General features: G+C 74.4%; 94 protein-coding genes, 1 tRNA gene and 4 pseudogenes (1 of these 99 running past the window's edge). 39 read left to right on the forward strand and 60 right to left on the reverse strand.

Annotated elements, in window-relative coordinates; translation table 11 throughout:
• Positions 1–222 precede the first annotated feature (222 nt).
• Positions 223–1,278: a cellulase family glycosylhydrolase gene (locus tag Sdagh_RS32675; protein WP_189415867.1), complete on the reverse strand. Its 1,056-nt coding sequence runs from the start codon at positions 1,276–1,278 to the stop codon at positions 223–225.
• A gap of 165 nt (positions 1,279–1,443) precedes the next feature.
• On the opposite strand from Sdagh_RS32675, the gene Sdagh_RS32680 reads away from it, so the two are divergent.
• Positions 1,444–2,007 (forward strand): SPDY domain-containing protein, encoded by a 564-nt coding sequence (locus Sdagh_RS32680; RefSeq protein ID WP_226536083.1) that lies wholly within the window; start codon positions 1,444–1,446, stop codon positions 2,005–2,007.
• A 91-nt stretch (positions 2,008–2,098) separates the two neighbouring features.
• Here Sdagh_RS32680 and Sdagh_RS32685 read toward each other — a convergent pair whose 3' ends face one another.
• From Sdagh_RS32685 to Sdagh_RS32715, 6 genes and pseudogenes are all read right to left on the reverse strand, one after another.
• Positions 2,099–2,875: an ATP-dependent DNA ligase gene (locus Sdagh_RS32685; RefSeq protein WP_226536085.1), complete on the reverse strand. Its 777-nt coding sequence runs from the start codon at positions 2,873–2,875 to the stop codon at positions 2,099–2,101.
• A 448-nt stretch (positions 2,876–3,323) separates the two neighbouring features.
• Positions 3,324–4,055, reverse strand: coding sequence for a hypothetical protein (locus Sdagh_RS32690; RefSeq protein WP_226536087.1), 732 nt, complete (start codon positions 4,053–4,055; stop codon positions 3,324–3,326).
• Between the two features lie 77 nt (positions 4,056–4,132).
• Positions 4,133–4,500 (reverse strand): annotated as a pseudogene (locus Sdagh_RS32695) (hypothetical protein).
• Positions 4,501–4,669: 169 nt separating this feature from the next.
• Positions 4,670–5,272, reverse strand: a pseudogene (locus Sdagh_RS32700) (mobilization protein); the annotation flags it as partial.
• 684 nt (positions 5,273–5,956) lie between these two features.
• Positions 5,957–6,280 carry a hypothetical protein gene (locus Sdagh_RS32710; RefSeq protein ID WP_189415873.1) on the reverse strand — a complete coding sequence of 108 codons (324 nt, stop codon included), beginning with the start codon at positions 6,278–6,280 and terminating at the stop codon, positions 5,957–5,959.
• A 235-nt stretch (positions 6,281–6,515) separates the two neighbouring features.
• Entirely contained in the window at positions 6,516–7,460 is a 945-nt protein-coding gene (locus Sdagh_RS32715; protein ID WP_190077056.1) for an AraC family transcriptional regulator, read from the reverse strand.
• Between the two features lie 81 nt (positions 7,461–7,541).
• On the opposite strand from Sdagh_RS32715, the gene Sdagh_RS32720 reads away from it, so the two are divergent.
• The 3 genes from Sdagh_RS32720 to Sdagh_RS32730 all read left to right on the forward strand — a co-directional run bounded on the left by Sdagh_RS32720 (position 7,542) and on the right by Sdagh_RS32730 (position 10,239).
• Entirely contained in the window at positions 7,542–8,381 is an 840-nt protein-coding gene (locus Sdagh_RS32720; RefSeq protein ID WP_190009418.1) for an NmrA family NAD(P)-binding protein, read from the forward strand.
• 130 nt (positions 8,382–8,511) lie between these two features.
• Positions 8,512–9,135, forward strand: coding sequence for an NAD(P)H-dependent oxidoreductase (locus Sdagh_RS32725; protein ID WP_190009416.1), 624 nt, complete (start codon positions 8,512–8,514; stop codon positions 9,133–9,135).
• A gap of 420 nt (positions 9,136–9,555) precedes the next feature.
• Positions 9,556–10,239 carry a carbonic anhydrase gene (locus tag Sdagh_RS32730; protein WP_190077055.1) on the forward strand — a complete coding sequence of 228 codons (684 nt, stop codon included), beginning with the start codon at positions 9,556–9,558 and terminating at the stop codon, positions 10,237–10,239.
• Between the two features lie 269 nt (positions 10,240–10,508).
• Here the strand turns inward: Sdagh_RS32730 and Sdagh_RS32735 are convergent, their stop codons facing one another.
• From Sdagh_RS32735 to Sdagh_RS32760, 6 genes are all read right to left on the reverse strand, one after another.
• On the reverse strand, positions 10,509–11,390 hold the full coding sequence (locus tag Sdagh_RS32735; RefSeq protein ID WP_190077054.1) for an anchored repeat-type ABC transporter permease subunit: 882 nt from the start codon (positions 11,388–11,390) through the stop codon (positions 10,509–10,511).
• Positions 11,387–12,136, reverse strand: coding sequence for an anchored repeat-type ABC transporter ATP-binding subunit (locus Sdagh_RS32740; protein ID WP_190009411.1), 750 nt, complete (start codon positions 12,134–12,136; stop codon positions 11,387–11,389). The genes Sdagh_RS32735 and Sdagh_RS32740 overlap by 4 nt, the downstream gene beginning before the upstream one ends.
• Entirely contained in the window at positions 12,129–13,676 is a 1,548-nt protein-coding gene (locus Sdagh_RS32745) for a TIGR03773 family transporter-associated surface protein (RefSeq protein WP_190077053.1), read from the reverse strand. Before Sdagh_RS32745 ends, Sdagh_RS32740 begins: the two co-directional genes overlap by 8 nt.
• Positions 13,673–15,199, reverse strand: coding sequence for an anchored repeat ABC transporter, substrate-binding protein (locus tag Sdagh_RS32750; protein WP_190077052.1), 1,527 nt, complete (start codon positions 15,197–15,199; stop codon positions 13,673–13,675). Before Sdagh_RS32750 ends, Sdagh_RS32745 begins: the two co-directional genes overlap by 4 nt.
• An 87-nt stretch (positions 15,200–15,286) precedes the next feature.
• Positions 15,287–16,975 carry a choice-of-anchor M domain-containing protein gene (locus Sdagh_RS32755; RefSeq protein ID WP_190077051.1) on the reverse strand — a complete coding sequence of 563 codons (1,689 nt, stop codon included), beginning with the start codon at positions 16,973–16,975 and terminating at the stop codon, positions 15,287–15,289.
• Positions 16,972–17,616 carry a choice-of-anchor M domain-containing protein gene (locus Sdagh_RS32760; RefSeq protein ID WP_189415891.1) on the reverse strand — a complete coding sequence of 215 codons (645 nt, stop codon included), beginning with the start codon at positions 17,614–17,616 and terminating at the stop codon, positions 16,972–16,974. The genes Sdagh_RS32755 and Sdagh_RS32760 overlap by 4 nt, the downstream gene beginning before the upstream one ends.
• Before the next feature lie 315 nt (positions 17,617–17,931).
• Here Sdagh_RS32760 and Sdagh_RS32765 point away from each other — a divergent pair, with 315 nt between their 5' ends.
• Positions 17,932–18,768 carry an NAD(P)H-binding protein gene (locus tag Sdagh_RS32765; RefSeq protein WP_190077050.1) on the forward strand — a complete coding sequence of 279 codons (837 nt, stop codon included), beginning with the start codon at positions 17,932–17,934 and terminating at the stop codon, positions 18,766–18,768.
• Between the two features lie 233 nt (positions 18,769–19,001).
• Here the strand turns inward: Sdagh_RS32765 and Sdagh_RS32770 are convergent.
• Positions 19,002–19,556, reverse strand: a pseudogene (locus Sdagh_RS32770) (ABC transporter ATP-binding protein); the annotation flags it as partial.
• 276 nt (positions 19,557–19,832) lie between these two features.
• On the opposite strand from Sdagh_RS32770, the gene Sdagh_RS32775 reads away from it, so the two are divergent.
• The 3 genes from Sdagh_RS32775 (at position 19,833) to Sdagh_RS32785 (ending at position 22,566) form a co-directional block, all read left to right on the forward strand.
• On the forward strand, positions 19,833–21,131 hold the full coding sequence (locus Sdagh_RS32775; protein WP_189415894.1) for a sensor histidine kinase: 1,299 nt from the start codon (positions 19,833–19,835) through the stop codon (positions 21,129–21,131).
• Positions 21,103–21,771: a response regulator gene (locus Sdagh_RS32780; RefSeq protein ID WP_189415895.1), complete on the forward strand. Its 669-nt coding sequence runs from the start codon at positions 21,103–21,105 to the stop codon at positions 21,769–21,771. The genes Sdagh_RS32775 and Sdagh_RS32780 overlap by 29 nt, the downstream gene beginning before the upstream one ends.
• A 414-nt stretch (positions 21,772–22,185) precedes the next feature.
• Positions 22,186–22,566 (forward strand): hypothetical protein, encoded by a 381-nt coding sequence (locus Sdagh_RS32785; protein ID WP_190077049.1) that lies wholly within the window; start codon positions 22,186–22,188, stop codon positions 22,564–22,566.
• A 62-nt stretch (positions 22,567–22,628) separates the two neighbouring features.
• On the opposite strand, the gene Sdagh_RS32790 is transcribed toward Sdagh_RS32785, so the two are convergent.
• On the reverse strand, positions 22,629–23,543 hold the full coding sequence (locus Sdagh_RS32790) for a LysR family transcriptional regulator (RefSeq protein ID WP_226536089.1): 915 nt from the start codon (positions 23,541–23,543) through the stop codon (positions 22,629–22,631).
• A 313-nt stretch (positions 23,544–23,856) separates the two neighbouring features.
• Here Sdagh_RS32790 and Sdagh_RS32795 point away from each other — a divergent pair, with 313 nt between their 5' ends.
• A complete protein-coding gene (locus tag Sdagh_RS32795; protein ID WP_189415899.1) occupies positions 23,857–24,399 on the forward strand; it encodes a hypothetical protein in 543 nt (180 codons plus the stop codon).
• A 59-nt stretch (positions 24,400–24,458) separates the two neighbouring features.
• Positions 24,459–25,220, forward strand: a complete 762-nt coding sequence (locus tag Sdagh_RS32800) for a ZIP family metal transporter (RefSeq protein ID WP_189415901.1) — start codon at positions 24,459–24,461, stop codon at positions 25,218–25,220.
• A 4-nt stretch (positions 25,221–25,224) separates the two neighbouring features.
• Here Sdagh_RS32800 and Sdagh_RS32805 read toward each other — a convergent pair whose 3' ends face one another.
• From Sdagh_RS32805 to Sdagh_RS32845, 9 genes are read right to left on the reverse strand one after another with little or no spacing between them, the layout of a single operon-like run.
• The gene (locus tag Sdagh_RS32805; protein WP_189415903.1) at positions 25,225–25,857 is read right to left on the reverse strand and encodes a CoA transferase subunit B; all 633 of its coding nucleotides are present in this window, start codon (positions 25,855–25,857) and stop codon (positions 25,225–25,227) included.
• Complete coding sequence (locus Sdagh_RS32810; protein WP_226536091.1) at positions 25,854–26,612, reverse strand: CoA transferase subunit A; 759 nt, start codon at positions 26,610–26,612, stop codon at positions 25,854–25,856. Before Sdagh_RS32810 ends, Sdagh_RS32805 begins: the two co-directional genes overlap by 4 nt.
• Positions 26,609–27,352 (reverse strand): SDR family NAD(P)-dependent oxidoreductase, encoded by a 744-nt coding sequence (locus tag Sdagh_RS32815; RefSeq protein ID WP_189415908.1) that lies wholly within the window; start codon positions 27,350–27,352, stop codon positions 26,609–26,611. Before Sdagh_RS32815 ends, Sdagh_RS32810 begins: the two co-directional genes overlap by 4 nt.
• The gene (locus Sdagh_RS32820; protein ID WP_190077048.1) at positions 27,349–28,320 is read right to left on the reverse strand and encodes a fumarylacetoacetate hydrolase family protein; all 972 of its coding nucleotides are present in this window, start codon (positions 28,318–28,320) and stop codon (positions 27,349–27,351) included. The genes Sdagh_RS32815 and Sdagh_RS32820 overlap by 4 nt, the downstream gene beginning before the upstream one ends.
• A gap of 28 nt (positions 28,321–28,348) precedes the next feature.
• Positions 28,349–29,281, reverse strand: coding sequence for a VOC family protein (locus Sdagh_RS32825; RefSeq protein WP_189415912.1), 933 nt, complete (start codon positions 29,279–29,281; stop codon positions 28,349–28,351).
• Positions 29,282–29,284: 3 nt separating this feature from the next.
• Positions 29,285–30,283, reverse strand: a complete 999-nt coding sequence (locus Sdagh_RS32830) for an amidohydrolase family protein (protein ID WP_189415914.1) — start codon at positions 30,281–30,283, stop codon at positions 29,285–29,287.
• Positions 30,280–31,410 carry an FAD-dependent oxidoreductase gene (locus Sdagh_RS32835; protein ID WP_189415916.1) on the reverse strand — a complete coding sequence of 377 codons (1,131 nt, stop codon included), beginning with the start codon at positions 31,408–31,410 and terminating at the stop codon, positions 30,280–30,282. The genes Sdagh_RS32830 and Sdagh_RS32835 overlap by 4 nt, the downstream gene beginning before the upstream one ends.
• Before the next feature lie 34 nt (positions 31,411–31,444).
• Positions 31,445–32,407, reverse strand: a complete 963-nt coding sequence (locus tag Sdagh_RS32840) for a cyclase family protein (RefSeq protein ID WP_189415918.1) — start codon at positions 32,405–32,407, stop codon at positions 31,445–31,447.
• The gene (locus Sdagh_RS32845; RefSeq protein ID WP_190009392.1) at positions 32,404–33,405 is read right to left on the reverse strand and encodes a fumarylacetoacetate hydrolase family protein; all 1,002 of its coding nucleotides are present in this window, start codon (positions 33,403–33,405) and stop codon (positions 32,404–32,406) included. The genes Sdagh_RS32840 and Sdagh_RS32845 overlap by 4 nt, the downstream gene beginning before the upstream one ends.
• A gap of 127 nt (positions 33,406–33,532) precedes the next feature.
• On the opposite strand from Sdagh_RS32845, the gene Sdagh_RS32850 reads away from it, so the two are divergent.
• The 8 genes from Sdagh_RS32850 to mnhG all read left to right on the forward strand — a co-directional run bounded on the left by Sdagh_RS32850 (position 33,533) and on the right by mnhG (position 43,451).
• Complete coding sequence (locus tag Sdagh_RS32850) at positions 33,533–34,441, forward strand: LysR family transcriptional regulator (protein WP_189415922.1); 909 nt, start codon at positions 33,533–33,535, stop codon at positions 34,439–34,441.
• 102 nt (positions 34,442–34,543) lie between these two features.
• Entirely contained in the window at positions 34,544–36,562 is a 2,019-nt protein-coding gene (locus Sdagh_RS32855) for a beta-galactosidase (RefSeq protein WP_189415924.1), read from the forward strand.
• Positions 36,563–36,817: 255 nt separating this feature from the next.
• Positions 36,818–39,736, forward strand: a complete 2,919-nt coding sequence (locus tag Sdagh_RS32860; RefSeq protein WP_189415926.1) for a Na+/H+ antiporter subunit A — start codon at positions 36,818–36,820, stop codon at positions 39,734–39,736.
• Positions 39,733–40,497: a Na(+)/H(+) antiporter subunit C gene (locus tag Sdagh_RS32865; protein ID WP_189415928.1), complete on the forward strand. Its 765-nt coding sequence runs from the start codon at positions 39,733–39,735 to the stop codon at positions 40,495–40,497. The genes Sdagh_RS32860 and Sdagh_RS32865 overlap by 4 nt, the downstream gene beginning before the upstream one ends.
• A complete protein-coding gene (locus tag Sdagh_RS32870) occupies positions 40,494–42,161 on the forward strand; it encodes a Na+/H+ antiporter subunit D (protein WP_189415968.1) in 1,668 nt (555 codons plus the stop codon). The genes Sdagh_RS32865 and Sdagh_RS32870 overlap by 4 nt, the downstream gene beginning before the upstream one ends.
• Positions 42,158–42,763 (forward strand): Na+/H+ antiporter subunit E, encoded by a 606-nt coding sequence (locus Sdagh_RS32875; protein WP_189415974.1) that lies wholly within the window; start codon positions 42,158–42,160, stop codon positions 42,761–42,763. The genes Sdagh_RS32870 and Sdagh_RS32875 overlap by 4 nt, the downstream gene beginning before the upstream one ends.
• Positions 42,760–43,077, forward strand: a complete 318-nt coding sequence (locus tag Sdagh_RS32880) for an MrpF/PhaF family protein (RefSeq protein WP_189415978.1) — start codon at positions 42,760–42,762, stop codon at positions 43,075–43,077. The genes Sdagh_RS32875 and Sdagh_RS32880 overlap by 4 nt, the downstream gene beginning before the upstream one ends.
• Before the next feature lie 14 nt (positions 43,078–43,091).
• The gene (gene mnhG, locus Sdagh_RS32885) at positions 43,092–43,451 is read left to right on the forward strand and encodes a monovalent cation/H(+) antiporter subunit G (protein WP_189416280.1); all 360 of its coding nucleotides are present in this window, start codon (positions 43,092–43,094) and stop codon (positions 43,449–43,451) included.
• 98 nt (positions 43,452–43,549) lie between these two features.
• Here mnhG and Sdagh_RS32890 read toward each other — a convergent pair whose 3' ends face one another.
• The 5 genes from Sdagh_RS32890 to Sdagh_RS32910 form a co-directional block, all read right to left on the reverse strand.
• Positions 43,550–44,077 carry an NUDIX hydrolase family protein gene (locus Sdagh_RS32890; RefSeq protein WP_189416283.1) on the reverse strand — a complete coding sequence of 176 codons (528 nt, stop codon included), beginning with the start codon at positions 44,075–44,077 and terminating at the stop codon, positions 43,550–43,552.
• Positions 44,078–44,158: 81 nt separating this feature from the next.
• Positions 44,159–44,830 carry an HhH-GDP family DNA glycosylase gene (locus tag Sdagh_RS32895; RefSeq protein ID WP_189415981.1) on the reverse strand — a complete coding sequence of 224 codons (672 nt, stop codon included), beginning with the start codon at positions 44,828–44,830 and terminating at the stop codon, positions 44,159–44,161.
• A gap of 2 nt (positions 44,831–44,832) precedes the next feature.
• Positions 44,833–45,165 (reverse strand): DUF3140 domain-containing protein, encoded by a 333-nt coding sequence (locus Sdagh_RS32900; RefSeq protein ID WP_190077047.1) that lies wholly within the window; start codon positions 45,163–45,165, stop codon positions 44,833–44,835.
• Positions 45,166–45,215: 50 nt separating this feature from the next.
• Positions 45,216–45,698, reverse strand: a complete 483-nt coding sequence (locus tag Sdagh_RS32905) for a Dps family protein (protein ID WP_189415984.1) — start codon at positions 45,696–45,698, stop codon at positions 45,216–45,218.
• Between the two features lie 289 nt (positions 45,699–45,987).
• Complete coding sequence (locus tag Sdagh_RS32910; protein WP_190077046.1) at positions 45,988–46,797, reverse strand: alpha/beta hydrolase; 810 nt, start codon at positions 46,795–46,797, stop codon at positions 45,988–45,990.
• A gap of 163 nt (positions 46,798–46,960) precedes the next feature.
• Between Sdagh_RS32910 and Sdagh_RS32915 the strand changes: the two genes are divergently transcribed.
• From Sdagh_RS32915 to Sdagh_RS32925, 3 genes are all read left to right on the forward strand, one after another.
• Positions 46,961–48,148 (forward strand): thiolase family protein, encoded by a 1,188-nt coding sequence (locus Sdagh_RS32915; RefSeq protein WP_189415986.1) that lies wholly within the window; start codon positions 46,961–46,963, stop codon positions 48,146–48,148.
• 60 nt (positions 48,149–48,208) lie between these two features.
• Positions 48,209–49,723 (forward strand): long-chain-fatty-acid--CoA ligase, encoded by a 1,515-nt coding sequence (locus Sdagh_RS32920; RefSeq protein WP_190009380.1) that lies wholly within the window; start codon positions 48,209–48,211, stop codon positions 49,721–49,723.
• A 62-nt stretch (positions 49,724–49,785) separates the two neighbouring features.
• Positions 49,786–50,553 (forward strand): sulfite exporter TauE/SafE family protein, encoded by a 768-nt coding sequence (locus Sdagh_RS32925; RefSeq protein WP_190077045.1) that lies wholly within the window; start codon positions 49,786–49,788, stop codon positions 50,551–50,553.
• Positions 50,554–50,615: 62 nt separating this feature from the next.
• Here the strand turns inward: Sdagh_RS32925 and Sdagh_RS32930 are convergent, their stop codons facing one another.
• From Sdagh_RS32930 to Sdagh_RS32940, 3 genes are all read right to left on the reverse strand, one after another.
• Entirely contained in the window at positions 50,616–52,697 is a 2,082-nt protein-coding gene (locus Sdagh_RS32930; protein ID WP_190077044.1) for an MDR family MFS transporter, read from the reverse strand.
• A gap of 60 nt (positions 52,698–52,757) precedes the next feature.
• The gene (cobF, locus tag Sdagh_RS32935; protein WP_190077043.1) at positions 52,758–53,534 is read right to left on the reverse strand and encodes a precorrin-6A synthase (deacetylating); all 777 of its coding nucleotides are present in this window, start codon (positions 53,532–53,534) and stop codon (positions 52,758–52,760) included.
• Positions 53,535–53,649: 115 nt separating this feature from the next.
• Positions 53,650–54,141: a DUF309 domain-containing protein gene (locus tag Sdagh_RS32940; RefSeq protein WP_190077042.1), complete on the reverse strand. Its 492-nt coding sequence runs from the start codon at positions 54,139–54,141 to the stop codon at positions 53,650–53,652.
• A gap of 102 nt (positions 54,142–54,243) precedes the next feature.
• Between Sdagh_RS32940 and Sdagh_RS32945 the strand changes: the two genes are divergently transcribed.
• A tRNA-Pro gene (locus Sdagh_RS32945) sits at positions 54,244–54,317 on the forward strand.
• A gap of 705 nt (positions 54,318–55,022) precedes the next feature.
• Here Sdagh_RS32945 and Sdagh_RS32950 read toward each other — a convergent pair.
• The 6 genes from Sdagh_RS32950 to absR1 all read right to left on the reverse strand — a co-directional run bounded on the left by Sdagh_RS32950 (position 55,023) and on the right by absR1 (position 63,059).
• The gene (locus tag Sdagh_RS32950) at positions 55,023–55,364 is read right to left on the reverse strand and encodes a plasmid stabilization protein (RefSeq protein WP_189416012.1); all 342 of its coding nucleotides are present in this window, start codon (positions 55,362–55,364) and stop codon (positions 55,023–55,025) included.
• A gap of 146 nt (positions 55,365–55,510) precedes the next feature.
• Entirely contained in the window at positions 55,511–55,726 is a 216-nt protein-coding gene (locus Sdagh_RS32955) for a hypothetical protein (RefSeq protein ID WP_189416015.1), read from the reverse strand.
• Positions 55,727–55,978: 252 nt separating this feature from the next.
• Positions 55,979–58,189 carry a S9 family peptidase gene (locus Sdagh_RS32960; protein WP_190078068.1) on the reverse strand — a complete coding sequence of 737 codons (2,211 nt, stop codon included), beginning with the start codon at positions 58,187–58,189 and terminating at the stop codon, positions 55,979–55,981.
• Positions 58,186–59,967: an N-acetylglutaminylglutamine amidotransferase gene (locus Sdagh_RS32965; RefSeq protein WP_189416027.1), complete on the reverse strand. Its 1,782-nt coding sequence runs from the start codon at positions 59,965–59,967 to the stop codon at positions 58,186–58,188. Before Sdagh_RS32965 ends, Sdagh_RS32960 begins: the two co-directional genes overlap by 4 nt.
• Before the next feature lie 152 nt (positions 59,968–60,119).
• Positions 60,120–61,298 carry a carboxylate-amine ligase gene (locus tag Sdagh_RS32970; RefSeq protein ID WP_189416033.1) on the reverse strand — a complete coding sequence of 393 codons (1,179 nt, stop codon included), beginning with the start codon at positions 61,296–61,298 and terminating at the stop codon, positions 60,120–60,122.
• Positions 61,299–61,973: 675 nt separating this feature from the next.
• Positions 61,974–63,059 (reverse strand): beta-glucuronidase AbsR1, encoded by a 1,086-nt coding sequence (gene absR1 / locus Sdagh_RS32975; RefSeq protein WP_189416036.1) that lies wholly within the window; start codon positions 63,057–63,059, stop codon positions 61,974–61,976.
• A 103-nt stretch (positions 63,060–63,162) separates the two neighbouring features.
• On the opposite strand from absR1, the gene Sdagh_RS32980 reads away from it, so the two are divergent.
• Positions 63,163–64,977: a LuxR family transcriptional regulator AbsR2 gene (locus Sdagh_RS32980; protein WP_189416287.1), complete on the forward strand. Its 1,815-nt coding sequence runs from the start codon at positions 63,163–63,165 to the stop codon at positions 64,975–64,977.
• A gap of 28 nt (positions 64,978–65,005) precedes the next feature.
• On the opposite strand, the gene Sdagh_RS32985 is transcribed toward Sdagh_RS32980, so the two are convergent.
• On the reverse strand, positions 65,006–67,780 hold the full coding sequence (locus tag Sdagh_RS32985) for a CHAT domain-containing protein (RefSeq protein ID WP_370594984.1): 2,775 nt from the start codon (positions 67,778–67,780) through the stop codon (positions 65,006–65,008).
• A gap of 147 nt (positions 67,781–67,927) precedes the next feature.
• Between Sdagh_RS32985 and Sdagh_RS32990 the strand changes: the two genes are divergently transcribed.
• From Sdagh_RS32990 to Sdagh_RS33000, 3 genes are read left to right on the forward strand one after another with little or no spacing between them, the layout of a single operon-like run.
• Positions 67,928–69,358: a S8/S53 family peptidase gene (locus Sdagh_RS32990; RefSeq protein ID WP_189416039.1), complete on the forward strand. Its 1,431-nt coding sequence runs from the start codon at positions 67,928–67,930 to the stop codon at positions 69,356–69,358.
• A gap of 59 nt (positions 69,359–69,417) precedes the next feature.
• Positions 69,418–69,993, forward strand: coding sequence for an RNA polymerase sigma factor (locus tag Sdagh_RS32995; protein ID WP_189416043.1), 576 nt, complete (start codon positions 69,418–69,420; stop codon positions 69,991–69,993).
• Positions 69,990–70,472, forward strand: a complete 483-nt coding sequence (locus tag Sdagh_RS33000) for a hypothetical protein (RefSeq protein WP_189416047.1) — start codon at positions 69,990–69,992, stop codon at positions 70,470–70,472. The genes Sdagh_RS32995 and Sdagh_RS33000 overlap by 4 nt, the downstream gene beginning before the upstream one ends.
• Positions 70,473–70,493: 21 nt before the next feature.
• Here the strand turns inward: Sdagh_RS33000 and Sdagh_RS33005 are convergent, their stop codons facing one another.
• Positions 70,494–71,717 (reverse strand): cytochrome P450, encoded by a 1,224-nt coding sequence (locus Sdagh_RS33005; RefSeq protein ID WP_190009361.1) that lies wholly within the window; start codon positions 71,715–71,717, stop codon positions 70,494–70,496.
• 104 nt (positions 71,718–71,821) lie between these two features.
• Entirely contained in the window at positions 71,822–72,619 is a 798-nt protein-coding gene (locus Sdagh_RS33010; RefSeq protein ID WP_189416054.1) for an N-formylglutamate amidohydrolase, read from the reverse strand.
• A gap of 83 nt (positions 72,620–72,702) precedes the next feature.
• On the opposite strand from Sdagh_RS33010, the gene Sdagh_RS33015 reads away from it, so the two are divergent.
• Positions 72,703–73,044, forward strand: a complete 342-nt coding sequence (locus tag Sdagh_RS33015) for a DUF5713 family protein (protein ID WP_189416057.1) — start codon at positions 72,703–72,705, stop codon at positions 73,042–73,044.
• A 68-nt stretch (positions 73,045–73,112) separates the two neighbouring features.
• On the opposite strand, the gene Sdagh_RS33020 is transcribed toward Sdagh_RS33015, so the two are convergent.
• The 3 genes and pseudogenes from Sdagh_RS33020 to Sdagh_RS33030 form a co-directional block, all read right to left on the reverse strand.
• A complete protein-coding gene (locus tag Sdagh_RS33020) occupies positions 73,113–75,332 on the reverse strand; it encodes an NADP-dependent isocitrate dehydrogenase (protein ID WP_189416061.1) in 2,220 nt (739 codons plus the stop codon).
• Positions 75,333–75,368: 36 nt separating this feature from the next.
• Entirely contained in the window at positions 75,369–76,517 is a 1,149-nt protein-coding gene (locus tag Sdagh_RS33025) for a mechanosensitive ion channel family protein (RefSeq protein ID WP_189416064.1), read from the reverse strand.
• 304 nt (positions 76,518–76,821) lie between these two features.
• Positions 76,822–77,827 (reverse strand): annotated as a pseudogene (locus Sdagh_RS33030) (lysylphosphatidylglycerol synthase domain-containing protein); the annotation flags it as partial.
• Here Sdagh_RS33030 and Sdagh_RS33035 point away from each other — a divergent pair.
• Together Sdagh_RS33035 and Sdagh_RS33040 are read left to right on the forward strand one after the other, a co-directional pair.
• Entirely contained in the window at positions 77,826–79,724 is a 1,899-nt protein-coding gene (locus Sdagh_RS33035) for an ABC transporter ATP-binding protein (RefSeq protein WP_190078093.1), read from the forward strand. The pseudogene Sdagh_RS33030 and the gene Sdagh_RS33035 overlap by 2 nt on opposite strands.
• 128 nt (positions 79,725–79,852) lie before the next feature.
• Positions 79,853–81,151, forward strand: coding sequence for a glycerophosphodiester phosphodiesterase family protein (locus Sdagh_RS33040; protein WP_190078069.1), 1,299 nt, complete (start codon positions 79,853–79,855; stop codon positions 81,149–81,151).
• Positions 81,152–81,232: 81 nt separating this feature from the next.
• Here Sdagh_RS33040 and Sdagh_RS33045 read toward each other — a convergent pair whose 3' ends face one another.
• Complete coding sequence (locus tag Sdagh_RS33045) at positions 81,233–82,141, reverse strand: helix-turn-helix domain-containing protein (RefSeq protein WP_189416071.1); 909 nt, start codon at positions 82,139–82,141, stop codon at positions 81,233–81,235.
• Between the two features lie 82 nt (positions 82,142–82,223).
• Here Sdagh_RS33045 and Sdagh_RS33050 point away from each other — a divergent pair, with 82 nt between their 5' ends.
• Genes Sdagh_RS33050 through Sdagh_RS33065 form a run of 4 tightly spaced genes read left to right on the forward strand, consistent with a single transcriptional unit; the run spans position 82,224 to position 86,066 of the window.
• Complete coding sequence (locus Sdagh_RS33050; protein ID WP_189416076.1) at positions 82,224–82,784, forward strand: quercetin 2,3-dioxygenase; 561 nt, start codon at positions 82,224–82,226, stop codon at positions 82,782–82,784.
• Positions 82,785–82,798: 14 nt separating this feature from the next.
• A complete protein-coding gene (locus Sdagh_RS33055; RefSeq protein ID WP_190078070.1) occupies positions 82,799–83,764 on the forward strand; it encodes an amidohydrolase family protein in 966 nt (321 codons plus the stop codon).
• A 14-nt stretch (positions 83,765–83,778) separates the two neighbouring features.
• The gene (locus Sdagh_RS33060) at positions 83,779–84,693 is read left to right on the forward strand and encodes an alpha/beta hydrolase (protein WP_190078071.1); all 915 of its coding nucleotides are present in this window, start codon (positions 83,779–83,781) and stop codon (positions 84,691–84,693) included.
• The gene (locus tag Sdagh_RS33065) at positions 84,690–86,066 is read left to right on the forward strand and encodes an MFS transporter (protein WP_190078072.1); all 1,377 of its coding nucleotides are present in this window, start codon (positions 84,690–84,692) and stop codon (positions 86,064–86,066) included. Before Sdagh_RS33060 ends, Sdagh_RS33065 begins: the two co-directional genes overlap by 4 nt.
• Here the strand turns inward: Sdagh_RS33065 and Sdagh_RS33070 are convergent.
• Positions 86,013–87,296, reverse strand: coding sequence for a cytochrome P450 family protein (locus tag Sdagh_RS33070; protein WP_190009346.1), 1,284 nt, complete (start codon positions 87,294–87,296; stop codon positions 86,013–86,015). The genes Sdagh_RS33065 and Sdagh_RS33070 overlap by 54 nt on opposite strands.
• 310 nt (positions 87,297–87,606) lie before the next feature.
• On the opposite strand from Sdagh_RS33070, the gene ctaD reads away from it, so the two are divergent.
• From ctaD to Sdagh_RS33085, 3 genes are all read left to right on the forward strand, one after another.
• Positions 87,607–89,277, forward strand: a complete 1,671-nt coding sequence (ctaD, locus tag Sdagh_RS33075) for an aa3-type cytochrome oxidase subunit I (protein ID WP_190009344.1) — start codon at positions 87,607–87,609, stop codon at positions 89,275–89,277.
• A 2-nt stretch (positions 89,278–89,279) separates the two neighbouring features.
• Positions 89,280–89,795 (forward strand): hypothetical protein, encoded by a 516-nt coding sequence (locus Sdagh_RS33080; RefSeq protein WP_190078073.1) that lies wholly within the window; start codon positions 89,280–89,282, stop codon positions 89,793–89,795.
• A gap of 133 nt (positions 89,796–89,928) precedes the next feature.
• Positions 89,929–90,621 carry a response regulator gene (locus tag Sdagh_RS33085; protein WP_190078074.1) on the forward strand — a complete coding sequence of 231 codons (693 nt, stop codon included), beginning with the start codon at positions 89,929–89,931 and terminating at the stop codon, positions 90,619–90,621.
• Between the two features lie 1,196 nt (positions 90,622–91,817).
• Here Sdagh_RS33085 and Sdagh_RS33095 read toward each other — a convergent pair.
• From Sdagh_RS33095 to Sdagh_RS33155, 13 genes are all read right to left on the reverse strand, one after another.
• Positions 91,818–92,240 (reverse strand): pyridoxamine 5'-phosphate oxidase family protein, encoded by a 423-nt coding sequence (locus Sdagh_RS33095; RefSeq protein ID WP_189416107.1) that lies wholly within the window; start codon positions 92,238–92,240, stop codon positions 91,818–91,820.
• A gap of 100 nt (positions 92,241–92,340) precedes the next feature.
• Positions 92,341–94,086 carry a GAF domain-containing sensor histidine kinase gene (locus Sdagh_RS33100; protein ID WP_226536095.1) on the reverse strand — a complete coding sequence of 582 codons (1,746 nt, stop codon included), beginning with the start codon at positions 94,084–94,086 and terminating at the stop codon, positions 92,341–92,343.
• Positions 94,087–94,275: 189 nt separating this feature from the next.
• A complete protein-coding gene (locus tag Sdagh_RS33105; protein WP_189416111.1) occupies positions 94,276–94,833 on the reverse strand; it encodes a TetR/AcrR family transcriptional regulator in 558 nt (185 codons plus the stop codon).
• Between the two features lie 10 nt (positions 94,834–94,843).
• The gene (locus Sdagh_RS33110) at positions 94,844–95,422 is read right to left on the reverse strand and encodes a sugar O-acetyltransferase (RefSeq protein WP_372478502.1); all 579 of its coding nucleotides are present in this window, start codon (positions 95,420–95,422) and stop codon (positions 94,844–94,846) included.
• A 45-nt stretch (positions 95,423–95,467) separates the two neighbouring features.
• Positions 95,468–96,883, reverse strand: coding sequence for an MDR family MFS transporter (locus Sdagh_RS33115; protein WP_226536097.1), 1,416 nt, complete (start codon positions 96,881–96,883; stop codon positions 95,468–95,470).
• A complete protein-coding gene (locus Sdagh_RS33120) occupies positions 96,880–106,920 on the reverse strand; it encodes a non-ribosomal peptide synthetase (protein ID WP_190078075.1) in 10,041 nt (3,346 codons plus the stop codon). Before Sdagh_RS33120 ends, Sdagh_RS33115 begins: the two co-directional genes overlap by 4 nt.
• Before the next feature lies 1 nt (position 106,921).
• Positions 106,922–107,707 (reverse strand): ABC transporter ATP-binding protein, encoded by a 786-nt coding sequence (locus tag Sdagh_RS33125; RefSeq protein WP_189416122.1) that lies wholly within the window; start codon positions 107,705–107,707, stop codon positions 106,922–106,924.
• On the reverse strand, positions 107,704–108,633 hold the full coding sequence (locus Sdagh_RS33130) for a FecCD family ABC transporter permease (RefSeq protein WP_190078096.1): 930 nt from the start codon (positions 108,631–108,633) through the stop codon (positions 107,704–107,706). The genes Sdagh_RS33125 and Sdagh_RS33130 overlap by 4 nt, the downstream gene beginning before the upstream one ends.
• 92 nt (positions 108,634–108,725) lie before the next feature.
• Positions 108,726–109,748 carry a FecCD family ABC transporter permease gene (locus Sdagh_RS33135; protein WP_189416126.1) on the reverse strand — a complete coding sequence of 341 codons (1,023 nt, stop codon included), beginning with the start codon at positions 109,746–109,748 and terminating at the stop codon, positions 108,726–108,728.
• Complete coding sequence (locus Sdagh_RS33140) at positions 109,745–110,752, reverse strand: ABC transporter substrate-binding protein (RefSeq protein WP_190078076.1); 1,008 nt, start codon at positions 110,750–110,752, stop codon at positions 109,745–109,747. Before Sdagh_RS33140 ends, Sdagh_RS33135 begins: the two co-directional genes overlap by 4 nt.
• A 57-nt stretch (positions 110,753–110,809) precedes the next feature.
• Positions 110,810–111,703 carry a siderophore-interacting protein gene (locus Sdagh_RS33145; protein ID WP_190078097.1) on the reverse strand — a complete coding sequence of 298 codons (894 nt, stop codon included), beginning with the start codon at positions 111,701–111,703 and terminating at the stop codon, positions 110,810–110,812.
• Positions 111,703–111,942 (reverse strand): phosphopantetheine-binding protein, encoded by a 240-nt coding sequence (locus tag Sdagh_RS33150; RefSeq protein WP_189416134.1) that lies wholly within the window; start codon positions 111,940–111,942, stop codon positions 111,703–111,705. Before Sdagh_RS33150 ends, Sdagh_RS33145 begins: the two co-directional genes overlap by 1 nt.
• Before the next feature lie 89 nt (positions 111,943–112,031).
• Complete coding sequence (locus Sdagh_RS33155) at positions 112,032–113,228, reverse strand: isochorismate synthase (RefSeq protein ID WP_190009332.1); 1,197 nt, start codon at positions 113,226–113,228, stop codon at positions 112,032–112,034.
• Positions 113,229–113,363: 135 nt separating this feature from the next.
• Here Sdagh_RS33155 and Sdagh_RS36570 point away from each other — a divergent pair, with 135 nt between their 5' ends.
• Together Sdagh_RS36570 and Sdagh_RS36575 are read left to right on the forward strand one after the other, a co-directional pair.
• Positions 113,364–113,705: an SAM-dependent methyltransferase gene (locus tag Sdagh_RS36570; protein ID WP_264201204.1), complete on the forward strand. Its 342-nt coding sequence runs from the start codon at positions 113,364–113,366 to the stop codon at positions 113,703–113,705.
• 2 nt (positions 113,706–113,707) lie between these two features.
• On the forward strand, positions 113,708–113,965 hold the full coding sequence (locus Sdagh_RS36575) for an SAM-dependent methyltransferase (protein ID WP_264201205.1): 258 nt from the start codon (positions 113,708–113,710) through the stop codon (positions 113,963–113,965).
• A gap of 61 nt (positions 113,966–114,026) precedes the next feature.
• Here Sdagh_RS36575 and Sdagh_RS33165 read toward each other — a convergent pair whose 3' ends face one another.
• Positions 114,027–115,022 (reverse strand): YihY/virulence factor BrkB family protein, encoded by a 996-nt coding sequence (locus Sdagh_RS33165; RefSeq protein WP_190078077.1) that lies wholly within the window; start codon positions 115,020–115,022, stop codon positions 114,027–114,029.
• Between the two features lie 181 nt (positions 115,023–115,203).
• Between Sdagh_RS33165 and Sdagh_RS33170 the strand changes: the two genes are divergently transcribed.
• On the forward strand, positions 115,204–115,343 hold the beginning of the coding sequence (locus Sdagh_RS33170; RefSeq protein ID WP_226536100.1) for a histidine kinase. The gene runs 1,780 nt beyond the window's last position; 140 of the gene's 1,920 nt are visible here — the first part of the coding sequence; the start codon lies at positions 115,204–115,206; the stop codon falls past the right edge of the window.

Raw genomic sequence — 115,343 nt, forward strand, 5'->3', positions numbered from 1 at the left:
GGAGTTTGGCATGGAACCGGTTTCAGGCGTGTCGGCCCCTGAGTCTGATCCAGCATCGGGAGTTCGTGTTTCAGGCGCGCGCTGGTTAGGATCGCCGAAAACTCCGTGCCAAAGCTTAGCCTGATCGCCATCAGGGCACGGGTTCGAGGACCTCACGGTCTTCCTCGGGGAGCGGGCTCGGACAACCTTCCGATTACCTCAGGCGCGACACAGCGCTTACTGTCACACAGGCGGTGCCCCAGGCAGGGTGTCAAGTTTCTGCGGCCTGAAGTATCCCAGTCGAAGACCGTACGTACCTTGGTGCAGGATGTCGCGGCCGTAGGGCGTCAAGCCCGTGGGGCTGCCGTCGATAGCGCCGGTGTAATTGCCGTCCGGTGTCATTCTTCGATGTTCGCAATTATCTTTGTACCAGGCCCATGCAAGCCACCCGACTTCCTGCTGCGTAAGGTTGATGAGCAGATTCTGGTAGCGGAATCCGGTGCGCGGCGGGTTATCGAGATTTGTTCCGTCTAGCCCGTAGAAGCACTCGTTGTCGTTCGCAAATTGCTTGTTGGCGATCTCGCCGAGAACGATGGGAAGTTTCGCCCCAATCGTCAGATTCACATCGGCGGACCCGTCATAGTCATCGCCCCAGTAGGCATGTGCACTGAGCAGGATGCTGTGCAGCGGGTCGTGATCAATCAACTCCTGGCCGGCGCTCAAAAAAGCGTTGACCGATGAGCCGCAGTCCGGTGCGTCGATCATGATCGGCATTCGAAGCCCTTTGCTGCGAATGCTGGTGATCGCCTTCTTGTATGCAACCTTGAACTTATCCAGGGCTGCAGGTGACCAATTTTTCCATCGGTACCAGCCCAACTCGTTGGCGAGGTTGATGATGAGATATCGCTCATGTCTCTTCAACATCCCAAGCACGTCCGGCCGAGTCCACCAGCTCATCAGCTCACTGTTGACAAGCTCGGGGTCCTCTTTGCACGTGCAGTCGTGCAACTCCACGATGGGCACGAGGCGGCTGGTCCGGCACTTCTCAAGTACGCGGTCTAGGTCGGCCGTGGCGTACGGGGGACGCGACGCGGCAGGATATTGCGCATACCACTGAATCCTGACGCAATTTGCGCCCGTCTTCGCCAACTCCTCCAGTTTACCGTAAGGGCGACTAGCGGGAAAATCCCAGTCATCGACGAGCGGGATGTTGATACCCTTAAGTACTATCTTTTTATGGTCATTGCCGCGTAGCCAGTACCTACCACTGTCGTCGAGGCCGTAGCTCTTGTTGGACACATATAGCACCGGGCTGGGGTCGGTCGGTAGAGGTGTCGGCATTATTGTTCACCCTCCGTGGTGTCAACTTTAGAACGACGGGCTACCGGCCGCTGGACGCTGCGTCTCACGTTCATTGTCTCCCCGGACCGTGCAGTTGGCCACTCGGTAACACACGGGGGGTCGTTGACGCCTAATAGCGCGCATCGCATCCCGTTTACCGCTTCGTCGTGGCAGGTCACCTGTGACGCCACCACCCCCGTCGAACTGCTGCGCGACCTCCACGCCGAACTGCTCGATCTCTACCTCGAAGACCGGCACAGTGGCCGGAACTACTTATTCCGTCTCGGCGGCGCCCCGCACGAGGCATTTGCCCCCATGCTCACCTGTGGCTGGAGCCACGACGTGAAGACCGATGGCACACAAGTCTTCCTCGCCCCGAAGGGACTCGGCGGAGTACGGCGCCGATACAACGCCAGCAACTTAAGCGGTCCGCTATGGCGATACTGGGGAGGGCACCCGAATGAACCGCTCTGGCAGGCGTGCTTCTCGTCCAACACGCCCACCGCACTCGTCGCGGCCTTCACTGCCTCGCTGATCTCCACCGAGCCGCTGGAGCGCACCGTCCGAAACGTTCCCACCAGCACCCGCCGTGCCCTGTACGTTGCTTCGCCGGCAGGCAAGCAATCGCTCGTCGGTAAACCTGTCGCCCCACGGTCACCCGCTCCGGCCCCTGGTCACTCCCGCTGACCCGGAGCCCCAAGAAGCGCAGAGCCAGCCCCCGGACCCGCCATGGATCCGGGGGCTTCGGCGTGCCACGATCGAGCCAGGAGAAGCCGTATCACCTCGGAGGGGCATCCGCTGCCGGTACCTGGTCCGGGGCGACATCGTCCCGCAGCCGCTCGAACCGAACCGGGTGCCGGAAGACACCGGCGTCGACCGCGCTGTCCCCGGCGAACTCGACGACAAGCTCCGGCACGACGAGACGGTGGTCGAAGACCTCGTGCGTTCCCCACCCGGCCGAGAAGTGGCGGCCGTGCCATGGATGCTCCAGCCCATCTGGGGTGAGGCGGGCGCCGACTACCTGCCACGCGGTACGGGCGAGCGGCGCGGTGCGGGCAACGTGCCGCAGCCGTCCGTCCTGGTCGTACCGGCCCAGCAGCAGGGTCGACGGATGTGTGACGGGGCCGGTCACCGCCGCCAGCACCGCCTCCGTGGTGACGCGCGCGCGGATCTTGAGCCAGCCGCGGCGGCCCGGCTGGTATGTCTGCGCCAAGCCTTTGACGACCAGCCCCTCCATGCCGACCGCGCCCCATGCGGGATCCAGCCATGCCTCGGCGACGGACCGGTCGGTAGTGGCGGGACAGAGGGCGAACGGCGGTGCGAGCACGCCGTCGGTGAGAAGCCCTTCGAGAAGGGACCGGCGGAACCGATAGGACTGGTCGAGCAGAGGCTCGCCGGCCCTATCGATGATGTCGAAGACGATGAGGTGAGCGGGCCGGTCGGCGGCGGCCTGGCGGGCTCCGTGGCCGCGACGGCGCGCGCGTCGCTGCAGGTCGTCGAAAGTGAGGCGGCCGTCATGGACGACGACGAGTTCGCCGTCAAGGACGAGCGGCACTGGGAGGGAACGCCCCGCAACGGCGCTTTCGGGAAAGCCGGGGTGAGATCGGCGCCGTTACGGGACTGGAGATAAGCGCGATCGGGCTCGGCGAAGAGGAGGGCGCGGTACCCATCAGGCTTCTGTTCGTAGGCGAGCCCGCCGGGCAGGGCCCTGCTGCGGGGCAGCGTGCGGCGGGCCTCGGCCAGCATCGGCTCGATCGGAGGGGTCAGGGCCACGCCCTACATGTACGCCCTGGCGGTAGCGAGCGCATGCCGAGCGGGAACGTTGTCCGCTGGGAAGCAATATCGAACGGGTGAGCGATAGCCTGACTCGTCTTGACCTGTTGAAGTTCGCGCGCCGTGTGGTTGAACAGCAAGCGGCGGTGAGCCTGGGCCAGCTCGACCGGTGGATCGCTGACGAAGAACGTCGAGAAGCGGAGCGCCGGCAACGCGAAGAGCGACAGCCATCACCTCCGGAGTGGTTGCTTGAGCGGGGACTCAACAAAATCAATCTGGTGGCTGTGCACACAGGAGCCTGCTGGGATCCGGGAAGCGGCACATGCCGGTGAGCCGGAGAGGACCACGAGGACGTTGTCCACGCGGACCGCGGTTTGCTTGACCACGGTGTTCCGTCCGTCGGCGGTGAAGGTCATGAGCTGGCTCCACTGCTCGTCGCCGAGCGCGGGTGGGTCCAGTTCCTGGGTGCTGACGCCGATCGTGGTGCCTCCGACGAGGACGCGGTACGACGGGCAGCCAGTCATGGTGTCGAAGATCCGGTTGGTGCCGGCGGACAATGCGTCGGCGGTGTCGCTGTACAGCTCCTCGGACAACTCGGAGCGGCTGCTGCGGTTCGCGAAGCCGGTCTTCGCCCGCCGGGCGAAGCTGAGGGAGCCGCCGGTGGCTGCCTCACCGCCAAGGGCTCTCAGGGCCGGGCACCCCAGGACGGTGATGTCGTCGTGCACCGTGCTGGACTCGGGGGAGCGGGTGTACCCGTCGCCGAGGTCGTGCTGGGTGAGCAGTCGTGTCTCCAGCGTGGCTGAGGAGAGCGGAGCACCGTTGCCGTTGTTTCCGTCCCGGTACGGGGCGGTGGTGGCTAGCGGTGTGGCTGGGGTCCGGCCCGGGGCGGTGCTGGGCGAGCAGCCGGGCAGGGCGAGCAGAGCGGTGGTGACGCCGAGGGCGGCGAGAGTGAGAACGCGCATAGTGAGGTGACCCCTTGTGCTCGGTGCGAGGTGGGCAGTGCGGGCGCTGTGGCCCGGTGGGGTCGTAGGAGTGGTGGTCAGTGCCCGAGGTGGCGCAGGCAGTCCTCGAACGTGGCGTGCGTGGCGTCTGCCGGCCCGGAGTTCCGGTTGTACCAGGCGGTGGTCAGACGCCGTTCGCGCTGCTGGTGCCCGGCCCGGCCCGACACCGCAGCCAGACCTGGTCGTTGGTGGCGATGATGATCCAGTCCCGGTAGGCACCGCATCCTTCGCACGCGACGACGTCACCGTCGAGGACGATCGGCTGCGGGCAGGGCATCATCTGCCCGGCGATCTGGTCGTGGCCGGGGACCCGCAGCTCGGGCGGGAGGAAGTCGTCCACGTCGGCGGCCGGTTGCGCTGCGGCGTGCCACTCGGCCTGCATCCGCAGCACGTTCTCGGGCACCATGCCGTCCAGCTCCGGCCAGAACAGCCGGTGCACGTGCCGATCGTCGGCGTGAGTCCTGCGCCAGCGACGTACGCGGTCGAACACGCTGATGGTCCTCCTCTGTCTCGTCCTGCTCACGTCATGATCGTGCCCCCGGCCCGGCGACCTCTTCAACTCGTAAAGTCGACAGTCAGCCACGCCCGCGCCGCGCCCCCGGCTGGGGAGACGTCCGCTCGGGTGTCCGCTGGGCGGGCGCCTCGGCCGCGGCGGCGACGGGCATCGTGCCGCTGGTGTCGGCGGGCAGGTCTGCGTTCCGGTGCAACCGCCACACGAGGACGTCGCTGACGGGCTCCGCCGTCCCCAGCTCCCGTCGTCCTGCGGCGTCGGCGAGCAGAGCGGCCGGGTCATGGCCGGCTGCCTCGGCGTCGGCGAGGGTGACGGCGAGCGCGTACCAATCGGGCTCGGCCAGAACCCGCTCCGCGAGATCCGGCATCGCCTCGCGTATCACCAGCGTCTGCCGGTCCAGCAAGGGCCGGCGGAGGCGTCGGCCACGCTGGTGGAGGACGCCGAGCGGCTGGGCGGCGGCGGTCTGATAGGCAGCGCGCAGGTGTTCGGCGGCCCGGCGGGCGGCGGCGACCTGCTGGGCGTGGCCCTTCTTCGCATGCCAGTGACCGGCCACGGTGACAAGGAAGAACAGCATGTCGATCACCATCGCCGTCGTCGCACCGTCCTCCCCCCGGCCGAGGGCGGGTCCGCTGTGGTCAGCTCGGGGCGCAGGCTGCCGAGGAGCCGGACGAGTTCCGCCCGCAGTTCGTCCATGGACGGCAGGGTCAGGACCACCCGGGAACCGCTGTTCAGTTCGACGGCCGGCACCGGCCTCCTCGACCGGAGCGGGACGGCGCGGACAACGGCCACCAGAGGCCGGCCTTGCCCCGGGCGGGCCTCGGCCCGAACACCTCGCCCCAGCTCACATCGCGCGACGGAGCCGCAGCCGGCCCCACCCGCAGGAGCTGCCGCCGGGCCTTGGGTCGCAGCCGCCTTCCCCTGGGGGAGGCGACGGCATCGGCGGTATCTGCGGGACGGCCGGGACGGGGGCCGGGGCGGAAGCTGTGGTGCTGGCCCGGGAGGTCTTCCGGGAGGTGGTACCTGTGCCGCCGGTGTGTTCCATGATTCCCCGTGCTGTCGTCACACCACCCGCGCGGTGCGCGGCGCGTGAGCTTCATCAAGCCCGTGCGGGTCGTGGGACGGCAGGCGAGATACGGCCAATGTGTCTTGCTCCCGCACAGGGTGAGCCGGGGTTCGGGGGTGGGGGAGGTGCCGGACGCCGGCAGGGGGCGGCCACGCGTGCCGGCGACCCGTGCCGCCTCCCGGCGAAGCCGCCGCAGTTCCTCTTCGGGTGGGACGACGGGCCGACCTGCGCCCGGGGGAGGGGTGGCGTGCGGGTCCGAACGGTCCGCACACCACCCCTCCGAGGAGTTCAGCTTTCGAGGAACCGGTAGGACTTGAAGACGAACGTGACCGTGCTGCCGGGCGAGACGGGGTTGGCGAGAAGGGCACAGCTCGTGTCCGTGTAGAGCACCACCGTCGCGTCGGTCTGGTTGCTGACACTCGTACCGAGGGTGGAGACGAGCTTGCAACTGCCCAGTTCAGGGTCGATGACCTGCTGGTTCCCGCCGAGCAGGTCGGTGTAGTAGAAGGTGCCGTTCGCGTGTCCGGGGCCGGCCAGGGCCTGGCCGGCTGTCAGTACCGTGGCGGCCAGCGCGGCGGCTGCGGCCAGTGCGGTGCGCCGTAAGGCGGGCATGAGCGTCTCCTGAAGGTCGGGGTGAGGAATCCGTGCGGCGGGCCGGGCGGGCCCGTGGAGCCGAGCATGCGACCCCCGCTCGGCAGGGACCATGGCCCGTGCGGGGGGTGTGCGCACTGGTCAGCCGGTGCGCACCCCGCGGTTTCGCCGGGCACCCCGGCGGACCGGCTCGCACCCCGTGTGTCGCGGCTCGTGCGACCACGGGGTACGAGGCCGGCGGCGCGCCGCGACGGGGTCAGTGCGCCTCGGCCATGCGGCGGAACTCGCTCGGATTGGTGCCCCGGATCCGCTTGAACGCCACGCTGAACGCGAACGGATCGGTGTAGCCGACGGCACGGGCGACATGGGCGACGGTCGAGGACCCCTGTTCGACCAGGAGATCCGCCGCCAGCGTCATGCGCCAGCGGGTGAGATAGGACAGCGGCGGTTCACCGAGCAGATCAGCGAAGCGTTTCGCCAGTGTCGAGCGGGACACCCCCGTACGCCGGGCCAGCTCGCCCACCGTCCACGGCGCCGCCGGCTCGGCGTGCAGGAGGCGCAGCGCCTGGCCGACCACCGGGTCCTTCTGGGCGGTCCACCAGGCCGGGGGGTGGCCCCCCGGCCTGTCCAGCCAGGTGCGCAGCGTGCACACCAGCATCCAGTCGAGGAGCCGGTCGAGCACGACCTGCTGGCCTGGTTCGTCGCGGGCGACCTCGGCGGCCAGGTGGTCCAGTACCGGGTCACCCGTGTCTCCGGCGTCCACCCGCAGCACGACGGGCAGCATGTCCATCAGCCGCCGGCTGATCTCGCCGCGGACCGGATAGGCACCGACCACCAGGGTCGTCGCGCCGCTGTCGTCGCCACGCCCTTCGCCGGGGTCGTGCCAGCCCAGCCGGTACCGGGTGCCGCCCTGCTCGGGTGTCGCGCAGTCCACTCCGCAGACGATCGGCACGGCCGTGCTGCCGGGCTCGTCGACGAAGGTGAACGTCGTGGGACCGCGCACCACGATCGTGTCGTGGGCCCCGAGGCGCTCGGGTGGATGGCCCTCCGGCACGATCCAGCCCGCCCCGTGGAGGACGGTGCACAGGGTCAGCGGCGCACCGTCCTCGAACCGCAGTGACCAGGGCGGGGACAACGTCGTACTGCCGAACAGGGAGCCGCGGGCCCGCACCCCGCGGAAGAGGTCACTCATGACGTCCACACCGACAGGTTAGACGATCACAAAGGTATTCCGGCCTATCACCCATGTGAACGTGTGATCGTTCCGTGTTCTATGGGTGGCATGACGCGAAACACTCACCTCGTTATCGGTGCGACCGGCAGGACGGGACGCAGGATCGCCGCCCGGCTGCGGCTGCGCGGCACGCCGGTACGCGCCGCCTCCCGGTCGAGCCGCGTCCGGTTCGACTGGTCCGAGCCCGACGGCTGGCACACCGTCCTGCGGGACGTCGACGTGGCGTACGTGGTGCCCCCGCCCGTGCCGGGCCCGGCGCACGAGTTCGTGGCGCGGGCCGAAGCCGCCGGGGTGCGGCGGCTGGTCCTGCTCTCCGGGCGCGGTGCGGACGGCTGGGGCGACTCCGCCTTCGGACGGCACATGCGGTCGGCCGAGGAGGCCGTACGCGGTTCGGCGCTGGAGTGGACCGTTCTGCGGGCGTCGAACTTCGCACAGAACTTCGACGAGGACGTCTTCCACGCACCGCTGGTCGAGGGCACCCTGGCGCTTCCGGCCGGCGAGGTCGCCGAGCCCTTCGTCGATGTCGAGGACCTCGCCGACGCCGCCGTCGCGGTGATGACCGAGGGGGACCGGCACGCCGGGCGGGTGTACGAGCTGACCGGTCCCCGCTCCCTCACCTTCGCCGAAGCCGTCGAGCTGATCTCCCGGGCGTCCGGGCGGTCTCTCGCCTACCGGCGGATCACCCCGGACGAGTACGCCTCGTCCCTCGTCGGGCAGGGCCTGAGCCGGCGCGACGCCGACGACATCGCCGCGATGTTCGTGCTGATGGAGAGCGGATTGATCGCCGGTACGACCGACGATCTGGCCTCCGTGCTGGGGCGGGCACCCCGGCCTTTCGAGGAGTACGTCGTCCGGACGGCAGCGGCGGGCGCGTGGGACGGGCGGTAGACCCGCACGGCACTCCGCCCCGACCGCACCTGCCCGGCGCCGCCGTACGCGTCGGTACGCCCATGACGGACCACACGACGCCCCGCACCACGGCCGCGGGCCCGTACCCGCACCCACGGAAAGCACTGACATGAGCACCGATGACGACAACCCGCTGACCCTGCTGGTCACCGCACACCCGGACACCGGCTCCCTGACCCACCACGTGGCGGACCGGCTCGCCTCGGCCCTGCGTCCCCGGGCCGTCGAGGTGGCGGACCTGCACCGGGAGCAGTTCGACCCGAGGTTCACCCCGGCGGACCGCCGCGCCTACCACGAAGGCGGCGACTACCCTCCCGACATCGCCCGCGAACACCGCCGTCTCGACCGCGCCACCGACCTCGTCCTGGTCTTCCCGGTGTACTGGTGGTCCATGCCGGCCCTGCTGAAGGGGTGGATCGACCGCGTGTTCGTCAACGGCTGGGCCTTCGAGTACTCGGCCGCGTCGGGTCTGCGCCCGAAGCTCCAACGGCTCACGACACATCTGCTGCCCATCGCCGGCGCCGACTTGAGGACGTACCAGCGCCACGCGTACGAACAGGCGCTGCGGACACAGATCGAGCACGGCATCGTCGACTACGTCGGAAGCCGACGCGGTGTCACCGCGTTCGTCCACGAGTCCGAACAGCCCTCCGCCGGGGCCACGGCAGCGAGCGTCGCACGTGCCGTACGGGCCGTCAGCGAAGCAGTGCAGGCCGGACCGCCGCCCGCGTGACCGCGGTGTCTCCACACGGCCCCGGAGGAGATCCGCGCCTCCCCGCCCGCGTTCAGCGGCGGGCGGCGCGGGACGGCCGGGGAGGGTGAGCCGGGACCCAGGACCAGGTAGCCGGCCGCTTCCCCGGGACAGGTGAGCGGCGGTACCTCGTCGGCACGGAGGAGCGGCCTCGGTGACTTCCAGAGAGGTGCCGTCGTCGGCGGCCGTGCCGACGAGGACGACGGGTCCGGCCTCGGTGACCCGGGGCTCGAAGCGTGGCATCGCGGTCACGGCCGGGGCCGGGGCCACGGTGAGGCCGCCGGTGGGCCGGGCACGCGAACCGGCGGATCACCGGCCGACTGCCGCGTGCCGCGCTCGACCGGGTCAGTGCACCCCCCCCCGGAACCGTGACGAAACGGCTGCGGACGTAACCTGCCGTCCATGAGTGATGCCATCCGGGAGACCCCCGCCACCCCACGTGACGCCTTCGACCTGCTCACCGCCGGCAACCTGCGCTTCGCCGCCGGCGCGCCCCGCCACCCCAACCAGGACGCCGCGCGCCGTGCCGACACGGCGGCCGGGCAGCACCCGTACGCCGTGGTGGTCGGGTGTTCCGACTCCCGGCTGGCCGCAGAGATCATCTTCGATCAGGGGCTGGGGGACCTGTTCGTCGTGCGCACCGCCGGCCACGCCGTGGGGGCGGAGGTCCTCGGCAGCATCGAGTACGGCGTGAGCGTGCTGGGCTGCCCGCTCGTCGTGGTCCTCGGGCACGACGCCTGCGGTGCCGTCGCGGCGACCCGGGCCGCCGTGCAGGACGGTACGACCGCACGCGGGTACCTGAGGGACGTCATCGAGCGGGTCACCCCCAGCGTGCTGGCCGCCCAGGCCGCCGGCGTGAGCGAGGACGACGGCTTCATCGCCACCCACGTCCGCCACACCGTCGACCTCCTCATGGACCGCTCCCAGGAACTGGCCGACCGGGTCGCCTCCGGACGCGCGGCGGTCGTCGGCCTGACCTACCGCCTGGCCGAGGGCAGCGTGCGTACGGTCGCCTCCCGGGGCCTGGACCTGCCGCAGGACGGGACCGCGGCGCCGGCGGTCGCATCGGCTTCCGCCGTCCGATGACGCCGGTGCCCGTGCCCGCCGAACCCGGTCCGGCCGTCGACGGCACGGGCCCGCACCGCGTCAGCCCCCTGCTCCGCCTGCGCGGCGTCCACACAGCCGATGGGGACGCCGCCCGGGTCGAGCGGTTTCCGGCCGCTGGGCGTCGGCGAACTCCTCGGCCCTGAGGCCCTGGTGGGCGGGGTTCAGGGCGTCCTGGCCGGCGCCGCCCCCACGGGGCGGGTGCCCTCGGCCGTCACCGGGCGGCCCGTCCGGCGGTCCGGCGCCGGGACTCACGGTCCGGTGGTGACCGGCGGGGCGGCGTCCGGGCGGCGGACGATCTTCGCCAGCAGCCCGTGGCGGGGGGCCAGGAGCCAGGTCAGGACGAAGAACCCGGTGAGCACCACGACCACCGAGCCGCCGGCGGCGAGGTCGTACGCGTAGGAGACGTACAGGCCGGCGATGCTGCCCAGGCAGCCGATGGCCGAGGCGAGCAGGGTCATGGCCCACAGCCGCTCGGTGAGCATGCGGGCCGTGGCGGCGGGCGTGATGAGCAGGGCGAGGACGAGGATGTTGCCGACCGCCTCCAGGGACATCACGATCGTCGTGGTGACGAGGACGTACAGGGTGAGGTCGAGGCGGAACACCGGCAGGCCCGCGGCACGGGCCGTCTCGCGGTCGAGGCTGACGGCGACGAGTTCCTTGCCGATGGCCAGGACCACCAGCACCAGTACGGCACCGATGACGGCCACGGTCCACACGTCCGCGGCGCTGACCGCCAGTACCTGGCCGAACAGGAACGACGAGAGGTCCGTCGTCCAGCTGTCCCGCGTGGAGACCAGGACGATGCCGAGCCCGAAGGCGAAGGCGAAGAAGACACCGATGACGGTGTCCTCCTTCAGCCGCCGGTTCTGCGACACGAACGCGATCAGCACGGCCGTGGTGATGCCGGCCGCCGCTCCGCCGAGGAGCAGGTTGCCCTGGAAGGCGTAGGCGAGGGCCACCCCCGGGAACGCGGAGTGGGCCACGGCGTCACCGATGAACGCCATGCCGCGCAGCACGACGTACACCCCGACCACGCCGCACACCGCGCCGATGACCGCGGCCACGGCGAAAGCCCGCTGCATGAACGGAAGCTGCCAGGGGTCGGTGAGGAAGGCGATGAGCGCGTTCACGGTGCGGCCACCGTGCCGATCGCGCGGTCCAGGCCGAAGGCCCGCAGCATCCGGTCCGGGTCGGCCAGCAGTTCCGGGCCGCCCTGGGCGACCACCGTGCGGTTGAGCAGCACCACCCGGCCGCAGGTGCGGGCGGCCGCCGCCAGGTCATGCGTGGTCATCAGCAGCCCTCTGCCTTCCGCGGCCAGTCGGCCGAACAACTCGTTGAGCAGTTCCTGGGTGGGCACGTCGACTCCGGTGAACGGCTCGTCCAGGAGCAGGATGCGGGGTCCCGCGGCCAGCGCCCGGGCGACGAGCACCCGTTGCCGCTGGCCGCCGGAGAGTTCACCGACGGGTCTGCGCCGCAGCCCGGTGAGACCGGTCAGCTCCAGCGCCTCCTCCACCGCGGCCCGGTCGGCGGCGTCCGGCCGGCGCAGCCAGCCGACCCGGCGGGTCCGGCCCGTCAGGACCGCACCCGCGATGTCGATGGGGAAGTCCCAGGCGAACTCGTGCCGTTGGGGCACGTAACCGGCCCCCTGGCCGGCCCGGCGCCCGGTCCGGCCCTCCACGGCCACCTCACCGGCGGACAGCGGAACCAGACCGAGAGCGGCCCGCAGCAGCGTCGTCTTCCCGGCGCCGTTCGGGCCGATGAGAGCGACCAGTTCCCCGGCGCCCACCGACAGGTCGGCCGCTTCCAGTACCGTGCGTCCGCCGAGGGCGACCGTCGCGCCGGCGAGGCGCAGCAGCGGGTCCGTGCCGTCAGCCACGCGAGGTCCTCCGGCGCCGGGCGGCCAGGACCGAGAGGGCACCCACCGCGGTCAGCGCCGCCGCGCTCCCGCCGGCGAGGACGGCACCGCCGGCACCGGTGGAGGCCATCGATCCACCGGAGTCGTCCGGCGCCGAGCCGTCCGCCGAGTCCGAGCCCGAGCCCGAGTCCGACCCGGAGCCGGGCGTGTCCGAAGCCCCCGCGTCGCCGTCCGGGGAGCCGGTGGAGCCCCGGTCCGCACCACCGCCCGGCGGCACCGTCGAGGGGTCGGTGTCACCGACCACGAAGGTCACCGTCTCGGTGTCGCTCACGGCCTTGCCGCCGGCGAGCTTCCCGCTCAACCGGAACGTCAGCCGGTAGGTGCCCTGCGCGGTGAACGCCCAGCCGCCGTGGGCGTGGGTGTTGGGTGCGACGTCGAAGGAGTCCGGCACACCGTCCCCGCTGTCGAGGAGCACGTCGGCGCCGGACATGGCGTCGTAGGTGTACAGCGCGTAGGCACCGGGACCGTCGACCGCGGTGAGCGAGAACCTTACACCCCCCTCGGCCGCTCCGGCCGTGATGTTGTCGGTCGACCAGCCGGGCCACAGCAGGCCCTCCCGCTGCACCTGGTCGAGGAGCCACACGGGGGTGCCGGCCCTGCCCAGGAAGGCGAACTCGTCGTTGTCCGGGACGGTGTTCTTCGCGGCGGGCCTGACGTGCAGGACGACCGACGACGGCTCGCGCCAGGTGGTCCTCCCCGCGACCGTGCCGTCCTTGAGGTGCATCTGCAGCCTGCCGTCGACCACCCGGGCGGCGAAGTCGACGTGCCCGTCGTCGAGGACCTTCCGCTCCGACACGACGCCGCCCCCGTCGTCGGCGGTGGCGGTGAGCGTGGTGGCCGCCCGTGTCTCCGCCGTCCGGGGGCCGGTCCGCGCCTCGCGCCCGGTCCCGGTCCCGGGGTGCCCGACGGCGCTCGCCGGGCTTTCGGGAGCGGGCACTTCCGCGGCCTCCTCCCGCTCCCCGGCGGACGCGTCGCCGGCGGGTGCGGTGTCTCCCACCACCACGGTGTACACGGTGCCCACGGAGAGGTCGCGCCCGTCCACCGATGTGGCCTCCGCACCGAAGACGACCTGGTAGGTGCCGTCCTCGCTGAACTCCCACCGTGTGTCGTCCCGTGCGCCGGCCGGGAGCCGCCGTACGTCCGGCCGTCCGTCCGCGCTGTCGAAGACCGGCTCGGCACCCTCGGCGCCGTACACCTTCAGTTCGCCCGGCCCGTCCACCCCGGTCAGGTACCACCGCACGGTGTCCCCGGCGACCGCCCCCTCGGGCACACCGGTGGTGTCCCAGCCGGGCGCCGAGTCGTCCGGCGCCCCGGCCCGGGCGACCCGCACCAGGTGCGCGGTGTCCGCCGGGTCCAAGGTGAGCACCCCGTCGGCGTAGGCGATCCGGCCCAGGTCACCGGCGTCCGGCGCGCCGTCCGCGGCGGCGGACCCGCCGTGCGCGGTGGCGGCCGCGAGGACCACGGCCACGGCGATCCGCCGCTTCCTGCGCGTGCTGGTCATCGGTTCCTTCCCCCCAGGCACTCGGCGAGTTCTCGCGCGTTGTGCCGCATCATCGATACGTAGTCGTGGATCTTGTCGTCGAAGGAGTCCCCGTAGAGGGTGCAGACGCCGACCCCCTGGTCCTCCGCGACCCGGCGCAGGACGTCGGCGCGGGCGGCCAGGTTGGGCTCCAGGAAGACGGAGGGCACCCGCTTGTCCCGGATGGTGTCGCCGAGCTCCTCGACCTCGGCGGCGCTGGGTTCCTGGTTCGGTACGGGGACGACGAAGCCCACCACCTCCATGCCGTACGCCTTCGCGAGGTAGCCGAAGGCGTCGTGCGTGGTGACGAGTTCGCGGTTCTCCGCCGGCACCGTGGCGAGCGTCCCGGCGACCTCCTGGTCCAGGGCTCGGAGCGTCCTGAGGTACGCGGCGGCGTTCTTCTCGTAGACCGCCCTGCCCTCGGGGTCCGCCCTGATCAGCTCGGCCTCGATCCGGCGGACGTACGCCTCGGCGTTGGCGACGTCCTCCCAGGTGTGCGGGTCGAGGTCACCGTGCACGTGCTTGCCGATCACGGCCTGCGGCAGCACCCACAGCTCGTCACCGGGCGTGCCGAGGAAGGCGTACGGCTCCTCCTCGGGCACCGTCTCCCTGGCCCGGTCGGGGACGGCGAGCACCACGTCGTCGGCGGCGATCCGCCGGGTCTCGCCGCTCTCGTCGTCGGCGCGGACGTACACCTTGCCGGTCTCCGCGTCGAGCGCGACATCGGCGTGCCCGGCGTCGAGCACCTCGGTCCCGGCGGGGGCCTCGGCGTCGTCACCGACGGTGAAGGTGAAGGTGCCGCTGCCGATCTCCTCGCGGTGCCCGTCCAGGGTCTCGGTCCGTCCCTCGACGGTGAGCCGGTAGGTGCCGGGCTCACTGAAGGCCCAGTTGACGTGGGTGTGCGCCTCGGGCGGCAGGGTGAAGGAGTCGGCCCCGGTGAAACCGTCGGAGGAGTCGACGTACACCTGGGGTCTGCCGAGCGTGTCGGTGAGGTAGACCCGCAGTTCGCCGGGGCCCTCCAGCTTCGTGGCCGTCGTACGGACCTGTGAGCCCGCTCCGGCGACCTCGCCCTCCACGGCCCAGCCGAGCCAGAGGACGTCGAGGCCGAGGTCCTCCTGCAGCTCGATCACGGTGCCGCCGTACTCTTCGAGCCGCTCACCCAGCTCGATCTTCGGGACGGACCGGCCGGCGTTGCTGTGGACCATCTTCATGATCCCGGGTTCTTCGAGCAGCAGGCCGTTGCCGAAGACGACATCGGCCCGGGTGACCCCGGCCGCGTCCCCGGGGCTCGGCTCGTACGAGTGGGGGTCGCCGTCGCGCGGCACGATCGAGGTGACGTCGACCCGGTCACCGCCGACGCGGCTGACCAGGTCGGCCAGGACGGCCGTGGTGGTGGAGACCCGCAACGCGGCGTCGGAGCCGCCGCCTTGGAGGCCGGCGCATCCGCTGAGCAGGGCGGCCGTCGCGAGTGACGCGACGGTGAGACGTCCAGGGTGCCCCCGCATGGGGCTCCTCCTTCACTGGGAACAGGGCTGCGCCGCGGGCGGCGGACCGGAGCGTGGCCGGTACCGGTCCGTCGCCCGCGGTGTCTCTCACGGGGTCGTACGCCGGCGTCGTGTGAGGTACACCGCACCGCCGCCCAGCGCCAGGGCGACGGCCGCGACACCGGCGATCACCGCGACCCGGGCACCGGTGGCGGCGAGCGCGCCGGACGCCGGGACATGGCCGCTCCCGGACGACGATCCGCCGGCCGTGCCCGGCGACGCCGTCACCGGGACGATTCCCGGTGCCGTCGCGTCCGGCGGGTCGGACGGGGGAGACGAGGCGGACGAGGGAGCTGGTGAACCGCCCGGTGCCGTGGAGGCGGTCCCCGACGGTGCCGAGGTGGGTGTCCCACCGGGCGTGGTCGTCGGTGTCGCCGTGGGCTCGTCGCCCTCGCCGGGTACGACGGTGGACGGGTCGGTGCCGTCCCCCACCACCCATGCCAGGGTCTCCGTGTCGGACACCTCGGTGCCGTCGGCGAGCGTGGCGCTCAGGGTGAAGGTGGTGCGGTAGACGCCTTCCGCCGCGAAGGCCCACACGGTGTGCCGGTGCGTGGGGACCGACAGGTCGAAACGGTCCGGCAACCCGTCCCCGCTGTGGGCGTGGAGCGTCACCGCGCCGACCGAGCCCTCCGTGAAGACGCTCACCGAACCCGGGCCCCGCACGGCGTCGAGCGAGAAGGTGACCCGTCCGTCGATCTCGGCGCTGCTGAACTGGTCCGTGCTGAAGCCCGGCCAGACGAGACCGTCGACCTGCTGGATGGGCAGCCACCAGACGGCGCCGCCCACGGCCCCGAGGAACGCGTACCCCTCGGTGATCTTCCGGCGGGCCTGCGGCTTCACGTGCAGCACGACCGCGTCCGGCTCGTGCCACTCGTACGCCTGCGCTCCGCCCTCCTTCACCTGGAACCGCAGGTCTTCCCCGTCCGGGCGGGCGGCCAGGTCCAGGTGCCCGTTGTCGATGACGTGCGCGGCCGGAGCCGTGGGCGGCGGGCCGGTGTCCGGCGGGGGAGTGGTGGCTGTGGCCGTGGAGCCGTCACCCGGCAGGACGTCGTCCGGGTCGACGTCGTCACCGACGACCACGGCCAGTGTCTCGGTGTCGGCCGCGCCGGCCCCGCGCACGGTGAAGGTCAGCCGGTAGACACCCTCCGCCGTGAACTGCCAGGTGGGGACGGAGCGTTCACCCTCGCCGGGGAGGGTGAAGGAGCGCGGGACGTCGGCGGCGGTGCCGAGATACGGGATCGCCGGGGCGTTCACGCTGTCCATCTCCGGCGTGTACGAGGCCATGCCGAAATCCCCCGGGCCCTCGAAGCCCGACAGGGTGATCTCGGTGTCGCCGCCCGCCTCGGAGCCGTTCCAGCCCGGCTCCGGAGCGAAGATGTTCGCCGCCTCCCAGCCGTTGAGCTGCCAGCTGTCCAGGGTGGTGGTGCCCAGCGCGGTGGCCAGCGGATCGACGGTGTACTGCAAGGTGGCGGGCCCCGCGTGCAGCACCACCTGGGACGGTTCCCGCACCACGGAAGTGCCGCCGCCGCGGTCGTCGATCTGCAACCGCAGCGCGCCGTCGACCAGGCGGGGCGTGAGGTCGAGTTCGCCTTCGTCCAGGACGACGGCACCGCCGGCGGCGCGGGCGTCCCCGCTGCCGCCGGCGACCAGCCCTGCCGCGCCCAGGAGCACCGCGGCCGCCACGGTCAGCGCCGCGCCGGTGAGAGCGCGTCCGTTGCGCGCCAGGGCCGGTGTCACGGGCTGACGACCACCGTGTACGTCGCGGTGGCGGACTCGGTCACGCCGCCGGCCGTGCCCTGCACCCGGAAGGTGAGCCGGTAGGTACCGGCCTCCTCGAAGGCCCAGTTGGCGTGGTTGTGGGCACCGACGGGGAAGGTACGGGACTTGTAGGAGGTGGTGGCGGTGTCGCTGTCGTACCAGCGGACGCCGCTTCCCGTGTAGACGCTGAAGTCGTCGGTCGCGGCGCCGTCGCGGGTGGCGGACACGAGGCGGTAGCTGACGTTGTCGCCCGTGAAGACGCCGGTGGTGAGGTGCTCGGTGGAGACGCCGGCGAACAGCACGCCGGCGGCGTCCGCCTCGGCCTCGGTGTCCGGCAGCAGCCATATCCGGCTGCCGGAGCCCAGGAAGCCGTAGCCGGGGTTGGTGACCTTGGCGGCGGCCGGCACGGACAGGGTCACGTCCGCGGGTTCGTACTCGGTGCCGCTCTCCTCGTCGTGGACGTGGAGGTGCAGGTCGGCGCCGTCCCACTCGGCGTCGAGGACATCGACGTGACCACTGGTCAGAGTGGTCGCGGCGAAGGCGGAGGTGTTCAGGCCGGCGGTGGCGAGCGCGGCGGCGGTGAGACCGGTGACGGTGAGCAGTCGTCTGTGGGTACGCAAGGGAGAACCCCCTAGGTCATGTTCATGTCCCCTCGGACACAAGAAAAGACGATAATCGTTTTCATCAAGGTCTGGCAATGGCCGCCCGCGAACGCGGGTGGCGTCGGCGGGCCCTCGCGCGGCGACCTGGCGTCCGGGGCGGTGCCCGGGGCACGTGCGAGCCGGAGGCCGACGGGGCGACGGTCCCGACGGCGTCGGTGCGAAAAGGCTTTGACGGGCGGTCGGCCGTTCGCCGATGGTGGGCCCGGTATCCGGTCCGAGGGGGGCACCGGTCGCCGCGCGGGCGGCGGCTGGGCCGTGGCGAGGGAGATGTGGATGATCGTCGTGACGGCCGCTTCGGGGGCTCTCGGACGGCTGGTCGTCGACCAGTTGCTGACCCGGTGCCCCGCCGAACGCGTCGTGGCGGCGGTACGTGATCCCGGCAGGGCTGGAGATCTCGCCGCCCGCGGGGTCCGCGTCCGCGTCGGTGACTACGACGCCCCGGCGACGCTGCGCGACGCGTTCGAGGGAGCCGACCGGCTGCTGCTGATCTCCTCGCCCGAACTGGACCCCGCCCGCCGCGCCGGCCAGCACCGGGCGGCCGTCGACGCGGCCCGCTCGGCCGGCGTCGGTTCGCTCGTCTACACCAGCTTCCTGGGGGCCGGCACCAGGGCCGACGGCGTGACCGCGGCGCACCACGCCACCGAGCGCGCCCTGGCCGCGAGCGGACTGCCCCACACGGTGCTGCGTCACCCCTTCTACAGCGAGGCGTTCCTCGACGAGGGCCTGCGCGCCGCCGTGAGCTCGGGGCGGCTCCCCGACGGCACCGGTGGCCGCGGGCTCAACACCGCCCTCCGCTGCGATCTCGCCGAGGCCGCCGCCCGCGTCCTCACCGAGGACGGCCATCTCGGCCGCGCCTACGACCTCACCGGCGGCCTCTGGACCTTCGGCCGGCTCGCCGAGGTGCTCGGCCGCGTCTCCGGCAGGCCCGTCGTCACCCGGGCGCGGCGCGACCGCGCGCCCGGTGCCCGGGGCTGGCTCGAGGACCAGGTCCGGGCCGGCGCACTGGAACAGCAGACCGACGACCTCCGGAACATCCTCGGGCGCCCGGCCACCACCCTCGACCGGGCCGTCACCGCGATCCTCGCCCCGCCCGTCCCTGACGCGGGCTGACCGCCGCCTGACGGGAGCCGGCGGTCCGGTTCCATGGCGGCCCGGATCATCGACGAGCTGGAACGCGGCATGACGGACGCCGGCCCGGTGATTGATCGCGCGGGCCGGCGGCGCGCGGCGGCCGGGTCGTGGGTGACCATCACCACGGTCCGGTGCGGGTCGGTCACCGCCTGCCGGAGCAGGCCGAGGACGTCCTCGGCCGTGTCCGGGTCGAGGGCGCCGGCCGGCTCGTCCGCGAAGAGCACCTCGGGGCGGGTGATGAGGGCGCGGGCGATCGCCACACGCTGCTGCTGCCCCCCGGAGAGTTCGGACGGGCGGCGGCCGAGCAGTCCGGTGAGCCCCACCGAGGCGGTCACGCCGTGGACCGACGCGTGGTCCGGGGCGGCCCCGGCGAGCCGCAGCGGCAGGGTGATGTTCCGCTCGACGGTGAGCGAGGGCAGCACGTTGAACGCCTGGAACACGAAGCCGATCCGGGTCCGGCGGAACCGGGTGAGCTGCTTCTCGCTCAGCCGGCCGAGGTCCTCGCCGCCGAGCTGGACGGTCCCGCTGGTGGGCCGGTCGAGCCCGGCGGCGCAGTGCAGGAACGTGCTCTTGCCGGAGCCGGAGTAACCCATCACCGCGGTGAAGGCGCCGGCCGCGATACCGGTGCTCACCCGGTCGAGGACGGTGACGGCGGACGAACCGCCGCCGTACGTCCTGGTCACCTGGGTCAGCCGGACGGCCGCCCGCGACGGATCGATGCCGGCGGGATCGCCGGGGAACGGTTCGCGGCGGTGTGTTCCGAGCACGGGCGCGCCCCGGGTTCGGCCGGGCGAGGGGTGGATGACTCCAGTCCACCGGCTCCCGCCGCCCGGAACCTCCGTCCCCGCGTCGAACCGGGCGGTCGGCCCGGCGGAGGAGGCGGGCGGCGGCTTCCGCCGTCCGGAGGAGGCCCCGCGGCGTCCACGGGGTCCTCCGCCCGCGGGCCTCCTCCGCGAGGAGGGGGCCGGGAGGAGGAAGCACGGCCCCCGGACTCAGACCTGGGGAGGTCGGGCACCGGCGAGCGGCACCTTACCGTTGTCCTCATGGAACATTCGGGGTCCCTCGCGGGCCGTCAGGTGCCCGCCGCGGTGACGGACGCCGTCCTCGCGGTCCTGGCGGCGGCGGCATGTCTGGCCCTGCCGGAGGCGATCCCGCCCGGCTCGCACCCCCTGCGGTCCCCGGACCACTGGTGGTTCGTCCTGGTACTGCTGTCGACCCTGCCCCTCGCCGTGCACCGCAAGGCCCCGGTGACGGGCCTGCTGGTGATGGCCGGGGCGTCCGTGACGCTGCAGCACCTGTCCTACATCCCGCAGCTCGCCGGGCCGGACGGCACGTCGATCGGGCCCACCTACCTGGCCGTGGCGACCGCCCTGTTCCTCACCGCCGTACGCCGCGGCCCCCGGGTCACGACGGCGCTGGCCGCCCTGTTCATCCCCGCGAGCGCGGCGGCGGAGGCGGCGATCGCGCCGGCCGGGCACCGGCTCGCCGCACTGCTGACGGATGCCGTACTGCTCCTCGCGGCGTGGGCCCTGGGCCGGCTCTCCCGGGCCCGCACGGCCGTCCGGGACGAGGCGATGCAGCGTGCCGCCGCCCTGGAACGCGAACAGGCCGCCAACGCGCGGGCCGCCGTCATGGAGGAACGCGCCCGGATCGCCCGCGAACTCCACGACATCGTCGCCCACAACGTGAGCCTCATGGTCGTGCAGACCATCGCGGCCGACCGCGTCCAGGACCGCGCCCCCGACAAGGCACACGAACTGCACGCCGCCGTCGAGCAGACGGGCCGGGACACCGTCACCGAACTGCGCCGGCTGCTGGACGTCCTGCGCACCGACGAGGACCCGCGGGAGACACCGTCGAAGGAGCCTCCGCAGCCCACCGTCGACGCCCTGCCCGCCCTCGTCGACGCCGTCCGCGCCACCGGCCTCGACGTCGACTACGAGGTGTCGGGCACCCCGGTGCCGCTGCCCGCGGGCTACCACCTGACCGCGTACCGCGTCGTGCAGGAGGCACTGACCAACACGGTCAAGCACGCGGGCCCGACCCGGGCCCGGGTCCGCCTGCGGTGGGGCGAGGAACCGGAGCGGCTGCACGTGCGCGTCTGCGACGACGGACCGGCCGGCGCCGCCGCGGAGCGCCCGCCGCTGCCCCCCGGCGGCACCGGCCACGGCCTGCTGGGGATGCGGGAGCGGGTCGCCGCGACGGGCGGCACCCTGCACACCGGCCCACGGCCCGGCGGCGGATACTGCGTACACGCCGTCCTGCACCTGCCCGACCACGACGGCATCGCGAACCCCGGAGGAAGTGCGCACCATGCGGCCCATCAGCGTCCTGCTGGCTGACGACCAGCCGATGATCCGGACCGGCTTCCGCTACATCCTGGAGGCGGAGCCGGACATCGAGGTCGTCGGCGAGGCCGCCGACGGCCAGGAGGCCGTCGAGGAGACCCGGCGGCTCACGCCGGACGTGGTCCTCATGGACATCCGCATGCCGCGGATGGACGGCGTCGAGGCGACCCGCCTGATCGCCGAGAGCGGGTCACCGGGCCGGGTCATCATCCTGACCACCTTCGACCTCGACCAGCACGTGGTCGACGCCCTGCGGGCGGGCGCCAGCAGCTTCCTCGTCAAGGACGGCCCGGCGGACTCCCTGGTCGCCGCCATCCGCACGGTGGCCGCCGGCGAGGCCGTGCTCGCGCCCCGCGTCACCAGACGCCTGCTGGACCGCTTCGCGGGGATGCCCTCGCCGGCCGCCCCCTCCGTCCCGCCGCGCCTGGACGTGCTCACCGGCCGCGAGGTGGACGTGCTGCGCACCCTGGCCCGCGGGCTGTCCAACGCGGAGATCGCCGCCGAGCTGGGCATCGGCGAGACGACGGTGAAGACGCACGTCGCCCACATCCTGGAGAAGTTCCACCTGCGCGACCGGGTGCAGGCGGTGATCCTCGCCTACGACTCGGGACTGGTGACACCCCGTACGCGGTGACCGGGCCGGTCCGCCGTCACGCCGCGCGGACCGGCCCCTCGTCCCGGTCCCGCAGGGCGCTCACCGCGTGCCGCGCGAAACGGCGTGCCTCCGGCGTGTCCCCGCTGCGCGGCCACAGCAGACGCAGGGGCAGGCGGGGCCGATCCCGAGGGGACGGTGAGCGTCCCCCTGCGCGACGGAGGGCCGGTGCGCCCGCCGGTCGGCGACGTGGGCGGCGTGTGGACCGGGCGCTGGGAGGCCCGGAAGGCGTCGAGGCGAGCGTCGCGCTCGACCACATCCCGCCCCGCGCGTGTTCACCGAGGCCCCGCTTCCGGCGCTCCGGGCGGGGGCACCCAGCCGGATCGTGAACGTCACCTCCGGCGCGATGACGGCGGCCCAGCCGGTCTTCGACGACGTGGAGGCGCCCGCTACGGCATGTCCGCCACCGGGCGTGCCGAGCCGGCCCACCTCGCGCACACCTTCGATCTGGCCGAACGGCTTCAGGCCACCGGTGTCTCGGTGTTCGCCGCCGATCCCGGGCCCGCCACCACCGGCAACGCGGCGCAGAGGACCGTCGGCATCCTCCCGCCGGCCCTCCGCCCGCGCCGGGAGCAGGTCCGCCAGGGCGTCCGGACGCCCGTGGCCGTCGCCGTACACGCCCCCTCACCGCCGCCGTCGACATGGGCCTCGACGGCCGCACCGGCGTGGTCACCGGTGCAGCCGGGGTGCCGGACGACACCCTGCTCGGCTTCCTCACCCCCCGAGGTGCGGGCGGCCGTGCCCGCCTGGACGGAGAGACTCCTGGCCACGCGGTGAGCGCCCGCGCAGCGCACGGCGGCCGGACGGGGTCCGTACGGCCGCGACGGCCCGCCGGACGGCTACCTGTCCGGGCCGCTCGCGCGCAGCACGGCGCGGGCGGCGGCGCGCAGGGCCGCGACGCCGGTGTCGTCGCCGTGCCCGGCGGACCAGGCGAGCGCGGCGGTGCACGGCGAGAGCCCCCGCACGGTCAGGTAGACGAGCCCGGGGCGGGGGTAGAACTCGCGGGCCGCCGCCGGCAGGAAGGCGATGCCCTGCCCGTTGGCGACCGCCAGCAGCAGGGACTCCATGTCGGTGACGACCGGCCCGTAGCGCACCCGGGTGCCGTCGGGGCGGGGGTTGCCGGTCCAGTGGTTCCACCAGCCGCGCAGCGTGTCACCCGGGATGTCCACGAAGGGCTGGTCGGCGAGGTCCGCCAGGGTGAGCGGTTCCCGGCGCCGGGCGAGGGGGGCGTCCGCGGGAAGGCACACCACCCGTGGCTCGCTGGCGAGTTGCAGGGTGCGGATGCCCGTCGGCAGCGGCGGACGCAGGAACGCGGCGTCCACCTCGCCCGTGACCAGCGCCTCGACCTGGTTGACCAGGTCCAGGGAACGCATCTCGATCTCGCTGTCCGGGTGCCGCCGGCGGAACTCGGTGAGAATCCGCCGTACGTACGGCGTCGCCGCCTCGGCGCCGATGAAGCCGATCCGCAGCCGTCCGCGCACCCGGCGCGACTGGCTCCGTATCACCTCGCCCAGCCGGTCCGCCGCCGCCACCACGGCGCGGGCCTCCGGCAGCAGCGCCTGCCCCGCCGGTGTGAGTTCGACCCGGCGGGTGGAGCGCCGGACCAGGGGGACGCGCATGCGGCGTTCGAGCGCGACGATCTGCCGGCTGAGCGCGGGCTGGCTGATGAACATCCGCCTGGCCGCCCGCCCGAAGTGGAGGTCCCGGGCCAGCGCCAGGAAGAGCCGCAGCTGGTGCACGCTCGGGTCGGCCACCGCGACGGGGCCGCTTCCGGCGGACGGCTCGCCGTTCCCCGGCCCGCTCTCGCCAGGCCCCCCGTACCCGCCTGTCACCACTCCTCCAGCGATCCCCGGTCGCATGTACCTCCACAGTGCCGTGCCGCCGCCCCGTCCCGCAGTCCCCCACAAGCGTGCTCACCACCCCTGATAACCGACCGGGTATCGATGTGCGGTGCGACCGCATCAGTTACCCCTTCAACCGCGCGGCCCCGGCCGGGCACGATGTGTGACATCCCGGACGGCCGCCCTGGGACGCGGTCGCCGGAATGCCCGAAAAGGGGGAACGAGCATGTCCGTACGGAAGGTTCTGGCCATGGCGACGGCCGCGGCGGCACTGATCGTGGGGCCGGCGCTGTCCGGCTCCGCGACGGCCGGGCCGGCGGCGGCGCAGTCGGCGTACGCCCAGCAGGCCCGGGCGGCCGGCCTCACCGGTGCCCAGGCCGCCGAACTGCAGCAGCAGGTCGACAGCTACCTGGCGGCGCACCCGGACGCCCGCCAGGTGTCGGCGAACCGGCTCGCCACCGAGGGCGGGACCGTCACCCTCCCCGCGCCCGGCGACCGCCAGGTCCGCGACCTCGCCTCGCCGGAGGCCGCGGTGGCCTGTGCCGGGGGCCACCTGTGCGTCGTGGACGGCCGCGGCCGTCACTACGACTACTACCGGTGCGGCCGGTACGGCTTCGACGGCATCGGCGACGGCACCTTCAACAACAACCAGACGACCGGCACCGTCGCCCGGTTCTACAACTCCGACGGCAGCCTGCGCTGGTCGAACCGCGCCAAGGACACCGGCACCGCGTCCTGGACGCCGGTGCACTACATCCAGCCCTGCTGATCCCGCCCCCTCGTGTTCGCGGCCCCGCGAAGGGCCGCGAATCGGGGTAGAGGGTCCCCATGACAGAAGTGGTGCAGGCGGGACTGTGGGGACTGGTGGCCGGATCGGCGCTCTTGCTGGGCGCCGCGGTGGGATTCGGGGTACGGGTCCCGCCGAAGGTGATCGCGACCGTGATGGCGTTCGGCGCCGGGGTGCTGCTGTCCGCGGTCAGCTTCGAACTGGTCGGGGAGGCGTACGACCAGGCCGGGCTGGCCCCCGCGGCCGTCGGCACCCTGGCCGGGGCCGTGCTGTACACCGGGGGCAACCTGTGGCTGGCCCGGCGCGGCGCCCGGCACCGCAAGCGCTCCGGGCACCGCCGGGACCGGGCCCAGCCCTCCGAGGCGCAGCAGGGCGGCTCCGGGGCGGCGCTCGCGCTGGGCGCGCTGCTCGACGGCGTACCGGAGTCCGCGGTGATCGGGGTGAGCCTGCTCGACGGCGGGGCGGTCAGCCTGGTCACCGTCGCCGCCGTCTTCATCAGCAACGTGCCGGAGGGGCTGTCCAGCTCCGCGGGCATGCGCGCGGCCGGCCGCGGCAAGGGGTACGTCTTCGGGGTGTGGGGCGCGATCGCCGCCGCGAGCACCGTGTCGGCGGTGCTCGGTTACACGGTCGTCGGCGGGTTCTCCCCGGCCGTGATCGCCGCCGTCACCGCGGTCGCCGCCGGCGCGATCCTCGCGATGGTCGCCGACACGATGATCCCGGAGGCCTTCGAGGACGCCCACCTGGCCATCGGACTGGTCACGGTGAGCGGGTTCCTCGTCTCGTTCGCCCTCTCGCACGCCTGAGGCGTCAGACGAGCGCCACCGGGGCGCCGGTCCGGGCGGCGACCTCCTCGGCGGTGACCCCGGGGGCGGTCTCCACCAGGACCAGGCCGTCACCGGTGACGTCGAGGACGCCGAGGTCGGTGATGATCCGGTGGACGCACCGCTCACCGGTCAGCGGCAGCGCGCACTCCTCGACGATCTTCGGGGTGCCGTCCTTCGCGGTGTGCTCGGTGAGGACGATGACCCGGCGGGCGCCGTGCACCAGGTCCATGGCCCCGCCCATGCCCTTGACCATCTTCCCCGGGATCATCCAGTTGGCCAGGTCGCCGCGGGCGGAGACCTGCATGGCGCCGAGCACGGCGGTGTCGATGTGGCCGCCGCGGATCATGCCGAAGGAGAGCGCCGAGTCGAAGAACGCGGCGCCCGGCAGCACGGTCACCGTCTCCTTGCCCGCGTTGATGAGGTCGGGATCGACCTCGTCCTCGTACGGGTAGGGGCCGGTGCCGAGGATGCCGTTCTCGGAGTGCAGGACGACGGACACGCCGGGCGGGAGGTGCCCGGGGATCAGGGTGGGCAGACCGATGCCGAGGTTGACGTAGGAGCCGTCGGTCAGTTCCCGGGCGGCGCGGGCCGCCATCTGGTCACGGGTCCAGCTCATGCGCGTACGGTCCTCTTCTCGATGCTCTTGCCGGCGGCCTGGGCGGGGGTCAGCGGCACCACCCGCTGGACGTAGACGCCGGGCAGGTGGACCTCCTCGGGGCGCAGCTCGCCGGGTTCGACGAGTTCCTCGACCTCGGCGACGGTGACCCGGCCCGCCATCGCGGCGAGCGGGTTGAAGTTGGCGGCGGCGCGGCGGAAGACGAGGTTGCCGTGGCGGTCGCCGCGCCACGCCCGCACCAGGGCGAAGTCGGTGGTGATGCCGTGTTCGAGGACGTAGGTACGGCCGTCGAAGCGACGGGTCTCCTTGGGCGGGGAGGCGACGGCGACCGTGCCTCCCCCGGGGTCGTAGCGCCAGGGCAGGCCGCCCTCGGCGACCTGGGTGCCGACGCCGGCCGGGGTGTAGAAGGCGGGAATGCCCGCGCCGCCGGCCCGCAGCCGTTCGGCGAGGGTGCCCTGCGGGGTCAGCTCGACCTCCAGTTCACCGCCGAGGTACTGGCGGGCGAACTCCTTGTTCTCGCCGACGTAGGAGCCCGTGACCCGGGAGATCCGGCCGGCGGCGAGCAGGACGCCGAGGCCGTGGCCGTCCGTGCCGCAGTTGTTGGACACGACCTTCAGGCCGGTGGTGCCCCGCTCGTACAGGGCGTCGATGAGGACGGCCGGGATGCCGGAGAGGCCGAAGCCCCCGACGGCGAGCGAGGCGCCGTCGGGGATGTCGGCGACCGCCTCGGCGGCACGGCCGCGGACCTTGTTCACGGACGGGGGTTCCTTTCGAGCAGGGCGTCGGAGACGGACTTGACGCCGCCGTGTGCGGTGAGGCCGCCGTCGACGGGGATCTCGGCGCCGGTGATGAACGACGCCTCGTCCGACAGCAGGAAGAGGACCAGCGGGGTGACCTCGTCGACGGTGCCGGTGCGGCCGAGCGGGGTCTCGCGGAGGTTGGCCTCGCGGAAGGCGGGGGCGGCGGAGGCGGTCATCTCGGTCTCGATGTAGCCCGGGTGGACGGTGTTGACGCGGATGCCGCGCGGGCCGAGTTCCAGCGCGGCGGTCTTCGACAGGCCCCGCAGGCCCCACTTGCTCGCGGTGTAGGCGACCGGGTAGTGCGCGGTGAGCGCGGCGGAGGAGCCGACGTTGACGATCGAGGAGCCGGGCGGCATCAGCGGGCCGAGGTGCTGGATGCCGAGGAGGGGGCCGGTGACGTTGACCGAGTGGACCCGTTCGAAGTCCGCGGGCCGTACGTCGCCGAGCCGGGCGCGCCAGGTGACGCCCGCGTTGTTCACCAGGCCGTGCACCTGTCCGTGGGTGGCCCGCAGTTCGGCGGCGAGGGCCGCCCAGTCGTCCTCGCTGGTGACGTCGAGCCGGCGGACCTCACCGGCGGGGGCCACGTCGGTGGCGACGACGTGGGCGCCCGCGCGGGCGAGCGCCGCGGCCTCGGCGGCGCCCTGGCCGCGCGCGGCGCCGGTGACGACGACGACCCGGCCCGCGAGCCCCGTCACGGCCGGTTCCGGGTGCGGCGGCGGCCGGCCGGCAGCGGCACCGGCGCCACCCCGGGGACGACGGTGTTGGTGAGCGTGCCGATCCCCTCGACGGTGAGGGACACCGTGTCGCCGGGCTTCAGCGGCGGCGGGTCCTGCGCGCCGCGCCGGCCCCACAGTTCGGCGAGGCAGCCGCCGTTGCCGCAGGTGCCCGAGCCGAGCACGTCACCGGGGACGACCCGGGTGCCGCGTGAGGCGTAGGCGGTCATCTCCTCGAAGGTCCAGCTCATGTTCGAGAGCAGGTCCTCGCCGACCTTCATGCCGTTGACCTCGGCGGTCAGGGCCAGGCGCAGGAAGCCGTCGGCGTCCCGGTGGGGCTCCAGTTCGTCGGCGGTGACGAGGTACGGACCGAGGGTGGTGGCGGTGTCCTTGCCCTTGCAGGGGCCGAGGCCGACCTTCATCTCCGCGCTCTGCAGGTCGCGGGCGGACCAGTCGTTGAACACCGTGTAGCCGACGATCCGGTCGCGGGCCTGCCCGGGGGTGAGGTCGGCGCCCTCCCGGCCGATCACCGCGCCCACCTCCAGTTCGAAGTCGAGCGCGGCCGAGCCGGGCGGCACCGGGATGCCGTCGCCGTGGCCGTAGAGGGCGTGCGGGTTGGTGAAGTAGAAGGTCGGCGCCGCGTACCACTGCTCGGGCACCCCGGACGTCCCGTCGACCGAGCGGCGTACTCCCTCGACGTGTTCCTCGAAGGTGACGAAGTCCCGTACGGACGGGGGCCGCAGGGGCGGGAGCAGGCGTACGTCGGTGACGTGCGGGCCGGGCGGGACGTCCAGGGCGGCCCGGCCGGCGGCGAGCAGACCGGGCAGGCCGTCGGTCTCGGCGAGCAGCGCGGTGAGCGAGGTGACACCGGGCAGCGGGTAGAGGGTGCCGTCGTCCTCCACGACGGCCACCCGGGGGCGGTGCCGGTGTTCATAGGCGGCGAAACGCATGGTGCGGCTCCAGGACGGGACGGGCGGATCAGACCGGGGGCGCGACGAAGACGCCGCGGTCGGGGTCGTTGAAGGACTCCTTGGCGACCAGCTCGTTCATCGGGTTGGCGGTGCCCCACTGGTCGGTGACCTCCGGCTGGGAGAAGTCGTAGACGTGGGGGTGCCAGGTGTCCTCGTCCAGGCACTCCAGCTCGGTGGTGTACTCCACCGTGTTGCCGTGCGGGTCGAGGAAGTAGGTGAACGTGTTGTCCCCGGCCATGTGCCGGCCCGGACCCCAGATCTTGCGGACGCCGGCGCGCATCACCCGGCCCGAGCCGCGCATGTACTCGTCCAGGCCGCGCATCTCGAAGGAGACGTGGTGCAGGGCGGTGTGCGGGCCCTGCGCGATGGCCATCGAGTGGTGCTGGTTGCTGATCCGCATGAAGTGCATGACCTCGCCCATGTGCGGGGAGGACAGCGTGTCCGACAGGGCGAAGCCGAGGTGGCGCTCGTACCACTCACGGGTGCGGTTCAGGTCGGGGGAGTTGAGGACGACGTGCGACAGCTTGACCGGGATCGCCTCCTTCTCCTCGATCTTGCGGTGCCGGCGCACCTCCACGTCGGCGGAGACCTCGATGGTGCGGCCGTCGACGTCGAAGAACCGGAAGCCGTAGCCGCCGCCGGGGGTGGCGACCGTGCCCGGACGGGTGATGAGCTGCACGCCGCCCGCGAGGAGCCGCTCGGCGAGCGTGTCGACGTCGGCGGCGGACGCGGCCCCGTAGGAGACCAGGTCGAGGCGCTTCTCCTCGGCCTTGCGCAGCCGGATCACGTACTGCTCCGGGGAGCCCTCGGCGGCCAGGAAGGAGATGCCGGAGTCCTCGGCGACCTTGGTCAGGCCCCAGACGCCGGCGTAGAAGTCGAGCTGCTTGTCGTAGTCGGGCACCGCGAGGTCGACGTGGCGCAGATGGGTGAGCAGACGCATGGGTCAGTCCTTCCGGAGGAGGGCGGCGGCGGTGCCGCCGCGTACGGCGTCGAAGTCGGCCTCGGGCAGCCGGGCGGCGCGCAGGGCGCCCAGCGGGTCCTCGGTGCCCATGTCGAACGGGAAGTCCGAGCCGAGCAGGACCCGGTCGGCGCCGGCCACCCGGATCAGCTCCCCGAGGACGTGCGGGTCGTGGACGAGCGAGTCGAAGTACAGCCGCTTCAGATAGCTGCTCGGCAGGTGCGCGCAGCCGGCGCCCGCGTCGGAGCGGGCCGACCAGGCGTGGTCGGAGCGGCCGATGTGGGTGGGCAGGTAGCCGCCGCCGTGCGCGGCGATCACCTTCAGGCCGGGGTGGCGGTCGAGGACGCCCGAGAAGATCAGGTGGGAGAGCGCGACGGCGTTCTCGGCGGGCTGCCCGACGGTGTTGGACAGATACCACTGGTCCAGGCGCTCGTCCAGGGTGCAGCCGAAGGGGTGCAGGAAGAGCAGCGCGCCGGTCTCCTCCGCCCGCGCCCAGAAGGGCTCGTAGGCCGGGTCGGACAGCTCCCGGCCGGGGGCGTGGCTGGAGATCTCCACCCCGAGCAGACCCTGTTCCAGGGCGTGGCCGAGGGCGCGCACCGCGAGGTCCGGGTGCTGGAGCGGCACCAGACCGAGACCCCGCAGCCGCTCCGGGGCGGCCGCACAGTGCGCCGCCGTCGCCTCGTTCGCCAGGCGGTACACCTTCTCTGCGGTGTCCTCGTCCGTCCAGTAGTGGTAGTGCGAGGGGGAGGGGCTGACCAGTTGGACGTCCACGCCCTGGGCGTCCATCGCGGCGAGCCGCACGGAGACGTCCGTCAGCCGCGGGACGCGCTCGCGGACCATGGGGCCGCTGACGGCCAGGGCGGCGGGGCCGTTGCGCCGCGCGTCCAGCGCGCGGGCCTCGGCGTGTCCGGGCAGCCCCTCGACCAGGGCGTCCACCTCGGGCAGCAGGACGTGCGCGTGCACGTCCACGGTCGGCGTGGTCACGGCTGCTCCCTCAGCAGGGTCATGGTGCGGGCCATCAGGCCCGGTACGTCGGCGTCGCGCACCCCGTCGAGCTGCCACTGCCCGATCTGCACGGACGCCTCGACGACCGGGCGGACCCGGGTGATCCGGCGCTCGTGGTACGCCTGGAACAGCGCGTCGTCCCAGGTGCCGGAGGAGGTGAGCAGCTCGGCCAGCACGAGCGCGTCCTCCATCGACAGGGCGGCGCCCTGCGCGAGGGTGGGCGGGCAGCAGTGGGCGGCGTCACCGGCGAGGACGACCCGGCCGCGGTGCCAGGACCCCTCGACCAGCATCCGGTCGAACCAGGTGTAGTTGACCCGCGCGGCGTCGGTGATGTGCGCGGTGATCTCCGGCCAGTGGCCGCCGTAGTGCCGGGTCAGGCGGCGCATCTCGTCGGCGTAGGTGTCCGGTGGGATGGCCGCCCGATCGCGGTTGCCCTCGACGACGTACGCGTAGATGCTGTCCTCGCCGGTGGGGCAGTACCCGGCGATGTACGCCGGGCCGCCGTAGGCCAGGTCGGTGCGGGTGACGCCCGCCGGGCGGGGCGTGGCGACGCGCCAGATGGCCATGCCGGTCGGTTCGGGCTCGGTGGTGATGCCGATCGCGGCGCGGGTGGCGGAGCCGAGGCCGTCGGCGGCGACGACGAGGTCGTAGCGGCCCTCGGTGCCGTCGGAGAAGCGGACGGAGACACCGTCGGCGTCCTGGTCGAAGGTCTCGGCGGTGGTGCCGAGCCGGACCGAGGCGCCGGAGGCGCGGACCGCGTCGATGAGGATCTGCTGGAGCCGGGGGCGCTGCATGCCGACGGTGGCGGGCAGGTCGTCGCCGCCGGTGCGCAGGTCGTCCTGGACGTGCAGCACTGTGCCGTCGGGGGCGGTGATGCCGACCGAGCCGAAACCGTAACCGGACGCCTCCACCTGCTCCCACACGCCCAGTTCGCGCAGCACGCGCAGGGCGTTGCCCTGGAGGGTGATGCCGGAGCCGCGGGTGGCGTTCCAGTCGTCCTTGGCCTCGATCAGGTCCACGGCGATCCCGGCGCGGCGCAGCAGGATCGTCACGGCGTTGCCGGCGGCGCCGCCGCCGACGACGAGGACCGTGCGGTCTCTGTTCATGGGGGAACTCCCTTGTTCCGGTGCCTGTGGTGGCTTACTTGACGGCGATCGGGTTGACCGGTGAGCCGACCGCACCGGTGATGGGCAGCGGAGCGGCGGTGAGCGAGAAGTCGTACACGCCGTCGGCCGCGCAGTCCTCGGCGAGCGCGTCCGGGTCCCACATCTCGCCGATCAGCAGGCCCATGGTGGGGATGGCGACCTGGTGCAGGGGCTGGAAGGCGTGCTCGAACTCGTTGGGCCGGACCTCGAAGCCCCAGGTGTCGGTGGCGATCGCGGCGATCTCGGTGCGGTGCAGCCAGCCCGCCGAGGTGAACGACAGTCCGGGCGCGGGCCCGCCCGCATACTCGCCCCAGCCCTCGCGGCGGACCCGGGTGAGCTGGCCGGTCCGTACGACGACGAGGTCCCCGCGGCCGACCGCCACCCCGTGCGCCTCGGCGGTCGCCGTCAGGTGCTCCTCGGTGATGGCGAACCCGTCGGGCAGCTCGCCGTCGGTGCCGATCACCCGGCCGACGTCGAGGAGCACCCCGCGCCCGGCGACGTACGGGGCCATGTGCTCGATGCCGGTCACCAGGTCGCCGTCGGAGGTGACGACCTTCTCCGCCGGGCGCCCGTTCCACGCCTTGCCGTGGTCGAAGATGTGCCCGAGCCCGTCCCACTGGGTGGAGCACTGCAACGGCATCGCGATCACGTCGTCGGCGCCGCCGATGCCGTGCGGGAAACCCTGGTTGCCGAGGGCGGCGTCGGTGCCGGTGTCCAGCATGGTGTGCACCGGGTTGGTCCGCCGCCGCCAGCCCTTCTGCGGGCCGTCCATGTCGAAGCGCTGGGACAGGGAGAAGCTCACTCCCCGCCGGACCAGCGCGGCGGCCTCCCGGCGCTTGGCCGCGTCCAGGAAGTTGAGGGTGCCGAGCACGTCGTCGGCGCCCCAGCGGCCCCAGTTGGAGTACGCCTTCGCGGCCTCTGCTATCGACCCCTCGGGGTCGGTGCGGTCGAGGGTCATGAGGCGTCCTGCGCGACACAGCGGGTGCGCTGGCTGCCGAGGCCGGTGATGGAGGCGTCCATCACGTCGCCGTCGCGCAGCAGCCGGCCCCAGTGCATGCCGTTGCCGGCGGGGGAGCCGGTGAGCACCAGGTCGCCGGGGAGCAGCCGGGCGGACTGCGAGGCGTAGGACACCATGCGGGCCAGCGAGAAGATCATGTCCTTCGTCGACTCGTCCTGCATGGTCTCGCCGTTCAGCTTCAGCACGAGCCGCAGGTCGCCGGGGTCCGCGAGCGAGCCGGCCGGCACGATCCAGGGGCCGAGCGGGGTGAAGCCGGGGGCGTTCTTGCTGCGCAGCCAGTCGGTGCCGATCTGCGGCATGTCCCGGCGGAAGACGGTGGCCCGGTCGGTCAGGTCGTTGGCGATGGTGTACCCGGCGACGTACGACAGGGCCTCCTCCACCGGCACCCGGTACGCGGGCCGCCCGATGACCGCCGCCAGCTCCAGCTCCCAGTCCGGCTTCTCGGCCCAGGCGGGCAGGGTGACGTCGTCGTAGGGGCCGGTGACCGCGCTCGGCAGGCCGATGAAGACGTACGGGAGGTCCTCGGCCGCCCGCCGGTCCATCAGCTCGGCGGCCTCCGCGCGCCGCTCGGCCTCGGGCCGCTCGTCCCCGGGGGCGCGGTGCGCCACGTGCAGGTCGATCACGTGCTGCCGGTAGTTCGCCCCGGACTGGAACACCTGGCGCGGCTCGACCGGCGCGTGCACCCGGAACTCCGCGAGCGGCCTGCGGACCGCGTCGCCGTCCCCGGCCAGCGCCCGCAGCCGCTCCAGCGCCGTGTCCCAGCGCTCCAGCAGGTCCCGGACGGTCAGCCGCTCGTCGCCGAAGGCGGCGCGCAGGTCCAGCACCTGCCCGTCCGGGGTGACGAGGGCGGGGAAGGCCGGGCCGTCCGGCGCCGACAGCGTGCCGAGCGCGAAGGGGCCGGCGAACAGCGCGGACGAGGGTTCAGGTTTCACGGGCATGTCCTCCTGATTGCGGTGGGACTAATCTGGACCCGCCCGCCACGATCAGGGAAATAGATTGTGTGGATAGCAGTCATCCACCTGATGGATTACCGCTGGTCGGAGCCTCACAGCAAGGGGAAGCCCGGTGAACCTGGCCCGTCTCGACCTCAACCTCGTCGTCGCCCTGCGCGCCCTGCTGGAGGAACGCAACGTCACCCGCGCCGGACAGCGCGTCGGGCTCAGCCAGCCCGCGATGAGCGCAGCCCTGGCCCGGCTGCGCCGCCACTTCGACGACGACCTGCTCGCACGCGTCGGCGGCCACTACGAACTCACCGCCCTCGGGCAGGTCCTGCTCGACCGCACCTCCACCGCCTACGACGTCCTGGAACGCCTCTTCGCCAGCCAGGCCGACTTCGACCCGGCCGGGGAGACCCGCGAGTTCAAGCTGATCGCCTCCGACTACGCCGTCGCCGTCTTCGGCACCGAACTCGCCCGTGTCGTCCACGAGGAGGGCCCCGGCATCCGGCTCCGCTTCACCCAGACCCCGCCCGGCGTCACCGACGACACCGCGACCACGCTCAGCGCCTGCGACGGCCTGCTCATGCCGCACGGCGTGATCAGCGACTTCCCCGCCACCGACCTCTACGAGGACCGCTGGGTCTTCCTCGTCGCCGACGACCACCCCGGCGTCGGCGAACGGCTCACCCGCGACGACCTCTCCCGTCTGCCCTGGGTCACCTACCAGCGCACCTACGACGCCCCGGCGGTACGCCAGCTCGGCATGCTCGGCGTGGAACCGCGGGCCGAAGTCTCCGTCGACAGCTTCCAGTTGCTGCCCCTGCTGGTGGCCGGCACCCGCCGCGTCGCCCTGGTGCAGGCCCGCCTCGCCCGGCTGCTGGCGCCGCTCGCGCCGGTGCGGACCGTGGAGCCGCCGTACGAGGCGGTGCCGCTGCGCGAGGCGCTGTGGTGGCACCCGGTGCACACCCACGACGCGGCCCACATCTGGCTGCGGGAGACGGCGGCACGGGTCGGCCGGCGGCTGGCCGGCGGATGATCCACCGGGCGTGTCCCAGGTGTTCCGGGACAGTCATGTGAGCGGTAACATCGCCGCTCGCCGCCCTGTCCCGCGGCCGCCCCCGGCAGAAGGACCGTACGGATGACGAACCGGCGCACCTGGCCCCTCGACACACCCGGCATCGCCTACGGAGGCGACTACAACCCCGAACAGTGGCCCCTGGACGTCCAGGTGGAGGACATCGAGCTGATGCGCGAGGCGGGCGTCAGCCTGCTCAGCGTCGCCATCTTCTCCTGGGCCCGGCTCGAACCCCGCGAGGGCGTCCACGACTTCGGCTGGCTCGACGCGGTGCTGGACCGGCTGCACGCGGCCGGCATCCGCGTCGCCCTCGCCACCGCCACGGCCTCGCCGCCGCCCTGGCTGACCCGGAAGCACCCCGAGATCCTGCCCCGCACCGCCGACGGCACGGTGCTGCACCAGGGCGCCCGGCAGTCGTACGCCATCGCCTCACCCGTCTTCCGCCGCTACGCCCTGCGGATGACCCGCACCCTGGCCGAGCGGTACGCCGGCCATCCGGCGCTCGCGCTGTGGCACGTGGACAACGAACTGGGCTGCCATGTGCCGCACGACTTCTCCGACGCCTCCGCCGCCGCGTTCCGCACCTGGCTGCGCGAGCGCTACGGCACCGTCGACGCCCTCAACGCGGCCTGGGGCACGGCCTTCTGGTCCCAGCGCTACGACAGCTTCGACGAGGTCCTGCCGCCGCTGGCCGCGCCCACGTTCGTCAACCCCACCCAGCGGCTCGACTTCGCCCGGTTCTCCTCCGACGAGCACCTGGCCCACTACCGGGCCCTGCGCGACGTGCTGCGCGAGGTCACCCCGGACGTGCCCGCCACCACCAACTTCATGATGAACACCCGCAACAAGTGGATCGACTACTTCTCCTGGTCGGCCGAGACGGACGTGATCGCCAACGACCACTACCTGATCGCCGCCGACCCCGAGGCCCACGTCGAACTCGCCCTCTCCGCCGACCTCAGCCGCGGCGTCGCGGGCGGCGCCCCCTGGATGCTCATGGAGCACTCCACCTCCGCGGTCAACTGGCAGCCCCGCAACCGGCCGAAGCACCCCGGCGAGATGCTCCGCAACTCCCTCGCCCATGTCGCGCGCGGCGCCGACGCGGTGATGTTCTTCCAGTGGCGGCAGTCCCTCGCCGGCGCGGAGAAGTACCACTCGGCCATGGTCCCGCACGCCGGCCGGGACACCGACGTGTTCCGCTCCACCGTCGCGCTCGGCCGGTCCCTCCGGGCACTGGCGGAGGTGCGGGGCAGCCGGGTCCGCGCCGACGTGGCGCTGGTCCTCGACTATCCCTCCTGGTGGGCCGCCGAACAGGACGCCCACCCCACCGAGGCCCTCGACTACCAGGCCGAACTGCTGCGCTGGTACCGGGCCCTGTGGAAGCTGGGCGTCACCGCCGACGTCGTCCCCGCCGACGCGGACCTCGGCGCCTACCGCGCGGTGCTCGCCCCGACCCTCTACAGCGTCACGGACGCCGTGGCCGCCCGGATCGCCGGCGCGGCCACCGCCGGGACCTCGGTCCTGCTGACCTTCTTCAGCGGCATCGTCGACGAGCACGACCACGTACGTCCCGGCGGGTACCCGGGCGCGTTCCGGGAACTCCTCGGGGTGCGCAGCGAGGAGTTCTGGCCGTTCCTGGAGGGCGAGGCGTATCCGCTCGACGACGGTTCCACGGCCGACCTGTGGGGCGAGAAGACCCGCCTGGAGGGCGCCGAGGCGGTCCGGGTCTGGGCCGGCGGGCCGCTGGCCGGGCGCCCCGCCGTGACCCGCCGCACGGTGGGCCGCGGCGCCGCCTGGTACGTCGCCGCCCGGCCCGACGAGCGGGGCGTGGACCGGTTGGTGCGGGCGCTGCTGGACGAGGCGGGTGTCACCCCCGAAGTGCCCGGCCTGCCCGCCGGGGTCGAGGCGGTCCGCCGCCACCGGGCGGACGGCACCCGCTACCTCTTCCTCCTGAACCACACCGGCGAGGACGTCGAGGTCCCGGCCCACGGGCGGGAACTCCTCCACGACCGGGCGGTGACCGGCGCGGTCGGCCTGCCGGCCCACGGGTCCGCCGTCGTACGGGAGGAACGGCCGGCGTGACCGCCGGTGCGCGGCCGGAGCGGCGGCCGGGCGGGTGGCGTCGCGGGACCCCGGTGACGGCTGGTCCGGCGGGTCCCGGAGCCCCCGGACGACGGCCGGTCCGGGGCGGCCGAGGACCCTGGATGACCGCCGGTCCGGTGGCATCCCGAGGGGTACGGCGTGCCGGGGCGGCCGGGCGGCATATCCGATATATCACTGTCGGGTGTTCTGCCCCCGAGCCGTCCCCGCCGGCCCCGCCCCTTCGGGCGGGCCCGGATGACCGCGCTCGTCCTGTGCCACTTCGCGCTCGCGCTGTGCGCCGCGCCGCTGGTGCGCTGGTGCGGCTCCCGCGCCTTCCTGGTGCTCGCCCTGCCGCCGCTGGCCGCCGCGGTCTGGGCGGCCGGGCGGTGGAGCACGGTGGCCGCCGGCGGCGCCGACACGACCGTGTGGACCTGGCTGCCCGACTACCGCGTGGACTGGGCGCTGCGCCTGGACGCCCTCGCCGAACTGATGGTGCTGCTCGCCGCCGGTGTCGGCACCCTCGTCCTCGTCTACTGCGTCTCCTACTTCGACGCCCGCTCGCCCCAGCTCGGCCGGTTCGCGGGCAGCCTGCTCGCCTTCGCCGGGGCGATGCTCGGACTGGTCCTCGCCGACGACCTGATCCTGCTGTACATCTTCTGGGAACTGACCACCGTCTTCTCCTACCTGCTGATCGGCCAGACCAGCGACCGCAAACGCAACCGGCGCAGCGCCCTCCAGGCCCTCACCGTCACCACCCTCGGCGGCCTCACCATGCTGGTCGGGTTCCTGCTCCTCGGCCACGAGGCGGGCACCTTCCGGATCTCGGCGATCCTCGCCGACCCCCCGCCCCCCTCCGGCGCGCTCTCCGCGGCCGTCGTGCTGATCCTCGTCGGCGCCCTGTCCAAGTCCGCGATCTGGCCGTTCAGCCTGTGGCTGCCCAACGCGATGGCCGCGCCCACCCCGGTCAGCGCCTATCTGCACGCCGCCGCGATGGTGAAGGCCGGCGTCTACCTCATCGCCCGGCTCGCCCCGGCCTTCGCGGAGGTCACGCCCTGGCGGCCGCTGCTGCTGGTCCTCGGCTCCGCGACGATGCTGCTCGGCGGCTGGCGGGCGCTGCGCCTGCACGACCTCAAGCTGGTCCTCGCCCACGGCACCGTCAGCCAGCTCGGCTTCCTCACCGTCCTCACCGGCGCGGGCCGGCACGACACCGGCCTCGCCGCCGTCGCGATGATCCTCGGCCACGCCCTGTTCAAGGCGCCGCTGTTCCTCGTCACCGGCATCGTCGACCACGCCACCGGCACCCGTGACCTGCGGCGCCTGTCCGGGCTCGGGCGGCGGCTGCCCGCGGTGTGCGCGGTCGCCGTCGTGGCCGGGCTCTCCATGGCCGCCGTACCGCCGCTGCTCGGGTTCACCGCGAAGGAGGCCGCGTTCCAGGCGCTGCTCGACGGGGACACCGCCGACCGGTGGGCGCTCGCCGCGACCGTCGCCGGCTCGGCGCTGACCACCGCGTACACCCTGCGCTACCTGTGGGGCGCCTTCGCCCGCAAGCCCGGCGTGCCCGGCACGCGCGCCCACCCCGTCCGCCCCGCCTTCCTCGCCCCGCCCGCCGTCCTCGCCCTCGCCTGCCTGGTCCTCGGACCCGGCACGGGGTGGCTGCGAGGACTGTTCGGCACATACGCCGCCCAGTTCCCCGCGCCCGCGCACCCGTACCACCTCGCGCTCTGGCACGGCGCCGGCCCCGCGTTCTGGCTGTCCTGCGCCGCCTGGGCGGGCGGCGTCCTGCTCTTCCTCGCCGCCGCTCCCGTACTGCGCCTCGGCGAGCGGCTCGCGTGGCGCTCCGCCGACCGGTACTTCGGCCGGCTGCTGCTCGGCCTGGAACGCACCGCCCTGCAATGCACCGGCTTCGTGCAGCGCGGCTCCCTGTCGGTGTACCTGGTGACCACCCTCAGCGTGGTGCTGGCCGGGCAGATCGCCGTCCTCGCCGTCGACGCGCCCTGGGGCGGGGTCCCCGCCCCGCGCGTCTGGGACACCCCGGCCCAGGCCGGGATCGGGCTGATGACGTGCGCCGTCGCCCTGCTCTGCCTGGGGGTGCGGCGCCGGATGAAGGCGGTCGTCCTCGCCGGACTGACCGGGTACGGCACCGCCCTGCTGTTCGTCCTCCAGGGCGCCCCCGACCTCGCCCTCACCCAGTTCTGCGTCGAGACCGTCTCGATGATCGTCTTCGTGCTGGTGCTGCGCCGGATGCCCGTGCTCTTCGAGGAGAACTTCGTCCCGCTGCGGCGCCTGCTGCGGATGCCGGTGGCGCTGGCCGGCGGCGGCGCCGCCGCCCTCGTCGTCTGGATCATGGCAGGGCACCGGCGGGGCGACGGTTCCGCCGGGGCCGCCATGGTGCAGGAGGTCGCCCACCACGGCCTGAAGGACGTCGTCGCCACCATCCTGGTCGACCTGCGGGCCTGGGACACCATGGGGGAGTCCGCCGTCCTGGCGGTCGCCGCGGTCGGCGTGACCAGCCTGATCTACCTGCACCGCCGCACCGACGCCGCCGGCCCGCCGGTCCTGCCGCTGCCCGGCGACCACCCCGAGGCCGCCCTGCGCACCGACGGCAGCGTGGCCTCGGGCGCCCTCGCGGGCCTGCCCAGCGGTGACGAGGGCGCACCGGAGCGGACCTGGCTCGCGGCCGGCTCCACCCTCGCGCCCGAGCGCCGCTCCATCGTCCTCGAAGTGGTGGCCCGCCTCATCTACCACCCGATCCTCGTCCTCTCCGTCTACCTGCTGATGTGCGCGGAGAACCTGCCGGGCGGCGGCTTCGTCGCCGGTCTGGTCGCCGGGGTCGCCTTCATCACCCGCTACCTCGCCGGCGGCCGGCACGAACTCGCCGACGCCGCGCCGTTCGCCCCCGGCCTCTTCACCGGCCTCGGCCTGTTCCTGTCCACCGGCGTGGCCCTCGGCGGCCTCGCCGAGGGCACCGTGCTGCACGGCTGGACCTGGCACGGCCGCCTCCCGGTGTGGGGCGACGCCCACCTGTCCACGGCCGTCCTCTTCGACTGCGGCGTCTACCTGCTCGTCCTCGGCGTGGTCCTCGACATCGTGCGCGCCCTGGGCGCCCGCATCGACCGGCACATCGAACGGGCGGCGGCCCTGCGGGCGCAGGGGCGGGGGGCGGAGCCGGCATGACCGTCAGCCTGTCCCTGCTGGTGACCGCGGCGGTGCTCAGCGCCGCCGGGGGTGTGCTGCTGCTGACCCGGTCCCTGACCCGCATCCTGCTCGGCGCGGTCGTCCTCGGCAACGGCGTCAACCTGCTGGTCCTCGCCTCCACCGGCAGCGCGGGGGACGCCCCGCTGCTCTACCCGAACGTCATCCGCAACCGCGTCACCGACCCGCTGCCCCAGGCCATCGCGCTCACCGCGATCGTCATCACCCTCGCCACCACCGCGTTCCTGCTCTCCATGGCCTACCGCAGCCACCAGGTCACCGGCTCCGACGAGATCAGCGACGACACCGAGGACCGGCTGGTCGCGTTGCGCGCCGAGTTCCTCGACCGGCGCGGGGAACTGCGGGCCGGCTACCGCCGGGCCAGGGCCGAGCGCGGCACCACCCGCGAGCAGCGCGAACGCTACCGGGCCGCCCGCAGGCGGCTGCGCGACCGGATGCGGGAGGAGCGCGCCTACCAGGCCCGCGCCACCGACGTCTCCGGGAACCTCTGGAACGACATCCTCGGCGCCGACCCGGAGGACTACCGCGCCGGCCGGGAACAGGGCTCCACCGACGCCGCCGGCCGCCCCGGCCCCGCCCCCGCCCGGGACGCCGGCCCCTGCAACGACCCCGACGAGTCCGGCCACGAACCCGCCGAGGACGCCCGGGAACCGGGGGACACCCCGCCGGGACCCGACCAGCCCGACGACCCCGAGGGCGCCGGCCAGGAAGGATCACCGTGAACGCGCTCGTCCCCCTCCCCGTCCTGCTGCCCCTCTTCGTCACCGGCCTGAAACTCGCCATCGGACCGCGGCTGCGGCGCTTCCAGCGCCTGATCAGCCTCGCCGTGCTCGGCGCGGTCTTCGTGCTCTCCGTGATCCTGATGATCGCCGCCGACCGCGACGGCCCCCTCCACGTCGACCTCGGCGACTTCCCGCCGCCGCTCGGCATCACCCTCGTCGCCGACCGCCTCGCCGGCCTGATGCTCACCGTCTCCAGCGCGGTCACCCTGCTCGTCTTCCTGTACTCGCTGGGCCAGGGCATGGCCGACCGCGACGAGCAGACCCCGTTCGGCGTCTTCCACCCCGCCTACCTGATCCTGGTCGCCGGGGTCTCCTGCACCTTCCTCGCCGGCGACCTCGTCAACCTCTACGTCGGCTTCGAGATCATGCTCGTCGCCAGCTTCGTGCTGCTCACCATCGGCGGCACCGCCACCCGCATCCGGGCCGGCTCCACGTACGTGATCATCTCCCTCTTCTCCTCGCTGCTGTTCCTCATCGCCATCGCCATGACCTACGCCGTCGCCGGCACCGTCAACTTCGCGCAGCTCGCCGGAAGCCTCCAGGAGGTCCCGGCCGGCGTGCGGACCCTGCTGGAGGCCATGCTGCTGACGGTCTTCGCCATCAAGGCGGCCGTCTTCCCGCTCGCCGCCTGGCTGCCCGACTCCTACCCGACCGCTCCCGCTCCGGTCACCGCCGTCTTCGCGGGCCTGCTCACCAAGGTCGGCGTCTACTCGATGCTGCGCACCCAGACCCTGCTCTTCCCCGGCCACCGCCTCGGCGACCTGCTGATGCTGGCCGCGCTCGCCTCGATGGCCATCGGCATCCTCGGCGCGGTCGCCCAGACCGACCTCAAACGCGTCCTGTCCTTCACCCTCATCAGCCACATCGGCTACATGGTCTTCGGTATCGGCCTCGCCGGCCGGGACTCGCTGAGCGGTGCCATCGTCTACGTGGCCCACCACATCACCGTGCAGACCACCCTGTTCCTCGTCGCCGGGCTCATCGAGCGGCGGGCCGGCAGCACCGAACTCACCCGCCTCGGCGGCCTCGCCAAGTCGGCACCGCTGCTGGCCGTGCTGTTCTTCGTGCCGGCCATGAACCTCGCGGGCATCCCGCCGCTGTCCGGGTTCATCGGCAAGGTCGGCCTGATGCGGGCGGGCGTCGCGGACGGCGGCGGCTGGGCCTGGCTGCTGGTCGCGGGCTCGGCCGCCACCAGCCTGCTCACCCTGTACGTGATGGCCAAGGTGTGGAACCTGGCGTTCTGGCGGGACGCCCCGCCCGGCCTCGCGGAGGAGGGCGTCGTCCTGGAGTCGGCGGAGGACGAGGAAGGGGCCGACGAGGACGACGACGAGGAGCGGGCCAGGCGCAGACGGCGCAGGAGACGGACCGGCTCCGGCGCCCAGCGGCACGTACCCGCCGGGGCCGTGGTCCCCGCGAGCTTCCTGGGGCAGTCCATCACCACCACCAGGCACCTGCCGTGGCCCATGACCGTCGCCACCTGCGCCGCCGTCGCCCTCGGGCTGCTCTACACCGTGCTCGGCGGCCCGCTGACCACCTTCACCGACCACACCGCCGGCGAGCTCCTCGCCCGCACTCCCTACATCGAGGCGGTGCTCGGCCGGTGAGCAACCTCTTCCGCGACCGCTCCCCGTACAGCTGGTCCCTGCGCGTCGGCACCGGCCGGCGCGTCCTCGACCTGCCGCTCATCGCCTGGCTCACCGTCATCTGGAACCTGCTGTGGGGCACCCTGTCCTGGGGCAACCTCGTCAACGGCGTCCTCGTCGCGGTCGCCGTCTGCCTCGCCTTCCCGCTGCCCGCCGTCGACCTCGGCCTGCGTCTGCGCCCCCTCGGCATCCTCCGGCTCGGCGCCTACCTGCTGTACGACATGTTCTCCTCCAGCGTCCAGGTCACCCGGCAGATCTTCGCCGACGACCCGTACCACGCGGCGGTCGTCGCCGTGCCGCTGCGCAGCCGCAGCGACCTGATGCTCACCGCCACCGCCGTCGCCGTCTCCAACGTGCCCGGCGGTTCCATCATCGAGGTGCGGCGCGCGACCGCCACCGTGTTCCTGCACGTCCTGGACGCCGACGACCCCGGCGCGATCGACAGCGCCCGGCGGTCGGTGCGGCGCACGGAGGAACTCGTCGCCCGCGCCTTCGGCACCGCCGAGGACATCGCCCGCGTCGCCCGCCCCGCCCCGGACCCGGAAGGGGACCCGTCGCCGTGAACACCCTGCACGCCGTCGAGGAGGGCATGCTGATCGCCTCGGTCGTGATGGTCCTGGTGGCGGGCGTCCTGCTGCTGTTCCGCATCTGGCGCGGCCCCTCGATGCTGGACCGCGCCGTCGCCCTGGACGTGGCCGCCGCGCTGATCATCGCCGGCATCGGGGCCAAGGCCGCCCACGACGGCGACGCCTTCTACTTCCCCGTCATGCTCGTGCTGGCCTTCCTGGGGTTCACCGGCTCGGTGGGCATCGCCCGGTTCATCGCCGTGCGCGACCGGCCCACCGTCCGGCCGGACGGCAAGGAGGACCACAGGTGAACGCGGTGGACGCGGTGAACGCCTGGGCGGAGGCCGCCGATCTCGCCGGTGCGTTCCTGCTGCTGCTCGGCTGCTTCCAGAGCCTGCTCGGCGTCATCGGCATGCTCCGCTTCCCCGACGTGCTCTCCCGCAGCCACGCCGCGACCAAGCCGCAGACCCTCGGCCTGCTGCTGGTCCTGGCCGGCGTCGCGCTGCGGCTGCGCGACGGCATCGACCTCGGCACCCTCGCGCTGATCGCCTTCTTCCAGTTCCTCACCGGCCCGGTCGCCTCCCACCTGGTGGCCCGCTCCGCCTACCGCACCGGGCAGACCGGCAGCCGGGGCCTGCTCCGCGACGACCTCGACCCCCAGCTCAGCGACGAGGACGGCCGCTGACGCCCCGGGCGGACGGACGGCGGACCGGACGGCCGGGCGGGCGCCCGCTGAACCCCGTACGGCATCCGCCGGAGTCCACCGGGCGCCCGTACGGCGTCTCAGAGGACGCAGCCCACGTGGGCCAGGGCCTGCTTCAGCAGGACGCCGTGGCCACCGGGCATCTCGCTCTGCACCGCGGGTGACAGCGCCTCCTGCGGGCTGAACCAGACCAGGTCCAGCGCGTCCTGCCGGGGCCGGCAGTCGCCGGTCACCGGCACGACGTAGGCGAGGGAGACCGCGTGCTGGCGCGGGTCGTGGAACGGGGTGACGCCCTGGGTCGGGAAGTACTCGGCGACCGTGAACGGCTGGAGCGCGGCCGGGACCCGCGGCAGCGCCACCGGGCCGAGGTCCTTCTCCAGGTGCCGCAGCAGGGCGTCCCGGACCCGCTCGTGGTGGAGCACCCGGCCCGACACCAGGGTCCGGCTGACCGTCCCGTCGGGTCCGATGCGCAGCAGGAGGCCGACGCTGGTGACTTCGCCGCTGTCGTCCACCCGCACCGGCACGGCCTCGACGTACAGGATGGGCATGCGGGCGCGCGCCGACTCGAGCTCGTCGGTGGTCAGCCAGCCCGGCGTGGTTTCGGTCATGTCAGCCATCGCTTGATCATACTTTCCGGACCCGTCGCGGGGGAGTCCGTCCGGGTGGCGGGCACCGGCGTGTCCCGGCCGTCAGCCCGCCCGTTCCCGGACCCTCCCGGTCACGTCCCGGACCAGGTTCTTGTCGAGCGAGGCGCGGACCAGCGCGGCGGCGAGCACGGCCGGTTCGGTCCGGCCGGCGGCGGCCAGGAGACGGCCGGGGTCCTCGGGCAGGCCGAGCCGCCCCGCGCCCTGGAGCGCCTTGCGGTCCAGGTAGGGGGCGGCTTCCGGCCACACCCGCTGTACTTCGCGCAGGAAGATGCCGGCACCGGTGGGGCCGACGCCGGGGAACTCCTGGAGCAGCCGGCGCAGCGCGGACACGTCGCCGCCGGCCTCCGCGCGGAGCCGGCGCAGGTCCCCGCCCCAGCGGTCGGTCAGCAGCTCCGCCTCCTCGCCGAGCTGGGTGGCGGTGCGCTCGTCGTAGCGCCGGTAACCGCCCCGGCCCAGCGCGTCCACCCGCTCCTGCCAGGAGGCGCCCGCCATCCGGGCGGGGTCGCGCAGCCCCGCCTCGCGCAGGGCGCGGGCGGTGGCCACGGCGACCGAGCCCCGGATGCGGGCGCTGAGCAGATGGGCCAGCACCAGCGACTGGTACAGCGGCTGCGGGGTGTCCGCGAGCCGGATGCCCGCCTCCTCGGCGTACGTCCGGCCGTGCGCGGCGACGAGTTCCCGCAGGACGTCCCGTGCGTCGCGCGGGTCGCGGTCCACGGCTACGGCTTGAGCGGGTCGTGGCCGAGGGTCATGAGACGGTGCCGGCGGCGGGTGTCCTCGGCCACCGGTTCGTTCTCCGCGTCCGTCTCCTCGGTGACCGTCTCCACCACGTCCCGCATCACGCCCAGATCGGCCTCGGTGAGGTCGGTACGGCGTTTCTGCAGGATGGCGAGGACATGCTGCCCGGCGGACGGACCCGCCCGGTCCGGCAGCGGCTCGGCCGTCTCGCAGGCGTCACTGACCCGCAGCCAGGCGGCCAGTTCGGCGGAGGTCATGTTCACCACGCGGTGGAAGTCCTCCCACAGCGTGTCGAGTTCGAGGGCGTCGGCCATGAGGTGCCCCTTCGGGTGGTGCGTACGTGCGGTACCGGCCGGGGGGCCGGTCAGTCCCCCTTCGGCCAGTTCTCCGCGTCGAACATCCAACGCTGCTTCTCCAGCTCGGCGGTGATGGAGATCAGCAGGTCCTGGGTGACCGGGTCGGGCTCGTCGGTGACCTTGATCCGCTCGCGCAGGCGGGCGATGGCGGCCCCCAGCGTCTCGGTCATCAGGGCGACGGCGTCCTCGTCCCGCACCCAGCCGTCCTTCGGGGAGGGCAGCGTGAACGCGGTGGCGATGGTCTCCGGGCGCCCGTCGGCCGGGATTCCCAGGGCCGACGAACGCTCGGCGACGGTGTCCGCGAACTCCCGGGCCGAGGCGACGACCTCGTCGAGCTGGAGGTGGATCGAGCGGAACCGCGGCCCCACGATGTTCCAGTGCACCTGCTTGGCGATCAGGGAGAGTCCGAGAAGATCCACGAGCGTGCTCTGCAACGCCTCCCCGGTGACCTGACGGGCCGACTCGGGAATCGTGCTCTTCACGACAGTCATACGGTGCTGCTCCTTGCGGCGTCGACGATGGTGGCGGAGCGGCGCCGCGCCCCGGCCGCGTGCTGCGGGTCCGGGGGCCGTCCGCCGGCCGGCGTGGCTGCCGGACGGGGGACGGACACCGGGCGCCGGGCACGGCCGGGCCCGCGGGGTCCTGCGGGTCGATGCCCTCCCCTGCGGGGCCGTACGGCGCGACCGCTCCATGACCCACCGGGTGCCCCGGCGGCACCTGCGCAAACCCGGCCGGGGGCGCCCCGCGGCGGGCCGGCCCGCCCGCCCGGCCCGCGCCGATTCAGCCGGCCGGCACGCCGTCCAGGAAGCCCGTGAGGTCGGCGAACACCTCGTCGCGGTGGGTCTCCAGGAACACCTCGTGCCGGGCGCCCGGATAGATCCGCGCCGTCAGTTCCCCGCCCGCCAGCCGCTCGACGCCGGGCCGGCTGCCCGCGAGCGGCACCAGGCGGTCGTCGCCGCCGTGCAGCCACAGCACCGGGAACCGGCCGGCCGGACCGCCGTCGGCCACGGTCTCCAGCGTCCGCACGAACGCCTCCACCGTCGGCCGCTTCATCGGCCCGTGCCACACCAGCGGGTCCGCCGCGTACGAGGCACCCACCGCCGGGTCCCGGGAGAGCGCGGCCGGGCTGACCGGGGTGTCGGGGATCTCCTCCAGGGCGAGCAGCCGGCGCGGCAGCTCCCAGTCGCCGATCACCGGTCCGGACAGCACCAGGGCCGCGAGGTCCGCCGGGTGGCGCTGCGCGTACCGGGCGGCGATCAGTCCGCCCATGGAGTGCCCGGCCAGGACGACGGGCAGGCCCGGGTGGGCGGCGCGGGCCAGGTCCGCGGCGGTCCGCAGATCGGTGACGACGTCCTCGAAGTCCTCGATCAGCACCCGCTCGCCGGCCGAGCGGCCGTGCCCGAGGTGATCGGGCCCGTACACCGCCGCGCCGTGCCGCGTCAGGACGCCGGCGACCTCCTCGTAGCGGCCGATGTGCTCGCCGTAGCCGTGCGCCAGCAGCGCCACGTACCGCGGCCGGGCGGCGGGCCACTCGCGGACGGCGATCCGCCCCCGGGTGCCGGACAGGGTGTGCTCACGGGCCTCGGGCATCGGTCCTCCAGCTGGGCCGGTGAAGGGTCTCGGGGGATCTTCCCAGGGAGCCGCCGGGCGGTCTATAGTCCGAAACTAGCAGTGCTAATTAATGGTCGCCGTGGACCGGACCGCCCGCCTGGGCGGGCCGCCGGCGGCCGAGCGTCGACGGTCAGGAGTCCCCGTGCGTCCCGTCCACTTCGCGGCCGCCCGCCGCACCCCGATCGGCAAGCTGCGCGGCGCCCTGTCCACGGTGCGCCCCGACGACCTCGCCGCGATGGTGATCCGCGGCCTGATGGCCGACGTGCCCGCGCTCGACCCCGCCCGCGTCGACGACGTCCACTGGGGCGCCGCCAACCAGGCCGGCGAGGACAACCGCAACGTCGCCCGCATGGCCGCCCTCCTCGCCGGCCTGCCCGACTCCGTCCCCGGCGCCACCGTCAACCGCCTGTGCGCCTCCGGCATGGAGGCCGTCACCACCGCCGCCCGCGCCATCGCCGCCGGCGAGGCCGACATCGTGCTGGCGGGCGGCTCGGAGTCGATGAGCCGCGCCCCGTTCGTGCTGCCCCGCCCCGACGAGGCGCTCCCGCACCGCATGGAGACCGCCGACACCCGGCTCGGCTGGCGCCTGGTCAACCCCGCGATGGAGGAGCTGCACGGGGTGCTCGCCATGGGCGAGACGGCGGAGGAGGTCGCCGCCCGCCACGGCATCACCCGCGAGCGGCAGGACGCGTTCGCCCTGCGCAGTCACCGGCTGGCCGCCGAGGCCCGGAAGAACGGCCGCTTCGACGCCGAACTGCTCCCCGTCACCCGCCCCGACGGCGTGACCGTCACCACCGACGAGTGCGTCCGCGAGGACACCACCGCCGAGAAGCTGGCCCGCCTGAAGCCGGTGTTCCGGGCCGGCGGCACGGTCACCGCGGGCAACGCCTCCCCGATGAACGACGGCGCCGCCGGCCTCCTCCTGGTCAGCGAGGACGCCCTGCGCGACCTCGGCCTGGAGTCCCTCGGCCGGTACGTCGCCGGCGGCTCCGCCGGGGTCCACCCCGACGTCATGGGCCTCGGCCCCGTCCCCGCGACCCGCAAGGTCCTCGCCCGGGCCGGCTGGAGCGTCGCCGACATCGAGGAGGCCGAGTTCAACGAGGCGTTCGCCGCCCAGGCCCTGGCCTGCGTCGACCAGCTCGGCATCGACCCCGCCCGCGTCAACCCCGACGGCGGCGCCATCGCCCTGGGCCACCCCCTCGGCTGCTCCGGCGCCCGCGTCCTCACCACCCTGCTCCACCGCATGCGGCGTACGGGGGCGGCCCGGGGGCTGGCCACCATGTGCGTCGGCGTCGGCCAGGGCAGCGCGGTGCTCGTCGAACGGCCCTGACCCCCGCCGTACGGCCCCTTCCCGACCCTGCAGAGCCGCAAGGAAACGGAGCAACACTCCATGGCAACCCTCTCCGTCGCCGCGATCCTCGCCGAGAACGCCCGGCGCCGCCCGCACAAGGAGGCCCTCGTCGAAGGCGACCTGCGGCTCACCTTCGCCCAGGTGTGGCAGCGGGCCCTCGCCCGCGCCGGCGCGCTCCGGGACCTCGGCGTCCGCCCCGGGGACCGGGTGGCGCTGATGGCACCGAACACCGCCGAGTTCCCGCAGGCGTACTACGCCGTCGCCGCGGCCGGCGCGGTCGTCGTACCGGTCCATCTGCTGCTGTCGCCGGAAGAGGTCGAGCACGTCCTCACCGACAGCGGCGTCACCCTGCTGCTGTGCCACCCGGCGCAGGCGGAGACCGGCGCCGCGGCGGCCCGCGCGGCCGGCGTCCGCGTCGTCACCCTGGGCGAGGAGTTCGCCAAGCTGGCCGCCGACGCCGAGCCGCTGCCCGCGTACGTCACCCGCGACGCCGACGACCCGGCCGTCGTCTTCTACACCAGCGGCACCACCGGCGTCCCCAAGGGGGCCGTGCTCAGCCACTTCAACCTGGTGATGAACGCCACCGTCAACGCCTTCGACGCCAACGACATCCGGCCCGACGACATCGCGCTCGGCGCGCTGCCCCTCTTCCACGCCTTCGGCCAGACCGTCTCCATGAACTCCGTCTGGCGGGCCGGCGCCACCCTCGTCCTGCTGCCCCGCTTCGACGCGGGCCGCGCCATCGAGCTGATGGTGGCGGAGCGGGTCAACACCTTCCACGGCGTGCCGACCATGTTCGTCGCCCTCGCCGCGGCCGCCGCCGGCGCCGGGGGACTGCCCGAGCTGCGGGTGTGCGTCTCCGGCGGCGCCTCGCTGCCGGTCGCCGTGCTGGAGCGGTTCGAGGCGGCCTTCGGCGCCAGGATCTACGAGGGGTACGGCCTGTCGGAGACCTCCCCGGCGGCGGCCGTCAACCAGCCGGTGTTCGGCGCCCGGCCCGGCACCATCGGCCACCCCCTGTGGGGCGTCGACGTGGAGATCGCCCGCGCCGACGTCGAGGACCGGATCGAACTGCTGCCGGCCGGCGGACTCGGCGAGGTCGTCATCCGCGGCCACAACGTCTTCTCCGGCTACCTCGGCCGCCCCGAGGCCACCGCGGAGGCGCTGGTCGACGGCTGGTTCCGCACCGGTGACCTCGGCACCAAGGACGACGAGGGCTTCCTGCGCATCGTCGACCGCAAGAAGGACGTCATCATCCGCGGCGGCTACAACGTCTACCCGCGCGAGGTCGAGGAGGTCCTCGCCCGGCACCCCGGCATCGCGCAGGTCGCCGTCATCGGCCTCCCGGACGAGCTGCACGGCGAGGAGGTGTGCGCGGTGGTCGTGCCCGCCGCCGAGGCGGCCCCGGACGCGGCGGCGATCACCGAGTGGTCCAAGGAGCACCTCGGCCGGCACAAGTACCCGCGCCGCGTGGAGTTCACCGACGCCCTGCCGCTCGGCCCGAGCATGAAGGTGCTCAAGCGGGAACTGCGCGCCCGGTACACCGCCGCCGGGTAGGGACCGTCCGGCGAGACGGTCCCGGCGGTGCCGGCCGGATGCGCATAGCATCAGCCCTCGTAATGGACATGATGACGCACCTCACCGGCTGGGAGTTCGCCGCGCTCGCCTGCGCCGCCCTGCTCGTCGGCTTCTCCAAGACCGCCGTGAGCGGGGCCAACACGGTCAGCCTCGCGATCTTCGCCGCGGTCCTGCCCGCCCGCGCCTCCACCGGCGTCCTGCTGCCCGTGCTGATCGCCGGGGACGTGCTGGCCGTGCTCACCTACCGGCGGCACGCCCACTGGCCCACGCTCTGGCGGCTGTTCCCGGCGGTCGGGGCGGGCGTGGTCGTCGGCACGCTGTTCCTGCTGTGGGCCGACGACGGTGCCGTACGGATCTCCATCGGGGTGATCCTGCTGGCCATGTCCGGGGTGACGGTGTGGCGGCGGCGCACGGCGGAGACCGGGGAGCCGGCGGAGGACACCGGGTCACGTGCGGGCCGGCTCAAGGCCCGCTCGTACGGCGTCCTGGGCGGCTTCACCACCATGGTCGCCAACGCGGGCGGACCGGTGATGTCGATGTACCTGCTCTCGGCGGGCTTCCGGAAACTGGGCTTCCTCGGCACCTCCGCCTTCTTCTTCCTGATCGTCAACGTCTCCAAGCTGCCCTTCAGCGTGGGCCTCGGCCTGGTCGACGGGGACTCGCTGCTCCTCGACGCCGCCCTCGTGCTGTTCGTAGTGCCCGGCGCGCTGCTGGGCAAGTGGGCCGTGCACCGGATCGACCAGAAGCTGTTCGAGCGGCTGGTCATCGCCGCGACGGTCCTCGGCGGCCTGCAACTGCTGCTGCGCTGAGCGGGCAGCGGGCAGCGGGCAGCGGGCGGGTGAGCGGCCGGCTGCTGGTGAGCCGCAGGGGCTCAGGCACCGGCGGTCGCGCCGACCGGCGGCCGGGCCCGCTGCGGCAGCCCGCTGCTCAGGTCCTCCACCAGCAGCCGCTTGGCGATCGCGTCGACGGCCACCCGCACCTCCGCGTCGCTCGGCCGCCCGATGTCCCGCTCCACCCGCTCCTCCAGCCACGAGGTCCACGCCCGGGTGATCACGGCCGCCTCACGGGAGCCCGCCCCGGTGTGCGACAGCAGCGAACCGTCCCGGGTCAGATACCCCTCCTGCACCATGCGGTCGAAGACCGGCAGCAGCACCTCGGGCGGCATCCGCCGGCGCGCGGCGATCAGGCCGAGGCTGGCGTGCCCGACGAGCCGCGTGAACAGTTCCACCTGCATCACCGCCCACGCGCCCGCCACGTCCAGCCGGGTGTCGCTCTCCGTGACGATCCGCCGCGCGGTGTCCAGCCGCGTACTGCCGATGATCTTCCCCACGGTCGACTCCAGCACCCGCCGGGAGTCGGCGTCGCTCGGTGAGGCGAAACCCTCGCCCATGTCGGTGGACCCGGCTCGCGCGCTGTCCCGCAGCCGCACCTGCTTGAGGAAGAGCGCCACCACGAACCCGAGGGCCGCGACCGGCACCGTCCACAGGAAGACGGTCTGGATGGTGTCCGCGTAGGCACCGATGACCGGTGCCGCCGCACGGGCAGGCAGCTCGTGCACGCCCTCCGGACTGGTCGCCGCCCGCGCGATCGTGGCCGGATCGGCGGCCCCCGTCGCCGCCGCCGCGGCGATCCCGTCCCGCAGGTTGGGGGTGAGGGAGTTGGCGTAGATCGTGCCGAAGACGGCGGTGCCGAAGGAACTGCCGAGCGTACGGAAGAAGGTGACACCGGAGGTGGAGGTGCCCAGGTCGGCGTAGTCGACGGTGTTCTGCACGGCGATGATCAGCACCTGCATGCACAGCCCGATCCCCGCGCCGAGCACGAACATGTACAGCGACTCCAGCGCCGCGCCGGTGTCCGGCCCCATCAGGGACATCAGGTACAGCCCCAGCGCCATCACCAGCGCCCCCACGACCGGGAAGAACCGGTACCGCCCGGTCCGGCTGACCACGGTGCCGCTGAGGATGGAGAAGGCGAGCAGCCCGATCACCATCGGCAGCGTCCGCACCCCCGAGACGGTGGCCGAGTCCCCGTCGACGTACTGGAGGTAGCTCGGCAGATACGTCATCGCGCCCAGCATGGCGAAGCCGACGACGAAACTGAGGATCGAGCAGACCGTGAACACCGGGTTGGCGAACAGCCGCATCGGCAGCATCGGCTCGGCCGCCCGTGTCTCCGCCCGGCAGAACAGCGCGAGCGCGAGGACCCCGCCCGCGAACAGGCCGATGATCACCGGCGAGCCCCAGGCGTACTGGTTCCCGCCCCAGCTCGTCGCGAGGATCAGCGCGCCGGCCCCGATCGCGACCAGCGCGATGCCCGCATAGTCGATCACCGGGCGGACGGCCGACTTCACCACCGGGATGGTCCGGGCGGCGGCGATCACCACGACGACCGCGATGGGGACGTTGACGTAGAACGCCCAGCGCCAGGTCAGATGGTCGGTGAACAGGCCGCCGAGCAGCGGCCCGATCACCGTGGCCACCCCGAACACGGCCCCGATCGCGCCCTGGTACTTGCCGCGTTCGCGCAGCGGGATGACATCGGCGATCAGCGCCATCGCGGTCACCATCAGCCCGCCCGCGCCGATGCCCTGCATGGCCCGCCAGACGATCAGCAGCGTCATGTTCGTGGCCAGCCCGCACAGGAACGAGCCCACGATGAACACGATCGCCGACACCTGGAAGACGATCTTCCGCCCGAACAGGTCGCCGAACTTCCCGACCAGCACCGTCGCGACGGTCTCGGCGAGCAGGTACGACGTGACGACCCACGACATGTGCTCGGCGCCGCCGAGATCCGAGACGATCGTCGGCAGCGCGGTGCCGACGATCGTCTGGTCGAGGGCGGCCAGCAGCATGCCCAGGACGATGGTGACGAAGACGACGTTGCGGCGCCGCCGGTCCAGTACCGGCGGCTGGGCGGCGGCGGTCCGTGGCGTTTCCTCGGCGACTGTCACACGGCCACGATCACATCGGTGGCCCGGCCACGCATGCGGTGGCCGTCCGCCCGGGTACGCCTACCGCCCGGACGGGTTGCGGCGCAGCAGATACGTGTCCATGATCCAGCCCTTGCGCTCCCGCGCCTCGGCGCGCAGCCGCTCGATGCGGGGCGCCGCCTCGGCGATCGGGCCGGAGGCGAGGATCTCGTCGGGCGTGCCGAGGTAGGCACCCCAGTAGATGTCGACGTCCTCGTCCAGGTACCGCAGGAACGCCTGCCGCGCGTCCAGCATCACCACGACGTCGTCCACCCCGTCCGGGAACCCCTCCTCCGCGAGGCGCCGGCCCGTGGTGATCTGCACCGGCCGCGCGACCCGGTTCAGCCCGGTGCGGTGCCGGGCGGCCAGCGTGGAGACGCTGCTGATGCCGGGCACGACCTCGTAGGAGAACTCCACCGTCCCGCGCCCCAGCACCTCCTCCAGGATGCCCAGCGTGCTGTCGTACAGGGCGGGATCGCCCCACACCAGGAACGCGCCGGTCTCGTCCTCGCCCAGCTCCCCGGCGATCAGCCGCTCGTAGATCCCGGCCCGCGCGACGCGCCAGTCCTCGACGGCGGGGGAGTAGGCCGCACCGCCCGCCGTGCGGTCCCGCTCCGGGTCGCGCGCCTCGACGACGCGGTACGTCCCGTCCGGCACGTGCGCGTCGAGCAGGTCCCGGCGCAGCCGCGTGAGGTCGGCCTTCACCTCGCCCTTGTCCAGGACGAAGAACACGTCGGTGCCGCGCATCGCCCGGACCGCCTGGAGGGTCAGCTGGTCGGGGTCGCCCGCGCCGATACCGATGACATGGATCTTCCGCACGTCCCGAGTCTGCCGTACGCCTCCGGCGGTTCCGGTACCGGCCCCCGCACCGGTCGTCCCTGCCGTCCCTGCGGACCGGGCCGGCGGGTCGGGCCGGGGCGCGGGGCCGCCGGGGTCAGCCGCGCAGCCTGGGGGCGCGTGCCGCCGCGTCCACGGCCGTGCCGCCGCGCTCCACGTCTCCGGCCAGCTCCCGCGCCCACCCGGCGACCGAGCCGAGGTCGATGCCGTACGGCCGCCGCTCGGCCGCCCCGGCGGCCCACGCCTCGACGGCGCCGGCGCCGCGCCGCAGCAGCCGTGGACCGCCCGCGACGTTCCCCCGGGCACAGTGGGTCAGCCCCACGGCGAGCTGGGCCAGCCCCCGCCACAGCTCCCGCTCCTCGGGCGGCCCCGACTTCCAGGCGTCCTCGAACACCTCGTGCGCGTGGAAGGGCTTGCCCTCGTCCAGCAGCCGCTGCGCCTCGGCGACCGTCTGACCGGGCGCCCGCACGACGCCCTCGGGCTGCCGGGGCACCCCGTCCGCGCCGTACGGCAGCGGCCTGCCGAGCCCGTCCCGCGGCCGGGCGTTGCGCGCCCGCCCCTCACTGTCCCGGTCCCGTGTGCTCTCCATGAGCCGATTGTCCCGCGCGGAGCCGTTTCGGGCCCACCCCGCTGTGTGCGGTAAGGTACTGACCGCGTGATCGCACGGCACCCACCGCGTGCGCGAGCGCATCGGGACGTGGCGCAGCTTGGTAGCGCACTTGACTGGGGGTCAAGGGGTCGCAGGTTCAAATCCTGTCGTCCCGACTGGAGACAGTCGCGGGTGAGGGCCGGTTTCGGAGTGATCCGAAACCGGCCTTTGATCATTCTCGGGGACCAGTCGGGGACCAGTCGGGGAGCCGAGGCGCACATGGGGACGCTGCTGCCTTGTCCGGCCGAGCGGCGGCGGCTGACGCGCGGGACGGTGCATCGATCCCAGACGGAAGGAAGCCGCGAAATCGGCGACCGGAGGCAGATCAGCGGTGCGCTCGTCCGGATCTCGGCCGGGTCCAGGACCAACGTGTGGGATGTCAACGCAGGCGGAGACATCTACCGCTACGCCGACAACGGCGCCAGTCCTGGGCGCAGGTCCCCTGGGGCCTGACCGACATCGGGGCGGCTGCGGACGGGACCGTGTGGGGTGTGAACGCGGCCGGCAGCATCTACCGCCCCACCGGCGATCTGCCCGGCTGACCCGCTTCCGCTCGCACCTCACCGCCCGCGCCGAGGCCGGTCACGCCCCAGGGCGTGACCGGCCTCGGCGCGGGCGGGAACCGGCGGGCGGGAACCGGCGGGCGGCCTGCCGACCGGACGATCCCCGCCCGCAGAGCGCTCACCCGCCGCCGTCGGGACGGCCCCGCGCGAACGGCGCCTGCCCGCGGGGACACTGGCGGTCCTGCTCACGCTGCACGCGCTGGCCCCGCTGTGGACCGCCGCACACCCCGAGGAGGTGCCGGCGCCGTCCCGGACGGGTCAGTTCCGGCCGAGGGCCTTCGCGAGCTGGTCCTTGTTCATCGTGGACCTGCCCTCGACCCCCTTCTTCTTCGCCTCCTGGTACAGCTGCTCCCGCGTCGGGCCCCCGCCGGAGCCGCCGCCGCGGGAGGAACGGGACTTCTCGCCGCCGCGCTGCGACGGTGACTTGCCCTTCAGGGAGCTGCGGCTCGCGGAACCGGCCTCGCCGGACCGCGCCCGCTCCTTGTTCACGGTCCGGGCGGCGATCTCCTTCGCCCGGCCCTGGGACGCCCCGCGCTGCTCGGCGCTGTCCTTGATGTGCTCGTACTGGCGTTCCCGCTTGGGGCTGGATCCCGCCGGCATGATCGCCTCCTCCTGATACCGGTCGTGCGTTACGTTCCGACCCGCTGGACACCGGGCGGTTCGCCCGGCACGGTGACCGGACGGCCGCGTCCGGCGCCGGTCCCGACGGTCGGGTGCCCGGACGGCGGCCGGTCACCCGTGGACGGCTACTTCTCGTAGGTAGCGAGGGCCAGCCCCAGGCCGAAGAAGGTGGGCGCCCACTCGCCGACGAAGATGCCCCAGCGGTCGGCCCGTTCCTCGCCCTTCTTCTCCACGCCGCGCGAAGCGCACCAGGAGAGGACCGACAGACCGATGGAGGCGAAGCCGGCGGCGTAGGCGTGCTCCGCGCGGAGACCGGATTCGTGCAGCTTCTTGACGATCATCAGTGGCTCGCTTCCTGTGGAGGGGAAAGGTGTTCGTCCCCATTGCAGGTCATGGCGGGGCCGTTGGCGACCAGGGACGTCCAGGCGGCGGAACCGGCCGGTCCGCGACGCCGCCCCGCGCATCCCGAGACGCCCCCGGGCCGCACGAGGTGTGCGAGGCGGGCGAGCGGCGCCCGGAGAAACTCACGACCAGGTCGCGGAAGGAACGGCGCACCCGCCGCGCACCGGCGCCGGGTTCGCCGCGACGGCCGGTCAGCCGTCCAGATGCCGCCGCAGCCAGTCCGCGGCCGTCCGGCGGAACAGCCGCCGGTTGTCCGCGCGCTGGAACTCGTGCCCCTCGTCGCGGAGCGTGAGCAGTTCGGCGGCGTGGCCGCGGGCGCGCGCCGCCCTGACGAACTGCTCCGACTCCCGCGGCGGGACGTTGGTGTCGTGTTCCCCGTGCACCGCCAGCACCGGCACGCGCAGCGCGTCGATGCTGTTCAGGGGCGACAGGGCGCGCAGCAGCTCGCGGTCCCGCTCGGGATGGCCGTACTTGTGCGCCGCTGACTGCGCGATCCACGGTTCCGTCTCCTCGAAGAAGGTCGCGAAGTCGGACATCCCGCAGACCGCCACACCGGTACGGAAGAGGCCGGGATGCCGGACGAGGGCCGCGAACGTCAGGTAACCGCCGTACGAGCGTCCCATGACGGCCAGCCGGGTCGGGTCGGCCGGACCGGCCAGTACGGCGTGGGCGGCGCAGTCGGCGACGTCGTCCAGGGCCGCGAACCGGCCCGCGCCCAGATCGGCGTCGACGAACGACCGTCCGTGGCCGGACGAACCGCGCACGTCGGGTGCGAAGACATCGATGCCCCGGCCCAGGATCTCGTGGTACAGCGGATCGAAGACGGGGCGTTCCTGCTCCTCCGGACCGCCGTGCAGGTGGATCACGCACGGGGCCGGCTGCGCGGGGCCGCGGCCCGGCGCACGGTAGTACCAGCCGCTCAGGGGCAGACCGTCCCGGGCCGTGAGGCTCAGCGGCACCGGCCGTACGGGCGGCCGGCCCGGGGGGACGGCGTCCTCGTCCCTCGACGACCACGGGGTCCGCAGCAGGGTCCCGTCCTCGGCGAGCCACCACACGCCGGGCCGGCGCCGCGAGCCCGACAGAGCCAGCCCCAGTGCCCCCGGACCCGCCGGAGTGATCCGGGTGACCACCTCGTGCGGCAGGGACACGGCACGCGCGAGGCCGGGTCCGGCCGCCCCGGCCTCCCCCTCGGCCCCTCGCGCCCCGGACACGCCGACGACCTCGAGTTCGCACGCGCCGCGCACGTTCCAGGCCAGGACGGCGGCGCGGCCGTCGTGGGCGAGCCGCAGCAGTTCGAGGTCACTGTCCTCGCGGGCGGCCACCACGGACCGGTCCAGCGGACGCCCCTCGGGGTCGAGACCGACGGCGACCAGGGCCGCGAACTCGCGCCCCGCGTCGCTGCGCAGCCAGACGGTGTCCGCCCGGCGTGAGAATGCGCCGATCCACGGATCACCGTCCGCCACCGGCACGACCCCGGTGGTGGCGAGATCGGCGGTGCGGACGACGACCGCCGCGCGCCGTCCGCGCGGACCGCGGCGCAGCAGCGCGAGCCGTCCGTCGGAGCTGAGGTCGCACACGCGGAGCGTCGCCGCGTCCCGCTCGGTGGCGAGGAGCACCGGCGCGGCCGAGCCGTCCGGGTCGATCAGGTAGGCGGACAGGCCGTCCCCGGAACCGGCCACCGAGGGCGTCCGGCCGGCGTCCGGCGCCGCCCCGCCCGGTCCGCCGCCGGACACCGGCCCGGGCTCCTCCCCGGCGACGGCCGGGGCACCGAGCAGTACGGCGTGCCCGTCCCGTCCGGACCAGCCGGCGGCCGGCCCGGCGCCCCCGCCCGTCCCGCCCGTCTCGTCCGGGTGGAGGGCGGTGCCCCGGGGACCGGGGGCGAGCGCCGGCACGGCCACGGTGACCGCGAGGGCCGATCCGTCGTGGGCCCAGCAGCCCAGGTGGGCCGAGGTGCCCGGTTCGGCGCCCGCCAGGACGTGGCGGCCGGTGCCGTCGGGCCGTACGCACAGCACCCGCTGCAGCTCACCGCCGCCGGGGGCCGTGGTGTACGCGATCCAGCGGCCGTCCGGCGACCAGGACACCTCCCGTACGGGGTCCGGCGTCGAGTCCAGCAGCCGCACCTCGGCGCCGTCCACGGGGCCGGTCCAGAGCTGGGGCGAGCCCCCTCGGTCGCAGATGAACGCCAGGTGCGCCCCGGCCGGGTCCGCCGAGGGGTACCAGCACCCGTGCGCGGTGAGCCGTGTCGTGGCGTCCCGGGGTCCGGAGGCGTCGGGCAGCGGCACCCGGGCCGGGGCGGGCAACGGCACGGAGGCCGCGGCCCCCCGCTCACCGCCGGTGTCCCGCCCGCCGGACACCGTGCCGCCGGAGCCCCGCGTCCCGTACGGGGAACCGTCCCGGGTCATACGCCGTGTGTCTGCAGCCATATCTCCAACAGCGCCACTTGCCACAGGGCGTTGGCCCCGCGTTTCGTACGGTGTGCGTCGGGCGCCGCCAGCAACTCGGCGACGTACGACTCCCGGAAGAGTCCGCGCCGCCGCGCCTCCGGAGCGCCGAGGGCCTCGCGGACCCTGGTCAGGACCGGCCCGGCCATGTGGGTGATCGCGGGGACGGGGAAGTACCCCTTGGGCCGGTCGACCACCTCCAGCGGCAGCAGTTTGCGGCCCGCGTCCTTGAGGACGCCCTTGCCGCCGTCGGCCAGTTTGAGTTCCGGCGGGCAGGCGGCGGCCAGCTCCACCAGCTCATGGTCCAGGAAGGGCACCCTGGCCTCCAGACCCCAGTCCATGGTCATGTTGTCGACCCGTTTCACCGGGTCGTCGACGAGCATGACGTGGGTGTCCAGCCGCAGCGCGGCGTCCAGCGCGGTCGGCGCCCCCGGCGCGGCCATGTGCGCGCGGACGAAACGGCCGGAGACGTCGTCCGGCGCGAGGAAGTCCGGGTGCAGCATCCGGGCCAGGTCGGCGTGCGGGCGGTCGAAGTACGTCTCGGCGTACCGGGCGGGTGCCTCGGCGCGGGCGACGGACGCCAGGTCGGGGTACCAGTGGTAGCCGGCGAAGACCTCGTCGGCGCCCTGCCCGCTCTGCACGACCTTCACCTCCTTGGCCACCTGCTCGGAGAGCAGGTGGAAGGCGACCACGTCATGGCTGATCATCGGCTCGCTCATCGCCGCGACCGCCCCGTCGAGGGCCGTCGACACCCGTTCCGAGGGGACCCGGAGCTGGTGGTGGTCGGTGGCGAACTCGCCGGCGACCAGGTCGGAATACGCGAACTCGTCGCCCTGGGCCCCGCCCTCCGACTCGAAGCCCACACTGAACGTCGCCAGGTTCCGCTGGCCCTCGTCGGCGAGCAGCGCCACGATCAGACTGGAGTCCAGGCCGCCGGAGAGGAGCACGCCCACGGGCACGTCGGCGACCATCCTGCGCCGCACCGCCGTGCGCAGCGCGTCCAGGACGGCGTCCCGCCACTCGGCGCCGGTCATGTCCGCGTGCTCGGGGCGGCGGGTGTACGACGGCTGCCAGTAGTGCCGGTCGCGGTGACTGCCGTCCGGTTCGATCACGCGCACGGTCGCCGGCGGGAGTTTGCGCACGCCGTTCAGCACGGTGCGGGGCGCGGCCACCGTCGCGTGCCAGCTGAGGTACTGGTGGACGGCCGCCGGGTCCAGCGAGGTGTCGACGCCGCCGCCGGCGAGCAGGGCCGGGAGCGACGAGGCGAACCGCAGCCGCCCGGGGGTCCGCGCCAGGTACAGCGGCTTGATGCCGAGCCGGTCGCGGCCCAGGACCAACCGGCCGGTGCGGTGCTCGACCAGCGCGAAGGCGAACATGCCGAGGAGACGGTCGACGCACTCGACGCCCCACTGCCGGTACGCCGCGAGGACGACCTCGGTGTCGGAGGTCGACGTGAAGCGGTGGCCGAGCCCCCGCAGCTCCTCCCGGAGCTCCTGGTAGTTGTAGACGCACCCGTTGAAGACACCGGTGACCTGCTCGTCGGCGTCCGTCATCGGCTGGGCGCCCTGCTCGGACAGGTCGATGATCTTGAGTCGCCGGTGCCCCAGGGCCACCGCGTCCCGCGTCCAGATGCCCTGTCCGTCGGGCCCCCGGGCGGTCAGCCGGTCGCTCATCCGCCGCACGGCCCCGACGTCGGGCCGTCCGCCGTCGAAGCGTATTTCACCGCTCAGGCCGCACATCGCGCACCACCTCCCCGGTGTGCGCCGGGGGTCCGTGGCGCCGCTCCGGGCGGGCGACCGCCGATCAGGTCCTGGGCCGGGCTGGTCGACATGAGGGTGTGACTCCTTCCGGGTGGTGGGCGGGGCGGAGGTCCGTCCGGTGACGTCCGTCCTCAGCGGCCGGGTACCCCGGCCCGCCGGGCGCGGAGGGCGCCGGCGGGTACGGCGGGCGGCGGCGTGCGTCCGGCTGCCGGGCGGGCGCCGCGGCCACCGCCCCGGGTCTCGGCCGCCAGATGGTCCGTGCAGGCCGCCAGGCCCCCCGCCGCGGCGGCACGGCGCGCCCGGCGGGCTGCCCCGCCGTCCGCCAGCGCCTGTTCCGCGAGCGTCCGCAGCGTCTGCCGGTCGCCGTCGGCCGTGAGGACCGGGCGCACCTTGTCCAGCAGCGCGTGGACGACATCGGCCGCCGCCGCCTCACGGCGCGTGACCGGGTGGACCAGGCCGTCCTCCAGCCCGGACCTGGCGGCCCGCCAGGTGGCGGCGCGCAGCCACTCGTGCCGGCCGTCGCAGCGGGGAGCGGACGGGCCCGCCTGCCGCAGACACGCCTCGGTGACCAGCGCCCGGAACAGACCGGCGACGAGCACGACCGTCTCCGCCCGCGGGCAGGAGTCGCAGACGCGCAGTTCCAGGGTCCGCTGATGGGCCGAGGGCCGGATGTCGTAGTAGATCATTCCCGGATCGCTGATGACCCCCGAGCCGACGAGGCCGCGCACGGCCGCGTCGTAAGCGGCGGCGTCGGCGAAGCAGCCGGCCGGCCCCGCGGTGGGCCACCGCTGCCACAGCATGGTGCGCCAGCTCGCGTAACCGGTGTCGGCGCCCGACCAGAACGGGGAACTCGCCGACAGGGCGAGCAGCACGGGAAGCCACGGTGACACCTCGCACATGACGCGTACGGCCGTGTCCCGGTCGGGAACGTCGACGTGGACGTGGGCCCCGCAGATGAGCTGCTCGTCGGCGACCCGCCGGTAGTCGTCGGCCATCCGCGCGTAGCGCGGGCCGGCCGTGGTCAGGGTGTCCTCCGGGCGTCCCAGCGGCACCGTGCCGGCGGCCACCACGGCCAGCCCGTGCGCCGCGGCCGCCGCGTCCAGGGTGCGCCGGGCGGCGACCAGATCGCTGTACAGGCCGTACAGGGACGTGTGCACCGCGCTGTTGGTCTCGACGGCCGCCCGCTGGAGCTCCGTCGTGAAGCTCCGCTGCGGCAGTCCCTCCAGCACCGGGCCGGCGCAGGGCGCGAGACGGCCCGTGCCGGCCCGCACGAGATGGAACTCCTCCTCCACGCCGATGCGAACGGTCACGACGACTCCTGGTGACGGACGGGTACGTCTCCGGTCGTCCACCGGCGGGAGGCCCCGCGCGGAGGACGAAGAACCCCGGACTGTCCACCTCGGGGTTCCCACCTGCCCCACGGATAAGCGTCCGGGCCGGCCCTCCCGGTCGGTCCGCCCCGGCCACCGTCGTCCTGGCCTGCGCTCGGTGTCTTCGTCTCCTGTCCGCCGGTGGTCGGGGCCCCGGCGGCCCTGCCGGTCCCGCACGAGGCCCTCGGCGCCGGTACGGACGCAAGACGGTCCACGTCGCCGGTCCGGCGTTCTTCCGCGCCGGTTCCGCCGTCCGCCTCACCGCCGGCGGTGTCGTCCGGGCCCGCGCCGGGCCGGCGCTCACCGGTGCCGGCACCGGTCGCCGACCGCGCCCGTCGCCGGCGGGCCGACGAGCCGGACCGCCCCCGTGCCGCTGTTCGTCACCGGCCCGCCGGCGGCGGCGCCGAATCGCCGTCGCGCTGATCGGCGTACGACACGGTCGGGCCCGGAAGTACGGCGCCCGTGGAAAAAGGGCGCCGGGTCCGCCGACCCCCGTGCGGCGGACCCGGCGCCAGGCGGCCGGGCCGCGTCTCCCTCCCCCGAAGGCGACGCGACCCGGCCGCACCCCCGGCGCCGGTCCAGGGCGCCCCCCCGCCGGTGCGGCGGCCGGTGCTGTCACCAGCACATGACCGCCGTCTCGCCCGAACCCCACGAGGAGTACAGGCGGACCCGGACGACATAGCGGCGGCCCTTGACGAGCCGCGCGCGGAGTGTGGCGTTGTGCGGCGTCCCGCCGTCGTCCCGCCCGACGAGGTAGCGGGGTTCCCCGTCCCGCTCCTCGAAGACCACGACGACGGCGTCCGCCTCGCCGAAGATCCCCACGGTGTAGTCGCGGGTCTCCGGCGGTTCGATGACGAGGTCGGCCTGCTCCCCCGAGCCCAGGCCGAGCGGCACCGAACGGAACGGCACCAGGGCCGACGCCCCCGCGGGGTCGGCCGGCGGGTACCAGCGGAGCGCGAACTCCTTGTCCGCCGCCGAGAGCGTCCCCGGCGGATGCAGCCCCCCGCGGTACTGCTCCGGCTCCAGGACCAGCCCGGACGAGAACGGATACTCCATGATCGACTGCGGGTCCCAGACGGCCCCGTTGACCTCGTCCGCGTCCAGCTTGCGCAGGATGTTGACGTACGTCCGGTCCCGGCTCCAGTGGTTCGGCGGACCCGCCAGCTCGGCGTAGACGGCCTCGTCGTCCCAGTGGAGGCCGGCGAACGGACTCTGGTGCTCGTGCAGCATCCCCAGCGCGTGCCCGATCTCGTGCAGCGCCGTCGCCCGGTCGCCGAACGCCACCAGGTCCCAGCCGAAGTTCATGGTGCGCTCGTGCACCCCGGTCCGCAGGGCGTCCCTGCCGACCGCCGACCACGAGCCGTCGCCCGCCTGGAAGCCGATCCGCAGCTCCGCCTCCGAGCGGTCGCCGACCTCGGCGAAGACCAGGCCGATCCCGAGGTCCTGCCACTCGCGGAAACAGGACCGCACCAGACCCCGCTGCTCCTCGCCGCCGGCCCACGGCACCCGGCGCGTACGGCCCGTCCCCGGGACCGTGATGACCGAACCGTCGGCGTCGCCGTCGAAGAAGTAGTAGTGCAGCACCGTGCCGTTGACCCACATCCGCCGCCCCCCGGCGAGCGCGCCGAGCCGCTCGGCGGCCAGCCCCGGCGGATACGCGGGGGCGGGCTGCTGCGGCAGCGAGCAGTAGCGGGCGGTCATGTGATCAGCGTGCCGCCCGCACCGCCCCGGCGCCTGAGTCAGGGGCTACTCAACTGCCCGTGTATCAGGACTGAGTACCCGGGCTCCTGTTGGTGTGACGAGCATCGACACGAGGCCCGGGGAACCGGGCGCGCAGGGTACGAAGTCCCCCGGCCGGGCCTGGCCGTTCACCGGCCGGGCGGACGAACTGGAGCGGGTGCGCCGGTCGTCGGCCGCGGGCCGGCCCGGACTCGTGGTCACCGGACCGGCGGGCCGCGGCAAGACCCGGCTGGTCACGGAGGCCCTTCGCGGCACCGACCACGTCCGGGCGGCCGGCACGCCCGAGACCCGCCACCTCCCCTTCGCCGCCTTCGCGCACCTGCTGCCGGAACCCGTCACGCTGCACCGCGCGGTCCAGCTCCTCTCCGGTGCCCGGCTGCTGCTGGTGGACGACGCCCATCTGCTCGACGACGCCTCCGCCGCGCTGATCCACCAGCTCGCCGTGCACGGCCGTACCCGGCTGCTGGTCGTCGTGACCGACGGCACCGCCGTGCCCGAGGCGGTCTCCCGGCTGTGGACCGGCGAGCTGCTGCCCCGTCTCATCCTCGACCCGCTGCCCCCGCAGGAGACGGCCGAGCTGCTCACGGCGGCCGTCGGCGCCGCCCCCGAGCCGCTCACCGCCGACCGGCTGCACCGCCTGTGCCGCGGTGATCTGCGGCTGCTGCGCGAACTCCTCGGCGCGCTCCGCGAACAGGGCCCGTTCGGCACGGACCCGGACACGGGGGAGTGGGCCTGGCGCGGCCCCGTCCCGGTCACCGCGACGCTGCGCGAACGCACCGCCCCCGTGCTGGGCCGCTCCGCCCCGAAGGAGCGGGAGACCCTGGAACGGCTGGCGTTCGCCGAACCCCTCCCGCTGGACCTGGACGACCTCGAACTGGACGTCGCCGAGCGGCTGGAGACCGAAGGTCTGATCCAGGTCGACGACGCACAGGGCACGGTCCGCCTCGCCCACCCCCTGCACGGCCCGGTGCTCCGCGCGACGGCCGGCCGGCTGCGGGCCCGCCGCCTGACCCGCGCCCCCGGAGGCTGCGGTCGCGCCCTGGAGGCGGAGACGGCCGCCCTCGTCCGGCGCGTCGAGCGGGCCGACGTACGCGACGCCGTCATGCCCGTGGGGGAGTGGCTCGTCGCCGAGGGCGCCCGGCTGCCGGCCGGGGACGCCGCCGTGCGCGCCCGGTTCGCCCGGCTGCGGGGCCGGCTACGGGAGGCGGCGGCGTGGGCCCGCGAGGGACTGCGCACGTCCCCCGGCGACCCGGCCTGCCGCACCGAACTCGCCCTCGTCCGTGCCCAGTCCGGCGAGCCCGTGTCCGGTGGCGCGGGTCCCGCCGCCGTCTGGGCCGCCGCCGCGCGCGGCGACCTGGCCCCGGCTCTCGCCGCCACCGACCTCCCCGACGCCTACGACGCGGTCCGGCTCGGCGCGCCCGAGCCGGCCGCCGGGCGGCTGACCGGGGTGTTCGCCGCCCACGCGGACGCCCTGGCCCGCCGTGACGGCCCGGCCCTCGACCGGGTCGCCGGGGAACTGGAGCGGCGCGGCTTCCTGCTGTTCGCGGCCGAGGCGTACGCCCAGGCGGTACGCGCCCACCGGGACGCGGGCGCGGCCCGGACCGCCCGGACCCGCGCCGTCGGCCTGGCCCGCCGCTGCCAGGGCGCCCGTACGCCCGCCCTGGCCGGGCTGGTCCTCGGCGAACTCACCGCGCGGCAGCGGCAGATCGTCACCCTCGCCGCCGCCGGCCTCAGCAACCGGCAGATCGCGGAGCGGCTCACGCTCTCCGTCCGCACGGTCGGCAACCACCTCTACAGCGCCTACGCCCGCCTCGGCGGCGGCGACCGCGGCGCGCTGCCCTGGCTGGTGGAACCCCCGCGGACCGACGCGGCGGCCTGACCGGCGCCCGGCACCGGGGCGGCCGGTCTCAGGCCGCCCCGAAGGCCGAGAACGCCCACCCCGTCGCCTGGTGCACCGCGTCGCCCGGCAGCGCCGCCCGCGCGTCCCGCAGCGCCTCCGCCAGCGACAGCCCCGCGTCCAGGCCCTTGTGCAGCGCGAGCATCAACGGCACCACCGCCGCGTCGTTGACCGGCGCGGTGCACGCCACCACCCCGGCCGTGCCCAGCGGCAGCAGCGCGGTGACCAGCCCGAGCAGCTCGTCCGCGCCCACGGAGGCGAACCGGGCGGTGTCGCAGCAGGACAGGATGATCCGGTACGGGCTGCGGTCCAGCCGCTCGAAGTCGTGCACGATGAGCGGCCCGTCCGCCATCCGCAACGACGAGAACAACGGGCTGTCCGCCCGGAACGTGCCGTGCGCCGCGATGTGCGCCAGCGCCGCGCCGTCCAGCTCCCGCAGTACCCGCGGGACGCGGGCCCCGTCCCCCTCCAGCACGACGGGCACCCCACGCCCGCCCCGCTCCACCGGCCCGCCGGCACCGTCCCCGAACCCGTGCCCGCCCGGCTCCACCGGCCCCCCGGCGGTATCCCCGAGCCCACCTTCACCCCGGTACACGCCCCTCGTCCGCCCGGCCCCGGCCCCGATCCGGTCCCGGTGCCCGGCCTCGGCGCGGAGGCCGGGCCGCCGTACCAGGGACGCGCGGCCGTCGTCGGCGTACCCCTCGGCCAGCAGGGGCACCTCCGCGCCGCCGCTGGCCAGCCCCGGACCGCGGACCAGGACGTGCCGGCCGCCCGGCGGGGGCGTCGTCGCGTGGGCGCGCAGCCAGCTCGACGCCGAAGGGGAGACGCTCAGCACCCGCTCGCGCAGCGCCGGCAGCAGCGCCCACGGCACCCGGTGCAACCGCGCCGGCGGTACGACCACCACCGGACCGGAGCCCAGCTGCGCCGCCGCCGGACCGAGCAGCAGCTCCTCCAGCCGGCGCCCGGCGGCCTCCACCAGCGGCAGCCGGGCCTCCGCGCCGGGATGGGCCAGGCGCCGCAGCCCCGCCTGGACGTGCTCGGCCTCCCGCTCCGCCTCCGCCAGCGGCCCCGCCTCGAACCGCCGCACCCGGCCCTGCCCGCACAGCAGCACCTGCACCCGCCCGTCGAGCACCGCCAGCTCCACCAGGAGGACGTCCCCGCCCAGCGCCGCCAGCAGTCGGCCGACGTCGAACCGGTCCCCGCCGCCCGGCGCCTCCCCGCGCATGTGCAGCGTCCGCGCGCGGATCTCCCGCTCCAGGCGCCGCTGTTCACGCTCCAGCGCCGCCACCGGACGGCCCTCCATCCGGGCCTCCTCGGCCCGCGCGGCGATCTCCCGGAACGCGGTCAGGTCGCTGAGCAGCACGGGGTCGGCCGGCGGCCGGGTCGGCGGCGCCGCCAGCACCGTCGCCCGCCACCGCTCGCTCCACACCAGCAGCCGGCGCGGCCCGCCCGAGGCCAGCGACGCCCGCTGCGCCAGCGCCGCCAGCTCCGCGCCCTGCTCGGTGGCGCGGGCCCGCAGTTCGGAGGCGCCGAGCGTCATCCGGTGGTCGTCCAGCACGTCCAGGCCGCGCCGGCACGCCTCCAGCACCCCGCGCGTCGACCCCGCCGCCCACGCCCGCAGCGCCTGCGCCGACCAGCCCGTCACCCGGGCCAGCGCCGGCCCGCTGTGCCGGCCCCGGGCGGCGAGCGCCAGGTGCCGTTCCGCGTCCGCCGTCCAGCCCAGGTCCAGCGCGATCCGCCCGGCCAGCAGCGACGCCTCGGGCGCGGCCGGCGCGCCGAACGACGCCAGCTTCTCCGCCACCGCCGCCGCGTCCGCGACCAGCCGCCCCGAACCCCGCCCGGCCGCCACCCGCGCCTCGATCAGCACCAGCCGGGCATGCGTCTCGTACCAGGTGCGCCGCTGCGCCGCGAACAGCCGTACCGCGACCGCCGCCCGCGCTATCGCGGTCTGCGCGTCCCCCGCCAGCCGCGCGGCGCGCGCCGCGACCAGCAGCAGCTCGGCCTTGCGCGTGGACTGCCCGCCGATGCCGTCGAGGACCCCGATCGCCTGGTCGACCTCGGCCAGTGCCTCCGGGGCCAGCCCGGCCGCCATCATCACCTCGCTGCGGCGGATGTTCAGCATGAACATCGGCGTGCCCAGCGCCGCGTACCGCTCGCTCGCCTCGTCCAGGAGCCGCAGCGCCGCCGGGATGTCCCCGGACCGGAACGCCGCCAGCCCCCGGCTCTCCACCGCGTCCGCCTTGTCGTGCTCCTGGTCCGTGGTGCCCCACAGCTCCTCCGCCGCCGCGAAGTCGGCCTCCGCCCGCTCCACCGCGCCCTGCGCCAGGTGCACCGTGGCCCGCAGCGTCAGCGCCCGCGCCGTCCAGATGACGTCACCGGCCTGCCGCAGGACGGCGATCGCCCGCCGTACGTCCTCCAGCGCCTCCCCGTGCCGGCCCAGCACCCACCACACGTACGCACGCCGGTACAGCACCCGGGCGCGGGTCAGCCCCGTCCCGCGCGCCACGCCCCGCTCGAAGGCGGCCAGGCCCTGCCGGGTGCGGCCCGTGTGGACCAGGGCCACCCCGAGCGTGGCCAGCACGTCCGCTTCCCGATCGGGTGAATTCCCCCGGGCCGCGAGATCCCGGGCCCGCCGCAGGTGCGACACCGCCAGCCGGGTGTCGCCGAAGTCCCGCTGCCAGATGCCGATCACCTGATGGGCGATCGAGGCGTGCAGCGGCGGCGGAGCGGCGTCCAGGAGCCTTTCCGCCCGCGCCAGAGCCTCGTTCGGGGCTGCGAACACCATCGGCAGCAGATCGTGAACCGAGTCGCTTCCCGCTGTCACCCCATGGATGGTAGTGGCAGCGCACCACGTCACACAGGTGCGGGTCTGTATCAATCGGCCGCCGGCGGACTCTGATTGACGAACGCCGCCTCAGGGGGAGGATCCGCCATGGCACCACAGCGATTCCGCGAGCAGTTCGACCAGATCCAGCGTTCGATGCCCGACGTCCCGCTGGCGATGGGGCCCGACGACGCCGCCGAGTTCCTCTACGAGAAGGGCGTCGTCCTCGCCCGCGACGGCGAGGAGGCGCGCGTCGTCGAGGACACCGTCCGGGAGCACTTCACCGCCCTCGCCGGGCTGGACGCCGGCCGGGTGCGCCGCGCCGGCCCCGAGACGAACCGCTCCGGCATCACCCGCATCCAGGTCGGCGACCCAGGTGAGGGCACCGGCGGCGACCCGGCCGTCGCGCACGCCCTGCGGTCGCTGCGCGCCTTCGAGGGCCGGGCGGGGCGGCGCCTGGTCAGCCGCAACCACGTCGTGTCGATCGCCGTCAACTCCTGCCCCGGCGACGAGCCGGTGCCCGTTCCCCGCACCGAGCGGCCCAACCCGGCGCCGGCCGACGCGCCGTACGACCCCGGCTCGGCGGTCGGCGTCCTCGTCGTCGACACCGGCCTCATGGCCGACCACCGCTCCTACCCGCTGCTCGCCCACACCCGGGGCGACCTCCAGGTCAAGGAGTGCGACGACGAGGGCGTGCTGTGCCAGTACGTCGGCCACGGCACCTTCATCGCCGGGCTGCTCGCGGCCGTCGCGCCCAACACCGACATCACCGTGCGCAACACGCTGAACGACGCCGGGGCGATCCTGGAGTCCGAGTTCGGCGAGAAGCTGTTCGACGCCGTGGAGGAGGGCGGCTGGCCGGACGTCATCAGCCTCTCCGCCGGCACCTCCAACGGCCGCACCGACGGCCTGCTCGGCGTGCACGCCTTCATGGAGGAACTGCGCGCCCGGGGCACCCTGCTGGTCGCCGCCGCGGGCAACAACGCGAGCGCCACCCCGTTCTGGCCCGCCGCCTACGCCGATCTGCCCGGCTGGGAGGACTCCGTCCTGTCGGTGGGCGCGCTGCGCGCCGACGGCGAGCACGGCGCCTGCTTCAGCAACCATGGCGGATGGGTGAAGGTGTACGCCCCCGGCGAGCGCCTCACCTCCGCCCTCACCGGCATCGAGACGCCCGTGCCGTACGTGTACCAGCACTCCACCTTCGACGCCTGCCGGTTCGGCTTCGGCTACGCCTGCACCTGCCAGACGCCCCGCCACACCGGCCTGCTCAGCGAGCCGGGCGACGCCCCCGCCAAGCCGGACCAGGTGATGTTCGAGGGGTACGCGCAGTGGAGCGGCACCTCGTTCGCCACACCCGTCGTGGCCGGGCTGATCGCCTCCCACATGACGGCCCATCGGCAGACCGACGCCCGCGTGGCCCGCAAGGCGCTGCTGGCGGCGAACACCGAGTACGCCGAGGTGCGCGGGGCGCACGTGCCGGCGCTGCTGCCGCCCACCTGGCGGCCGGTCCCCGTCGGCCCGCCGGACGGCGCGGCATGACGGGCGGAACGGCCCTCTCCACGGCGTACGATGGCGTGTCGTACACGAGGGGTGGGGCCGTGGACCGTAGAGATGTCGGGGCGCTCGTCCAGTCCGCCGCCGACGGAGACGCGGCGGCCTGGAAGGCGCTGGTGGAAGGGCTGGGCCCGCTGGTCTGGTCCGTGGCGCGGGCGCACCGGCTGTCCGACGCCGACGCGCACGAGGTCTACCAGACCGCCTGGTTCCGTTTCGCCCAGCACCTGGGGCGCATCCGGGAGCCGGAGAAGGCCGGTTCCTGGCTGGCGAGCACCGCGCGCAACGAGAGCCTGAAGGTGCTCAAGGCGGCACGGCGGTGGACGCCGACCGACGATCCGCAGCTGCTGGACCGGGTGAGCGAGGACCGCACGCCCGAGGAGTCGGTGCTCGACTCCGAGGAGGCCGCCGCGCAGAGCGAGCGGGTCCGGTGGCTGTGGCAGGAGTTCGAGGAACTGGGTGAGCGGTGCAGGCAGTTGCTGCGCGTGCTGATCGCGTCACCGCCGCCCAGCTATCAGGAGGTGTCGGCGGCGCTGGGTATCGCCGTCGGCAGCATCGGACCGATGCGCCAGCGCTGTCTGAGGCGCCTGCGGGCGCGACTGGAAGCCCGGGGGGCGGCATGAGCGGAACACACGACGGCGGTACGGACCGGGACGGCCCGGGCGACGGGTTCGACGATTCTCTGCTGGAGGAGGAACTGCGGCAGGCGGCCGGCATCCTGGACCCGGTGCCGGCCGAGCTGGACCGGCTCGCCGTGGAGGCGTTCGCGCTGCGGGACCTGGACGCCGGGCTCGCCGAGCTGACCTTCGACTCGCTCGTCGACGCCCTGCCGATCCGGGGGGAGACGGACCCGGCGCGGATGCTGACCTTCCGCGCCGGGGAGGTGAGCCTCGACGTGGAGGTGAGCGCGGAGGGGCTGTTCGGGCAGGTGATGCCGCCGCAGCCGGCCCGGATCGAGGTGCTGAGCGGGCTGCGCCCGGCCCGGTCGCTGACCGCCGACGAGATGGGGCGGTTCACCGGGGAGACCCCGCCGTCCGGCCCGTTCGCCCTGCGCCTGCGGGCCGGCGGCGAGGTCGTCGTCACGGAGTGGCTGCGCGCCTGAACCGTGGGCCGGTCCGGTGCCTCACCAGGCGCAGGGCAGCGTCCGCGGGCCGCGGATCATCGTCCGGTGCCGCCAGGCGACCTGGCCGGGACCGCCGGCCAGCCGCAGTCCGGGCAGCCGGTCCAGCAGGGTGCCGATGAGGAGTTCGGTCTGCATCCGGGCGAGCACGGCGCCCGTGCAGTAGTGCGGCCCGTTGCCGAACGACAGGTGGGCGCCCGCGTCCCGGCCGGGGTCGACGCGGTCCGGGTCGGGGAAGACGGCCGGGTCGCGGTTGGCGGCCAGGTAGGAGACGTAGACGGGGTCGCCCGCGCGGAGGAGGTGGCCGCCCAGCTCGACGTCCTCGCGGGCGATCCGGGCCAGGCCCACCGAGGAGCGGTGCGGGATGTAGCGCAACAGCTCCTCCAGGACCGCGCCGCGCTCCTCGGGCCGGTCCCGCATCCGGGCCATCAGTTCGGGGCGGGTGAGCAGCAGGTACAGCATCTGCCCGCTGTTGTGGGTGACGGCCTCGCCGCCGATCTGGAGCGGCCCGGCCAGGCCGACCGCCTCCTCCTCGGCGACCTCGCCGCGGGCGACGGCGGCCCCGAGCAGGGAGTAGACGTCCTCGCCCGGCGCCTGGGCGCGGGCCCGGACGGTCTCGGTGATCCAGCCGTAGAGGCTGTTCTTGGCGCGCTCGGCGCCCTCGACGCCGCCCGAGGTGGAGATGATCTCCCGGGTCCAGGAGTGCACCCGCTCCCGGTCGGCGTCGGGTACCCCCATCACCTCGCTGACGACGGCGATCGGGAACGGTTCGAGGACCCGCTCGACCAGATCGGCCGGCGGCCCGTCCCGGAGGACGCCGTCCACCAGCGCGTCCAGCATCTCCTGCGCGCGGGGGCGCAGCCGCTTCGTCGCGCCCACGGTGAACGCCCCCGCGACAGCCCGCCGCAGCCGGTTGTGATCGGGCTGGTCGGCGAAGGCGAGCGAACCGGGGCGGGGCTTGAAGTGCGGGGCCATCCGCGTCACCTGACGCTTCGTCACCTCCGCGCGGCCGAACCGCGGATCGTTGGTGATCAGCTTCACGTCCTCGTACCGGGTGGCCAGCCACGCCCAGCCCTCGCCGTGCGGCAGCCGGATGCGGGTCAGCGGCCCCTCCCGCATCAGCTCGGCGAGGACCGGGTCGAACTCCGTCCCGTCCAGGTCGAGCGCGGGCCAGTCCCGCACCGGGGGCGGGGTCCGGTCGGTGAGCGTGGTGGTCTCCTGCGTCATCCCCCCACCCTGGCGGGCCGGTACGGGTCTGTCGCGCGGGAGTGCGCCGGCCGGTGGACGCGGACGGGGAGCCGCGCCGGCCCGGCCCGCGCGGGCGGCGGCCGTCAGCCCGAGACCGCGTCGACGAGGCCGGCCAGGGCCTTCGCCAGCCGGGTGAGCCCGGCCCCCGCCGGACCGCCCGGCTCGGTCATGTACGTGTCCCGGCGGATCTCCACCATCAGCGCCCCCACCTCGGCCCGCCGCCCGTAGAACTCCAGCGGTACGTACGTCCCGCCGAACGGGCTGTCGAGCCCCGTTCCGCCGCACCCGGCAAACGCCGCCCGCGCCGCGGCGAGCAGGCCGGGCGGGGTGTGAAAGGCGTCGGTGCCCAGGCAGACCGGCGGCCGGGGGCCCGCGCCGTGCAGCTCGTAGGGCAGCCGGGCGGTGGGATAGGAGTGCACGTCGATGATCACCGCCCGTCCGGTGGCGGCGAGCCGGTCCGCGACGGCCTCGGTCATCGCCCGCGCGTACGGGCGGAAGTACCGTTCGAGCAGCGGCTCCGGGTCGGTGCCGGCGGGGCGCAGCATGTCGCCGTGCGTGGTCCGGGTGTAGACGGCGCCCATTCCGGCGGCCGTCATCTCCTCCCGCTCGTCCGGGAACCGCTCAGGGTCGGTGACCAGCCGGGAGAGCCGGTTGACGAACCGCCACGGCGGGACGGCGGCCAGGCCGGCCGCGGCCTCGGCGAGCGTGTCCGTGTGCGCGTCCGTGAGGTGGTCCAGCTCCCGCGCCAGCGCGTCGTCGTCCAGGACGAGGCCGGCGCGGACCTCGGGCGGGACGCGCCGGGCGGCGTGCGGCACGTGCAGGACGACCGGCGAGGCGTCGGCGCCGGGGAGCAGCTCGAAGGCGGGCGGGGCGTCGGTCACGGGCTGCTCCGGGGGCGTTGTCAGTGGGGTGCGGCAAGATCGGGTGTGCGGGACCGGAGGACCGGGACGACCGAGGGGGCATCATGCCGATCACCGAACAGCGGGTGGCAGCACACCCGTTCCTGAAGGGGATGTACGAGGACGGGTACTACCCGGACCACGTGGTGGACCGGGGCAGGGACGTCCTGCGCCGGCTGTGCGAGCGCATCGAGGCGGAGCGCCCCGCCGACGTCACCGCGCTGTACGCGCTGACCCACGCGGCCACCGAGGAGTTCAACGCGCTGGAGGAGGCGTTCGCCGACGCCGGCAGCGAGATCGAGACGGTCGCCCGGGAGCTGATAGCCGAGGACTTCTGGTTCGTCGCCCGGGCGTACGGCTTCCCGGACGCCGACGTCGAGGAGCTGATCGCGCCGCGCGCGTGGTGAGAGACGGGCACCCCGCCTCCGCCGCTGCGGAGACGGGGTGCCCGCGGAGCCCACCCGGGGTGACCGGATCAGGCGAGGGACGCCAGCGCCTCGTTCCAGGTCGCCGACGGGCGCATGACCTCGGCGGCCTTGGCCGGGTCGGGCTGGTAGTAGCCGCCGATGTCGGCCGGCTCGCCCTGGACGGCGTTCAGCTCCTCGACGATCTTCGCCTCGTTGGCGGAGAGCGTCTCGGCGAGCGGCGCGAAGACCTTGGCCAGGTCCGCGTCGTCGGTCTGCCCGGCCAGTTCCTGCGCCCAGTAGAGGGAGAGGTAGAAGTGGCTGCCGCGGTTGTCGATGCCGCCGACACGACGGGTCGGGGACTTGTCCTCCTCGAGGAAGGTCGCCGTCGCGCGGTCGAGGGTGTCCGCGAGGACCTTGGCCCGGGTGTTGCCCGTGGCCTCGGCGAACTGCTCCAGGGACGGCACCAGCGCGAAGAACTCACCGAGGGAGTCCCAGCGCAGGTAGTTCTCCTTGACGAGCTGCTGCACGTGCTTGGGCGCGCTGCCGCCGGCGCCGGTCTCGAACAGACCGCCGCCCGCCATCAGCGGGACCACCGACAGCATCTTGGCGCTGGTGCCCAGCTCCAGGATGGGGAAGAGGTCGGTGAGGTAGTCGCGCAGCACGTTGCCGGTGACCGAGATGGTGTTCTCGCCGCGGCGGATGCGCTCCACCGACAGCTTGGTCGCCTCGACCGGGTTGAGGATCCGGATGTCCAGGCCCTCGGTGTCGTGCTCCGGCAGGTACGCCTCGACCTTGGCGATCAGGTTGGCGTCGTGGGCGCGGGTCTCGTCCAGCCAGAAGACGGCCGGGTCGCCGGTGGCGCGGGCGCGGGTGACGGCCAGCTTCACCCAGTCGCGGATCGGGGCGTCCTTGGTCTGGCAGGCGCGGAAGATGTCACCGGCGGAGACGGTCTGCTCGATGACGGCGGTGCCGTTCTGGTCGACCAGGCGGACGGTGCCCGTGGCGGGGATCTCGAAGGTCTTGTCGTGGCTGCCGTACTCCTCGGCCTTCTGCGCCATCAGACCGACGTTCGGGACCGAGCCCATGGTGGACGGGTCGTAGGCGCCGTTGGCGCGGCAGTCGTCGATGACGGCCTGGTACACGCCGGCGTAGGAGGAGTCCGGGATGACCGCGAGGGCGTCGTGCTCCTGGCCGTCCGGGCCCCACATGTGGCCGGAGGTGCGGATCATGGCCGGCATGGAGGCGTCGATGATGACGTCGGAGGGCACGTGCAGGTTGGTGATGCCCTTGTCGGAGTCGACCATGGCCAGCTCCGGGCCCTCGGCCAGCTCCGCGTCGAAGGACGCCTTGATCTCCGCGCCCTCGGGCAGGGACTCCAGGCCCTTGTAGATGCCGCCCAGACCGTCGTTCGGGGTGAGCCCGGCCTTGGCCAGCGTCTCGCCGTACTGCGCGAAGGTCTTCGGGAAGAAGGCGCGCACCACGTGGCCGAAGATGATCGGGTCGGAGACCTTCATCATCGTGGCCTTCAGGTGCACGGAGTACAGGATGCCCTCGGCCTTGGCGCGGGCGACCTGCGCGGTGAGGAACTCGCGCAGCGCGGCGACGCGCAGCACGGAGGCGTCGACGACCTCGTCCTTCTTCACGGGCACGGACTCGCGCAGCACCGTGGTGGTGCCGTCGTCGCCGACCAGTTCGATGCGGAGGGTGCCGTCCTCGGCGATCACCACGGACTTCTCGGTGGAGCGGAAGTCGTTCTCGCCCATGGTCGCCACATTGGTCCTGGACTCGGAGGTCCAGGCGCCCATGCGGTGCGGGTGGGCCTTGGCGTAGTTCTTGACCGAGGCGGGGGCGCGGCGGTCGGAGTTGCCCTCGCGCAGCACCGGGTTGACCGCGGAGCCCTTGACCTTGTCGTAGCGGGCGCGGATGTCGCGCTCCTCGTCCGTCTTCGGGTCGTCCGGGTAGTCCGGCAGCGCGTAGCCCTGGGCCTGCAGCTCGGCGACGGCGGCCTTGAGCTGCGGGATGGACGCCGAGATGTTCGGCAGCTTGATGATGTTGGCGGCCGGCGTCTTGGCCAGCTCGCCCAGCTCGGCGAGGGCGTCCGGGATGCGCTGGTCCTCGGTGAGGTACTCCGGGAACACGGCGATGATGCGTCCGGCCAGCGAGATGTCGCGGGTCTCCACGGGGACGCCCGCCTGCGAGGCGTACGCCCGGACCACCGGCAGGAAGGAATACGTTGCCAGGGCCGGGGCCTCGTCAGTGTGCGTATAGATGATGGTCGAGTCAGTCACCGGTGCTCCGCTCCACGTCTGCAACATTGCTCGACATCAAGATATCTCGTGATCGGGCTCGTCTCGACAGGGGTCCGCCGTGGAATCCCCGCGCGTTCCGGCGCGGACCCCGGCGGGCGGCCCCGGCGGGGTCGTGCGCTGCTGCGGGAGGACCACCGCGCCCTGCTGGAGCGCGACGGTGCGGGCGGGCGAGGGGATGCGGATGCCCTCGTCGCGGTAGCGCCGGTGCAGCCGCTTGATGAACTCGTGCTTGATCCGGTACTGGTCGCTGAACTCACCGACGCCGAGGATGACCGTGAAGCCGATCCGGGAGTCGCCGAAGGTGTGGAAGCGGATCGCCGGCTCGTGCTCCGGGACGGCGCCGGTGATCTCCTTCATCACCTCGGTGACGACCTCGGCGGTCACCCGTTCGACCTGCTCCAGGTCGCTGTCGTAGGCGACGCCGACCTGGACGGTGATGGTCAGCTGCTGCTCGGGCCGCATGAAGTTGGTCATGTTGGTCTTGGCGAGCTGACCGTTGGGGATCACGACCAGGTTGTTGGAGAGGTCGCGGACGGTGGTCTGGCGCCAGTTGATGTCCTCGACATAGCCCTCCTCGCCGCTGCTGAGCCGGATGTAGTCGCCGGGCTGCACGGTCTTGGAGGCGAGGATGTGGATGCCGGCGAAGAGGTTGGCCAGGGTGTCCTGGAGGGCGAGGGCGACCGCGAGGCCGCCGACGCCGAGCGCGGTGAGCAGGGGCGCTATGGAGATGCCCAGTGTCTGCAGCACCACCAGGAAGCCGATCGCCAGGACCAGGACCCGGGTGATGTTGACGAAGATCGTCGCCGACCCGGCGACGCCGGAGCGGGACGCGGTGACGGTCCGCACCAGACCGGCGAAGACCCGGGCCGCCGAGACGGTCACCACGAAGATCAGCAGGACCGTCAGCACCTGGTTCACGGTGTGCTGGAGCGCGCCCCTCAGGGGCAGCGCCGCCGCGGCGCCCGCGACGCCGCCCGAGACCGCCACCCACGGTGCCACCGTGCGCAGCGCGGCCACGATCACGTCGTCGCCGCTCCAGCGGGTGCGGTCGGCGTGCCCGGCCAGCCAGCGCAGCACCGCGCGCAGCAGGAAGGCGCCCAGCAGCCCGGCGGCGAGGGCGATGCCCGCGATGACCAGGTCGTCCACGGTGAGGTCACGGGTCACCGGTCGCCTCCGGGGGCGGAAGCGGCGGCGAGGAAGCTCGCCGACGGCGGGAGGGGGAGTCGCGTCACGTCGTCACCTGCTCGTTTCCTGATGTGCGGTCGCGCCGCTCCAGTACGGCAGTTCGAACGGCGCGAGCGTTCATCCTGCCGTATCCGCGACGGTGGACCGTACCGGGACAGGGGGACATGGCGGTGCTTCGGCCGTCTTCCGGCCGGTTCCGGCCGCCCTCGCCCGCTTCCACCGCTGCTCGGTGGCGCGGTGGGTGACGCGGCCGGGATGACGCGCGGGTCGCCTCCCGGCGCCAGATCACCTTCAGCCGGACCAGCGCCCCAGGGTCAGCGCCCCCGGCAGCAGCGGCAGCCAGACCGTGATGATCCGGTACGCCAGTACCACCGCCGTCGCCACGGCCGCCGGGCCGCCGCCACCGGCGCCACGACCAGCGCCGCCTCGACCGAGCCGATGCCGCCCGGCGTGGGCACCAGCGCGACCGCCACGGTCGCCGCCGGACAGGCCGGCGCCATGTGGGTGGCCGGCACCGGCAGCCCCCAGCGCCCGTCCGACCAGCACCAGCGCCGTCGCCCGGAGCGCGGGGAACGCCGGGGAACCGCCCCAGAGCGCCAGCGCCAGCGCCCGTCCGACCAGCACCAGCGCCGTCGCCCGGAGCGCGGGGAACGCCGGGGAACCGCCCCAGAGCGCCAGCGCCAGCGCCGGAGGGCTGTGCACGGAGCGGGCCTCGCCGAGCGCCGTCCGCAGGAAACCGGGCACCGCCCGGCAGGCCAGCGCCAGCACCACCACGGCACCCACCAGTACCGCCACGCCCCTCAGTGGGAGCGGACCGAGGAACCCCTCGGGCAGCAGCGCCCCGAGCCGCAGCGCGCCGGGAAGGGCCAGCAGGAGCGCGCCCAGCAGGACCACCCGGCCCACGCTCTCCGCCAGCAGATACAGCGCCGGCGCGGCCGAGGAACGGGCCGGCGGCACCCCGCACACCGTGAGAAACCGCAGGTCGACCGCGCCCGCGCCCAGTCCCGAGGGCAGCAGGTGGTTGGCCGCGCCCGCCGCGAACCGGGTGGCGGGCAGCCGCCGTCCGGGCAGCCGCTCCACCACCGCGCCCTGCCGGGTGCAGGCGGCGGCCATCCAGGTCAGGCAGGTCGCGCCGGCAGCCACGGCCGGCGGCCGGTGGCCAGGTGCGCGAACCCCTCGGCGAGCACCGACCGGTGCCGGACGGCGGGTGGACAGCGGCTCGCCCGGACGCGCACCGGACGCCTTGACCTCAAGATTGGTGGAGGTTCTAGCTTCTCCGGCATGAGCATGGAGACCACCGCCTGGGCACAGCTGCACGGCATCCTCAACGCCGAGCGGGACCGCCGCCCCTTCGCCCGCGCCACGCTGCGCCGCATCGCCGCCTTCGCCCGTCCGCACCGCCGCCGCATCGCGGTGTTCGTGCTGCTCGGGGTGGGGAGCGCGCTGCTCGCGGTCGCCACGCCCGTGCTGGCCGGACGCGTCGTCGACGCGATCGTCACCGGCGGCGGCGACGGGCGTGCCGACGAGCACACCGTCGTACGGCTCGCCCTGCTGATCGCCGTGATCGCCGTCGCCGAGGCCGCGCTCGGCATCCTCTCCCGGAGGCTGTCGGCGCGGCTCGGTGAGGGACTCATCCTGGATCTGCGGACGGCCGTCTTCGATCATGTCCAGCGCATGCCGGTCGCGTTCTTCACCCGGACCCGTACGGGAGCGCTGGTCTCCCGTCTCAACAACGACGTCATCGGCGCGCAGCGGGCTTTCAGCAACACCCTCTCCGGCGTCGTCAGCAACCTGGTGACGTTGGTGCTCACCGTCGCCGTCATGCTCACCCTCTCCTGGCAGATCACCCTCCTCGCGCTGGTGCTGCTGCCCGTCTTCGTGGTCCCGGCCCGCCGCATGGGCGGCCGGATGGCCCGGATGCAACGGGAGGCCGCCGCCCTCAACGCGGCGATGGGCACCCGCATGACCGAGCGGTTCTCCGCGCCCGGTGCCACCCTGGTCAAGCTGTTCGGTCGGCCCGAGGAGGAGTCGGCGCAGTTCGCCGAGCGGGCCCGCCGGGTCTCGGACATCGGGGTGCGCACCGCCACCGCGCAGGCCGCGTTCCTCACCGCGCTCACCTTGGTCTCCGCGCTGGCCCTCGCCCTGGTCTACGGTCTCGGCGGCTGGTTCGCGCTGCGCGGCGCCCTCGAACCGGGTGCCGTCGTGGCCCTCGCCCTGCTGCTGACCCGCATGTACGCGCCGCTCACCGCGCTGGCCGGGGCCCGGGTGGAGGTGATGAGCGCGCTGGTCAGCTTCGAGCGGGTCTTCGAGGTGCTCGACCTCGAACCGCTCATCGCCGAGCGGCCGGACGCCCGCCGCGTCCCCGACGGCCCCGTCGCCGTGGAGTTCGACGACGTCCGCTTCGGCTATCCCTCGGCCGACAAGGTCTCCCTCGCCTCCCTGGAGGAGGTCGCCGCCCTGGACACGCGGGGCGGCGCCGAGGTGCTGCACGGCATCTCCTTCCGCGCCGAGCCCGGACAGACCGTCGCCCTCGTCGGGTCCTCCGGCGCCGGCAAGTCCACCGTCGCCCAGTTGCTGCCGCGGCTGTACGACGCCGACGCGGGCACCGTGCGCGTCGGCGGCGTGGACGTCCGCGAGCTGACCGCCGCGTCGCTGCGCGCCACCGTCGGCATGGTCACCCAGGACGGCCACCTCTTCCACGACACGGTCCGGGCCAACCTGCTGCTCGCCGCGCCCGGCGCCACCGACTCCGACCTGTGGGACGCGCTCGCCCGTGCCCGCCTCGACGGTCTCGTACGGTCCCTACCGGACGGCCTGGACACGGTGGTCGGCGAGCGCGGCTACCGGCTCTCCGGCGGGGAGCGCCAGCGCATGACCATCGCCCGGCTGCTGCTGGCCCGGCAGCGCGTCGTCGTCCTGGACGAGGCCACCGCCCACCTCGACAACACCTCGGAGGCGGCCGTGCAGGAGGCGCTCACCGAGGCACTGGCGGACCGGACCGCCCTGGTCATCGCCCACCGCCTGTCCACGGTCCGCACCGCCGACCAGATCCTGGTGATCGAGGCCGGCCGGGTCGTGGAGCGCGGCACCCACGAGGCGCTCCTCGCCGCGGGCGGCCGGTACGCGGAGCTGTACCGCACCCAGTTCGCCGGGCGGCCGGACGCGCCCGCGGGCGCGGTGGCGTGAGCCGGGGGCAGGATGTGTCATCCGGCGTTCACTCCCCGTATCCGGACGCCACCTAGCGTGCGCATGCCACACACGGCCGCCGCACGCGTCCGGGCCCACGGGGCCGGGCCGCCGGACACGGAGGAACCATGCGCGTACGCCCGCACCCCGCCCTGCTGCCGGCGGTGGCCGCCTTGTCGGCCGCCGTCCTGGTCGCCGGGACCACCGGCACCGCGCCCGGCACCGCCGCACCCCTCCGGGGCACCGCCGCCGTGGGCCGCGCAGCGGGCCTCGGCGGCGACCACCGTGACGTCCCGGTGGTCGCCCACCGGGGGGCGCCCCGCGACGCGCCCGAGGAGACTTTCGCCTCCTACCGGACGGCGCTCGCCCAGGGCGCGGACGTCCTGGAGGGCGACGTCCAGCTGACCGCCGACGGTGAGCCGGTACTGCTGCACGACGACACGCCGGCGCGCACCACGGACGTGGCGGAGGTGTTCCCCGACCGGGCGGACGCGCGGGTCGGCGCGTTCACCCTCGCCGAGATCGGACGGCTCGACGCCGGCTCCTGGCACCGGGAGGACTTCGCCGGCGCGCGCGTCCCGACCGTCGAGGAGCTGCTCCGGCTGAACCGCGGCCGGGCCGGCCTCACCCTGGAACTGAAGTCCCCGGCGCACAGCCCCGGCGTCGCCGGGAAGCTCGCCGCGCTGCTCGGCCGGTACGGCTACGACGACGCCGCCCGCACCCGCTCCGGCGCCTGGAAGATCATGGTCCATTCGCGGGACGAGGACGCCCTGCGGGAGTTCGCCTCCGTCCTCCCCGAGGTCCCGCTGGTGTACCTGACCGGCGGCGCGATGCTGCCCGACGCGGAGCTGCGGGACCTCGCGGCCTGGACCGAGGGTGTCTTCGCCGATCCCCGGCTGACCACCGCGTCCGACGTGCGGCGCGCGCACGACGCCGGGCTGGTCGTCTACAACGACCCGGTGGACAGCCCCGAGCAACTCGACATGGCCCTCGACCAGGGGTACGACCACCTCGTCAGCAACCTCACCGGCACCGCCGTCCGGGTGCGGGACGGGCGTGGTCCCGCGCCGCGGGAGCCGGGGGTGGTCGTCGACCATGTCATCGAGAACCCCGCGGGTGACGACGTGCAGCCCGAGCACGGGGAGCATGTCACGCTGCGCAACACCACGGGGCGTCCGATCGATGTCGGTGGTCACTATCTGCGTGACGGCGCGGGGAACCTCCGGTTGTTCATCGGTGAGGGTTATGTCATCCAGCCGGGGAGCCTTCTGGACGTCTATGTCGGCGGGGGTACGGATTCGCCCACGGCGTACTACAACGGGTACGGCAGCGGAATGCTGAACAACACCGGTGGTGACACGGTCGTGTACTACGACGAGCGGCACCGGATCGCGGACGTGTACTCCTATATCGCGCCGTCGGGCTGATGGTGGTGGGCGGGTGCGGGTGCGTCGTGGCTGGTCGCGCGGTTTCCCGCGCCCCTGGGGGCGTCGCCGCTGAGGGAGGTGTCAGGGCTTGGTCAGGGTTCGGAAATCCGTCGGAGTCATGCCGGTGTGCTGGCGGAAGAACGCGCTGAACGCGGTGGGGTACGCGAAGCCGATGCGCTCGCCGACCGCGGCCGGGGGCAGCGCCGTGTGGATCAGCAGCCGTTTCGCCTCCAGCAGCACCCGGTCGTCGATGTACCGCTTGGCCCCGACCCCGAGAGCCGCCCGGGTCGCACGGGTGAGGGTGCGCGCGCTGTACCCCAGCCGCGCGGCGTAGTCCTCCACCCGGTGGGTCCGCCCGAAGTCCTCCTCCACGGCCCGCCGGAACCGCTCGAACGGCTCCCCGCCGCCGGCCCGGCCGCGGCGGCGCGGGTCGGCCAGGTGGACCAGCCGCACCAGGATCACCGCGAGCAGGTCGCGCAGCGTCTCGACGTACGCCTCCAGCGACAGGTCGCCGAGCCCCGCGTGCTCCTCGACCAGCGCGTCCAGCAGGCGCAGCAGCGCCGCCTGCCGCGCCGGGTCCGGGGTGATCAGACGGTACGGGGCATGCTCCCAGGCCCGGATCAGCGCGTCCGTCGCGGCGCTCGGGAAACCGGTCGGGAAGACCAGCACGGTCGCGTCGGCGCCGTCCCCGCCGCCGTCCGGGAACTGGAGCACCTGCCCCGGCCACACCCACAGCCAGTCGCCCGCGCCCAGCGTGTACGCGGTGAAGTCCACCGCGCACTCCAGCCGCCCGCCGCGCACCGCGACGACCAGGTGGAAGGCCGGCCGCACCGGCGCGGTGAGCGGGCGCTGCCGCTGCCGCGCGCGGGCCGCGAGGCCCGGCAGATCGAGCACCTCCAGACCCGGCGGCCGGCCCGGCGTCGGGCTGTAGGACACCGCCGGAACGCCGCCCGCCGGACCACCGGCCGCGAACTGTCCGTTTTTCTTCATCGCGTGCCCGAGTGTATGCGGACCCCTTCCCCGGACCGGTCCTACGTTGGCCGGAGTCGTACGAGCCGCAGGAAGGACCACGATGACCATCGAGTTCGCCACCCGCTACCGGCAGCGCTCCCACATCCCGCCGGAGCCGGGCAAGCCGTACTTCATAGAGAAGGGCATGGGCGACCGCGCCCACCTCTTCACCGACATGTTCACGATCTACGCCGGCGGCGAGCAGACCGAGAACACCTTCAACTTCTTCACCTGCGAGGGACCCAAGGGCGACATCATCCCCGCCCACTCCCACCCGGACACCTACGAGGTCTTCTACATCACCGACGGCGCGGTGCGGCTGTTCGTGGAGGACACCGAGGGCGAGCAGTACGAGAAGCTGCTGACCGTCGGCGACTTCGGCTTCGTGCCGAAGAACTGCCCGCACGCCTACCGCATCGAGCGCCACCACAGCCGCATCGTCGGCGTGGCGGCCGGACCGGGCGGCACCTTCGAGCGGTTCTTCGAGAACCTCGGCACCCCCACCGACGAACTCTCCCCGCCGCAGCGGCCGTTCGTTCCCGATCCGCGGAAGTTCGGCACCGTGCCGCAGCGGTACGACGTGACGTTCCTGCCCGACCACCAGTGGCGTACCGGGAACTGAGGGGGAGCCGCGACATGACCAGCCGCAGCCCCGGCTACCTCGACGTCCACGCCCACTTCGTCACCGACTCCTACGTCCGGCAGGCCCGCGCGGCCGGGCACGAGCACCCCGACGGCGTCCCCGCCTGGCCCGCCTGGTCGGCGGCGGCCCACCTGGAGCTGATGGACCGCTGCGGCATCGAGACCTCGATGCTGTCGGTCTCGTCGCCCGGCATCCACTTCGGCGACGACACCGCCGCCCGCCGCCTGGCCCGCGAGGTCAACGAGGACGGCGCCACCGCCGTCCGGGAACACCCCGGCCGCTTCGGCCTGTTCGCCTCCCTGCCGCTGCCCGACGTCGACGGCGCCCTCGCGGAGACCGCGTACGCCTTCGACACCCTCGGCGCCGACGGCGTGGTCCTGGAGACCAACACCCACGGCACCTACCTCGGCAACCTGGACCTGGAGCCGGTCTGGGCCGAACTGGACCGGCGCGGCGCCGTCGTCTTCCTGCACCCCACCTCCCCGGTGTGCTGGGAGCGGTCCGCGCTCGGCCGGCCCCGCCCGATGGTCGAGTTCGTCTTCGACACCGCCCGTACCGTCACCGACCTGCTGATGGCCGGCACCCTCGACCGGTACCGGAACCTCACCGTGATCGTCCCGCACTGCGGCGGCGCCCTGCCGGTCCTCGCCGACCGCATCGACGGCTTCATGAAGATGTTCATGCCCGCCGGCACCGAGGCCCCCGGCGCCGTCGAACAGCTCCGCCGCCTCTACTACGACCTCGCCGGCCCCGCCCTGCCCCGCCAGCTCCCCGCCCTGCTCGGCCTGGTCGGCGCCGACCGGCTGCTGTACGGCAGCGACCACTGCTGGACACCGGCCGCCGGGGTCGAGGCGCACATCGCCGGCCTGGACGCCGCCCCCGCGCCCGACGGCGCCCCCGACTGGCGGACCCTCACCACCGCCAACGCCCACCGCGTCCTGCCCCGTACCGCCCGCTGACGTAAGGCCGCCCCGTGCCCTTCCCCTTCCACCTGCTCGCCCCGCCCGACCCGGCGGCCCTGCCCCTGCCCCACCCGGCCTGCCCGGCCGACGGGGTGACGCTGCTGCGCGGCGCGGTGTACGCCGTCCCCGACGGCGGGCGTCCGCTCACCACCGACCTCTGGCTGCCCGAGGACGCCGCCGGACCCGTGCCGGTCGTCGTCTTCGTGCACGGCGGTGCCTGGCACACCGGCCTGCGCGACGACCCCGGCCCCCGCTTCCGTGCCTGGCGGCCCGGCCCCTTCGCCCGGCTCGCGCGGGCCGGGTTCGCCGTCGTCTGCCCCGACTACCGGCTCAGCGGCGAGGCACCCCACCCCGCCCAGCGCGACGACCTGGCCGCCGTACTGGCCTGGCTGCGCACCCGCGCCGGCGATCTCGGCCTCGACCCCTCACGCACCGTTCTGTGGGGCGAGTCGGCCGGCGGACACCTCGCCGCGCTGACCGCCCTCACCCAGCCGCCGGGCACCGTCGTCGGCTGCGTCACCTGGTACGCCCCCACCGACCTGCCCGGCCTCGCCGAGGACCGCCCCGAGGGCACGTACGACGCCCACGACCCGGCCTCCTTCGAGGCGCTGCTGCTCGGCGGCGCCCCGGCCGGCCGGCCGGACACCGCCCGGGACGCCAGCCCGGTCACCCACGTCGGCACCGGCGCGCCGCCCTTCCTCCTCCTGCACGGCACCGACGACAGCCTGGTCCCGCCCCGGCAGTCCGTCCGTCTCGCCGAGGCGCTGCGCGCCGCCGGTCACCACCCCGACCTTTGCCTCGTCGGCGGCGCCGACCACCTGTGGGTCGGGCTGTCCGACGCCGACGCGGCGGACTGCTTCGCCCGTACCCTCGCCTTCGCCCGCCGCTGCGCGGGGACCGGCGGGGCGGCGGGGAGCGGCACATGACCGGCGGCGCCACCGAGGCCACCGGGTCCGCCGCCCGCGAGGCAGTGGCCCCCCGGCGCCGCTCACCCCACCTGGTGCTCGCCTGCGCCAGCCTCGGCACCCTGCTGGTGATCCTGCTGACCTCGGGCCTCAACATCGCCTCGCCCGAGATCCGCTCCTCCTTCGACGCGAGCGGCACCGCGATCGGCTGGGTGCTCTCCGGATACACCCTGGCCTTCGCGATGCTGTCGCTGACCGGCGGGGCGCTGACCGACCGGTTCGGCGCCCGCCGGGTCTTCCTCGCGGGCCTCGGCGTCTTCACCCTGTTCAGCCTGGTCGCCGCCGCGGCGCCCTCCGTGGGCCTGGTCGTCGCCGGCACCTTCGGCGAGGGTGTCGGGGCGGCCCTCGTCCTGCCGTCCGCGCTGGCGCTGATCCAGTCCGTGTACCAGGACCTCCCCGGCCGGCTCTCCTGGGCGATCGGCATCTGGGCCGGCGCCAACGCGCTGGGCGCGGCCCTCGGTCCGGTGCTGTGCGGCGCGCTGGTGTCGGTCGCGTCCTGGCGGGCCATGTTCCTGGCCGTCGCCGTCCTCGCCGTCGTCTTCGCGCTGGTGGGACGGCCCGTCCTGCCGCGGCTGCGGGGCGGCGGGGCCCGGCTGGACCTGCCCGGCCTGCTGGTCATGGTGGTGCTCCTCGGCGACGTGGCCTTCCTCGCGCACGACTGGCGCTCGCTGCCCCGGCCGGTGCTGGCCGCCGGGGTGCTCCTCGGCTGCGCGGCGGTGTGGCTGTTCGCCCGGGTGGAGCGGCGCTCGTCCGCGCCGATGCTGCCGCTGAGCCAGCTGCGGGACCTGCCGTTCAGCGCCAACGCCGTCGTCACGGTGGTCGGCACCGCCGCCTTCTTCGGCACCCTGTACCTGACCAGCATGGGCTTCCAGGACGAACTGGGCATGGCGCCGTTCGTGGCCGGGGTGGCGCTGCTGCCGCTGGCCGGCGGCAACATCGTCGCGGCGCTCGCGGCCGGCCGGGTCATCGGCCGCCTCGGCGTCCGGGGCACGATGGTCCTCGGCTCGGTCCTGCTGATCGCCGCCCTGGCCGTCATCCCGCTGGTCTTCGGCCACTACGCCGCGCTGGTCGCCCCGCTCGTCCTGATGGGCGCCGGCTGGGGCCTGCTGGTGCCCACCACCTCCGCCGCCGGACTGGCCCGCGCCCGGCGCGGCAAGGAGGGCGTCGCCTCCGGCGTCACCGCGGGCGGCCGGGAACTCGGCGCCGCGCTCGCCGCCGCGGTCCTGCTGCCGCTCGGCGTCCGGGCGGGCGTGTGGAGCGCGGCGGCGGTCGGCGCCGTCTCACTGGCCGTGGTGCTCCTCGGCGTCCGCCTGAGCGACCGCCCCGGCGCCTGACCCGGCGGCCCGCCGCAGCCGCACGGGCAGCGACCGGTGCCCGTTGCTGATCAGCGAGGGGAGCGGGACCAACTCCTCGGCCGGCACGGCGAGTTCCAGGTCGGGGAAGCGCGTGAACAGGTCCCGCAGCACGGTGACCAGCTCCAGGCGGGCCAGCGGCGCGCCGAGGCAGAAGTGCACCCCGTACCCGAAGGCCAGGTGCTCCTTGTCCGGCCGGGTCACGTCGAAGCGGCCCGCAGTCGGCCCGTGCCAGTCCGGGTGGCCGCCCGCCGTGCCGTACGAGGCGAGGATCGCCTCGCCCCGCGCGATCACCTGGCCGTCGGGCAGCGGGATGTCGGCGAGGGCGAACCGCAACGGCAGGTGCTTGACCGCGGGTTCGCAGCGCAGGGTCTCCTCGACGACGTCCTCCCAGCCGGCCCGCCCGGACCGCACCAGGCCGAGCTGCCCGGGGTCGGACAGCAGGGCGGTGACGGCCTGGTCGATGACGTTGACGGTGGTCTCGTACCCGGCGCTGATCATCAGCACCAGCGTGCCCAGCAGTTCGTCGCCGGTGAAGCCGCCGCCGTCGCCCTCCTCGTCCCGGGCGGCGATGAGCAGGGAGATCGTGTCGTCGCCCGGCGCGGCCCGCTTGGCCGCGATCAGCCGCTCCAGGGCCTCCCACAGCGCGGCGGTGTTGGCGGCGGCCTCCTCGGCGGTGAGCGTGGTGGCGAAGACCCCGTCGACCAGCGCCCGGAACCCCTCCCGCTGGTCCTCGGGGACGCCCAGGAGCCGGCCGATCACCGCGATCGGCAGCGGATAGGCGAGTTCCTCGCGCAGGTCCACCACCTCCCCGGCGGGCCGCGCGGACAGCCCGTCCAGCAGGTCGGCGACGATTCCCTCCACGGCCGGGCGCAGTTCCCGGACCCGGCGGGCGGCGAAGGCCGGCGCGACCATCCGGCGCAGCCTGCGGTGATCGGCGCCGTACGCGGTGAACATGTTGTTCACCCCGATCCACAGGGCCAGCGGCCAGGTCGCGACGGTCTCGGCGTAGTCGGGCCAGTGGGCCCGGCCGTCCTTGGAGACCTGCGGGCTGGTCAGCAGCCGTTTGAGCAGCCGGGGGTCGCTGACGGACCAGGCGGTCACCCCGAGGACGTCCACCCGGGTGGCCGGGCCGCGGGCGCGCAGCGCCCGGTCCTCGGCGTGCCGGTCGGAGCCGGTGGGGTCCAGGACATACGTGCGCTGCTCGGGCACGCGGCGCTCCCTTCGACGGGCGCTGACGGGCCGGCCCCGCCGGGCCGCCGTATGGGCCGTACCGGACCACACCGAATGTCATAGTCCATCCGCCGCCCGGCACATAAGACCGTTTTCGGGCTTTTCTCTTGCCGGCGAGGGACGTTCGGCCCGGGCGGGGGCCGCTCCCGGGACCGTTCGGCCCTGTCCGGGGGAGGGGCCGCCGCGACGATCATGGGGCGGCGGCCGGGAGGCGCCGCGGCACATCCCCCGTCGAGACGGCGCCTCCCGGCCCGTGAGCGACCCGAACGGATGGGGAGGACGTCGTCCCGTGGACGGAACGCAGGTACAGCAGGTGCGGCCCACCGAGGAGGGTCGGGTACGGCCGGCCGTACGCCGGGCGTCGTGGGTGGAGTGGCTGACCACCACCGACCACAAGAGGATCGGGACGATGTACCTGGTCTCCGCGTTCGCGTTCTTCGTCGTCGGCGGGGTGATGGCGCTGATGATGCGCGCCGAACTCGCCCGGCCCGGACTCCAGATCATGTCGAACGAGCAGTTCAACCAGGCGTTCACCATGCACGGCTCGATCATGCTGCTGATGTTCGCCATGCCGCTGTTCACCGGCTTCGCCAACTGGATCATGCCGCTCCAGATCGGCGCCCCGGACGTCGCCTTCCCCCGGCTGAACATGCTCGCCTACTGGCTGTTCCTGTTCGGCTCGACCATCGCCGCGGCCGGTCTCCTCACGCCGGGCGGCGCCGCCGACTTCGGCTGGTTCCTGTACGCGCCGCTCTCCGACGCCGTGCACTCGCCGCAGGTCGGCGCCGACCTGTGGATCATGGGCGTGGCGCTCTCCGGGTTCGGCTCGATCCTCGGCGCGGTCAACTTCATCACCACCGTCGTCTGCATGCGCGCCCCCGGCATGACCATGTTCCGGATGCCGATCTTCACCTGGAACGTGCTCCTGACCGCGCTGCTGATCCTGATGGTCTTCCCGGTGCTGGCCGCCGCCCTGTTCGCCCTGGAGTGCGACCGCCGGTTCGGCAGCCATGTCTTCGACGCGGCCAACGGCGGCGCCCTGCTGTGGCAGCACCTGTTCTGGTTCTTCGGCCACCCCGAGGTGTACATCCTCGCGCTGCCGTTCTTCGGCATCGTCTCCGAGGTGATCCCGGTCTTCGCCCGCAAGCCGATGTTCGGCTACATGGGCCTGATCGGCGCGACCATCGCCATCGCGGGCCTGTCGGTGACCGTGTGGGCCCACCACATGTACACCACCGGCGGGGTGCTGCTGCCGTTCTTCTCCTTCATGACCTTCCTCATCGCGGTGCCGACCGGGGTGAAGTTCTTCAACTGGATCGGCACCATGTGGCGCGGCAGCCTCTCCTTCGAGACACCGATGCTCTGGACCACCGGCTTCCTCGTCACGTTCCTCTTCGGCGGCCTGACCGGCGTCATCCTCGCCTCACCGCCGCTCGACTTCCACCTGTCCGACTCGTACTTCGTCGTCGCCCACTTCCACTACACGGTGTTCGGCACGGTGGTGTACGCGATGTTCGCCGGGTTCCACTTCTGGTGGCCCAAGTTCACCGGCAAGATGCTCGACGAACGCCTCGGCAAGATCACCTTCTGGACGCTGACGGCCGGTTTCCACCTCACCTTCCTCGTCCAGCACTGGCTCGGCGCCGAGGGCATGCCCCGCCGCTACGCCGACTACCTGGCCGCCGACGGCTTCACCGCCCTCAACACCCTCTCCAGCACCGGCTCGTTCCTGCTGGGCCTGTCGGTCCTGCCCTTCTTCTACAACGTCTGGAAGACCGCCAAGTACGGCAAGCCCGTCGAGGTCGACGACCCGTGGGGGTACGGCCGCTCCCTGGAGTGGGCGACCTCCTGCCCGCCGCCCCGGCACAACTTCACCGCCCTGCCCCGCGTCCGCTCCGAGGCCCCCGCCTTCGACCTGCACCACCCGGAGATCACCGCGGCCGACCGGACGGCGGTCTGACGATGGCGCACCCCGTACTCGCCCTCGGCGCCGCCCTGCTGACCGCCGCCGGCTGCGTCTGGTACCTGCCGGCCCTCGCCGAGCTGCGGGCCGGCGCCGACCGCCCGGACTCCCGGCGCGACCGGGCCGCTGCCTGCCTGACCGGCTGGGGCACACTCGCGGGCGTCGCCGTCCTGCTCCCGGCGGCCGGCTCCTGGTGGCCGGCGGCCGGCGCGGCCGAGGCGGGCTCCCTGCTCACGGCCGCCCTCCTGGTCCGCGCGGCCGTACGGCGCCGTCGTGAACGCCGGGAGACCGTCCGCGCCTGGACCGCCCTGACGCGGCGCCGGCCCCCGGCCCGCCCGCCCCGCCACCCCCGGTACCGCTGCGCCGCCCTCCTGGGCACCGGCCTGGCGGCCTCCGCCGGCGCGGCGCTCGCCCTGGCCGGCACCGGCCGCCCCGGGGCCGCCTGCCTGGTCCCCGCCGCGCTGACCGGGCTGACCCTCCTCCTCGCGGCCGGCCGCGCCCACCCGGCCCGGTGACCGCGGTAGGGCCGATCGGCCCTGGTCACCAGGGCCTCCGGTCACCGAGACTGCTGCGCGGACACCCGGACCGTCCGCGACCTCGCGGGCGGTCCCGTGCCGTACCGGACAGCGCGGAACGAGGAGCGAATTCATGGCCGACGGCGAGCAGCCCGGACCCGACCAGTCGATCCGGGTCTTCCTGCTGGACGACCACGAGGTGGTCCGGCGCGGGGTGCACGACCTGCTGACCGACGAGCCCGACATCACGGTCGTCGGCGAGGCCGCCACCGTGGCACAGGCGCTGGTGCGAATCCCCGCGCTCCGCCCGCAGGTCGCGGTGCTGGACGTCCGCCTGCCGGACGGCGACGGCGTCACCCTCTGCCGGGAACTGCGCTCCCGGATGCCGGAACTGGCCTGTCTGATGCTCACCTCGTTCGACGACGAGGAGGCGCTGCTGGACTCCGTCATGGCCGGGGCCTCCGGATATGTGCTCAAGCAGATCCAGGGCTCCGACCTGGTCTCCGCCGTCCGGACCGTGGCCGCCGGGCAGTCCCTGCTCGACCCGAGCGCCACCGCCCGGCTGATGGCCCGGCTGCGGCAGGGCCCCGACCCGGAGCCCGAACCGGAGGCCCTGCCCGGCCTCACCGACCGGGAACGCGAGATCCTCGCCCTGATCGGCGAAGGACTGACCAACCGTCAGATCGGCGCGCGGCTCTACCTCGCCGAGAAGACCGTCAAGAACCACATCTCCCGGCTGCTGGCCAAGCTCGGCGTGGAGCGGCGCATCCAGGCCGCCGTCATCGCCACCCAGGCCCAGGACCGGCTCCGGCGCGACCCCCGCTGAACGGGCGCGGGGGACCCCGGACGGCCCCCGTGAGCGGGGCCGCCGGTCCCGGCGGCCGGGGCAGTCCGGCCGGTGCTCCGCCGGGCCGGGCCCGGCATGCTGAGGAGTGGCCGGACCGCGTTCCGCGCCCGTCCGGTGGCGCGCGGCTCGCCGGCGGGACCGGCGGGCAGGAAGCGAGGACGTCAGGCCGGCCCGATCGCCGCTGGACGCGGCCACCGTGGAGTTCCTCCTGACGGCCGCCGTGGCCGCCCCGTCGATCCACGGCACCCAGCCCTGGCGGTTCGCGCTGGACCCGGTGAGCGGATCGGTCGAGGTCCGCGCGGACCGGCGGCGGCACCCTGCCGGGGACCGGCCCCGGCCTGCGCGCCCAGTACCTGTCCGTCGGGGCCGCCGTCCTCGACCTCCAGGTGGCCGCCGCCCGTCCCGGCCTCCTCCCCGGTGTCCGGCTGCCGCCCGTCTCGGCCGACCCCGGCCTGCTGGCCGGCGGTCCGGCTCACCCGCCCCGGGGCCGGCGCCCCGCTGCCCCTGCCCGACCTGTACGAGACGGTCCAGCGGCGGCACACCAGCCGGCTGCCGATCACCGGACGGCCGGTCGCGGACCCCGTCGTGGCGGACCTGTCCGGCGCGGCCCGCACCGAGGGCGCCCGCCTCGACGTGCCCGGCATCCCGGCCACCCGGCGCCTGCCGCGGCTCCCCCGGGAGGCGGAGGCGCGCACCGCCCGCGACCCGGCCCGCACGGCCGAGAACCGCCGGTGGCTCACCGCTCCCGGAGCGGACACCCCGTACGGCGTCCCCCTGACCGCGCTCGGCCCGCGGGACGCGTCCGGGCGGATACCGGTCCGGGACTTCACGGGCGGGCGCGACGGCGGACGGCGGCCCGCGCCGCCTTTCGGACGGCACGTCCAGGCGGGCCTGTCGGGGACCACCCGGGACCGGCGGGCCGACTGGCTGCGGGCCGGGCAGGCACCGGAGCGCGCCCCGCTGGCGGCGACCCGGCACGGTGTGCGCACGTCGGTGCCGCACCAGGTGACGGAGTGGCCGGACCCGCGGGCGCAGGCGGCCGGACCCAGGCCGCCGTGGCGCTTCCCGCAGCGGCTGATCCGGTTCGGTTACGGCTACGGCCCGGAGGGCGGGCGCACCCCTCCGCGCGGCCGGTGTCCCGCGGGCCCGGTGAGGGTGCGGGGCGCCGGGCCGGGTCAGCGCACGCCGCGCGCGCCCCTGAGGTCGCGCCCGGTGACCATCTCCGACTCGATCCGCAGGAACACCACGTCCCGCAGCGGCATCCAGGAGGCGGGGCCGTCCTGGACCAGCCGCGCGTGCTCGGCGGGGTCGGTGACCAGCGCGGCCCGGCCGGTGACGACCACGCTCCACCCGGACCGGGTCCGGGCGTCGAACTCGTCCGCCTCGAAGGCGACCACGACCCCGTCGACGGCCCGCACCAGCTCGGACTCCGGCGAGGTGCTCAGCACGACGGAACCGTCCGCGTCCAGGGCGAAGTTGACCGGGAGGACCGCGGGCAGGGCCTGCCGGGTGTAGACCACCCGGCCGACCGGCACCTCGGCGAGCAGGCGCAGGCACTCCGGGCGGCCGAGTGCGCCGAAGGCGTCGTTCTGGTGCATCGGCCCATCGTCGCGGCGCGGCCCGGCGGCCGGGTAGGGCCGGACGGCCCCTCCCTCGCCCCGGACGTGACGGCAGCGGAGCGCCCCCGCCGGGCCCCGGTCAGGCGTCCGGTGCCTCCCGGGCCGGCAGTGGCACCGTCCACTCCGCCACCGTCCCGGACGGGTCGTTCGGCCGGAGGGTGAAGGTGCCGCCGAGGTCGGCGGCGCGCCGGCGCAGATTGTCGAGGCCGCTGCGGCGGGTGACGGCGGGGCCGATGCCCCGGCCGTCGTCCGTGACCCGCACCGACAACCGGCTCCCGTCGGTCTCGGCGGTGACCTCGACCTGGCCGGCGCCGGCGTGCCGGGCGGCGTTGGAGAGGGTCTCGCGCACCACCGCCAGCAGGTGCCCGGCGTACTCCTCGGGCACGCAGGTGTCCAGCAGGCCGGTCATCCGCAGGGCGGGCGGGAAGCCGAGCGCGGCGGCGGCCCGGTCGGTCTCGGCCAGCAGCCCGGCCCGCAGCGCGCCGCGCCCGCCGGGGCGGTCCCGCTCGCGCAGCGCGTAGATGGTGCCGCGTACCGTCTTGATGGTGTCGTCGAGGTCGTCGACCACCCGCTGGACGCGTTCGGCGGCCTCCGGCCGGTCGGCGATCCGGCCCAGCACCGAGTTCAGGGTCAGCCCGGAGGCGAACAGCCGCTGGATGGCCAGGTCGTGCAGGTCACGGGCGATCCGGTCGCGGTCGGAGAGGACCATCAGCCGCTCGGCCTCGCGCCGGTGGTCGGCGATCTCCAGGGCGAGCGCGGCCTGGTCGGCGAAGCCGCTGATCATCGCCATGGCGGCCTCGGAGAACTCCGGCGCCCCGGGCAGGTTGGCGACCTGGAGCACTCCGCGGGCGTGCTCCCGGCCGCCGAGCGGCAGCAGGAACCCCGGCCCGAGACCGACCAGCCCGGCCGAACCGCCACCCCCTTGCGCCATCTCCGACAGCCGGGCGCTGCTGATCCGCTCGTTGGTCCGGTACACCCGCGCGGCCAGCGTGTCCGGCGCCAGCACCAGCCCGCGCACCCGTCCGGCGCCCTCGCCGTCGGCGGCCTCGATCACCAGCTCGTCCCCGCCGTCCAGCGGCACCGCCACGGTCACCAGGTCGGCCCCGGCCAGCGTCCGTACGGTGGCCGCCACCTGGTGCAGCACCTGGTCGGGATCGGTGCCCGAGAGCAGACCGCGGGTCAGCTCGCTGCTGGCGGCGAGCCACTGCTCCCGGCGGCGGGTGTCCTCGTAGAGCCGGGCGTTGTCGACGGCCACCCCGGCCGCCGCGGCCAGTGTGCGCAGTACCGCCTCGTCCTCGTCGTCGAACTGGGCGCCGTCCCGCTTGTCGGTGAGGTACAGGTTGCCGAAGACCCGCTCGCGCACCCGTACCGGCGTTCCCAGGAAGGTGGTCATCGGCGGATGCCCGGGCGGGAAGCCGACGGAGGCGGGGTGCCCGCCGAGGTCGGCGAGGCGCAGCGGCCGGGGCTCCTTGATCAGCAGTCCCAGGATGCCGTGGCCCTCGGGGTAGTCGCCGATCTCCTCGACCGCCCCCTCGTCCACGCCGACCACGATGAACTGCTTGATCCGCCCCTGCTCGCCGAGCACCCCGAGCGCCCCGTACCGGGCGTCCACCAGGGCCACCGCGGACTCGGTGATGCGCCGCAGGACCACGTCGAGGTCGAGGTCGGAGCCGATGGCGAGGACCGCGTCGAGCAGGGTGTGCACCCGGTCCCGGGTGGCACGCACCTGCGCGACCTGGGCCTGGAGGCCCTCCAGCAGTTCGTCCAGCCGCAGCCGGGGCGCCGCCGGACCGTCCTTCCGCCCGACCGCCGGACTCTCCGCCATTCCCGCTCCCTCCGGGAAGGCGTCACCGACCCCTTCCCCCTCCGTGCCCGGACCCCCGCCGGCCCGCACACCCGTACGAGGCGCGGCCGTCCCCGATCCTAGGGCCCCCGGCCCGTGGGGCCCGGAGGCGGGGCACGGCGGCGGGTGGCCCGTGCGGCACGGAGGTCAGGTTCCGTGCCGCACGGGCGGTCAGGAGGGGCGGGTGCCCGGCGCGGTGATGCGGGTGACGGCTTCCAGGGTGAGGGCGCGGTCGTGGGGCTGCTGGGCCAGGGCCCGGTGCAGGGTGAGGCCCTCGATGAGGGCGTCGAGCTGGCGGGCGGTGTCCGGGTCGAAGTGCTTCTCCAGGTGCACGCGGCTGCGGGCCATCCACGCGTGGGTCAGTTCACGGTAGGCGGGCCGGCGGGCGGCGAGCGTGTACAGCTCCTGGGTGAGCACGAGGTCGCGCGGGCTGCCCTCGGAGAGGGTGTGGACGAGGTCGGTCACCGCCGCCCTCGCCTCGTCCGGGTCGGCCGGGGCGCTGAGCCGGGCGTCGAACAGTTCCACGATGTGGTCGGTGAACCGGCGGAACGCCTCCCGCAGCACCTCGTCCATGCCGCTGAAGTGGTACGTCATCGACCCCAGGGGCACGCCGGCGCGTGCGGCGATCTTCCGGTGCGAGACGCCGGCGACCCCCTCGTCGGCGATGAGGTCGAGGGTCGCGTCGAGGATGCGCTCGCGGCGCCGCGGGTCGGTGTGTCCGGTGGCCATGGGGACATGGTCACAGACTCCGGACCACGCGGGCGGGGTTCCCCACGGCGACGACGCCCGCGGGCACGTCCTTCGTCACCACGGAACCGGCGCCGACCACCGCGTCGTCCCCGATGGTCACGCCCGGCAGGACGATCACACCGCCGCCCAGCCACACGTTGTCGCCGATGGTGACCGGCCGGGCGGCCTCCAGCTTGTCCCGGCGGGGCCCCGGCTCCAGCGGGTGCGTCGGGGTGAGCAGCTGCACGTTCGGGCCGATCTGGCAGTCCGCGCCGATGGTGACACCCGCGACGTCCAGCGCGGTCAGGTTGTAATTGACGAAGGTGCGGGCGCCGATCGTGATGTTGCTGCCGTAGTCGACGTACAGCGGCGGGCGGACGTGCGCCTCCTCGCCGAGCGAGCCGAGCAGTTCGGCGAGGACCGGCCGCGCGGCGTCGGCGTCCTCGGCGTAGGCGGCCTGGTACCGGGCGGCCAGGCGCACGGCCCGCTGCTGGCGGCGGACGATCTCCGGATCGTCGGCGACGTACAGCTCGCCGGCCTGCATGCGCTCCAGGTTGCTGCGGGGGTCGTCCGTGAAGTGCTCGGTCATCGGCATGCCCCGACCCTACACCCAAGAGCGTACGACCGTACCTTCTTAGGTCCGCCGCACCGCCCGGGTCCGCGGCAGCCGCGTCGCGCCCGCGGCGGCCAGCACGCCCAGGGCGACCACCCACCAGAAGGTGTCCGCGAACGCGGCCGGCACGTCCTGGTGACGGGCGGTCAGCCGGCTCTGCACGACCACCGCGAGGGCGGCCGTGCCGAGCGAACCGCCCACCGTGTTGAGCAGGTTGAGCGCCGCCGCCGCACGCGGGACCCGCTCGGGCTCGATCCGGCTGTACACGATGTTCATCACGGGGGCGCCGGTCATCGCCATGCCGACGCCGCGCAGCGCGAGCGCCGCCGCCGTCACCGCGTCCGGCAGCCCGTGGCCGAGCTGGGTGAACGGCACCGTCCCGGCCAGCACCAGCACGATCCCGGTGACCACCAGGGTCCGCGGCGCGACCGCGTCGATCGTCCGGTTGACCAGCACCGTCCCCACCGCCGCGCCCAGCCCCTGCGGCGCCAGCAGCAGCCCCGACTCCCACGCCGACAGGCCCCGGCCGGTCTGGAAGTACAGCGGCAGCAGGAACATCGTGCCGAACACCGACGCGCCCAGCATCAGCAGCGCCAGCGCGGCGGCCCCGAACGGCGGCCGGGCGAAGAGCCGCGGGTCGACCAGCGGCGTCCGGCGGGTCCGCAGCCCGTGCACGGCGAAACCGGCCAGCATCAGCAGGCCCGCCGCCACCCCGAGCCCCGCGGTCAGGGCACGCCCGTGGGCGACCTCCGTCAGGCCGAACACCAGCACGGCGAGGCCGGGGGAGAGCAGCAGGGCGCCCTGGACGTCGAACGCCGGCCGGCCCGGCGACGCGGGCACCACCGGCACATGGCGGCGGGCGAGCAGCACAGCCACCGCCCCGACCGGCAGGTTGACCAGGAACAGCCACGGCCAGGACGCCACCGCGAGCAGCCCGCCGCCGGCCAGCGGCCCGAGCACCGGCGCCAGCAGGGGCACCACCGCGACGACGCTGATCAGCCGTCCGGTGCGGTCCGGACCGGCGATCCGGGCCAGCAGCGCCTGCCCGGTCGCCGGCAGCAGTCCCGCGCCGAGCCCCTGCACCACCCGGAAGACGATCAGGCTCGGCGCCGACCAGGCCAGCGCGCACAGCGCCGACCCCAGCAGGAACACACCGACCGCCACCAGCCAGACCCGGCGCGCGCCGTACCGGTCGGCCAGCCAGCCGGACGCCGGCACGGCCGTGACGACGGCCAGCAGATAGGCCGTGCTGACCCACTGGATGCCGGCGACGGAGGCGCCGAACTCCCCGGCCAGGGTGTCGATGCCGACACTGACGATGGTGGCGTCCACCGACGCCATGAACGTGCCGAGCACCAGGACGAACGCCACCCGCCACAGCGCCGCGTCGATGCGCTGCCGCCCCGCCTCGGCGGGTGCCACCTGCTCCTTGCTCACGGATGCTCCAGAAGGGTGCGGACGTCGGTGTCGAGATGATCGCCCAAGGCGCGCAGCAGGGCGATGAGTTCCTCGGCCAATCCGGCCACCGGCACCCCGGCGCGATGGGCGAGGACGCCGGTCCAGCCGTCGCCGTCGGGCATGACCGTCAGCGTCACCGGGTGGTGGGTGGCCTCGCGGAAGCGGGTGCCGACGACCGTGAGACCGGGGGCGGGCGCGCGCAGCCGTTCCGGGTCGACCGGATAGTTCTCGAACACCACCAGGCTGTCGAAGAGGCGGTGCCGCCCGGTCAGCCGCTCCAGGTCGGCCAGGGCCACGTGCTGGTGCTCGGCCAGCGCCCGCTGGCCGGCCTGGAGCGCGGCGAGGCTCTCGGCGAGGGTGCCGGTCAGCCGGGCCCGTACCGGCACGGTGTTGGCCAGCAGCCCGATGATCTCCTCCACGCCCGCCAGCTCCGGGGGACGGCAGGCCACCATCGCGCCGAAGCACACGTCCGTCCGGCCGGACCGCCGGGCCAGCAGCACCGCCCAGGCGCCCTGCACCAGCGTGTTCCGGGTCAGGCCGCGCCGCGCGGCGAGCCGGGAGAGCCGGTCCACCAGCTCCGGCTCGAAGGAGATGACCGCCGGCTCCTGCCACGCGGGGCCGGGCGCCGCCCCGCCGCCGAGGTAGTCGCCCTCGGGCAGCCCCGCCAACTCGGCTGCCCAGACGGAGAGATCGGGCTCGTGGGCGGCGCGCCAGCGCAGGTAGCCGGCGAACGGCACCGGCGCGGGCAGCTCCGGGGCCCCGCCCCGCACCCGTGCCGTGTACAGCGCGAACAGCTCGCCGAGCAGGCGCGGCGCCGACCAGCCGTCGGAGAGGACGTGGTGGCTGGTCAGCACCAGGTCGGCGCGGTCGGCGCCCAGCCGGATCACGGTCAGCCGCAGCAGCGGGCCCGCGGCCAGGTCGAACGGCTCGGCCAGATCGGCGGCGAGCACCTCCTCGGCGGGCCCGTCGCACACCCGGAACCCCGGCCGCGGCTCCTTCGGGATCACCGCCAGGGCGGCGGGGAACACCGCCCCCAGGTTCGGGTGCCGGGCCAGCAGATCGGCCCCCGCGGCGCGCAGCGCGCCGACGTCCAGCGGACCGGCCAGCGAGAACACCGACTGCACGGTGTACGGATCGGGGCGCTCGGTGCGCGAGTGCCGCAGCATCACCTCCTGCAACGGCGTCAGCGGCTGCACCTCGGCCACCGTCCGGCCGTCGCCGAGCCCCGCGATCTCGGGCGCGTCGGCGGTCCGGGCCAGCGCCTCCCGCAGGTGCCCGGCCAACTCCTCGACGTCACCGGCCGGGAACAGCCCGTCCGGCCAGGTCAGCCGGACGCCCAGCCGGTCGTCCCGGACCAGCGCGTTCACCATCAGGGCGGACGGCAGCGGCAGCGCGTCCACGCCGCCGGAGCCCAGTGGGTCCGCGTCCGGCGGCGTCTGCCAGGGCCGTTCCGTACCGGGGGCGGCGGGGAAGCGGCCGAGGTAGTTCCAGGAGACCTCCGGTGCGACGGGTTCCAGCAGGCCGGCCGTGGTGAGGACGCCGTACCCGAGGCCGTCGCCCTGGGCGCGCAGCCGTTCCCCGACCTTGCCCGGACCGTCGTCGGCGTCGAGCAGCACGGGGTGCACGGCGGTGAACCAGCCCACGGTCTGGGAGAGGTCCACCGCCGGGGGCCGGCCGTGGCTCTCCAGCGCGACCAGCAGCCGCGGCGTCCCCCGCCAGGCCCGTACGGCGCGGGCGAGCGCCGCGAGCAGCACCGCGTCCGGCGTGCTCCGCAGGGCGGCGGGCAGGGCCGTGACCAGGGCGTGGGTGAGGTCCGGGGGGAGGCGGAACTCGTGGTGGCGCGCGGTGGCGGCGGTGTCCCGGGCCGGGTCGAGCGGCCGGGCCGCCAGGGCGGGCGTGGCCGACATCCGGCGCCAGTGCGGGAGTTCGTCCCGCCGGTCGGCCTCCCGCAGGGCGCGTGCCCAGCCGAGGAACGACTGCCCGTGCCGGGCCGGTGTCCCGCCCTCGTGGGCGTGGCGCACGTCGTCCAGCAGGACGCGCCAGGAGACGCCGTCGACGACGAGGTGATGGGCGATCAGCACCAGCCGGCCCGGCGCGTCCGGCCCGGCGTCCACCCACAGGGCGCGCAGCAGCGGGCCGGTGCGCGGGTCCATCGCCGCCCGCACGGCGGCGGTCCACGCGTCGACCAGGGCGCGGACGTCCGGCTCCGCCGGCCGGCGGGTCAGGATGTCGGCGCCGGTCACCGTCCCGGCCGGGGGGATGCGCAGCACGTCGCCCGCGAGGCGGGCCCGCAGGACGTCGTGGCGGGCCAGCACCGCGTCGAGCACCGCCCGCCAGCGGGCCTCGTCGCCGCCGGGCGGCACCACCACCTCCACCCACTGGCAGAACCCGTCGGCGGCCCGGCCCGCGCGGCGCAGCAGGTCCCGCATGACCGGGGTCAGCGGCGCGTCCCCCACGGCGGGGGCGTCCCCTTCGTCCAGGGCGTGGGCGCGGGCCGCGATCCCGGCGACCGTCTCGCCCTCGAACACGTCCCGGGCGGTCAGCCCGAGCCCCCGGCGCCGGGCCCGTGACACCACCTGGAGGGAGACGATGCTGTCCCCGCCCAGGGCGAAGAAGCCGTCGTCGGGGCCGACGCCGTCATGACCGAGGATGTCCCGGAACACGCCGAGCAGCACCGCCTCCGCCTCGGTGGCCGGCTCCCGGCGGCGGGCCGCCGACGTCTCCGGCGCGGGCAGCGCCGCCGCGTCCAGCTTCCCGCCCGGACCCAGCGGCAGCCGCTCCAGCGGCACCAGCGCCACCGGCACCATGTGGTCGGGCAGCCGCTCGGCCAGGTACGCCCGCAGGCCCGCCGGGTCCCACCCGGCGCCGTCGACGGGGATGACGTAGCCGACGAGCCGGCCCTCGCGCACCAGCACCGTGCTCGCGCGCACTCCGGGGTGGCGGGTCAGGGTGGACTCGATCTCGCCGAGTTCGACCCGGAAGCCGCGGATCTTGACCTGGTGGTCGGCGCGGCCGAGGAAGACCAGCTGCCCGTCCGGGCGCCACCGCACCAGGTCGCCCGTGCGGTACATCCGCGTCCCCGGCGGCCCGAACGGGTCGGCGACGAACGCGGCGGCGGTGAGGCCGGGCCGCCCCAGGTAGCCGCGGGCCAGGCTCGGCCCGGCCAGGTACAGCTCGCCCGTCACCCCGGTGCCGGCCGGCTGGAGCCCGCCGTCCAGCACATAGGCGCGGACGTTCGGGTCGGGACGGCCGATCGGCAGCGGGCCCGGGTCGTCCGGGTCGTACCGCCAGGTCACGGAGTTGACGGTCACCTCGGTCGGGCCGTACGCGTTGAACAGCGCCCGGCGTCCCGCGCCCCAGCGGCGGGCGAGTGCCGGGTCGAGGCGCTCGGCCCCGACGACGAAGAACACGTCCGGGTCGACGGTGCGGTCGTCGGGCATCGCCGCGAGGAACGAGGGGAGCAGGTTCACGCCGGTGACCCGGTGCCGGACGATGTAGTCGAGGAGTTCGTCGCCGGGGACCCGGACCTCCTCCGGCGCGATCACGGACGTACCGCCGGACAGCAGCGGCACCATCGTCTGCCAGAACGCCACGTCGAACCCGGTCGACGCGAAGTGCAGGTACCGGTCGTGCTCGGTGACCCCGACGACCTCCTCCTGGAGCGCGATCAGGTCCGGCACGCCGCGGTGGGTGACACCGACGCCCTTGGGCCGGCCGGTGGTGCCGGAGGTGTAGATGACGTACGCGAGCGCGTCCTCGGTGAGCCGGGCCCGTGCCCCGGCCGGATCGGTGTCCGGTACGCCGTCGAGGGCGGCCGGGTCGTCCAGGCGCAGCACCGGGATGCCGCGCTCGGCGGGCAGGCCGCCGTCACCGGTGGTCACGGCGGCGGCCGGGGCGAGGTCGTCCAGCATGTACGCCAGCCGGTCCCGCGGGTGCGCCGGGTCCAGCGGCACGTACACCGCGCCCGCCTTGACCACGCCGAACAACGCCACCGTCATCTCGATGTCCCGGCCGAGCAGCACCGCCACCGGGTCCTGCGGCCTGACCCCCCGCCGGATCAGCGCGTGCGCGAGCCGGTTGGCCGCCCGGTCCAGCTCGGCGTAGGTGAGGCTGCGGTCGCGGCAGACCAGGGCCTCGGCGTCGGGCTTGCGGCGCACCCACGCGGCGAACTCGTCCAGCCACGGCCCGCGTTCCCGGGCCGCGACCACCTCGGTGCCGGTGCGCAGCATCCGGTCCCGCTCGGCCGGTCCGAGCAGCGGCAGGGCGAGCACGGGCCGGTCCGGGTCGGCGACGATCTCCCGCAGCAGCCGCTCCAGCCACCGGCCGACGTCGCGGACGGTCTCCTCGGCGAAGGCGCGCGGCTGGTGGCCCAGGCCGATCGTGATGCCGTCGCCGGGCAGGACGATCACCGTCAGCGCGTAGTGCGTGGCGTCGGTGATGTCGACCCCGGCCAGTGCGAGACCGGGGGCGACCGGGGTGCGGTCGCGGCTGGAGAGCGGGAAGTTCTCCATCACCAGCATGGTGTCGAAGAGGTCGCCGGCCCCCGCCGCCCGTTGGATGCCGGGCAGGCCCACCCAGTGGTGGTCGGCGAGCGCCACGCTCTCGGCGTGCACCCGCGCCAGCAGCTCGCGGGCCGTCTCGTCCTGGGTGTGCCGGACCCGCACCGGGACGGTGGTGCCGAGCTGACCGATCATCGACTCCACGCCGTCCACCTCGGCGGGCCGTCCGGACACCGGGCAGCCGAACACCACGTCCCGCCGCCCGGTCAGCCGGCCCAGGAGCAGCCCCCAGGCCGTCTGGAGGACCGTGGTGAGGGTGACGCCCCGGTCGCGGGCGAAGGCGCGCAGCCGGTCGCTGAACTCCCGGCCCAGCTCGACCGTCACCCGCCCCGGCCGCTCCACCGAGGTGCCGGCGCTCGCGGGCGCCAGCCGCGTCCCCTCGTCGACACCGGCCAGCGCCTCGCGCCAGGCCGCCAGCGACGCCTCGCGGTCCCGGGCGCCCAGCCACCGGTAGTACGGCGTCACGTCGGTGGCCGCCGGCACGGCCGGTCCGGTGCCGCTCAGTTCGGCGTAGATGCCCAGCAGGGACCGGCCGACCAGCGGCATGGACCAGCCGTCGAGCAGCGCGTGGTGGTTGGTGATCACCAGCTTGTGCGCGGCGGGGCCGGTACGGGACAGCAGGAACCGGATCAGCGGCGGCCGGAACGGGTCGAACGGGCGCCGCAGTTCCTCCTGGACGGCCTCGGCGAACCGGTCGTCCCGCCGCCACTCCAGGGCGGCCTCGGCGGGGACCACCTGCACCACCTCGTCCCCGGCCGGGGCGAGGTGCATCCGCAACGAGGGCGTGCGGCGCAGCAGTTCACGCGCCGCCTCGGCCATCAGCTCCGGGTCGACCGCTCCCTCCAGGGTCGTCACGGCCTGGACGACGTAGACGTCCGTGTCCGGGTCGTCGCGGACCTGCGTGTGGAAGGACAGGCCGATCTGGAGCGGCGTGGCGGGCCAGACGTCCGCGATCCGCCCGGAGCGTTCCAGGGCCTGGATGGTTTCCTGGCCGAGCGTGACGAGCGGCAGGTCGGAGGGGGTGAGCCCGCCGGCGGCGGTGCGCGCGTGCGCGGCCAGCGCCGCCAGCGCGTCCGCCCAGCGGGCGCGCAGCGCCGCCAGGGCGTCGGACCCGAGCACCCCGCCCGCGGCCGTCCACTCCACGGCCAGCCGGGGCCCGCTCGCCGCGCCGCCCTCGTGCCCCGCGCCGCCCTCGTGGTCCTCGCGGCCCTCGTGGACGAAGCAGTTCAGGGCGAGGACCTGCTCCAGCGCCTTGCCCTCCGGCTCGTGCACCGAGAACGCGTCCTCCTCGGGCAGCCGCCATCCCGTCCCCGGCAGCGGCGCGAACCGGCCCAGGTAGTTCAGCAGCACGTCCGGCGGCGGTACGGCGGCCAGCGCGGCGCCGCCGACCGGGTCCAGGTGGCGCAGCACGCCGTAGCCGATCCCGGCGCCGGGCACGCCGCGCTTGGCCTCCTTCGCCGCGCGCAGGACGTCCGCCACGTCCCCGGCGGCCGGCACCCGCACCGGGTACTCGCTGGTGAACCAGCCGACCGTGCGGGCCAGGTCGAGGTGTTCGCGTCCGTGCCCCTCCAGGGTGACGGTCACCGCCTCGCCGCCCGCGCCCCACGCGCGCAGCGCCAGCACCAGCGCGGCGAGCAGCACCTCGTCGACGCCCGCCCGGTAGGCGGCGGGGAGCGTGGTCAGCACCGCCTCGGTGACCTCCGGGGAGGCGACGGTGAGCGACCGGCGGGCGGTGGCCACCGTGTCCCGCGCCGGGTCCAGCGGGCGGTCGCCCAGCCGGGTCGCGGATTCCAGCGCCGTACGCCAGTGGCCGAGTTCGTCCCGGCGGGCGCCCGACGCGCCCTGCTCGGCGAGGAGCAGCGCGTGCCGCCGCCAGGACGCGCCGGTGCGGGGCAGGGTGCCGCCCGCGCATGCCGTGTGCAGGTCCGGCAGGAGCACCCGCCAGGACACGCCGTCCACGGCGAGGTGGTGCACGACCACGACCATGCGGTCCGGTCCCCCGTCGCCGGCGCGGACCAGCGCGGCCCCCAGCAGCTCGCCCGAGCGCGGGTCCAGTTCGCCCGCCAGCCGCCGGGCCACCGTCCCGGCGTCCGCACCGTGCTCCTCGCGCACGACGGCCCGCACCGCGTCCTCGGACAGCACCTCCAGGCTCCCGTCGGCGCCGGCCCGCAGCCGCAGCGCGTCGTGCCGGGCGAGGACCGCGCGGACGCCCGCCCGCAGGGCGTCGACGGCGAGCCCGTCCACCCGCAGCGCCGTCCACTGCGCGTACCCCGCGACGACGGCGATGTCGGGGTGGGCGTCGAGGAGCTGGCGCACGATCGGCGGCGCGGGCACGGGCCCGGTCGGCTCGTCGGCGGGCCCGTCGGCGTCCGCGGCGATCTGCCCGGCCGCGGCGGCCAGGGCGGCGAAACTGCGCCGGGCCAGCAGATCGCGGGGCCGCAGCTCCAGGCCGAGCGCGCGGAGCCGGCTGCTGACACTGATCGCGGTGATGCTGTCCCCGCCGAGGGCGAAGAAGTCGTCGTCCACGGCGACCCGGTCCACCTCGAACACCTCGGCGAGGGCCGCGCACAGCAGCCGCTCCCGCTCGGTGCCCGGCTCCCGCCCGCCCCCGGCCGCCGCCGGCGCGGGCAGCGCCGCGCGGTCCAGCTTGCCGTTGGGAGTGAGCGGCAGCGCGTCCAGCACCACCACCGACGAGGGCACGAGGTGGTCGGGCAGCCGCTCGGCGAGCGCGGTACGCGCCCCGTCGGGGGTGACCGGGTCCGCGCCGGCGCCGGACGCGGGCACCACGTACCCCACCAGCCGGGACGCCCGTACGGCCGCCGCCGCGGCCGTCACCCCGGGCAGCGCGGCCAGCGCCGCCTCGACCTCGCCGGTCTCCACCCGGTGCCCGCGGATCTTCACCTGCCCGTCGGCCCGCCCGAGGTACGCCAGGCCCCGGTCCGGCACCCAGCGGGCCAGGTCGCCGGTGCGGTACATCCGGCTGCCGGGCGGGCCGAACGGGTCGGCGACGAACCGGTCCGCCGTCGCGCCGGGCCGCCCGAGATAACCCCGCGCCAACTGGGGCCCGGCCAGGTACAGTTCGCCGGCCGCGCCCGGCGGCACCGGGTGCAGGGCGGCGTCCAGGACGTAGGCGCGGGTGCCCGCGAGGGGCCGGCCGGCGGACGGCTCGTCACCGGTGAGCGGGGCGCTGGTGCTGTCGACGGTGGCCTCGGTCGGCCCGTACATGTTGCGGGCGGGCACCCCGGACGCGGCGATCCGGCGCCACAGCGCGGGCGGGGTCGCCTCGCCGCCGAGGACGAGCAGCGCCGGGCGCAGGCCGAGCAGGCCGGCGTCGATCAGCGGCGCCGCCATCGACGGGGTGGTGTCGACGACGTCGATGCCGTCCCGGGTGTACGCGGCGAGCAGGGCGTCGGCGTCGCGGGCGGTCTCGGCGTCGTAGACGTGCAGTTCGTGCCCGCACAGCAGCCAGACCAGGTGGTCGAGGGCGGAGTCGAAGGCGAAGGAGTAGGTGTGGGCGGTGCGCAGCCGCCGGCCCGCCGCCCGCTCGGCGTCCGCGACGAGCGTGGCCCGGTGGTGGTGCAGCAGCGCCGCGAGACCGCCGGCCCGGCCCAGCACGCCCTTGGGCCGGCCGGTCGACCCGGAGGTGTGGATGACGTACGCCAGGTGCTCGGGGTGCCGGGGCGCGGCCAGTTCACCGGCGCCGAGCGGGGCGCCGGACAGCGCCTTCGCCTCGCCGAGCAGCGTCTCCCACGGCAGTCCCTCGACCGTGCCGCCGGTCAGCACCAGTGCCGGCCGGGCGTCCGCGAGCAGCGCGCGCAGCCGCTCACGCGGATGGGCGAGGTCCAGCGGCAGGAACGCGGCGCCCGCGTCCAGCACCGCGAGCTGCGCGGCCACCAGGTCCGCCGAGCGGGGCAGCGCGAGCGCCACCACGTCGTCGGGGCCGATGCCGCGGGCCCGCAGCGCGCGGGCCAGCCGGTGCACCCGGTCCGCCAGGTCCGCCGCCGTCAGCCGCTCCGCCCCGCAGACCAGCGCGGTGTGCCCGGGACCCGCGGCGGCCATCGCGTCGAACGCGTCCGGCACCGCGAGCGGCGTGCCCGGCACCGCCCGGGGCGTCCAGTCGGCCGGCACCGCGCCGCCCAGCGGGACGCCGCCCACCGCCGTGCCGTCCAGCAGCCCGGCCAGCAGCGCCCGCAGCGCGGCCAGTTTGCCGTCGACGGACGCCCGGTCGTTGGTCCGGGCGTCCACCTCGAAGCCGAGGAGCAGCCCGCCGTCGGGGGCGGGCAGCACCGACAGGCCCATGTCCTCCGGCGGGCCGCCCGCCACATTGCGCATCACGCCCCGCGCCCCGGCGAAGTCCAGCGCCAGGTCGAACGCCTTCAGGTTGATGCCGCGCCCGTGCAGCAGCGCGCCCGCGCCGGGCACCCCGAGGTCACGGGGGAGGTCCTCACCCCGGTACCGCTGGTGCTTCCGGGTCTCCCGCAGCACGCCGGCCACCCGCCGGGTCAGCTCCCCGAAGCCGTCACCGGGGCGCACCGTCACCCGCAGCGGCAGCACGTTGACCGCCATCGCCGGGGTGCGCAGCTCCACCGGCTCGGTACGGCACATCAGCGGCAGCGCGAACACCACGTCGGCGCGGCCCAGCACCCGGTGCAGGAACGCGGCGTAGCAGGCGATCACCGCCTCGCCCCAGGTGACGCCCTCCCGGTCGGCGAAGGCCCGCAGCCGGGCCGTCTCGTCCGGGGTGAGCGCCGTGCGGGCGGTCAGCGCGGGGCCGGGCGGCCCGGCGGCGGTGCCGGGCTCCCCGACGTCCGGGAGCGGCGTGAACCGGTCCACCCAGTACGCCCGGTCCTCGGCCGCCCGCGCGCTCTCCCGGTACGCCCGGTCGGCGGCGACCAGCCCCTCGATCGTGCCGAAGGCGGGCCGGGGCGGCTCGGCGCCGCGCACCAGGGCCGTGTAGCGGGCGGCGGTGCGGCGGGCCAGCATCGCGCCGCTGTAGCCGTCGATGACCAGGTGATGGCCCAGTTGCGTGTACCAGACCTCCCGGTCGGAGAGCCGGATCAGCACGGGGGAGTACAGCGGCCGGTCCACCATGTCCCGGCAGGTCTGCGCCGCCCGCTCCCGCTCGGCCTCCACCAGCGCCTCCGCGGCCCGCCGGGGATAGGCCTCGCCGGCCACGTCGAACAGCCGGGGCGTGGGCACCGGCGTGTCGCTGACCGTCTGCCGCGGCCCGTCCGGTGTGTCGTGCACCCGCAGCCGCAGCGTCTCGGCCTCCTCGTGGACCGCCCGGACCGCCTCGGCCAGCGCCCCGGTGTCGACGGGCTCCTCGCCGCGGATCTCGATGACGTCACCGACGACGTAGTACGGGGAGTCCGGCTCCAGGCGTTGCGCGTTCCAGATGCCCAGTTGGGCGCCGGTCAGGGGGAGCGGACGGTCCGAGGGCACGCGGGCAGTGCTCAACTCACTCTCCTTGGAGTGTGGGGACGACCATGGGGGTGCCGGTCACCGGGTCGGGCACGATGACGCTGGGCAGGTCGAACACGTCCTTCATCAGCGCGGCGTCCACGATGTCCGCCGGTTTCCCCTCGGCGACCACCCGTCCGTCCCGCATGGCGACCAGGTGGTCGGCGAACCGGCACGCCTGGTTGATGTCGTGCAGCACGGCGACGACCGTGCGGCCCTGGTCACGCAACCGGGCCAGCAGAGCGAGCAGTTGGTACTGGTGGGTGATGTCGAGGAAGGACGTCGGCTCGTCCAGCAGCAGGTACGGCGTCCGCTGGGCCAGCACCATCGCGATCCACACCCGCTGCCGCTGCCCGCCGGACAGCTCCCGCACCGGCCGCCCGGCCAGCCCGGAGACGCCCGCCGCGTCCATCGCCTCCTCGACGGCGTCCTCCTCACCGGCCGACCACACCGTCAGCAGCGACTGGTGCGGGAAGCGTCCCCGCGCCACGAGCTGGCGGACCTTGATGTCGTCGGGGGAGACCGGGTCCTGCGGCAGGAAACCGAGCTGCTTGGCCAGCGCCTTCGACGGATACCCGCCGACCTCCCGCCCGTCCAGCTCCACCCGCCCGTCGTCGGGCCGCAGCAGCCGTACGAACGCCCGCAGCAGCGTCGACTTGCCGCACGCGTTGGGGCCCACCACGGCCGTGAACGCGCCGTCGGGGACGTCCAGGCTCAGCCGGGTGGACACGACCCGGTCGCCGTAGCGCAGGGTGATCTCCCGTGCGGTCAGACGTGCGCTCACGCCCGCCCCACCTCCTTGGTCAGCAGCCAGATCAGATAGCAGCCACCGATCGCGGTGCTCACCACGCCCACCGGCAGCGCCACCGGCGCCAGCAGCATCTGGGCGATCAGGTCGGCCCCCTGGAGCAGGACCGCCCCGGCCAGCGCGGCCGGCAGCAGCGGGATGCCCGGCGCGCCCGCCAGCCGGCGGCCGATCTGCGGGGCGGCCAGCGCGATGAACGCGATCGGCCCGGCCACCGCCGTCACCGTCGCCGTGCATCCCACCCCGACCAGCACCATCAGCAGCCGCAGCCGGTTCAGCGACACCCCGGTGGTCACCGCGAGGGCGTCCCCGAGCAGCGTCTGGTGCATGGCCCGGGACCGTACGGCCGCCAGCGCCAGCAGTACCCCGATCACCCAGAACGGGACCCACAGGTCCGCCCAGTCCACGCCGTTGAGCGAGCCGGCGCTCCAGCCCACCGCCGCGATGGCCACCTCCAGTTCGGCCCGGAGCACGATCCACGAGTTGAGCGCGGTCACCATCGCGTTGACCGCGATGCCGATCACCACCAGCCGCAGCCCCGAGAACCCCCGGTCGGCGGAGAGCAGATAGACCACCGCCGACACCAGCAGCCCGCCGAGCACGGACGCCCCGGCCAGCTGCGCGGACGTTCCCGACAGCACGGTCAGCGCGACCAGGGCCCCCGTGTACGCGCCCGCGTCGAGGCCGATCACGTCCGGGCTGCCCAGCGGGTTGCGGGTCAGGTTCTGGAAGACCGCCCCGGACACGCCGAGCGCCGCCCCGAAGACCAGCCCCGCCGTCACCCGCGGCAGCCGCCAGTCCCGGATCACCACCGAGTGCTCCGACCCGGCGAGCACCGCCAGCACCCTGCCCGGGGACGCCCAGGACGCGCCGTAGCACAGCCCGAGCAGACCGAGGCCCAGCATCAGGGCGACCAGCACCGAACAGACCAGGACGGTACGGCGTTCCGCGCGCAGCCCGACGGCGACCCGGGCGGCCACCCGCACCCCCGCCGCGCTCACAGCGACCCCGCCCCGTACCGGCGGACGGCCCAGATCAGCGCGGGCCCCCCGAGGAACGCGGTCACGATCGCCACCGGCACCTCGCCGGTGGGCAGCAGCACCCGTGAGCCGATGTCCGCGGCCAGCAGCAGCACCGGGCCCAGCACCATCGAGTACAGCAGCAGCCAGGGAACCGACCCCGCCGCGATCCGGCGCACCAGGTGCGGCACGATCAGCCCGACGAACAGGATCGGCCCGGCCACCGCCGTCGCCGCCCCGCTGAGCACGGTGATCAGTACCAGGGCGGCGGTCCGGGTCCGGGCCACGCCCGCGCCCAGCGTCTGCGCCACGCTCTCGCCGAGCGCCAGCGCGTTCAGCGGCCGGCTCAGCAGCAGCGCACCCGCCAGGGACAGCACGATCGCAGTCAACGGCACCGCCAGCGGCGCCTGTTCACGACCGGCCAGGGTCCCCACCGACCAGAACCGGTACGCGTCGAAGGTGTCCGGCAGCATCAGCCGCAGCCCCAGCGCGATGCCGTTCAGTACGGCGGTCAGCGCCACGCCGGTCAGCACCAGCCGCAGCGGCGAGCGCCGCCCGACCGCCATCACCAGCAGCGCCGCCAGGACCGAGCCGGCCACGGCGAACACGAGCTGGCCGGTCTGCGCGCCGGCCAGACCGAGCGCCGAGCCGACGGTGACCGCGAAACCCGCGCCCGCCGTCACCCCGAGGACCCCGGGCTCGGCCAGCGGATTGCGGGCCAGTGTCTGGATCAGGGCGCCCGCCGCCGCCAGCGCGGCACCCACCGCGACCGCCAGCAGCGCCCGCGGCAGCCGTACGTCCCGGACGATCACGTGGTCGTCCGTGCCCCGGGGGTCGAACAGGGCCCGCACCACCTCGGTGGGCGGCACCGCGTGCGCGCCGACGCCGACGCTGAGCACGGCGGTGACGGCCAGCAGCACCAGCCCGCCGAGGAGGAGGGCGACCCGCGGCGTCTCCCGCCCGCCGCGTGTCACCTCCGCGACGCGGTCGGCGACCGTCACCGGTCCAGCAGGGGCGCGAACGACGTGTCGATCGCGTCGAGGGTCTTCATGGCGTCCTGGTACGTCGCCGCCTCGGTGTAGGCGATCGGGAAGGTCCTGCCTTCCTTCACCGCGGGGAGGTTCTTCCACAGCTTCGATTCCATGGCGTACTTCACCGACTCCGGGACACTGCCGTCCGGGTTCACCGAGTAGGTGATGGCGTCGGCTTCGCCCAGCGAGTCGGACAGCTCCTCCACGGACGGGTACTCGCTGACCGACTGCGAGCCCGGACCGGCCTTCTTGACCTCGCCGTAGTAGGCGGCGCCGACGTCCTGGGCGACGCTGGTGCCCCAGGACCCGCCGAACTCCCGCTGGAAGGTGCCCTTCGAGGTGTCGCCGTAGGCGCCGATGTGCCCGAACTCCAGCCCGGACAGCACCCCTTGGTACTTCTTCCTCAGCTCCGCCGCCTTCGCCTCGTACGCGGCCTTGTCCGCCTCGTGGCTCGCCAGCACCCCGGCGGCGTCGGCGTGCTTGCGGGACACCTCCCGCCACTGGGACGGCACGGTCGGGCCGACCGCCACGACCGGGGCGATGGACTTCAGCCGGTCCATGTCGATGTCCCCGAGCACCGGCGTCGGCACGCCCAGCACGATCAGGTCCGGCTCGGCCTCCGCGATGGCCTCGTAGTTGGTCTCGGCCGCCGACTCACCCGCGACCTTCGTCAGCTTCTTGTACGTGGCGAGGTCCTCGTCGCTCAGCAGCGGCTCACCGCGCTGCCACGAGGAGATCCCGACGAGCGGCGCGTCGCCCTCGATCAGGGCGGGCACGGCGTACCCGGTGGCCACCACGCGCTCGGGACGGGCGGGGATGGTCACCTTGCCGTTGTCGGCGGTGAAGACCCGGGTGCCGCCCTTCTCCCCGGACCCTCCCGCCGTGTCGGCGTCGTCCGAGGACGACCCGCACGCGGTGAGGGCCAGGGCCAGGGCGAGGGCGCCGGCCAGGGCCGCCGATCTGTGTGCCAGCATGCGCTGCTCCTTCGGTTCCTGCACGGTCTCGGTGCTGGTGCACGTGCTCGTGCTCGCTCAGTGCTCGGGTCCGGATTCGTGGGGGCGCGGGTGCGGGTGCTCGTGGGGGTGCTCGTCCTCGTCGTCGAAGTCGGCGACGCCGCGCTTCCAGTAGCCGCTGACGACGTGGTCGGCCCGGTCCAGGCGCAGCACGTCGCGGACCCAGCGGCGCAGCGGCTTGATCTCGCCGGCCTCGCCCGCGATCCACGCGTACAGCCGCTCTCCCCCGGGCACCTCCACCCCGGTCACGGCCCTGGCGAGGGCACCGCCGGTGCCCGGCGGGCGGTCGCCGCGGTGCAGCCAGCGCACCTCGACACCGGCGGGCGCGTCGAGGTCGATCTCCTCGCCTGCGTCGGCGACCTCGACGAACGCCCAGCCCCGGGCGGAGCGGGGGAGTTCCTCCAGCCAGCGCGCGATCGCGGGCAGCGCGGTGATGTCGCCGGCGAGGAGGTAGCGGTCGTAGGCGGGCGGCACGAACAGGCCGCCGGGCGGGCCCGCGACATGGACCACGGCCCCGGGTTCGGCGGCGAGCGCCCAGTCCGAGGCGAGACCGCCCGGGTGCGGGGCGATGTCGATGTCGATCTCGCCGGCCGCCGGGTCGTAGCGGCGGACGGTGTACTCCCGGGAGACCGGTGCCGGGCGCGGCCAGCGCAGCAGGTCGCCGTCGGGTTCGGGCAGGCGGAGCGAGCCGTCCGGGTCGGGGAAGAGCAGCCGCACGTGGTCGATGGGGGAGTGCGCCTCGAACCCGGCGGTGCCCGGCCCGCCCAGTGTGACCCGCAGCAGCCCGGTGCCCACCATGGCGGTGCGCACCACCCGCGTCTCACGGACCCGGATCGGATAGCGCACCTTCTCCGGGCGGCGGCCCGCCCGGACCTCCGCGATCCGGTCCAGGTGCCGGCGGCCGGTCCGGATCACGAGGCGGCGCCCGTCAGCAGCGCCGTCCAGTGCGCGAGTTCGGGTTTCTCCGCGAGGTCGGGGAGTTCCAGCTCGGGGGCGCCCTCGGCGCGCCAGCGCTCCACCAGGGTCATCAGGCGCACCGAGTCCAGGCCGAGGTCGCGCAGGTCCTCGTCGGGTTCGATCTCGGCAGGGTCGCAGCCGAGCAGCTCCGCGACGTCCGCGCGGATGCGGTCGGGCGACAGTGGCTCGTTCATCGGGGTGCTCCTGGTGGGGTCGGGGCCGGCGGCGGGGCCGGCGGGTCGGGCGGGAAGGCGGTGCCGGGTGCCGGGCCCCGCGTCCGTGGTCACACCACGTCCGTCAGGCCCACGGCCCGCAGCAGGGTGCGGAACTTGGCTGCGGTCTCGGCCAGTTCGGCCCGCGGGTCCGAGCCGGCGACGATCCCGGCACCGGCGAACAGCCGGACCGTCCGGTCGCAGACCTCGGCGCTGCGGATGGCCACGGCCCACTCGCCGTCGCCGTCCAGGCCGGTCCAGCCGGCCATTCCCGCGTAGTACCCGCGGTCCTCGGGCTCCAGCTCCTCGATCGCCGCCAGCGCCCCGTCCGTGGGCACCCCGCAGACCGCCGGGGTCGGGTGCAGTGCCTCGGCGAGGCCCAGGGCCGAGGAGGCCGGGTCGGCGGGGTCGCGCAGCCGTCCGGTGATCCGGGTGGACAGGTGCCACATCGTCGGTGTGCCGATCACCTCGGGCCGCTCCGGCACCCGGAGGTCGGTGCAGAAACCGGCGAGCACCTCGGCCACCCGGTCGGCGGTGTGGGCGTGTTCGCCGAGGTCCTTGGCGGAGGCGCGCAGGGCGGCGATCCGCTCCCGGTCGACCGCGTCGTCACCGGAGCGGGGCGCCGACCCGGCCAGCGGGTTGGCGGTCACGGTCGCGCCGCGCCGGGACACCAGCAGCTCGGGGCTGGCCCCGACCAGGGTGCGGGGCGCGGGGTCGCCGGGCGCGGTGACGTCGGCGGCGAAGGCGTAGCAGGCGGGGTCCGCGTGGACCAGCCGGGCCAGCAGCGCGGGCACCCAGACCGGGGAGGCGGACGTCAGCTCCAGACAGCGGGCCAGCACGACCTTGCGCAGCTCGCCGCCGTCGATCAGCTCCAGCGCCCGGCGGACCGCCTCGGCGTAGGCCGCAGGGCCGGGACGCGGCGTGACCCGCCAGTCCGTGCCGGGTGCCACGGCGGGCGGGCGGGGGTCGGCGGGGGCGCCCGCGCGGCGTACGACGGCCGGCACCACCAGGCCGGCCCGCGCACCGGGACGGAAGCCCACGGCCCCGACGACCACCGGGTCCGGCAGCCCGGCCGTCGCGGCGGCCTCCAGCGCCTCGGCGGCGGCCGGGGCGTGTGTGCCGCCGGTGGCGCGGACATGGGCCCGGACCCCGTCGGCGAGCAGGGTGCCGCGCGCCGAGGAGAAGTAGAACGAGCCGGTCAGATAGGCCGCCAGGAGATCGGCGGACAGGTGGACGGGACGGGGTCGTACCACTGCTGATAGGGACACGTCGGCGAATCCTTTTCTCCGGCCGGCGCGGGACGTGCCGCCGATCAAGAGGACCTGTCGAGTGAGCAAAGTAAGGCTAACCTAAGTCCTCTGGTGTCGCGCAAGAGGCAACCACCGCTTTCCCGAAGGAAGTTGATGTTGCATCAGGGCGAAGGGGGTCCGAGGGACCCGTCACCGCCCCTGGCCGTGTGCTTCCTGGCACGGGCCGTGCGCTTCCTGTCCGGGGAGGCCGGTGTCCGCCAGTCGCTCGGCATCGGCACCGGACCGCCCACCGCGGACAACACCCACGAGGTGGTCCAGCGCGTCGCGCCGGAGGGCCGCGTCGTGTACGCCGACAACGACTCCCTCGTCCTGGCGCGCGCCCAGGCCCTGCCCACCAGCGGCCCGGAAGGCGCCTGCGCCTGCCTCGACGCCGGCCAGGGACCCGGAGCGCGTCCTGGCCGAGGCCGCCGGACCTCGACCGCCCGGTCGCCGTGACCATGCTCGGCATCCTGGGCCAGGTCTCCGACGCCGGGCGTCCAGGAGAACTGGTGCGCGCCCCGCTGGCGGGACGGCAGGCCGGCAGCCACCTCGCCCTCAGCGACGGCACGGGCACCGACGAGGCGCTCGACACGGCGGTCGCGGCCTGCACCACGCAGTCCGCCCACGCCTACCCCCTGCGGTCCCCGGAGCGGACCGCGTCCTTCCTCACCGGCCTGGAGCCGGTGGAGCCGGGCATCGTGCCCACGGTCGCCTGACGCCCGGACGCCGGCCGGCCCGAGGAGGGCACGGCCGAGGTCTCCGTCCGCGGCGTCGCCCTCACGAACTGACGCGGCGCGCGTCGCCCGCCGCGCCGCCCGGCACGGGGTCCGGCCGGACGGCGCGGGTGAGTCCGGCGCGGGCCGCCTCCAGCTGGGCGGCGAAGGCGATGCCGAGGAAGAGCGCGACCGCCGTGAGATTGGCCCACAGCAGCAGGGCGATGAACGCGGTCAGCGGCCCGTACACGGCACCGAAGGCCCCGCTCTTCTCCACGTACAGGGCCAGCAGCCAGGTCGCCGACACCCACAGCAGCAGGTGCACGGCCGAGCCGAACGCCAGCCATGTGTAGCCCGGCTGGACCCGCCGCGGCGACCACCGGAAGATCACCGCCGACGCCACCCAGGCCAGGGCGAGGCCCACCGGCAGGTCCAGCGCGTCCCACCACCTCGGCCCGCCGCCCCCGCTCCCGGAGAACTCCGCGACCGCGTCCCCCACGGCCTCCCCGGCCACCAGCACGACGAAGCCCAGCACCAGCGGCAGCCCCGCGGCGAACGCCAGCACCGACGCCCGCCCGTACTTGCGCAGCGGCGGACGGTCCCGTTCGATGCCGTAGATGCGGTTGGCACCGCGCTCGATCTGCCCCATGGCCGACGCGAGGTTCAGCACCGCCATGCCCAGGCCCAGCCACAGGGCGAGCGCGCCCCACACGTCCCCGTCCGCGGTGCGCCGCGTGCTGTCGAACACGTCGGCCACCACCCCCTCACTGGCACCGGGCACGATCCGGCTCAAGGTCAGCTCGATGACCCGGCCGGCCCCTTCCGTGTGCACGGAGGTCGCCAGCCCCACCAGCACCACCAGGCACGGCAGCAGCCCGAGCACCACCTGGAAGGCGAGGGCCCGCGCGTTGGTGAAACCGTCCGCGTACCGGAACCGGGCGAAGGCGTCGGCCAGCAGCCGCAGTCCGCCGTAGCGGCGCAGCGCGGTGTACGCCTCGTCACCGGAGAGCTCCTCCCCGATCATGTCCCTGGTCTCCGGCACGTGCACAGCGGTCCCCATCGTGGGCACCCCCTCCCTGTCGAACGGCTGCTGCCCTCTCCGCATGCCCCGCCGCCGCCGTTCCGTGCGGCGGACGTTCGCCGGCTGCCCGGCGGCGCGCCAAGCGGTCTGAAAAGCGCCTCGCCCCACGTCGTCCCTGGTTCGGATGATGACGGGTGCGTCGAAGGCGGGGGTGAGGACGGTGACGGTGCGGGCAGCGGGGGAGCACCGGGCGGCCGTGGGGACATGGGCGGCGGGAGCGGCCGGGGCGGCCGGTGCCGGCCTCGCGGGCTCCTGGGCGTACCTGCGGGCGGGGGCCGGGCCCGCGGACGTGGCACGGGA

Source organism: Streptomyces daghestanicus (assembly GCF_020521275.1).
GTDB classification, from domain to species: domain Bacteria; phylum Actinomycetota; class Actinomycetes; order Streptomycetales; family Streptomycetaceae; genus Streptomyces; species Streptomyces griseoviridis.

Coding starts and splice junctions, on each gene's coding strand:
- Sdagh_RS32965 (WP_189416027.1), bottom strand. CDS start 59,967: ATGTGCGGCCTGAGCGGTGAAATACGCTTCGACGGCGGACGGCCCGAC.
- Sdagh_RS32835 (WP_189415916.1), bottom strand. CDS start 31,410: ATGAACAGAGACCGCACGGTCCTCGTCGTCGGCGGCGGCGCCGCCGGC.
- Sdagh_RS32855 (WP_189415924.1), top strand. CDS start 34,544: ATGACGAACCGGCGCACCTGGCCCCTCGACACACCCGGCATCGCCTAC.
- Sdagh_RS33040 (WP_190078069.1), top strand. CDS start 79,853: ATGCGCGTACGCCCGCACCCCGCCCTGCTGCCGGCGGTGGCCGCCTTG.
- Sdagh_RS32865 (WP_189415928.1), top strand. CDS start 39,733: ATGACCGTCAGCCTGTCCCTGCTGGTGACCGCGGCGGTGCTCAGCGCC.
- Sdagh_RS32840 (WP_189415918.1), bottom strand. CDS start 32,407: ATGACCCTCGACCGCACCGACCCCGAGGGGTCGATAGCAGAGGCCGCG.
- Sdagh_RS33150 (WP_189416134.1), bottom strand. CDS start 111,942: ATGAACGAGCCACTGTCGCCCGACCGCATCCGCGCGGACGTCGCGGAG.
- Sdagh_RS33110 (WP_372478502.1), bottom strand. CDS start 95,422: ATGACCGAGCACTTCACGGACGACCCCCGCAGCAACCTGGAGCGCATG.
- Sdagh_RS32750 (WP_190077052.1), bottom strand. CDS start 15,199: ATGCGGGGGCACCCTGGACGTCTCACCGTCGCGTCACTCGCGACGGCC.
- Sdagh_RS33045 (WP_189416071.1), bottom strand. CDS start 82,141: ATGAAGAAAAACGGACAGTTCGCGGCCGGTGGTCCGGCGGGCGGCGTT.
- absR1 (WP_189416036.1), bottom strand. CDS start 63,059: ATGACCGCCCGCTACTGCTCGCTGCCGCAGCAGCCCGCCCCCGCGTAT.
- Sdagh_RS33015 (WP_189416057.1), top strand. CDS start 72,703: ATGCCGATCACCGAACAGCGGGTGGCAGCACACCCGTTCCTGAAGGGG.
- Sdagh_RS32785 (WP_190077049.1), top strand. CDS start 22,186: ATGTCCGCCACCGGGCGTGCCGAGCCGGCCCACCTCGCGCACACCTTC.
- Sdagh_RS32985 (WP_370594984.1), bottom strand. CDS start 67,780: ATGGTGTTCGCAGCCCCGAACGAGGCTCTGGCGCGGGCGGAAAGGCTC.
- Sdagh_RS33005 (WP_190009361.1), bottom strand. CDS start 71,717: ATGACGCAGGAGACCACCACGCTCACCGACCGGACCCCGCCCCCGGTG.
- Sdagh_RS33105 (WP_189416111.1), bottom strand. CDS start 94,833: ATGGCCACCGGACACACCGACCCGCGGCGCCGCGAGCGCATCCTCGAC.
- Sdagh_RS33050 (WP_189416076.1), top strand. CDS start 82,224: ATGACCATCGAGTTCGCCACCCGCTACCGGCAGCGCTCCCACATCCCG.
- Sdagh_RS32690 (WP_226536087.1), bottom strand. CDS start 4,055: ATGCGCGTTCTCACTCTCGCCGCCCTCGGCGTCACCACCGCTCTGCTC.
- Sdagh_RS33095 (WP_189416107.1), bottom strand. CDS start 92,240: ATGCACCAGAACGACGCCTTCGGCGCACTCGGCCGCCCGGAGTGCCTG.
- Sdagh_RS33065 (WP_190078072.1), top strand. CDS start 84,690: ATGACCGGCGGCGCCACCGAGGCCACCGGGTCCGCCGCCCGCGAGGCA.
- Sdagh_RS33100 (WP_226536095.1), bottom strand. CDS start 94,086: ATGGCGGAGAGTCCGGCGGTCGGGCGGAAGGACGGTCCGGCGGCGCCC.
- Sdagh_RS33140 (WP_190078076.1), bottom strand. CDS start 110,752: ATGCTGGCACACAGATCGGCGGCCCTGGCCGGCGCCCTCGCCCTGGCC.
- Sdagh_RS32920 (WP_190009380.1), top strand. CDS start 48,209: ATGGCAACCCTCTCCGTCGCCGCGATCCTCGCCGAGAACGCCCGGCGC.
- Sdagh_RS33000 (WP_189416047.1), top strand. CDS start 69,990: ATGAGCGGAACACACGACGGCGGTACGGACCGGGACGGCCCGGGCGAC.
- Sdagh_RS32860 (WP_189415926.1), top strand. CDS start 36,818: ATGACCGCGCTCGTCCTGTGCCACTTCGCGCTCGCGCTGTGCGCCGCG.
- Sdagh_RS32890 (WP_189416283.1), bottom strand. CDS start 44,077: ATGACCGAAACCACGCCGGGCTGGCTGACCACCGACGAGCTCGAGTCG.
- Sdagh_RS36570 (WP_264201204.1), top strand. CDS start 113,364: ATGTTGCATCAGGGCGAAGGGGGTCCGAGGGACCCGTCACCGCCCCTG.
- Sdagh_RS32990 (WP_189416039.1), top strand. CDS start 67,928: ATGGCACCACAGCGATTCCGCGAGCAGTTCGACCAGATCCAGCGTTCG.
- Sdagh_RS32720 (WP_190009418.1), top strand. CDS start 7,542: ATGACGCGAAACACTCACCTCGTTATCGGTGCGACCGGCAGGACGGGA.
- Sdagh_RS32745 (WP_190077053.1), bottom strand. CDS start 13,676: ATGACCAGCACGCGCAGGAAGCGGCGGATCGCCGTGGCCGTGGTCCTC.
- Sdagh_RS32710 (WP_189415873.1), bottom strand. CDS start 6,280: ATGCCCGCCTTACGGCGCACCGCACTGGCCGCAGCCGCCGCGCTGGCC.
- Sdagh_RS32820 (WP_190077048.1), bottom strand. CDS start 28,320: ATGCGTTTCGCCGCCTATGAACACCGGCACCGCCCCCGGGTGGCCGTC.
- Sdagh_RS32940 (WP_190077042.1), bottom strand. CDS start 54,141: ATGGAGAGCACACGGGACCGGGACAGTGAGGGGCGGGCGCGCAACGCC.
- Sdagh_RS32795 (WP_189415899.1), top strand. CDS start 23,857: ATGTCCGTACGGAAGGTTCTGGCCATGGCGACGGCCGCGGCGGCACTG.
- Sdagh_RS32900 (WP_190077047.1), bottom strand. CDS start 45,165: ATGGCCGACGCCCTCGAACTCGACACGCTGTGGGAGGACTTCCACCGC.
- Sdagh_RS32765 (WP_190077050.1), top strand. CDS start 17,932: ATGATCGTCGTGACGGCCGCTTCGGGGGCTCTCGGACGGCTGGTCGTC.
- Sdagh_RS32910 (WP_190077046.1), bottom strand. CDS start 46,797: ATGCCCGAGGCCCGTGAGCACACCCTGTCCGGCACCCGGGGGCGGATC.
- Sdagh_RS33085 (WP_190078074.1), top strand. CDS start 89,929: ATGGCCGACGGCGAGCAGCCCGGACCCGACCAGTCGATCCGGGTCTTC.
- Sdagh_RS33035 (WP_190078093.1), top strand. CDS start 77,826: ATGGAGACCACCGCCTGGGCACAGCTGCACGGCATCCTCAACGCCGAG.
- Sdagh_RS32775 (WP_189415894.1), top strand. CDS start 19,833: ATGGAACATTCGGGGTCCCTCGCGGGCCGTCAGGTGCCCGCCGCGGTG.
- Sdagh_RS32780 (WP_189415895.1), top strand. CDS start 21,103: ATGCGGCCCATCAGCGTCCTGCTGGCTGACGACCAGCCGATGATCCGG.
- Sdagh_RS32950 (WP_189416012.1), bottom strand. CDS start 55,364: ATGCCGGCGGGATCCAGCCCCAAGCGGGAACGCCAGTACGAGCACATC.
- Sdagh_RS32805 (WP_189415903.1), bottom strand. CDS start 25,857: ATGAGCTGGACCCGTGACCAGATGGCGGCCCGCGCCGCCCGGGAACTG.
- Sdagh_RS32960 (WP_190078068.1), bottom strand. CDS start 58,189: ATGACCCGGGACGGTTCCCCGTACGGGACGCGGGGCTCCGGCGGCACG.
- Sdagh_RS32800 (WP_189415901.1), top strand. CDS start 24,459: ATGACAGAAGTGGTGCAGGCGGGACTGTGGGGACTGGTGGCCGGATCG.
- Sdagh_RS33055 (WP_190078070.1), top strand. CDS start 82,799: ATGACCAGCCGCAGCCCCGGCTACCTCGACGTCCACGCCCACTTCGTC.
- Sdagh_RS32725 (WP_190009416.1), top strand. CDS start 8,512: ATGAGCACCGATGACGACAACCCGCTGACCCTGCTGGTCACCGCACAC.
- Sdagh_RS33165 (WP_190078077.1), bottom strand. CDS start 115,022: ATGGGGACCGCTGTGCACGTGCCGGAGACCAGGGACATGATCGGGGAG.
- Sdagh_RS36575 (WP_264201205.1), top strand. CDS start 113,708: ATGCTCGGCATCCTGGGCCAGGTCTCCGACGCCGGGCGTCCAGGAGAA.
- Sdagh_RS32955 (WP_189416015.1), bottom strand. CDS start 55,726: ATGATCGTCAAGAAGCTGCACGAATCCGGTCTCCGCGCGGAGCACGCC.
- Sdagh_RS32845 (WP_190009392.1), bottom strand. CDS start 33,405: ATGCCCGTGAAACCTGAACCCTCGTCCGCGCTGTTCGCCGGCCCCTTC.
- Sdagh_RS32730 (WP_190077055.1), top strand. CDS start 9,556: ATGAGTGATGCCATCCGGGAGACCCCCGCCACCCCACGTGACGCCTTC.
- Sdagh_RS32905 (WP_189415984.1), bottom strand. CDS start 45,698: ATGACTGTCGTGAAGAGCACGATTCCCGAGTCGGCCCGTCAGGTCACC.
- Sdagh_RS32925 (WP_190077045.1), top strand. CDS start 49,786: ATGGACATGATGACGCACCTCACCGGCTGGGAGTTCGCCGCGCTCGCC.
- Sdagh_RS33130 (WP_190078096.1), bottom strand. CDS start 108,633: ATGCTGGGCCTCGGTCTGCTCGGGCTGTGCTACGGCGCGTCCTGGGCG.
- Sdagh_RS32825 (WP_189415912.1), bottom strand. CDS start 29,281: ATGCGTCTGCTCACCCATCTGCGCCACGTCGACCTCGCGGTGCCCGAC.
- Sdagh_RS33080 (WP_190078073.1), top strand. CDS start 89,280: ATGGCGCACCCCGTACTCGCCCTCGGCGCCGCCCTGCTGACCGCCGCC.